The sequence below is a fragment of the Streptomyces sp. NPDC002730 genome (assembly GCF_042888805.1).
Lineage (GTDB): Bacteria > Actinomycetota > Actinomycetes > Streptomycetales > Streptomycetaceae > Streptomyces.
Genome location: NZ_JBIAQG010000012.1, coordinates 55,157 through 168,893 on the forward strand (window position 1 = coordinate 55,157; position 113,737 = coordinate 168,893).

At 70.0% G+C, this 113,737-nt stretch carries 95 protein-coding genes, 1 tRNA gene and 10 pseudogenes (2 of these 106 cut by a window edge); 41 read left to right on the top strand and 65 right to left on the bottom strand.

The annotated features are described in order from the left end of the window. From ACFYXH_RS28580 to fabI, 5 genes and pseudogenes are all read left to right on the top strand, one after another. Positions 1-129, top strand: the 3' portion of a protein-coding gene (locus ACFYXH_RS28580) for a condensation domain-containing protein (RefSeq protein WP_389568702.1). Its footprint begins 1,215 nt before the window's first position; 129 of the gene's 1,344 nt are visible here — the last part of the coding sequence; the start codon falls outside the window, past its left edge; the stop codon is at positions 127-129. Positions 130-196: 67 nt separating this feature from the next. Next, on the top strand, positions 197-1,606 hold the full coding sequence (locus ACFYXH_RS28585; protein WP_389568705.1) for a DUF6002 family protein: 1,410 nt from the start codon (positions 197-199) through the stop codon (positions 1,604-1,606). Next, on the top strand, positions 1,603-3,027 hold the full coding sequence (locus ACFYXH_RS28590; RefSeq protein WP_389568708.1) for a hypothetical protein: 1,425 nt from the start codon (positions 1,603-1,605) through the stop codon (positions 3,025-3,027). The genes ACFYXH_RS28585 and ACFYXH_RS28590 overlap by 4 nt, the downstream gene beginning before the upstream one ends. After that, positions 3,024-4,160, top strand: coding sequence for a hypothetical protein (locus ACFYXH_RS28595; protein ID WP_389568710.1), 1,137 nt, complete (start codon positions 3,024-3,026; stop codon positions 4,158-4,160). The genes ACFYXH_RS28590 and ACFYXH_RS28595 overlap by 4 nt, the downstream gene beginning before the upstream one ends. 5 nt (positions 4,161-4,165) lie before the next feature. Further along, positions 4,166-4,937 (top strand): annotated as a pseudogene (gene fabI / locus ACFYXH_RS28600) (enoyl-ACP reductase FabI). A 4-nt stretch (positions 4,938-4,941) separates the two neighbouring features. Here the strand turns inward: fabI and ACFYXH_RS28605 are convergent. The 3 genes from ACFYXH_RS28605 to ACFYXH_RS28615 form a co-directional block, all read right to left on the bottom strand. Next, entirely contained in the window at positions 4,942-5,802 is an 861-nt protein-coding gene (locus ACFYXH_RS28605; protein ID WP_389568713.1) for a BTAD domain-containing putative transcriptional regulator, read from the bottom strand. A gap of 29 nt (positions 5,803-5,831) precedes the next feature. Beyond that, entirely contained in the window at positions 5,832-6,590 is a 759-nt protein-coding gene (locus tag ACFYXH_RS28610; RefSeq protein ID WP_389568715.1) for a thioesterase II family protein, read from the bottom strand. Between the two features lie 118 nt (positions 6,591-6,708). After that, positions 6,709-7,530, bottom strand: coding sequence for a BTAD domain-containing putative transcriptional regulator (locus ACFYXH_RS28615; RefSeq protein ID WP_389569295.1), 822 nt, complete (start codon positions 7,528-7,530; stop codon positions 6,709-6,711). Positions 7,531-7,825: 295 nt separating this feature from the next. On the opposite strand from ACFYXH_RS28615, the gene ACFYXH_RS28620 reads away from it, so the two are divergent. The 3 genes from ACFYXH_RS28620 to ACFYXH_RS28630 all read left to right on the top strand — a co-directional run bounded on the left by ACFYXH_RS28620 (position 7,826) and on the right by ACFYXH_RS28630 (position 11,783). After that, positions 7,826-8,194, top strand: coding sequence for a hypothetical protein (locus tag ACFYXH_RS28620; protein WP_389568717.1), 369 nt, complete (start codon positions 7,826-7,828; stop codon positions 8,192-8,194). A 7-nt stretch (positions 8,195-8,201) separates the two neighbouring features. Beyond that, positions 8,202-10,454, top strand: coding sequence for a TOMM precursor leader peptide-binding protein (locus tag ACFYXH_RS28625; protein WP_389568718.1), 2,253 nt, complete (start codon positions 8,202-8,204; stop codon positions 10,452-10,454). A gap of 138 nt (positions 10,455-10,592) precedes the next feature. Next, a complete protein-coding gene (locus ACFYXH_RS28630) occupies positions 10,593-11,783 on the top strand; it encodes a sensor histidine kinase (protein WP_389568720.1) in 1,191 nt (396 codons plus the stop codon). 9 nt (positions 11,784-11,792) lie between these two features. Here the strand turns inward: ACFYXH_RS28630 and ACFYXH_RS28635 are convergent, their stop codons facing one another. Beyond that, complete coding sequence (locus ACFYXH_RS28635; protein WP_327327139.1) at positions 11,793-12,398, bottom strand: response regulator transcription factor; 606 nt, start codon at positions 12,396-12,398, stop codon at positions 11,793-11,795. Positions 12,399-12,524: 126 nt separating this feature from the next. On the opposite strand from ACFYXH_RS28635, the gene ACFYXH_RS28640 reads away from it, so the two are divergent. Further along, a complete protein-coding gene (locus tag ACFYXH_RS28640) occupies positions 12,525-13,724 on the top strand; it encodes a cytochrome P450 (RefSeq protein WP_389568721.1) in 1,200 nt (399 codons plus the stop codon). A gap of 12 nt (positions 13,725-13,736) precedes the next feature. Here the strand turns inward: ACFYXH_RS28640 and ACFYXH_RS28645 are convergent, their stop codons facing one another. The 17 genes from ACFYXH_RS28645 to ACFYXH_RS28725 all read right to left on the bottom strand — a co-directional run bounded on the left by ACFYXH_RS28645 (position 13,737) and on the right by ACFYXH_RS28725 (position 35,079). Continuing rightward, positions 13,737-14,135: a DUF4260 family protein gene (locus ACFYXH_RS28645; protein ID WP_389568724.1), complete on the bottom strand. Its 399-nt coding sequence runs from the start codon at positions 14,133-14,135 to the stop codon at positions 13,737-13,739. 149 nt (positions 14,136-14,284) lie between these two features. Next, a complete protein-coding gene (locus ACFYXH_RS28650) occupies positions 14,285-15,409 on the bottom strand; it encodes an alpha/beta fold hydrolase (RefSeq protein ID WP_389568727.1) in 1,125 nt (374 codons plus the stop codon). Continuing rightward, on the bottom strand, positions 15,406-16,656 hold the full coding sequence (locus tag ACFYXH_RS28655) for an FAD-dependent monooxygenase (RefSeq protein ID WP_389568729.1): 1,251 nt from the start codon (positions 16,654-16,656) through the stop codon (positions 15,406-15,408). The genes ACFYXH_RS28650 and ACFYXH_RS28655 overlap by 4 nt, the downstream gene beginning before the upstream one ends. Beyond that, positions 16,653-17,519 (bottom strand): 4'-phosphopantetheinyl transferase family protein, encoded by an 867-nt coding sequence (locus ACFYXH_RS28660; RefSeq protein ID WP_389568731.1) that lies wholly within the window; start codon positions 17,517-17,519, stop codon positions 16,653-16,655. The genes ACFYXH_RS28655 and ACFYXH_RS28660 overlap by 4 nt, the downstream gene beginning before the upstream one ends. Continuing rightward, a complete protein-coding gene (locus tag ACFYXH_RS28665; RefSeq protein WP_389568734.1) occupies positions 17,416-18,267 on the bottom strand; it encodes a 2-oxo acid dehydrogenase subunit E2 in 852 nt (283 codons plus the stop codon). The genes ACFYXH_RS28660 and ACFYXH_RS28665 overlap by 104 nt, the downstream gene beginning before the upstream one ends. Beyond that, positions 18,264-18,491, bottom strand: coding sequence for a phosphopantetheine-binding protein (locus tag ACFYXH_RS28670; RefSeq protein ID WP_385306789.1), 228 nt, complete (start codon positions 18,489-18,491; stop codon positions 18,264-18,266). Before ACFYXH_RS28670 ends, ACFYXH_RS28665 begins: the two co-directional genes overlap by 4 nt. Then, positions 18,470-20,392, bottom strand: a complete 1,923-nt coding sequence (locus tag ACFYXH_RS28675; protein WP_389568738.1) for an HAD-IIIC family phosphatase — start codon at positions 20,390-20,392, stop codon at positions 18,470-18,472. The genes ACFYXH_RS28670 and ACFYXH_RS28675 overlap by 22 nt, the downstream gene beginning before the upstream one ends. After that, complete coding sequence (locus tag ACFYXH_RS28680; protein WP_389568741.1) at positions 20,389-21,462, bottom strand: 3-oxoacyl-ACP synthase III family protein; 1,074 nt, start codon at positions 21,460-21,462, stop codon at positions 20,389-20,391. Before ACFYXH_RS28680 ends, ACFYXH_RS28675 begins: the two co-directional genes overlap by 4 nt. Next, the gene (locus tag ACFYXH_RS28685; protein ID WP_389568744.1) at positions 21,459-24,455 is read right to left on the bottom strand and encodes a beta-ketoacyl synthase N-terminal-like domain-containing protein; all 2,997 of its coding nucleotides are present in this window, start codon (positions 24,453-24,455) and stop codon (positions 21,459-21,461) included. The genes ACFYXH_RS28680 and ACFYXH_RS28685 overlap by 4 nt, the downstream gene beginning before the upstream one ends. 2 nt (positions 24,456-24,457) lie before the next feature. Further along, entirely contained in the window at positions 24,458-24,787 is a 330-nt protein-coding gene (locus tag ACFYXH_RS28690) for an acyl carrier protein (RefSeq protein WP_389568747.1), read from the bottom strand. Positions 24,788-24,815: 28 nt separating this feature from the next. Beyond that, a complete protein-coding gene (locus ACFYXH_RS28695; RefSeq protein ID WP_389568750.1) occupies positions 24,816-26,558 on the bottom strand; it encodes an acyl-CoA dehydrogenase in 1,743 nt (580 codons plus the stop codon). Then, positions 26,552-28,486, bottom strand: a complete 1,935-nt coding sequence (locus ACFYXH_RS28700; protein WP_389568752.1) for an acyl-CoA dehydrogenase family protein — start codon at positions 28,484-28,486, stop codon at positions 26,552-26,554. The genes ACFYXH_RS28695 and ACFYXH_RS28700 overlap by 7 nt, the downstream gene beginning before the upstream one ends. Beyond that, positions 28,483-30,258, bottom strand: coding sequence for a fatty acyl-AMP ligase (locus ACFYXH_RS28705; protein ID WP_389568753.1), 1,776 nt, complete (start codon positions 30,256-30,258; stop codon positions 28,483-28,485). The genes ACFYXH_RS28700 and ACFYXH_RS28705 overlap by 4 nt, the downstream gene beginning before the upstream one ends. Before the next feature lie 49 nt (positions 30,259-30,307). After that, entirely contained in the window at positions 30,308-30,508 is a 201-nt protein-coding gene (locus ACFYXH_RS28710) for a hypothetical protein (RefSeq protein ID WP_389568756.1), read from the bottom strand. Between the two features lie 92 nt (positions 30,509-30,600). Then, positions 30,601-32,421, bottom strand: coding sequence for a glycoside hydrolase family 15 protein (locus ACFYXH_RS28715; RefSeq protein ID WP_389568759.1), 1,821 nt, complete (start codon positions 32,419-32,421; stop codon positions 30,601-30,603). Positions 32,422-32,540: 119 nt separating this feature from the next. Then, positions 32,541-33,998, bottom strand: a complete 1,458-nt coding sequence (locus ACFYXH_RS28720) for a M20/M25/M40 family metallo-hydrolase (protein ID WP_389568761.1) — start codon at positions 33,996-33,998, stop codon at positions 32,541-32,543. Between the two features lie 79 nt (positions 33,999-34,077). After that, on the bottom strand, positions 34,078-35,079 hold the full coding sequence (locus ACFYXH_RS28725) for a helix-turn-helix domain-containing protein (protein WP_389568763.1): 1,002 nt from the start codon (positions 35,077-35,079) through the stop codon (positions 34,078-34,080). Between the two features lie 313 nt (positions 35,080-35,392). On the opposite strand from ACFYXH_RS28725, the gene ACFYXH_RS28730 reads away from it, so the two are divergent. From ACFYXH_RS28730 to ACFYXH_RS28750, 5 genes are read left to right on the top strand one after another with little or no spacing between them, the layout of a single operon-like run. After that, positions 35,393-36,025 carry a helix-turn-helix domain-containing protein gene (locus ACFYXH_RS28730; RefSeq protein ID WP_389568766.1) on the top strand — a complete coding sequence of 211 codons (633 nt, stop codon included), beginning with the start codon at positions 35,393-35,395 and terminating at the stop codon, positions 36,023-36,025. Between the two features lie 45 nt (positions 36,026-36,070). Then, positions 36,071-36,604, top strand: coding sequence for a toxin-antitoxin system, toxin component (locus ACFYXH_RS28735; protein ID WP_389569298.1), 534 nt, complete (start codon positions 36,071-36,073; stop codon positions 36,602-36,604). A gap of 3 nt (positions 36,605-36,607) precedes the next feature. Further along, positions 36,608-37,795 (top strand): MAB_1171c family putative transporter, encoded by a 1,188-nt coding sequence (locus tag ACFYXH_RS28740; RefSeq protein WP_389568769.1) that lies wholly within the window; start codon positions 36,608-36,610, stop codon positions 37,793-37,795. After that, positions 37,792-39,237, top strand: a complete 1,446-nt coding sequence (locus ACFYXH_RS28745; RefSeq protein ID WP_389568772.1) for an FAD-dependent oxidoreductase — start codon at positions 37,792-37,794, stop codon at positions 39,235-39,237. The genes ACFYXH_RS28740 and ACFYXH_RS28745 overlap by 4 nt, the downstream gene beginning before the upstream one ends. Before the next feature lie 34 nt (positions 39,238-39,271). Next, on the top strand, positions 39,272-40,525 hold the full coding sequence (locus tag ACFYXH_RS28750; protein WP_389568775.1) for an ROK family protein: 1,254 nt from the start codon (positions 39,272-39,274) through the stop codon (positions 40,523-40,525). A gap of 70 nt (positions 40,526-40,595) precedes the next feature. Here ACFYXH_RS28750 and xylA read toward each other — a convergent pair whose 3' ends face one another. After that, complete coding sequence (gene xylA, locus ACFYXH_RS28755) at positions 40,596-41,765, bottom strand: xylose isomerase (RefSeq protein ID WP_389568779.1); 1,170 nt, start codon at positions 41,763-41,765, stop codon at positions 40,596-40,598. Positions 41,766-41,935: 170 nt separating this feature from the next. On the opposite strand from xylA, the gene xylB reads away from it, so the two are divergent. The 3 genes from xylB (at position 41,936) to tsaA (ending at position 44,517) form a co-directional block, all read left to right on the top strand. After that, positions 41,936-43,411 carry a xylulokinase gene (xylB, locus tag ACFYXH_RS28760; RefSeq protein ID WP_389568782.1) on the top strand — a complete coding sequence of 492 codons (1,476 nt, stop codon included), beginning with the start codon at positions 41,936-41,938 and terminating at the stop codon, positions 43,409-43,411. 213 nt (positions 43,412-43,624) lie between these two features. Continuing rightward, the gene (locus ACFYXH_RS28765) at positions 43,625-44,086 is read left to right on the top strand and encodes a pyridoxamine 5'-phosphate oxidase family protein (protein ID WP_389568785.1); all 462 of its coding nucleotides are present in this window, start codon (positions 43,625-43,627) and stop codon (positions 44,084-44,086) included. Beyond that, positions 44,083-44,517 carry a tRNA (N6-threonylcarbamoyladenosine(37)-N6)-methyltransferase TrmO gene (gene tsaA, locus ACFYXH_RS28770; RefSeq protein WP_389568787.1) on the top strand — a complete coding sequence of 145 codons (435 nt, stop codon included), beginning with the start codon at positions 44,083-44,085 and terminating at the stop codon, positions 44,515-44,517. Before ACFYXH_RS28765 ends, tsaA begins: the two co-directional genes overlap by 4 nt. 94 nt (positions 44,518-44,611) lie before the next feature. On the opposite strand, the gene ACFYXH_RS28775 is transcribed toward tsaA, so the two are convergent. The 4 genes from ACFYXH_RS28775 to ACFYXH_RS28790 all read right to left on the bottom strand — a co-directional run bounded on the left by ACFYXH_RS28775 (position 44,612) and on the right by ACFYXH_RS28790 (position 48,152). After that, complete coding sequence (locus ACFYXH_RS28775) at positions 44,612-45,676, bottom strand: YeiH family protein (protein WP_389568790.1); 1,065 nt, start codon at positions 45,674-45,676, stop codon at positions 44,612-44,614. Continuing rightward, a complete protein-coding gene (locus tag ACFYXH_RS28780; protein ID WP_327327112.1) occupies positions 45,676-46,263 on the bottom strand; it encodes a cysteine dioxygenase family protein in 588 nt (195 codons plus the stop codon). The genes ACFYXH_RS28775 and ACFYXH_RS28780 overlap by 1 nt, the downstream gene beginning before the upstream one ends. A gap of 100 nt (positions 46,264-46,363) precedes the next feature. After that, positions 46,364-47,269: a LysR family transcriptional regulator gene (locus ACFYXH_RS28785; RefSeq protein WP_389568793.1), complete on the bottom strand. Its 906-nt coding sequence runs from the start codon at positions 47,267-47,269 to the stop codon at positions 46,364-46,366. A gap of 70 nt (positions 47,270-47,339) precedes the next feature. Further along, positions 47,340-48,152 carry an SAM-dependent methyltransferase gene (locus tag ACFYXH_RS28790; protein WP_389568795.1) on the bottom strand — a complete coding sequence of 271 codons (813 nt, stop codon included), beginning with the start codon at positions 48,150-48,152 and terminating at the stop codon, positions 47,340-47,342. Between the two features lie 157 nt (positions 48,153-48,309). Here ACFYXH_RS28790 and ACFYXH_RS28795 point away from each other — a divergent pair, with 157 nt between their 5' ends. Then, positions 48,310-48,588 carry a hypothetical protein gene (locus tag ACFYXH_RS28795; RefSeq protein ID WP_389568798.1) on the top strand — a complete coding sequence of 93 codons (279 nt, stop codon included), beginning with the start codon at positions 48,310-48,312 and terminating at the stop codon, positions 48,586-48,588. On the opposite strand, the gene ACFYXH_RS28800 is transcribed toward ACFYXH_RS28795, so the two are convergent. Further along, positions 48,569-49,903, bottom strand: a complete 1,335-nt coding sequence (locus ACFYXH_RS28800) for a hypothetical protein (protein ID WP_389568800.1) — start codon at positions 49,901-49,903, stop codon at positions 48,569-48,571. The genes ACFYXH_RS28795 and ACFYXH_RS28800 overlap by 20 nt on opposite strands. Positions 49,904-50,220: 317 nt before the next feature. Between ACFYXH_RS28800 and ACFYXH_RS28805 the strand changes: the two genes are divergently transcribed. Then, complete coding sequence (locus tag ACFYXH_RS28805) at positions 50,221-51,021, top strand: N-formylglutamate amidohydrolase (protein WP_389568802.1); 801 nt, start codon at positions 50,221-50,223, stop codon at positions 51,019-51,021. 19 nt (positions 51,022-51,040) lie between these two features. Here ACFYXH_RS28805 and ACFYXH_RS28810 read toward each other — a convergent pair whose 3' ends face one another. The 3 genes and pseudogenes from ACFYXH_RS28810 to ACFYXH_RS28820 all read right to left on the bottom strand — a co-directional run bounded on the left by ACFYXH_RS28810 (position 51,041) and on the right by ACFYXH_RS28820 (position 53,106). Continuing rightward, entirely contained in the window at positions 51,041-51,835 is a 795-nt protein-coding gene (locus tag ACFYXH_RS28810; protein WP_389568805.1) for a maleylpyruvate isomerase family mycothiol-dependent enzyme, read from the bottom strand. A 152-nt stretch (positions 51,836-51,987) separates the two neighbouring features. Beyond that, positions 51,988-52,398, bottom strand: a pseudogene (locus tag ACFYXH_RS28815) (endoglycosylceramidase); the annotation flags it as partial. Positions 52,399-52,416: 18 nt separating this feature from the next. After that, positions 52,417-53,106 carry a TetR/AcrR family transcriptional regulator gene (locus ACFYXH_RS28820; RefSeq protein WP_389568808.1) on the bottom strand — a complete coding sequence of 230 codons (690 nt, stop codon included), beginning with the start codon at positions 53,104-53,106 and terminating at the stop codon, positions 52,417-52,419. A gap of 81 nt (positions 53,107-53,187) precedes the next feature. Between ACFYXH_RS28820 and ACFYXH_RS28825 the strand changes: the two genes are divergently transcribed. Continuing rightward, entirely contained in the window at positions 53,188-54,798 is a 1,611-nt protein-coding gene (locus ACFYXH_RS28825) for an FAD-binding oxidoreductase (protein WP_389568810.1), read from the top strand. 303 nt (positions 54,799-55,101) lie between these two features. On the opposite strand, the gene ACFYXH_RS28830 is transcribed toward ACFYXH_RS28825, so the two are convergent. Further along, positions 55,102-55,797, bottom strand: coding sequence for a CPBP family intramembrane glutamic endopeptidase (locus tag ACFYXH_RS28830; protein ID WP_389568813.1), 696 nt, complete (start codon positions 55,795-55,797; stop codon positions 55,102-55,104). Positions 55,798-55,965: 168 nt separating this feature from the next. Then, a complete protein-coding gene (locus tag ACFYXH_RS28835) occupies positions 55,966-57,840 on the bottom strand; it encodes an endoglycosylceramidase (protein WP_389568816.1) in 1,875 nt (624 codons plus the stop codon). 598 nt (positions 57,841-58,438) lie between these two features. On the opposite strand from ACFYXH_RS28835, the gene ACFYXH_RS28840 reads away from it, so the two are divergent. From ACFYXH_RS28840 to ACFYXH_RS28855, 4 genes are all read left to right on the top strand, one after another. Beyond that, positions 58,439-58,675 (top strand): type A2 lantipeptide, encoded by a 237-nt coding sequence (locus ACFYXH_RS28840; RefSeq protein WP_327327102.1) that lies wholly within the window; start codon positions 58,439-58,441, stop codon positions 58,673-58,675. Positions 58,676-58,866: 191 nt separating this feature from the next. Beyond that, positions 58,867-59,673: an HlyD family efflux transporter periplasmic adaptor subunit gene (locus ACFYXH_RS28845; protein ID WP_389568820.1), complete on the top strand. Its 807-nt coding sequence runs from the start codon at positions 58,867-58,869 to the stop codon at positions 59,671-59,673. Then, a complete protein-coding gene (locus tag ACFYXH_RS28850) occupies positions 59,670-61,940 on the top strand; it encodes an NHLP family bacteriocin export ABC transporter peptidase/permease/ATPase subunit (protein WP_389568821.1) in 2,271 nt (756 codons plus the stop codon). The genes ACFYXH_RS28845 and ACFYXH_RS28850 overlap by 4 nt, the downstream gene beginning before the upstream one ends. Positions 61,941-62,028: 88 nt before the next feature. Continuing rightward, positions 62,029-64,875: an NHLP bacteriocin export ABC transporter permease/ATPase subunit gene (locus tag ACFYXH_RS28855; protein WP_389568824.1), complete on the top strand. Its 2,847-nt coding sequence runs from the start codon at positions 62,029-62,031 to the stop codon at positions 64,873-64,875. A gap of 375 nt (positions 64,876-65,250) precedes the next feature. Here the strand turns inward: ACFYXH_RS28855 and ACFYXH_RS28860 are convergent, their stop codons facing one another. Beyond that, positions 65,251-65,598, bottom strand: coding sequence for a PRC-barrel domain containing protein (locus tag ACFYXH_RS28860; protein WP_389568827.1), 348 nt, complete (start codon positions 65,596-65,598; stop codon positions 65,251-65,253). Positions 65,599-65,847: 249 nt separating this feature from the next. On the opposite strand from ACFYXH_RS28860, the pseudogene ACFYXH_RS28865 reads away from it, so the two are divergent. Next, a pseudogene (locus ACFYXH_RS28865) lies at positions 65,848-65,976 on the top strand (IS5/IS1182 family transposase); the annotation flags it as partial. Between the two features lie 57 nt (positions 65,977-66,033). Here the strand turns inward: ACFYXH_RS28865 and ACFYXH_RS28870 are convergent. Next, positions 66,034-66,405 carry a VOC family protein gene (locus ACFYXH_RS28870; RefSeq protein WP_352268581.1) on the bottom strand — a complete coding sequence of 124 codons (372 nt, stop codon included), beginning with the start codon at positions 66,403-66,405 and terminating at the stop codon, positions 66,034-66,036. Positions 66,406-66,825: 420 nt separating this feature from the next. Here ACFYXH_RS28870 and ACFYXH_RS28875 point away from each other — a divergent pair, with 420 nt between their 5' ends. Continuing rightward, positions 66,826-67,455 (top strand): class I SAM-dependent methyltransferase, encoded by a 630-nt coding sequence (locus ACFYXH_RS28875; RefSeq protein ID WP_389568831.1) that lies wholly within the window; start codon positions 66,826-66,828, stop codon positions 67,453-67,455. Between the two features lie 53 nt (positions 67,456-67,508). Next, a pseudogene (locus ACFYXH_RS28880) lies at positions 67,509-67,730 on the top strand (transposase); the annotation flags it as partial. Positions 67,731-67,759: 29 nt separating this feature from the next. Here ACFYXH_RS28880 and ACFYXH_RS28885 read toward each other — a convergent pair. Together ACFYXH_RS28885 and ACFYXH_RS28890 are read right to left on the bottom strand one after the other, a co-directional pair. Then, positions 67,760-67,963, bottom strand: a pseudogene (locus tag ACFYXH_RS28885) (hypothetical protein); the annotation flags it as partial. Positions 67,964-68,207: 244 nt separating this feature from the next. After that, a complete protein-coding gene (locus tag ACFYXH_RS28890) occupies positions 68,208-69,101 on the bottom strand; it encodes a LysR family transcriptional regulator (RefSeq protein WP_389568834.1) in 894 nt (297 codons plus the stop codon). A 243-nt stretch (positions 69,102-69,344) separates the two neighbouring features. On the opposite strand from ACFYXH_RS28890, the gene ACFYXH_RS28895 reads away from it, so the two are divergent. The 5 genes and pseudogenes from ACFYXH_RS28895 to ACFYXH_RS28915 all read left to right on the top strand — a co-directional run bounded on the left by ACFYXH_RS28895 (position 69,345) and on the right by ACFYXH_RS28915 (position 73,605). After that, complete coding sequence (locus ACFYXH_RS28895; RefSeq protein WP_389568837.1) at positions 69,345-69,986, top strand: hemerythrin domain-containing protein; 642 nt, start codon at positions 69,345-69,347, stop codon at positions 69,984-69,986. 101 nt (positions 69,987-70,087) lie between these two features. Continuing rightward, positions 70,088-71,089 carry a GNAT family N-acetyltransferase gene (locus ACFYXH_RS28900; protein ID WP_389568839.1) on the top strand — a complete coding sequence of 334 codons (1,002 nt, stop codon included), beginning with the start codon at positions 70,088-70,090 and terminating at the stop codon, positions 71,087-71,089. 81 nt (positions 71,090-71,170) lie between these two features. Continuing rightward, the gene (locus tag ACFYXH_RS28905; protein ID WP_389568842.1) at positions 71,171-71,542 is read left to right on the top strand and encodes a cupin domain-containing protein; all 372 of its coding nucleotides are present in this window, start codon (positions 71,171-71,173) and stop codon (positions 71,540-71,542) included. 116 nt (positions 71,543-71,658) lie between these two features. Continuing rightward, a pseudogene (locus ACFYXH_RS28910) lies at positions 71,659-72,849 on the top strand (glycosyltransferase); the annotation flags it as partial. Positions 72,850-72,867: 18 nt separating this feature from the next. Further along, a complete protein-coding gene (locus tag ACFYXH_RS28915; protein ID WP_385309132.1) occupies positions 72,868-73,605 on the top strand; it encodes an SAM-dependent methyltransferase in 738 nt (245 codons plus the stop codon). Between the two features lie 72 nt (positions 73,606-73,677). On the opposite strand, the pseudogene ACFYXH_RS28920 reads toward ACFYXH_RS28915, so the two are convergent. Further along, positions 73,678-73,806 (bottom strand): annotated as a pseudogene (locus ACFYXH_RS28920) (IS481 family transposase); the annotation flags it as partial. A gap of 287 nt (positions 73,807-74,093) precedes the next feature. On the opposite strand from ACFYXH_RS28920, the gene ACFYXH_RS28925 reads away from it, so the two are divergent. Together ACFYXH_RS28925 and ACFYXH_RS28930 are read left to right on the top strand one after the other, a co-directional pair. Then, entirely contained in the window at positions 74,094-74,963 is an 870-nt protein-coding gene (locus ACFYXH_RS28925) for an alpha/beta fold hydrolase (RefSeq protein ID WP_389568844.1), read from the top strand. A gap of 352 nt (positions 74,964-75,315) precedes the next feature. Continuing rightward, positions 75,316-75,936 carry an L-threonylcarbamoyladenylate synthase gene (locus ACFYXH_RS28930; protein ID WP_389568847.1) on the top strand — a complete coding sequence of 207 codons (621 nt, stop codon included), beginning with the start codon at positions 75,316-75,318 and terminating at the stop codon, positions 75,934-75,936. Positions 75,937-75,951: 15 nt separating this feature from the next. Here the strand turns inward: ACFYXH_RS28930 and ribA are convergent, their stop codons facing one another. Continuing rightward, the gene (gene ribA / locus ACFYXH_RS28935; RefSeq protein ID WP_389568850.1) at positions 75,952-76,605 is read right to left on the bottom strand and encodes a GTP cyclohydrolase II; all 654 of its coding nucleotides are present in this window, start codon (positions 76,603-76,605) and stop codon (positions 75,952-75,954) included. A gap of 127 nt (positions 76,606-76,732) precedes the next feature. On the opposite strand from ribA, the gene ACFYXH_RS28940 reads away from it, so the two are divergent. Then, positions 76,733-77,479 (top strand): creatininase family protein, encoded by a 747-nt coding sequence (locus ACFYXH_RS28940; RefSeq protein ID WP_389568852.1) that lies wholly within the window; start codon positions 76,733-76,735, stop codon positions 77,477-77,479. Further along, positions 77,476-78,126: pseudogene (locus ACFYXH_RS28945) on the top strand (RibD family protein); the annotation flags it as partial. The gene ACFYXH_RS28940 and the pseudogene ACFYXH_RS28945, both read left to right, overlap by 4 nt. Positions 78,127-78,399: 273 nt before the next feature. Here ACFYXH_RS28945 and ACFYXH_RS28950 read toward each other — a convergent pair. The 5 genes and pseudogenes from ACFYXH_RS28950 to ACFYXH_RS28970 all read right to left on the bottom strand — a co-directional run. Then, a pseudogene (locus ACFYXH_RS28950) lies at positions 78,400-79,230 on the bottom strand (YbhN family protein); the annotation flags it as partial. Further along, complete coding sequence (locus ACFYXH_RS28955) at positions 79,227-80,072, bottom strand: class I SAM-dependent methyltransferase (protein WP_389568855.1); 846 nt, start codon at positions 80,070-80,072, stop codon at positions 79,227-79,229. The pseudogene ACFYXH_RS28950 and the gene ACFYXH_RS28955, both read right to left, overlap by 4 nt. Then, positions 80,069-81,139 (bottom strand): glycosyltransferase family 4 protein, encoded by a 1,071-nt coding sequence (locus tag ACFYXH_RS28960; RefSeq protein ID WP_389569302.1) that lies wholly within the window; start codon positions 81,137-81,139, stop codon positions 80,069-80,071. The genes ACFYXH_RS28955 and ACFYXH_RS28960 overlap by 4 nt, the downstream gene beginning before the upstream one ends. 47 nt (positions 81,140-81,186) lie before the next feature. Beyond that, entirely contained in the window at positions 81,187-81,585 is a 399-nt protein-coding gene (locus tag ACFYXH_RS28965; RefSeq protein ID WP_385306890.1) for a 6-pyruvoyl tetrahydropterin synthase family protein, read from the bottom strand. Between the two features lie 103 nt (positions 81,586-81,688). After that, positions 81,689-82,681: a zinc-binding alcohol dehydrogenase gene (locus ACFYXH_RS28970; RefSeq protein WP_389568859.1), complete on the bottom strand. Its 993-nt coding sequence runs from the start codon at positions 82,679-82,681 to the stop codon at positions 81,689-81,691. A gap of 106 nt (positions 82,682-82,787) precedes the next feature. On the opposite strand from ACFYXH_RS28970, the gene ACFYXH_RS28975 reads away from it, so the two are divergent. The 4 genes from ACFYXH_RS28975 to ACFYXH_RS28990 all read left to right on the top strand — a co-directional run bounded on the left by ACFYXH_RS28975 (position 82,788) and on the right by ACFYXH_RS28990 (position 86,654). Further along, entirely contained in the window at positions 82,788-83,522 is a 735-nt protein-coding gene (locus ACFYXH_RS28975; RefSeq protein WP_389568862.1) for a CDP-alcohol phosphatidyltransferase family protein, read from the top strand. A 103-nt stretch (positions 83,523-83,625) separates the two neighbouring features. Next, positions 83,626-85,455 carry an AMP-dependent synthetase/ligase gene (locus tag ACFYXH_RS28980; protein WP_389568865.1) on the top strand — a complete coding sequence of 610 codons (1,830 nt, stop codon included), beginning with the start codon at positions 83,626-83,628 and terminating at the stop codon, positions 85,453-85,455. A gap of 199 nt (positions 85,456-85,654) precedes the next feature. Further along, positions 85,655-86,065, top strand: a complete 411-nt coding sequence (locus ACFYXH_RS28985; protein ID WP_389568867.1) for a redoxin domain-containing protein — start codon at positions 85,655-85,657, stop codon at positions 86,063-86,065. 112 nt (positions 86,066-86,177) lie between these two features. Then, the gene (locus tag ACFYXH_RS28990) at positions 86,178-86,654 is read left to right on the top strand and encodes a hypothetical protein (RefSeq protein WP_389568869.1); all 477 of its coding nucleotides are present in this window, start codon (positions 86,178-86,180) and stop codon (positions 86,652-86,654) included. 136 nt (positions 86,655-86,790) lie between these two features. Here ACFYXH_RS28990 and ACFYXH_RS28995 read toward each other — a convergent pair. Beyond that, positions 86,791-86,878: transfer RNA gene (locus tag ACFYXH_RS28995), tRNA-Leu, on the bottom strand. A 193-nt stretch (positions 86,879-87,071) separates the two neighbouring features. Between ACFYXH_RS28995 and ACFYXH_RS29000 the strand changes: the two genes are divergently transcribed. After that, positions 87,072-88,376, top strand: a complete 1,305-nt coding sequence (locus ACFYXH_RS29000) for a DUF2254 domain-containing protein (protein ID WP_389568871.1) — start codon at positions 87,072-87,074, stop codon at positions 88,374-88,376. A gap of 4 nt (positions 88,377-88,380) precedes the next feature. Here the strand turns inward: ACFYXH_RS29000 and ACFYXH_RS29005 are convergent, their stop codons facing one another. The 21 genes and pseudogenes from ACFYXH_RS29005 to ACFYXH_RS29105 all read right to left on the bottom strand — a co-directional run. Continuing rightward, on the bottom strand, positions 88,381-89,922 hold the full coding sequence (locus tag ACFYXH_RS29005; protein ID WP_389568874.1) for an aldehyde dehydrogenase family protein: 1,542 nt from the start codon (positions 89,920-89,922) through the stop codon (positions 88,381-88,383). 121 nt (positions 89,923-90,043) lie between these two features. After that, positions 90,044-90,457, bottom strand: a pseudogene (locus ACFYXH_RS29010) (succinate--CoA ligase subunit alpha); the annotation flags it as partial. A 332-nt stretch (positions 90,458-90,789) separates the two neighbouring features. After that, a complete protein-coding gene (locus ACFYXH_RS29015; protein ID WP_389568875.1) occupies positions 90,790-91,464 on the bottom strand; it encodes an HAD family acid phosphatase in 675 nt (224 codons plus the stop codon). A 227-nt stretch (positions 91,465-91,691) separates the two neighbouring features. After that, complete coding sequence (locus ACFYXH_RS29020) at positions 91,692-92,732, bottom strand: sugar phosphate isomerase/epimerase family protein (RefSeq protein ID WP_389568878.1); 1,041 nt, start codon at positions 92,730-92,732, stop codon at positions 91,692-91,694. A 22-nt stretch (positions 92,733-92,754) separates the two neighbouring features. Beyond that, the gene (locus ACFYXH_RS29025) at positions 92,755-94,164 is read right to left on the bottom strand and encodes an alkaline phosphatase family protein (protein WP_389568881.1); all 1,410 of its coding nucleotides are present in this window, start codon (positions 94,162-94,164) and stop codon (positions 92,755-92,757) included. Then, positions 94,161-95,360, bottom strand: coding sequence for a metabolite traffic protein EboE (eboE, locus tag ACFYXH_RS29030; RefSeq protein WP_389568884.1), 1,200 nt, complete (start codon positions 95,358-95,360; stop codon positions 94,161-94,163). The genes ACFYXH_RS29025 and eboE overlap by 4 nt, the downstream gene beginning before the upstream one ends. 12 nt (positions 95,361-95,372) lie before the next feature. Beyond that, positions 95,373-96,221 carry a TatD family hydrolase gene (locus ACFYXH_RS29035; RefSeq protein ID WP_389568887.1) on the bottom strand — a complete coding sequence of 283 codons (849 nt, stop codon included), beginning with the start codon at positions 96,219-96,221 and terminating at the stop codon, positions 95,373-95,375. Beyond that, positions 96,221-96,856 carry an EboA domain-containing protein gene (locus ACFYXH_RS29040; RefSeq protein ID WP_389569304.1) on the bottom strand — a complete coding sequence of 212 codons (636 nt, stop codon included), beginning with the start codon at positions 96,854-96,856 and terminating at the stop codon, positions 96,221-96,223. The genes ACFYXH_RS29035 and ACFYXH_RS29040 overlap by 1 nt, the downstream gene beginning before the upstream one ends. Continuing rightward, a complete protein-coding gene (locus tag ACFYXH_RS29045; RefSeq protein ID WP_389568890.1) occupies positions 96,853-97,734 on the bottom strand; it encodes a sugar phosphate isomerase/epimerase family protein in 882 nt (293 codons plus the stop codon). The genes ACFYXH_RS29040 and ACFYXH_RS29045 overlap by 4 nt, the downstream gene beginning before the upstream one ends. Beyond that, positions 97,731-99,128 (bottom strand): UbiA family prenyltransferase, encoded by a 1,398-nt coding sequence (locus ACFYXH_RS29050; protein WP_389569307.1) that lies wholly within the window; start codon positions 99,126-99,128, stop codon positions 97,731-97,733. The genes ACFYXH_RS29045 and ACFYXH_RS29050 overlap by 4 nt, the downstream gene beginning before the upstream one ends. A gap of 77 nt (positions 99,129-99,205) precedes the next feature. Next, positions 99,206-100,348, bottom strand: coding sequence for an inositol-3-phosphate synthase (locus ACFYXH_RS29055; protein ID WP_389568893.1), 1,143 nt, complete (start codon positions 100,346-100,348; stop codon positions 99,206-99,208). Between the two features lie 67 nt (positions 100,349-100,415). Continuing rightward, entirely contained in the window at positions 100,416-104,105 is a 3,690-nt protein-coding gene (locus ACFYXH_RS29060) for a ThuA domain-containing protein (RefSeq protein ID WP_389568897.1), read from the bottom strand. Between the two features lie 340 nt (positions 104,106-104,445). After that, positions 104,446-105,450: a sugar phosphate isomerase/epimerase family protein gene (locus tag ACFYXH_RS29065; RefSeq protein WP_389568899.1), complete on the bottom strand. Its 1,005-nt coding sequence runs from the start codon at positions 105,448-105,450 to the stop codon at positions 104,446-104,448. Between the two features lie 8 nt (positions 105,451-105,458). Next, entirely contained in the window at positions 105,459-106,733 is a 1,275-nt protein-coding gene (locus ACFYXH_RS29070) for a Gfo/Idh/MocA family protein (protein ID WP_389568902.1), read from the bottom strand. Positions 106,734-106,778: 45 nt separating this feature from the next. Continuing rightward, positions 106,779-107,825, bottom strand: coding sequence for a substrate-binding domain-containing protein (locus ACFYXH_RS29075; protein ID WP_389568904.1), 1,047 nt, complete (start codon positions 107,823-107,825; stop codon positions 106,779-106,781). A gap of 80 nt (positions 107,826-107,905) precedes the next feature. Further along, positions 107,906-108,940 (bottom strand): ABC transporter permease, encoded by a 1,035-nt coding sequence (locus tag ACFYXH_RS29080; protein ID WP_389568906.1) that lies wholly within the window; start codon positions 108,938-108,940, stop codon positions 107,906-107,908. After that, positions 108,937-110,460, bottom strand: coding sequence for a sugar ABC transporter ATP-binding protein (locus ACFYXH_RS29085; protein ID WP_389568909.1), 1,524 nt, complete (start codon positions 110,458-110,460; stop codon positions 108,937-108,939). Before ACFYXH_RS29085 ends, ACFYXH_RS29080 begins: the two co-directional genes overlap by 4 nt. Before the next feature lie 183 nt (positions 110,461-110,643). Continuing rightward, positions 110,644-111,825, bottom strand: coding sequence for an ROK family protein (locus ACFYXH_RS29090; protein WP_389568912.1), 1,182 nt, complete (start codon positions 111,823-111,825; stop codon positions 110,644-110,646). Between the two features lie 293 nt (positions 111,826-112,118). Then, positions 112,119-112,799: a GntR family transcriptional regulator gene (locus ACFYXH_RS29095; RefSeq protein WP_389568915.1), complete on the bottom strand. Its 681-nt coding sequence runs from the start codon at positions 112,797-112,799 to the stop codon at positions 112,119-112,121. An 88-nt stretch (positions 112,800-112,887) separates the two neighbouring features. After that, positions 112,888-113,364, bottom strand: coding sequence for an NUDIX domain-containing protein (locus ACFYXH_RS29100; RefSeq protein ID WP_389568918.1), 477 nt, complete (start codon positions 113,362-113,364; stop codon positions 112,888-112,890). A 121-nt stretch (positions 113,365-113,485) separates the two neighbouring features. Continuing rightward, positions 113,486-113,737, bottom strand: the final stretch of a protein-coding gene (locus tag ACFYXH_RS29105; protein ID WP_327327040.1) for a beta-ketoacyl-ACP synthase III. Its footprint extends 696 nt past the window's final position; 252 of the gene's 948 nt are visible here — the last part of the coding sequence; the start codon falls outside the window, past its right edge; it ends in the stop codon at positions 113,486-113,488.

Genomic DNA, 113,737 nt, shown 5'->3' on the forward strand with positions numbered 1-113,737 from the left:
GACCCGCGTGTTCTGCCGGACGGCACACCGTTCCTCGACGCCGCTCTCGGCGTGGTGCGGGCCGCGGACCAGCGGCCCGGCCGGCCGCTCGCCGAGGCGTACCGGAAGCTCCGACAGCACTGGACATGAATCTGCGCCGCTCGCCCCCACCTCTTCCTCTTCTTCCTTCCTCAGCAGAGTCAGGAGTCAGCCGGACATGAACAGCACTGAGACAACCGACCGGTTTCAGCATGCCGATACGGCAGTGGTCCCCGCCCTGTCCCGGTACTGGGAGACGGTGGGCCGGGCTGTCCGGGCCATGCATGAACACAGGTCCCTGCCCGGCGACTTCACCCCCGGCGCCGAGCTGCCGCCGCTCGACGGCGCGGTGCTGCGCTACCTCGAAGCCTCCGAGGCCGCCGTTGTACGGCTTCCCGACTACTGCGGCACCCGGATGCGACTGCTGGATCTGCGCCGCAATCCCGGTACCCGTACCACCAAGACCTTCGGTTCTCTGCTGATGGTGGCCAGGGCCGTGGCGTACATCCGGCGTACCGGCGAGCCCGTCACCCTTCTCACCCCCTCGTCCGGCAACAAGGCCACCGCGCTGCGCGACGCCGTGCTGCGCGCGCACCGGGCCGGCCTCGCGGACCGGGACCAGCTGCGGATCGTGAGCGTCGTGCCGGAGCGTTCCCGCGTCAAACTGTGGGACTCGCCGCTCAGCTCCGACCCCGAACTGCGCCGCCGCAACCCCGTGGTGACCTACCCGGGACCGGACCCCGCGGGAGTCAAGGAGCTCGCCCGCAGCTACTACGACGAGAACGCGGACATGCTGCGCACCCGGTACGGCAGCGCCCTGTGGTACACCCTCGACATCGCCAATTACCAGGCCGCGGACACGGTCAGAGCGCTGATGGAGGAGGAGCTACTGCCCCCGCCGCCGGCCGGCGGTCGCCTGCACGCGCACGCTGTGTCCAGCGCCTTCGGTCTGCTCGGCCACCACTACGGGATGTCGTTCACCGGTGGCGGCCAAGAGCGGGTACCTCCGCGCTACTTCCTCGTACAGCACCTCAACACCCCTGACATGGTCCTGGATCTGCTGCACGGGGATCCCTCCCACGACCGGATGCCCCGCTACACCCTGGAGGCGGCCACCGGGCTGTACCACCAGAGCACCGACCCGCACTTCCCGCGCACCACCCACCATCCCGACGAGGTCATCGACCCGACCTTCTACACCCGTACGCCCATGACCAGCCAGGTGATGACGCCGCTGATCCGGGCGAACGGCGGCGGGGGCGTCGTCGTCTCGCTGCACGAGTGCATGACCCGCTACCCCCAGATCCGCGAGATGCTGCGGCCGGCCGGGGTCGAGCTCCCGCACGATCCGCGCATGCTGCGCGAGTGGTCGCTCGTCATGGCCTTCACGGGTGTGATGGAGGCCGTCGACCGCGGGCTGCTGACCGAGCCGGAAGTGCTCGTACACGGCTCGGGGTCGTACGCGGAGACGGACTTCTCGTCGATATCCGCCCAGCGGCTGCACAGGGCGGAGCACCCCGCCGAGCTGCATCCTGTCGTGGCCCGCGCCATGGGGCCCGCGTTGTCGCACCGGGGGCGGCGGCCATGACCGGTACCGCGTCCCTGCGGACGGGCGGCTCCCATCCGTGGTTCCTGGACGACGAGCGGCCCGCACCTTCCGCTCTGCGGACGGCGTCGCCGAGTGAGGTGACCGCGCTGCTGCGGGAGGAGCTGGCGGGGCTGAGCGTGTCGCTTCCGGGACCTTGGGTGCCGGCGCAGCCGTTCGTACTGCCACGGCAGTCCTACGACGAGCTGTTCGACATCGCCCGTACGCTGCTGGCCCTGGTACGCCGGGCTGTCCTCGCCCTCGGTACCGGATGGCCCGCCCGTGCGGAGGCGCTCGGCGCGGATCCGCACGACTATCCGCTGTTGTCCGGGCAGGACAACACCGAGACCGCGTACTGCTCCATGATGGCCCGCCCGGACATCGTCATCGGCGAAAACGGTCCGCAGCTACTGGAGTTCAACGTCAGCGGCACCTTCGGCGGCCCCAATGAGTCCCACGGTCTGACCGAGGTCTGGCAGCACACGCATCGCGAACGCTTCTTCGGACACGATCCGCTCGCCACCAGGGTGCGCGCCTTCGAGGACGTGTGCGCGAGCCGTCGGCTGCCCAGGGCGATCGCGATCATCGGAAGTCTCGGCGATCTCGAGGGCGACGACGCCGACATCCGCTTCCAGGAACGCGAACTGGAGCAGTTCCGCCGCCGCGGCTTCACCGCCGACTTCCTCGAACCCGACCGGCTGCCCGAGGCACTCGGCCGCCCCGGCAATCTGCGCTATCCACTCGGCCTGCGCAACTTCGCCCCGGCCGACTGGCGCGAACGCGGTCAGAGTCTGCGACCTGTGCATGACGCCCAGCGCGCGGGGCTGCTTCTCCTGCCACCGCAGAGCAGCGGGCTGCTCGCCAACAAGAAGGCCCTCGCGCTGGTCTCGGAGGGCCGCCCCTGGATGACCCGCGCCGAACGCCGACTCGCCGAACGGCATCTTCCCTGGACCCGTATCACCCTCCCCGGGCGCACCCGCTGGGAGGGGCAGGAACATGAACTCCTGGAGCTTCTGCTCGTCCGGCGGGAACGGTTCGTCCTCAAGAAGGCCATCGGCATGATGGGCCGCGAGGTCCTCGTCGGCCGCTACACCGAGCCCGCCGACTGGCGAGAGGCGGTCGAGTCGGCCTTCGCCGCCGGCGACAGCATCGTCCAGGAGTACGTCGAGCCCGCCACCTGCGCTCTCGAACTCACCGACGGCACCAGCACGTTCACCGCCCAGGTCGCACCCGTCCTCAGCCCGATGCTCTTCGGCGACCGGCCCGGCGGATGCTGGGCACGCTTCCTCACCGACGGCGCCAGTGGGTCCGCATCCCGCGGTGTGATCAGCGTCGGCGGGGCCGGCGCATCGGAGAACGCCGTGCTCACCTGGGCCGGTCCGACCGCGCGCCCTGCCGCCGGTACCGAGGAGGAGGGCCGGTGATCCGACGACAGAACCCGCAAACGCTCGTCGTCGTCGGCACGGGCTCGCTCGCCCGCGCCGTCTGTGTGGCACTGGCCCGCACCCCCGCGGCGCAGGGCCCCGGCCAGGTGCATGTCCTTGGCCGCGACAGCCGGCGTGCCTCCTCGGTCTGCTGTCTGGCGCGCGCCGAGGCGGCACTCTGCCGGGTGCCGCGCCGGTTCGTCCCCGGTGAGCTGGACTCCGACGACGCGGTTCTGAGGGAGCGGCTGGCGGCGGTGGGGCCGGGCACAGTGCTTGTGTGCGCCTCGTGGCACTCGCCGTGGGAGCGAGACCGTACGCCGTCCGCCTGGACGAGGGTGCTGGACCGCTGCGGCTTCGCCGCGACCCTGCCGCTCCAGGCGGCCGTCGCCCTGCGCGTCGGCCGCGCACTCCAACAGGTGGACTCCCAGGCCCAGTTGGTCAACGCCTGCTATCCGGACGCGGTCAATCCGCTGCTGTACCGGCTCGGACTTCCGGTCGTGTGCGGGGTGGGCAACGGAACGCTGATCACCACTTCGGTGCAGACGGCGCTCGGCCCGGCGGCCCGGCGGGGCCTGCGGGTGCTGGCCCACCACCGCCATCTGCACCGGCCCGATCACCCGGACGACGAGGCCAGGGTCTGGCTCGGCAACCATGAACTGGGCGGTGTCGGACACCTCCTGGCCCAGCAGCGCGGCGTACCGCGCCAGGCACTCAACCCGGTCACAGCGCACACGGTGGCCCGCTTGCTCACGGCGCTGCACGGCGGCCCCGAACTGCGCACCGCCGTGCCGGGACCGCAGGGGCTGCCCGGCGGATATCCCGCGCGGGTCTCGCGACGGCGGGTCGAACTCGATCTGCCTGCCGGTCTCACGCTGAGCGAGGCCGTCGCCTACAACGAACGGCTCTCCTTCGCCGAGGGGGTGCGTATCGCCCCGGACGGGGATGTGCAGTTCGCGCCCTCCGTCCAGGACGCGCTCCGGCCCCATCTGCCCCAGTTGTGCGAGGGCTTCCGCGCGAAGGACACCGCCCGGGCGGCGGCACAGATGTGGCAGGCGGCGCAGATGCTGCGGCGACGGGAGGATCCGGCCGATGCCGTGTACGCACGGAGTGCCGCGAACGGCGATGAGGGGTGACGCGGATGGAGAACGGGCTGCTGGAGGGCCGGCGGATTCTGGTGACGGGCGTGCTCAACCGCTTCTCGCCGGCCTTCCACACCGCCGCGCTCGCTCAGACCGAGGGGGCCACGGTGGTGCTCTCGGCTCCGGGGACCACAGCCGGCCACACCGCTCGTACGGCCACGCGGCTGCCTGCTCCGGCCCCGGTCGTGGAGCTGGATGTGACGTCCACCGACGATCTGGCAGCGGTGCCGGACCGGCTCCGCAGCCATGTGGACGGGCTCGACGGCATGCTGCACGCGATCGCGTACGCGCCCTGCGGAGGCGATGGGCGGCGGCTTCCTCACCGCCGGCTGGCCGCAGGTGGCGCAGGCATTGCAGATCTCCACGTACTCGCTGCAGTCACTGACCGTGGCCTGTCTTCCGCTGCTCGGCCAGGGCTCGTCCGTCGTCGGGCTGGACTTCGACGTGTCCGTGACCTGGCCCGACTACGACTGGATGGGCGTCGCCAAGGCCGCCCTTGAGACGGCCCGCTATCTGGCGCGGGACCTCGGCCCGGCCGGCGTCACCGTGAATCTGGTGGCGTCGGGCCCGGTCCGTACGCTCGCGGCCCGGGGAATTCCCGGAGCCGAGTCGTTCGAGGCGCTGTGGGCGAAGCGCGCCCCGCTCGGCTGGGACTCGTCCGACCCGGAGCCGGTGGCCCGGGCGTGCGTCGCGCTGCTCTCCGACTGGTTCCCCCGCACCACTGGGGAGATCGTGCATGTGGACGGCGGCTTGCATGCCACCGGGACGTGAGCTGTCAGCGCGCCCGCAAGGCGCGCTCGATGCCTGCGCCGGCTCCCGCGCCCACTCCCACCCGGACGGGCTCGGACGAGACCTCCAGGTCGAGTGAGGATTCCAGCATCGCGCGCTGCAGATGCTGGAGCCGGGGGGACGGGTCGAGGCCCAGCTCATGAGAGAGGACCGAACGCAGCCGCTGGTACACCTCGAGCGCGTTGCCGCGCCGTCCGGAGCGGTACAGCGCGAGCATCAGCTGCCCCTGGGTGTCCTCGTGCATCGGATGCTGGGCGGCGAGTCCGGACAGCTCACCCACGAGTTCGTGGTGGCGTCCGAGCCGCAGATCGGCCTCGATGCGCTGGTTGAGGATGCTCAGGCGCGACTCCTCGAGCCGGGTCGCCTCGATCTCCAGCAGCGGTCCGCACTGTACGTCGACGAGTGCGGGGCCGCGCCACAGGGCGAGTGCCCGGCGGAAGGAGTCGGACGCCACCGGGCAGTTGCCGCTCTCCAGGGCGCGATGCCCGGTCCCGGCGAGCCGTTCGTACTCGGAGACATCGACCACGCCGCCCTGGGTGTCGAGCAGATAGCCGCCCGACTCCGTGACGAGGATGCTCTTGGCGCCGTTCGGCAGCTCGGGCCGGCGGGCCCCGCCGAGTGCGGCGGCTATGAGGTTGCGTAGCTGAAGAATGTAAGTCTGCAAGGTGGTCTGGACGCTGCGTGGCGGGGCTTCGCCCCACAGCTCCTCCACCAGCGAGCCCACCGAGACCACTTGGTCCGGGTGCATGGCGAGCAGGGCGAGGACCTTGCGTGGTTTGACTGCAGTGGGGACGACAGAGACTCCCGACTGGATGACCCGGCAGGGCCCCAGCACGCTGATGTCCATATCCGCTACTCCCTTCGAGGCGTTGAAGCTCAGGCGATCGGATGTGGTGCGAGATGGCGCAGTTGTGCCGCGAGCAAGGTGGGCAGCTCGGCGTCACGGACGAAGAAGTGACCGCCCGGGACCGTCCGCAGATCGAAGGCGGCGCTGGTGTAGCGGCTCCATGCGGCGACCGCCGGAGCGGTCGCGACCAGGTCTTCGGCACCCGCGAAGGCATACAGCGGGCTTGGCAGGCGTTCGCCGGCCCCGTCCCGCAGGCTCCGTGCGAGCTGGAGATCGTCACGCATGGTGGAGAGCAGGATGCTCAGCCACTTGGGCCGCTCGAAAAGATAGGGCGGCAGGGTGCCGTACCGCGCGAGCGCGGCCAGCAGTCCCTCGTCGGGCAGATCCGACTGCTCGACGAGCGGGGTGGGCAGATGGGGCGCGGCACAGGCGCCGACGCCGACCAGCAGTGGCGGCCGCTGCCCGGCCCGGACCCGGTGGAGTGCGAACCGGTAGGCGACCAGGGCGCCGAGACTGTGCCCGTAGAAGGCGTGCGGCACATCGAGCAACGGGCCCAGATATGTGTCGAGTTCGACGAGCAGCTGTCCGGAGTCGGTGATGCGCGGCTCCCGCAGTCTGGTCTCCCGGCCCGGCAGCCGTACGGGAAGGACCTGCACGTCCGCCGGGAAACGGGCACGCCAGCGGGCGAACGTCAGAGCCCCGGCGCCCGCATGATGGAAGCAGAACAGCCGGAGCGCCGGGTCCGGCAACTCCGAGATTCCGGGCGACACCGCGAGATAGTGGTTCACGCCGCCTCCTCACACCGCACCGGTTTCGACTACGCGGGTCCCGATCGTCACGACCACCACTGGAAGGCGGCTTGATCAGAGCTGGAGTGAGGTGGAGCGGGTTCACCGGGGTACGGCGTCAGCCGGTGAGAACGCCGGCACCACCCGGGCGGCAAGAGCCGCTCCACACTTCCATGGCTTCCTCACCGCGGAGGATTGCCTGGTGAAGCCGCTGAATTCGGGGAGAAGGCTCAAGGCCCAGTTCCTCGATCAGGGTTTCGCGAAGGCGCTTGTAGGCGATCAGTGCGTCGGACGACCTGCCGTCCGCGCAGTAGGCGAGCATCTGCAGCGCCCGCAGACTCTCGTGCAAGGGGTGGCGTTCGCACAGCGCGCACAACTCACCGAGCACTTCCCGGTGCCTGCCGAGCCGTACATCCGCGCCGATGCGTCGCTCCAGCGCACCGAGGCGGCTCTCCTGCAGGCGGGTCACCTCGATACCCAGATGCCGCCCGTGGGGTACGTCGGCCAGCGCCGGGCCGCGCCACAGCTCAAGAGCCGCGGTGAGACTGCCCGATGCGGCAGCCATGTCGCCGACTTCGAAGGCCGTGTGGCCGGCACAGGTGAGCCTGTCGAACTCCAGGGCATCGATATCGGCGGGATCCGTGTCGAGCAGATAGCCGCCGTGCCGTGTCACCAGCACGTTCTTGTCCCAGACCCCCGTCGTTTCGGGAATCGCGGCACGCAGTCTGCGGCGCAGTTGCAGGATGTACGTCTGCAGCGTGGTGGGCGCGCTGCGCGGCGGGCCCGCGCCCCAGAGCTCTTCCATGAGGACAGGGACCGGCACGATGTGCTGCGCGTTGAGGGCGAGAAGAGCCAGGATCTGCCGCGGTTTTGAGGCGCTGGGAAGCACCGACACTCCCGCGGCCTCGCCGCAGAGAGTTCCCAGTACTTCGACGCGCACTCGGCGCCCCCTGTTCGGCATGGCCTTTTCCTCACCCCGTCGGACAGCTCCTCTGTGGCGAGAAGCTGATTCACGGAGGGTCCCATGCAGCACATGTGCAGAAACAGTGACCAGCTCATAACCCATGCATGGAGATCACCTGGAACGGGCCTATGAAATCTTCACATCCAGGGAGATGACGCCTCCACTGTTCGATTCAAGTCACCCGACAGCACACTGCTCTCGTATGCGCAGCCGAACATCCGCAGGGGAAACATCCGCCCGGCACCGTTCACATCACGATGGGAGCACGATGATGTCTGGTTACGCGTCCAGCGGAACCGCAGCTCAAGGGGCCTGCACCACCTCCGTGGAACACGACTGGCGTTTCGCCGAACTCGTCGCCCGGAGCTTTCTGCAGCCGGAACTCGCCCTGCGGTACGCGCTGGAGCCGCGCAATGTTCTCGCCGAATTCGGCATTCCGATGACACCGGAAAGCACCGTCCCCGCGCTGCCGGCGGAGGCCGACATCGAAGTCACGATCACCAACCTCAGCTCCTCGGGGGAACCGGACGCCGCGCACTCCGTTCGTGGGGCGGTACGTGCCTGCATCTGCTTCACCGAGCAGCCCTACCCCCCTGGGCCGGCAGCCCGACAGGGCGCCGTCGACACCCTGCCCGTGTGAGCTGCACATGGATTCCCTATGGCCACGGATCGGGTTCAGGAGACACCTCACCACCGCCGTCATACCGGGCGAGGCGACCTATCTGGTCTCCGAACAGGGTGTCACCGCGATCGAGGGCGACGCAGTAGCAGCCATCGCCCCTCTACTGGACGGCAGCCGGGACCTGCCCGCCCTTGTGCGGGACACCCAGGGAATGCTGTCGCCCACCGAACTCGGCAGTCTCCTGGGGAAGCTGACGCAGGCGAATCTGGTCACCGGGTATGCCGCGCCGCAAACCGAATCGACGGACCAGGACGCATCGGCGTACTGGGAAGCCGCCGGTCTGGAGGCGACGCTTGCCGGAAGAGCGCTGACCGAGGGCCGGGTCCGATTGCTGGACCTGGATGACGTCGGCGGGCCGACCGCCCAGGACGCCTTTTTCACCGCCGGGGTCGCGCTGAGCGGCCCCGGCGGCTGTGATCTGACGGTCGTCCTGTGCGACGACTATCTCCTGCCTCAGCTGCATGACATCGACAAGGAACAGCGCCGCAGCGGACGTCCCTGGCTGCTCGCCAAACCACATGGCGTCGAACCATGGATCGGGCCGGTGTTCCAGCCGGGCGAAGGGGCCTGCTGGAGCTGTATGGCCTACCGGCTCAAGCACCACCGCCAGCCGGAACAGCTCGTCGGGCAGGCGCTCGGCATGTCGTCGCCGCCAACGCCGCCACGCGCGACCATCGCCGCGAGCCGCTCGCTGGCCCTGCAGGCGATCGCTGTGGAAGCCGCCAAGTGGGTTGCCGGCTACCGCGACAAGAGCCAGCTGGCCATACGAGTTCTGGACACTCTTCAGCTCGCCATCCGGGCACATCCGGTCGGTCAGCGGCCGCAATGCCCCGAATGCGGCGACCCGCGGCTCGTCGGGGACCGCGTGCAGCAGCCCATCACCCTCACCTCGCGGCCCAAGAAGACCTTCAGCGGAAACGGCCACCGGGCCCTGACGGCCGAACAGGTCATGGAACGCTACGAGCACCTGGTCGGCACGGTCACCGGAGTGGTCAGCTCGCTGCACCGCGCGCCCGGCGGTCCCGACTTCCTCAACGCGTACCACTCAGGGCCCAATCCGGCGTGGACCGCGCGCAGTCTCGCGGCGTTCCGCTCCGGATTGCGCAGCCAGAGCGGTGGCAAGGGGGTCACCGCTCTGGATGCGAAGGTCGGCGCGCTCTGCGAAGCGGTGGAACGTTACTCCGCAACGATGCACGGGGACGAGCCGCGGATCCGCGCCAGTCTCAGGGAGCTGGCCGGGGAGGCGATCCACCCCAATGAGTGCCAGCTGTACCACGAGCGGCAGTACACGGACCGACTGCAGTGGAACGCCGTACAGCCACCGTTCCAGTACATCTGCGACCCGTTCGACGAGAAGGCGGCCGTCGACTGGACGCCGGTCTGGTCGGTCACCCACGGCAGGCACCGGATGGTGCCGACCGGGATGCTCTACTTCGCCCCACCGCCCGTCAAGGGCCCCTGCTTCACCGTGGCCGACTCCAATGGCAACGCCGCGGGCAGCAGCCTCGAAGACGCCATCCTGCAAGGCTTTTTCGAGCTCGTCGAGCGGGACTCGGTCGCGCTGTGGTGGTACAACCGCACCTCACAGCCGGCAGTGGACCTGGACTCGTTCCCCGACCCGTGGATCGACGGGATGCGCGCCGAGTACTCCTTGCTCAAACGGGAGTTCTGGGTGCTCGACCTCACCTCCGACCTGGGCATTCCATCGATGGCCGCTATCTCGCGCCGGACCGACAAGCCGGAGGAGGACATCATGTTCGGCTTCGGCTGCCACTTCGATCCCGATATCGCACTCCGGCGCGCACTCACCGAGATGAATCAGCTGCTGCCCGCCGTACTGGAGGCGCCTGCCGAGGACGACTTCGCCCTCCTCGACTGGTGCACCCGCCGCACTCTTGCCAATCAGCCCTATCTGGGCCCCGATCCAAAGGTCCCGGCGAAGCGCCGTGCCGAGTACGGCTACACCCTGCGCCCGGACCTCCTGGACGACGTCCATGCCGCGGAGCAACTGGTCCGCGCACACGGCATGGAGCTGCTGGTCCTCGATCAGACCCGGCCGGATCTGGAGCTCCCGGCAGTGAAGGTTCTGGTACCCGGATTGCGCCACTTCTGGACACGCTTCGGTCCCGGCAGGCTCTATGACGTACCCGTGCGTCTGGGGCGGCGCACCACGCCGATTCCCTACGAGGAGCTCAATCCGATACCGCTGTTTGTCTAGTAATGACAGTCACGGCCCCGTTGCACTCGCCTAGGATCTGAAACCACGCTACGCGGTGCAACGGGGGGTCACATGTTTGACGTGAATCGAACCCAGGAGAGACAACACTTGCACAGCGCAGACCACCGCGATCCAGCCATGTACGGTCGCGATGGAGGGGATGCGGGACTGGCTCCCAAGATCGCCCTGGGCATCCTGCTGGTTGCTCTCGGCGGCGTGCTGGCCGCTGCGACCCTGCATCTGCTCACCGTGCAGCAGAGCTTGTTCCAACTCATCGCGGGCGCGCTGGCCCTGCTCGGGATGTTCGCGTGCCAGGTGGTGCTCTCGGCACCCCGCCGGGTACGGCTCAAGCGCAGACAGCAGTACTGGATCCTGGTCATCCAACTGGCGCTGAGCTATCCGCCGATCCTGCTGATGGGTACCGCCTGGGTGGGGATCACCGGCTTTCTCACCGGATCACTGCTGCTCGTCCTGCGCTCACCGTGGTCATGGGTGTGCGCAGGACTCACCGTCGCCACCACCATGGGCCTGACGACTACCTGGTCCGGCAGGGCCTACCTCGACGCCACGTACATCGGCGTCTCCACCATCACGACCGCGAGTCTGGTCTACGGACTGACCTCGCTCTCCGAGATGGTGCTCAAACTGCGCAGCGCGCAACAGGAGATCGCCCGGCTCGCGGTGGAACAGGAGCGGCTGCGCTTCGCCCGCGATCTGCACGATCTGCTGGGATACAGCCTCTCGGCGATCACACTCCGCAGCGAGCTGACCCTGCGGCTGGTCGATCAGCATCCGGCGCGGGCCCGCGAAGAGCTCTCCACCGTGCTGGAGATCTCCCGTCAGGCGCTCGCCGACACCCGGCAGGTCGCCCGCAGCTATCGGGACATGTCGTTCTGCGCGGAACTCGCCTCCGCCCGCTCGGTGTTCAGCGCGGCAGGCATCGGCATCGAGGTCGACTCCACACTGATGGACCTGCCCGACCGGGTGGGCACGGTGCTGGCGACCGTACTGCGGGAGGGGATCACCAATATCCTGCGGCACAGCACGGTCCGCCGCTGCCGCATCTCGGCACGGGATATGGGCAATGGCACGGTGGTGCTGCATGTGAGGAACGACGGGGTCGCCCGCAGCTCCGGCGATCCGGCCGCGTACGACGGCAGCGGAATCGGCAATCTCTCCACCCGTGTCAGCGCGATCGGCGGTGAACTCACCGCCGGTGTACGGGCGGACGGCTGCTTCCATCTGGAGGCGAAGGTGCCGCTGGACTGCGGGGAGAGCCGGAGGGCGCACCGGCCGACCCTGGTCCTCATGGACAAGCAGATCATCTAGGGCGGGCGCTCAGAGCCAGCCCTGCTCCCGGGCGATGCGGATCGCGTCGACGCGGTTGCGCGCGCCCAGTTTGGTGACGACCGTCGTCAGATAGTTCCGTACGGTCCCCACGGTCAGATACAGCCGTCCCGCGATGTCGGGCGCCTCGGCCCCGCCCGCGGCCATCCGCAGCACCTCGGTCTCCCGGGCGGTGAGGGGGTTGTCCCTGGCCGCCCAGGCGTCGAGGGCGAGCTGCGGGTCTATCACCCGCTCACCCGAGGACACCCGCCTGATCGCGTCGGCGAGTTGGCTCGGCGGCGCGTCCTTGAGGATGAACCCGGACACCTGGGCCTCCAGCGCCCGGCGCAGATTGCCGGGTCGGCCGAGTCCGGTGAGGATCAAGGTGCGGCAGGACGGCTGTTTGGCATGGACCTCGGCGGCGGCGGACAGCCCGTCGATACCCGGCAGATCGATGTCGAGCACCGCCACATGGGGATGGTGCTGCAGCACCGCGGGCAGAATGTCACGTCCCGTTCCGACCTCCGCCACTATCTGTATGTCGGCCTCGAGGTTGAGCAGGGCGACCAGTGCTCCCCGCACCATGTGCATGTCCTCGGCAAGGACCACTCTGATCATGTGCGATGCATCCCGCAGCACTCGGCCTCCCCCAACCCGCCGTCAGCGAAGGCTGAGGATACCTCTCCGACCCGTCCTGAACACCCGCTCGAGCACATCCCGAGTACCAGGTCGGACGGTGTGGTCATGCCTCAGGACTCCGCGGTGCGCAGCTACCCGCCCCCTCGTCACTCGGCGACCGACCTTCCGGAGGAGTACGCGCGGCTGCGCAGCGACGCCCCGGTGTCCGACGTCGTCATGCCCAGTGGCGACGGAGCGTATCTGTTCAGCCGCTACGACGATGTACGTACTGTCCTCTCCGACGCCCGGTGCAGCAGAGCGGCCACGGTGCTTCCCGAGTCGCCGAAGCTCACAGCCGTCCCGTTCGACGCGGGCGGTCTCTTCACCATGGACCCGCCGGAGCACACCAGGCTGCGCTCCCTCGTCTCGAGTGCCTTTACGGCGCGCCGGGTTGACCTGCTGCGGCCCCGCATCCAGGAGCTGGCGGACGGCCTGCTGGAGCGGATGGCGGATCAGGGTGGCCCGGTCGACTTCAACGAGGCCTTCGCCTTCCCCTATCCCGTTGCCGTGATCTGCGAGTTGCTGGGTGTGCCCTTCGCCGACCGGGAGCTGTTCCGGGGCTGGTCGGACGCGGTCCTCTCGCTCACCGCGCACACGCCCGAGCAGATGCTGGAGCGCAAGCTGGCGCTCGTCACCTATCTGCAGCACCTCGTGGCCGAGAAGCGGCAGCAGCCCGGCGACGACCTGCTCAGCGCGCTCGTCCAGGTACGGGACGAGGACGGCCCGCTGACCGAGCACGAGCTGATCACCATGGCGATGACGCTGCTGATCGCCGGGCACGAGACGACGGTGGGGGTGCTGGGCACTTCGGTGTTCACGCTGCTGCGGCACAGCGGCGGCATGGGTCTGGTGCCCGCGTCGCCGGAGCCGGCGGCCACGCTCGTGGAGGAGTTGCTGCGGATCAATCCCATCGGGGACGGCGGTCCGCTCAGGGTCACCACGGCCGAGATCGAGGTGGCCGGCACGACCGTGCCCGCGGGCAGCGCGGTCATCGGAGCGATCTGCTCCGCCAATCGGGACGAGAGCCGGTTCCCGGACGCGGACCGCTTCGATCCGGGCCGCCGGGACGCTCCGCATCTGGCCTTCGGACACGGCCCGCACTATTGCCTGGGCGCACCGCTGGCACGGGCCGAGCTGCAGATCGCCCTCGGCTCGCTGGCCCGCCGCTTCCCCTCGCTGCGACTTGCCGTGCCGGTGGAGGAGGTCCGGATGCACACCGGGCTGCTGGTCAACCGGCTGGAGTCGCTGCCGGTGAACTGGGGCTGAGAAACAAGGAGTTCAGTACCGCAGACCGTCGGGCCTACGGGGCCCGTACCCGAAGGCGCGGTCGACGGCGATATGGCCCAGCCAGCCGAGCCCGGCGACCGCGAAACGCCGGCTGCGTGTGAGGGCCGCGAGCGTGAGCAGCGCGGCGGGTACGGCGGGCGAGTGCAGCACGTTGTAGGGGCGTACGGCGTAGGAGGGCAGGCGCTCGAAGGCGGGCGCGGCCGCGATGCCGTAGAGCAGGGCGATGTCGGGGAGCACGGCGGTCGTCCGGAGCACCCGGCTGCGGGCCCCGCCGAGGCGCGCGCCCGCGACGAGCGCGGCCACGCCGACGACGCCGCTGAGGGTCCGCCCCGCGGGGGCGTGGTAGGTCCAGCCGGAGCGTTCCCCGCCCCTTCCCCCAACTGGGGGCAAGCCCCCAGGCCCCCGGACGACCTTCGGGCGTGTCCTCAATCGCCGGACGGGCCGACTTTCCCGCCCGACGGGCGGGAAAATCCAGCCTCGCCGGCGTTTGAGGCGCGGGGCCCGGGGCGGAGCCCCAGTTCGCCTGCCGCGGGCGTCGTTCATACAGCCAGCCGTCCTCTCCGGCTCAGCAGGCGCTGCGCCCCGCCCACCGCCCCGAGGAGCGCACGGCGCACCGGACGCGCCCCGACCGTACGAAGCGCCGCGCGCAGCAACGCGACCCGTACCCGGGCAAGCTCCGCGGGCGCGCCGTGCTCGTCGTCGAGCAGCAGCACCTCCCGCCGGGCCGTGCGCTTGCACAGCAGCGCGGCCGTCTCGGCGAGCGGCACGATGTCGTCGCGCAGCGCGGCCGCGTAGGTGACCGGGATGTCCAACCGTCTCAACTCGTCCTCGGACAGCGCCCATTCACGCACGGCGTCGAGGACGTCATCCGGCTTGCAGCCGATGAGATGGGCGAGCGTGAGCACAGTCGTGTCGGGGACCTGGCGCTGCCACTCCCGGTCGAGGAAGAAGTGACGCAGCGGTGCGCCCACGGTGGCGACCCCGCGCACCCGCTCGTCGACGAGGGCTGCGCGCAGTGCCAGATGGCCGCCGAAGCTCAGCGCGATGGCGCACGTCCGCCGCACCTCGGCCCGGTCCGCCACCGCGTCGAGCACCGCGCTGAGCATGCGATGGCTGTCCGCGCGGTACGGCAGCGTGTTCTCACCGACGCCCGGCATCTCGGTGACTGCCAGGGCCACGCCGAGCGCGTCGGCGCGCGCCAGGATCGGCGCCCACTGTTCCTTGACGCTGACGATGCCGCCCATGACGACGATCAGCGGACGGGGCCGGGTGGCGGAGAGTCCGGCCGTCCAGCAGGCGAACCTGCCCTCGGACAGGGCGATGTCGATACGGTCCAGGCCGGGGCGCGTCCGGCGCCACTGGTCGAAGGACTGGACGCACAGCAGCTGCGCGCGACGGCGTACGACATCGTCGGCGGCGGCGTACGGGAAGCGGGCGAGGCCGTAGTGGCGGCAGGCCTCCAGCCATTTGCCGCGGCCGGCCAGCCGGTCCCCCGCGCGGGTCCAGACGGCCGGCCAGGAGTCGCGCCCCGCTCCGTGCGCGGTCGCCACCTCGGCCAGCAGCCGGCGGCAGTGGGCGGGTGCGAGGCCCTGTGCGCGGGCGTGCAGCAGCACATGGCGCCGCAACTCCTGCAGCGACAGCGAGGGCCCGTGCGGATCGTTCATGTCCGCTGCTCCGTCCGGCGCAGGACGGCAGCGGGCTCGGGCCGCTGACCGGGAAAGTACGCCGGTGCGAGCACCCGGCGCTGGAGGGCGGGGCTCGCGTTCATCGTCCGGTACACGGTGCGCCGCAGCGCCGCCGCAGGCCGCGCGGAGATGCTGAACATCCGCTCCTGGCGCAGCTGCAGCCCCCGGGAGCGCCGGACCGCGCCCTCCCTGGCCTGCTGGAAGGCGAGCACGGCGGCGGCGAGGGCGGCCGGGCGGCCGCTGCGGGGCGCACCGAGGGCATCGGCGAGCAGCGGAGCGAGTGCGAATGCGTCGGCCAGAGCGTGGTTGACGCCCTGGCCGAGTACGGGCGAGAGAGTGTGCGCGGCATCGCCGATCAGTACGACTCCGGGCGCCGACCAGCGCCGTACATCGGTGGTGAAGATGTCCAGCAGAGTGGTGTCGGACCAGCCGCGTATGCCGTCGACAGCCTCCTTCTCGAGCTCGGGCGCGAGCTCCGCGAGCCGCGCGTGCAGCTGCCCGAGGCCGCCCGAACGCAGTTCGCGCAGACCGCACTTGGGGATGTTGAGGCCCACCCGCAGAGTGCCGTCGGTGCTGGGCAGGAAGAGTCCGTGGCGGCCCGAGCTGATCCGTACCCGGTAGGCGCGCCGGTCCCAGGCGGCCGGGAACGGCAGCTTCATCCAGATCACGTCCCGTTCCAGCGGCGTGCGCTTCGCGGCGTGGTCGAGGCCGGAGAGCCGGCGTACGGAGCTGTAGCGGCCGTCCGCGCCGACGGTGATCTCGGCCCGTATCTCCATCAGCCCGTCGGGCGTCCTGGCGCACACACCGCGCACCGCGCCGCCGTCCAGCAGCAGCTCGGCCGCCGAGGCCGGTTCGACGACGGTACAGCCGCCTTGCTCCGCGGCCGCCTCGGCCAGCGCGGACAGCAGTACGGGCTGGGCCAGCTCCACCGGATGGCGATAGGCGTACGGGAAGGTCTCGAACCGTACGTCGAGGACACGGGCGCCTCCGTCGGCGATCTCCAGCCGGGTCACCTCGTGCGTGTGCTCCCGCACGCGTTCCAGCACGTCCAGGCCGGCCAGCAGGCGCACCCCGTCGGGGGAGACGGATTCGCCGCGGAAGACGCGTGCTCCGCCCGTGCGCTGTTCCAGCAGGACCACCCGGCGCCCGAGGCGTACCAGCGCGAGAGCGAGAGCGCGGCCCCCGGGGCCGCCACCCACCACACAGACCTCTGTCGTGATCGTCATGCCGATGACTCGTCCTGTCCGGTGTTCGCCAGCGCCTCCAGAAGGCCGGCGTCGAGCATGGTGGAGGCCGCGGTGTCGCTGGTGTCCCCGAAGCCCGCGTCGAACAGCGCCACGCTCACCGTGTACCGGCGGTCCACCAGGCAGGTGTGGAAGGTCCATTCGTCGCCGGTCCCCCGCGATCCGTCCGGTCTCAGGACCTGCACCCTGCGCTCCTGGGGCCCGAAGCCGAACTCGGTGAAACGGAACCGCATGCCCTGTCCGATCGCTTTGCTGTACGCCTCCTTCAGCGTCCACAGCCGTACCAGCGCGCCGTTGCGCCGCTCGTCGGCGATCTGCGCGAGGGCCGTGCGCTCGTGCGGCGTACACACCTGGTTCTCGGTGCCGAGTCCGAGCATCGGCCGGTCCCTGAGCTCGGCGTCCACGCCGATCCAGCCCCGGCGGGTCAGCCCGACCAGGAGCAGCGTGTCGGTGTGGCTGAGGCTGATGTCGATCTGGTCGAGGCCGCGCAGATAGGGGCGTCCGCCCGGCTTGTAGGCGAGTTCGACACTCTGTGGTGAGGCCTCGATGACCGCGCACGCGACATGTTTGAGCAGCAGCCTGGACGCCACGAAACGGGACCGGATCTGATAGTGCGTCATGGCGGAGAAGCGCGCGTAGTCGCGGCCCAGCAGCGGGCGCAGCTCCGGCGCGTCCAGGTCGGCCGGCAGCCAGTCGTCCAGCTGGGCGTGGACCACCACGCTGCCGTACTCCCGTACCGCGTCACGGACTTGCTCCCAGGGGCCCTCGGGGCCGGTCACCCGCACGGGCCGCGCGAATCCCTGCTCCGTCGCGGGGTTCGCCACGGGTCCCGGAAAGATCACCATGCCAGCCCTCCAACCGCTTCACCACTCCGTCGAGTACGTCCGCCGCGGCAGCTCCGTCGAGCACTCTGTGATCGAAGGTCAGGCCGAGGCGCATGACCGGCGCTGCCGCCACCCGGCCACCACGCACCACGGCACGGTCGGCCACCCGTCCCGCGCAGAAGGTGACCGCCGTGCCGCCGTAGGAGTGGAAGATGTCGACAGCGCGGTGCCCGAGCGAGCTCACCGCGAAGGTCCCGAGCCGCTGGGCCCTGGTGCCCGGACTCCGTACTCCGAGCCGGAACACCAACTCCCCGACGGGCGGCGGCAGCTGGTTCAGCAGCCGCACCGCGGCGGCACCGGGAAGGTCGTGCGGGTCGCTCTCGCGGCACAGGTCCACCAAATCCTGGATCTCCGTCAGTGACGCCACGTCCATGCGCGGCAGTACGGCGGTGAGCACCACGCGCTCGCCGCCTTCGATCCTGCGGTCGAGGGCGAGTTTGGCCGCCACGTCCGGCAGCGGCGCGGTGCGCGGCCACAGAACGCCCCGCGCGATCGCGCGGGCCTCGGGATGCCGGGCGACGACCCGCCCGGCGGCGTACAGCAGATAACTCACCACCGAGTACCGCAGGTCCGCCCGGCGCGCCGCCGCGCGGTGCTCCTCGACGCGGGTCATGTCGACATCGGCGCCCAGATGCACGGGGGCCGCCGCCCGTGCCCAGTTCAGGTAGTAGCGCGTATGGCGCCTCGCCCGGTCACCGGACACGCTCATGTCCCCACCGCTACGGTCCAGATCTCGCCCAGGCTGCGCGCCTCGAGCAGTTCGGCTACCGGCACCGGCCTGCCCAGCTCCCGCTCCAGCAGGCTGACCAGACGCAGCAGACTCACCGAGTCCCAGCAGGGCAGCTCGGTCAGCTCACGTTCCGCGTCGGCCGGCTCGAGATCGGTGCCCAGGTGTTCGTTGGCGAGAGAGATCAGATCGACGACGGTGTGCATGACTCCACCTCCTGGGCCAGGTCGTGCGTGAGGCGCAGCCGCAGCCGCACATGGGACGGGACCGGCGGCAGCTCCTCCAGAGCGTGCAGGTAGCGGACCTCGCCACTGCTCTCGTGCGTGGTCCGGAAGCCGTGCGCGGGACAGAAAGCGCGCTGCGCCTCGTTGGCCACGGTCGGCCGCCACGCTGCGTGTACGGCGGGCAGGTGGGCCTCGCGGGCCGCGTGCAGCAGCCCGGCCAGAACGGCGTTCTCGATCCCGCGACCGAGCACCCGGCAGCTGACGACCATGTTCTCCAGATGCAGTCCCGCGCCGTCCGTGCGGGCGAACACCGCGCCGACCACTCCGTCGTCGCCGAAGCGGTCGATGGCCCGTACCGCGAGCACGAGCGCGTCCGGGTCCTGCGCGATGCGCTGGATCTGTGCGCCGGTCAGCCGTTCCCCGGTGAGGTTGAAGCGGTTGGTCCGCAGGCTCAACTGGGCGATTCTTGCGGTCTCATGACTGGCGGCGGGGCCGGCGTCGACCTCGATGTCCAGGTTCTTCAGGAAGCTCTCGTAGTCCTTCGACGCGGCCCGCCTGCGCTCGCGCTGTTCGCGTTCCCGGTAGCGGGCGGCCCGGCCGCGGTCCTCCTCGGTGACGGAGGGTACGTCGAACCAGGCGTCGGCCAGCAGGCGTTCGGTGTGGTGGGCGGGCTCGCCGTCCAGGGGCACGACGGCAGCGCCGGGCACTCCTGCCCGTACGACCTCCCGCTCGAAGTGGCTGTCGTCGGCGAAGACCACGGCGGACGGCGAGATGCCCAGGTCCGACGCGATCCTGCGGACGCCTTCGGCCTTGGAGCCCCAGTCGGCGACGATGCTGACGAAGTCATCGGTGCTCAGCGGCCAGTCGGGGTGGGCCGCCAGGGCGCGGGCCACCGGCACCGGATCGTTTTTGCTGCACACGGCGAGCAGTACGCCCTGGGAGGCGAGCTGTTCGACGGTACGTCTGAAGCCGGCGAACGCGCCCGCGCGCAGCGAGTCCGCGGCCCGTACCTTCTCGGGGCCGTCCTCGGCGAGTATCCCGTCCCACAGCGTGCCGTCGAGGTCGAGCACCAGGCACTTCTTGGCGTCGCCGCGCTGCGCCCGGGCGAGGTGCGCGGCCTCGCGGGCGTATCCGGCGAGCAGCTCGGCGGTGCAGTGCGCGTCGGCGTACGCGCCCAGGCGCGGATCGTCGGCGCGCACTCCGGCGGCGGTCAGCGGTTCCAGGTCGAGTACGGCCACACCCGCCGCCGGGTCGGTCATCCGCAGCAGGTCGGCATTGAACTCGCGCCAGATGGCTCCCAGTTCGGCGCGTTGTGCGAGTCCGGTGAGCTGGTGGGTGAAGCGCCGCAGCAGCGGCACGGTGTTCAGTACCAAGGTCGCGCCGGCCGGGGCGTGTGCCGCGTGGGCGCCGCCGAGTTCGGCCAGCAGCAGCCGCTGCCGCTCGGCCTCGAGGGCCGTGTCGTACGGCTGCCAGGGCGGCCGCACCCGGTCCCAGACGGTGAGCGGGTCCAGTACGCACAGGGTGAGGTCCGGCTCGTGTGCGTACAGTCCGGAGGCCGGGTCGGCCAGGTCCTGGACATAGCCGCCGCTGCCGCCCGCGTACGGGATCAGCAGCAGTCCGTGCCGGGCCAGCTGGGCGGTGAGCGCGGGGACGAGCCCGGCCGTGGTGGAGCGACCCGTCACCGCGATCCGTACCGACGGGGTGCCGGGGTGGGCCGCGAGCACCTCCGAGGGGTCCAATCGGGCGAGCAGCCGCCCCGCGAGGTCGAGTTCACCGTCGTCGAGCCGGGCGAGCAGCTCGGGGATCCGGGCGTACGCGTCGACGAGCCGGCCCGCCGAGTGCAGCGCCCGGAATTCCTGCTGTGCTCCGCCCCGCGCTCTCATCCCGTCGCCTCCACTGCGAAGCCGGACTTGATCCATTTACTGGACTCGATCGCGATGCCGACCGCGCGCCCCCCTGCCGCCAGCCGTGGCAGGAGCCGCTCCAGCTGGAGGAAGACCAGCGCGTTCCCGTTGTTTCCGGTCTCCGCGACACAGGAGACCTCCTCCCACTCGAGGCCCTGCCTCAGACCCCTCGTGATCCGCTCGGTCATCCGACCGCTGAGCTGTGGCGGAAGGACATGGCCGAGGGACTCGGCGGGCCAGCCGAGCGTGTCGAGCAGGGTGTCGAGCATCTCCTGGGCCATGACCGGCACCCGGGCCTCGACGGCCTTGTAGTCCTCCGTGACGGCGGGCCGGCCGGAGTGGCGGTCCGCCTGCCCGAACCACTCGACGCGCTGGCCCGGCGCGCTGCCGAGACCGCTGAGCCGGTGGTCGGCCCTGCTGAGCACGGCACGGGCGGTGCCGGGTGCACGGCTGAGGGCGACGGCTCCCGCGCCGTCGCCGAACAGCACATAGTTGACCAGCTGGGAGGGCGGCATCTCCCGGAAGTCCTGGCGCAGATCGAGGTGTTTGCTGCAGACGTCGCCTCCGATCACCAGGCCGACCGGTCTTTGGCCGCGTGCCCCGCCCGCGAGGAGTGACGAGGCGAGCGCCATCGCCTGGACGGCGCCCGAGCAGCCGGACTGGAGCTGGTACACGGGCACCCCGTCGATGCCGAGCCGATCGGCCACCAGCGCGGCCGTGGTCGGCATCAGGGCGTCCGGGGTCGCGGTGGCGAGGACGATGAACGCCACGTCGTCGGGGTCGGCCCCGGCGTCGGCGAGCGCCCGGTCGGCGGCGTCGGTGCACAGGTCCTCGAGGGTCCAGTGGACCGTTCCGCCGTCGAGGTCGAGCGCGAAGTGCCGGGTCCTGGTGCCGATGAATGTCTCCATCCACTCCGGGGCGATACCGAGGCGGCGGGACAGCGCGGCGTTGTCGACGGGCTCGCCGGGCAGGGCGGTGCCGACACCGGCCAGCAGGACCGGTCCGCCCAGGCCGCCGGACCGGCTCACCGCGCCACCGGACACGTTCACTCGGACTCACCTCGCGAGACCGGTCCGGCCCGCCCTGCCGACCCGCTCTTCGGCCGGGGGTCCGGGGGTTGTCCCCCGGGAAGACACAGCACCTGCTCGCCCAGATACCCGATGAGTGACTCGACGCTGACCAGGCTGGAGAGCATCTCCGGCATGGACAGTTCGCCGATCTCGGGGAAGCGGACCTCCAGCCGGTACTTGAGCTCCATCAGCATCACGGAGTCGAAGCCGAGGTCGTCGTAGAAGCGCAGGGCGTCGTCGAGTTCGTTCTGCCGGATGCCGCCGACCATGGCGACGGCCTCGTGCACGACCTGGCGTACGCGGTCGGGCGCGGCGCCGCCGGTGGCGGCGCGGGCGGGTGCGCCGGCCGGCTGCGGAGCCGGGCCCGTCGCCGTGAGCTGCTGCTGCCAGGAGCGCCATTCGGTGGAGAAGACATGGGCGGGCATCCGCACGGCCCGTTTCGCGGCGTCCGGGTAGAAGGCGTCCCAGGCGGGGTCGAGGCCGCCCTGGTGCAGGTGGGCGAGGAGTTCACCGAGCTCCCGCAGCCCGGAGTCCTCGTTGCGGCAGACGCCGATGGCAGGCACGTCACGGGCCGGCCCGATCCGCCGGATCAGATTGCTGAGCACCGGTTTGGGGCCGATCTCGACGATATGGGTGGGCGGCCGGTCGCAGAGGGAGGTGACAGCGCTCTCGAACCGTACGGTCGCCGAGATGTGCTCCGTCCAGTAGGCGGCGTCCAGTTCCTCGCCGGGCGCCAGCAGCCGGCCGCGTACTGTCGAGTGGAACGGCAGCCGGGGCCGGCCGCCGGGGATACGTGAGGCGACCCGCTCGAAGCGGCGCAGCATGGGTGTCATCAGTGGCGAGTGGAACGCATGCGAGACCCGCAGCGGCGTGCAGACAAGGCCCCGCTCCTCGAGCCGGGCGCGGATCCGGCTCAGAGCCGCAAGGTCGCCGGAGAGAACCGTGGCGCCGGGTCCGTTGAGTGCGCCGATGCCGACGGTGGGCTCGTCGGCGACAAGTGCGGCGGCCTCCGCGGGGCGAGCCCTGGTCGCCAGCATCCCGCCGCCCTCGGGCAGTTGCTGCATAAAGGCGCCCCGGACGGCCACGAGCCGTGCCGCGTCCGCCAGGTCGAGCGCCTCGGCGACGACGGCCGCGGCGAACTCGCCGATGCTGTGCCCGACGACCGCCGCCGGCCGCACGCCGAGCTCCATCAGCGTGCGGGACAGCGCGTACTGCACGGCGAAGAGAGCGGGCTGAGTGGTGCCGGTCCGGTGGATGGCAGGATCCCCGGCGAGGATCGACTCGTGGACGGGGGTGACGGTGTACGGCTGCAGGGCTTTGGACGCCTCCTCGAGGAAGGTCCGGTAGACGGCGGACTGCTCGTACAGCCGGGCGGTCATCCGCGGGTACTGGGCGCCCTGTCCGGTGAACGCGAAGGCCAGCAAGGGTTCTTCCGCGGCCGCTGCGGGTTCGGCGTATGCGGTCTCCAGCTCCGCCCCGGCGAACAGCCGGGAGGCGAGTTCCTCGGGTCCGTCGGCGGCGGTGGCGAAGCGGTACGGCAGTGCGGAGCGGGAGCGGTTGCTGGTCCAGCAGAGCGGGGCGAGTTCGGCGCCGGTGCGGCCCGCGACGTCGACTGCCTGGAGTCGCAGATTGCGGCGCAGGGCCCGCGGGGTGTCGGCGGACAGCGTGAACACGCCGACGCGCGGGCCGGGTTCGACGGCGGGTGCCGCCGGCTGCGGGGCCGTCGCGAGGACCACGTGGGCGTTGGTGCCGCCCATGCCGAAACTGGAGACGCCCGCCCGGCAGCCGTCGGCGGGCAGCGCGAGCGGCTCGTTGATCAGTTCCATGGAGCGGCGGGCCAGCCCGAGCCGCGGATTCTCCTGACCGCACCATGGACCGCCGGGCACGACTCCGTGCCGCAGCGACAGCACTGTCTTGATCAGTCCGGCGATCCCTGCCGCGCCCTCGGTGTGCCCGATCGCGCCCTTGACCGCGCCGATGGCCAGGGGCCACTCCCGTACGCCGTGTTCGTCGCGGAATACGTCGCCGAGCGACAGCACTTCGATCTGGTCGCCGAGCGGTGTGCCGGTGCCGTGCGCCTCGATGAAGCGGATCTCGTGGGGCGCGACCGCGGCCCGGCGGCAGGCGGTGGCGATCACCTCGCGCTGGGATGCGCGGTGCGGCGCCATGATGCCGTTGCTGCGGCCGTCCTGGTTGACGGCGCTGCCGAGGATGACCGCGTGGACGGGGTCGCCGTCGCGTACCGCGTCCTCGAGCAGGCGCAGCGCCACCACGCCCACGCCCTCGCCGCGCCCGATGCCGTTGGCGGCTTCGGAGAACGGCTTGCACCGACCGTCGGGAGCGGCGAGCCCGGCCTGGGCGTAGATCTCGTCGAGGACCGAGCCGACGACGATATTGACGCCGCCGGCGAGCGCCAGGTCGCACTCGCCGGAGCGCAGGGCGGTGCAGGCGAGGTGCACGGCGACCAGGGAGGAGGAGCACGCGGTGTCCACGGTGAGGCTGGGGCCGCGCAGATCGAGCTGGTAGGCGATGCGGTTGGCGAGCATGGAGCGGCCGCTGCCGGTGCCGGTCCTCGGGGTGACCCCGTCGGGCGAGGCGAGGCTGAGCCGCATCCAGTCGTCGGACATGGAGCCCACATAGGTGCCCACCGAGCCGCCCGCCAGGCGCGTCGGGGAGATTCCGGCGTCCTCGACGGCCCGCCAGGAGCATTCGAGCAGCAGCCGTTGCTGCGGATCCATGGCTTTCGCGTCGGCGGTGGGCACGGCGAAGAAGGAACGGTCGAAGGCGTCGGCGTCGGTCAGGAAGCCACCGGGCACGGCCGAGGGGCCGCGTGACGCGGGACGTTCGCCGATGGCGTGCGCCCCGCTCAGCAGCAGCTTCCAGTACGCCTCCGGTCCTGGCGCGCCGGGGAATCTGCAGTCCAGACCCACCACCGCGACCGGGTGCCGGGACGGGCCTGATGAACGGCCCATGGTCACACCTCCCGATGCTCGCCGCCGGCCTTCGTGAACTCCTCGGCAAGGTGACGGGCCAGATCGTCGGCCGTGGGGTGGTCCCAGGCGACGGTCGGTTCGAGGAAGAGACCGAACTCCTCCTCGATGTCCCCGTAGAGGCTGAGCGCCGCCACCGAGTCCAGCCCGTACTCCGCGAAGGGTGTGCGCGGGCGGATCTCCTCGGCGGGGCGCTGCAGATACTCGCTCAGCCGGGTGATCAGCCAGTTGCGGAAGTCGCGTTCGTCGAACTCGGCCACAGGCTTGGTCGACCAGGGACCCGGGGCTTCTCCCCCGGTGGAATGCAGCGCCATCTGATGCTCCTCAACAACGTGTCTGCGGTCAGCCGGCGATCGGGGTGTCGTACAGGTCGTAACTGCGTGCTTCGTGATAGCGGTTCAGGACCTCGTGGAGCAGCTGGTCGTCCCAGCCGTCCGGGAGCCGGGGCAGCGGATGGCCGAGCCGCTTCACCAGCCGGGTGAGCGCGGCGGCGAGCCAGGCGGGCGAGGCGAGGAACGGGTCGTCGTCCGGGTCCTGGTGCAGCCATACGCCGAGGCAGGCCGCGCCGGCCAGCAGCAGCGTGTAGCGGTCCGCGATGGCGTACGCCTTGGGGCTGGCCAGGACGGTGCGGTCCTTCGGTGACATGTCCCGGCATTCGGCCTGGAGGCTGCGCAGTTCGTCCTCGAGCGCCGCGGCCAGGGCGGTGAGCGCCTCGGTGTACTCGCCGGCCCGGGAGCCGGCGGCGCCCGCGATGATCTCCGCCGCGCCTTCCAGCGAGCCGACGAGCGCATCGCTTCCGGCGACCAGTACCAGCCTGGACGGGTCGAGCGGCGGGAGTCCGTCGCGGACCCGGAACAGCCCCTCGGGTGCCTGCTTTCCGGAGAACCAGGCGGTGCGGGCGAGCCTCGGCAGCTGCGGAATGATCGTGGCCTGGCAGGCTGCGGTGCCCGCGTGACCGAGGCTGATCATGGGCAGATCGCGCACATGCTTCTGGAAGCCTCCATAAGCCCCGTCGCGTACATAGAAGTTGGCGCCGAGGACGATGGACAGGTCGTAGGCGGTCTCGGTGAGCAGCTTGGGCAGCAGATACTTCACGGCGGCCGCGTAGATGCTGGTGGCCTCCGGGACCAGATGTACGGCACGGGTGGCGGTCAGCGCCAGGCAGTCGCTGATCAGCAGATCGGTGAAGGCGCCGACGACGGTGGCGCGGGCGTGCGGGATCTCCAGCACGGAGCGGTGGTAGAGCTTGCGGTCCAGTGCGAAGCCGACCGCGGTGCGCAGTGCCGTGTCACCGCCGCCGAGGATCATGGATGGCAGCACGCTACGGGTGATCTGGAAGGAGCGCAGGGCCAGTTCGACTCCGTCGCCGAGCCTGCCGACCAGCGCGTCGGCGGGCAGCGGGCAGTCGGTGAACTCCACGCCCGCGTTCTGGCAGCCGCGTACGCCGACGGTCTCGTACCGCGGCAGATAGCGGTAGCCGTCGGCGGGTACGGCGGCCTTGTCGACGAGGAGCACGGAGTGGCTGCGGCTGCCGACGGTCTCCTCGGTGCGGCTGAACAGCACCAGCGCTTCGGCCCGTTCGACGTTGTTGATGACGTGTTTGGCGCCGGACATCACAAAGCCGTCGTCGGTCGGCGTGGCCCGGAACTCATTGCGTACGAAGTCGTTGCCGTGCGCGAGTTCGTGGTACGCGATGGCCAGCCGACCGCCGCCGAGCAGCAGATCGGCGACCTTCCGCTGCTGTTCGGGGGTGCCGGCCGCCCAGACCGCGATCGCCGCGAGGAAGGTGGTGGCGCCGTAGCCGAGTCCCAGGCTGGCGTCCCTGCGGAAGACTCCGCGCAGCACCCGGCCGAGCGTGTCGATCCGCTCCAGCCTGCCGCCGAGCTCCGTCGGTACGAATTCGGCGTTGAGCCGGAACTCCGCCAGGGCCTGCTCGGCCTCGGCGAGCAGTTCGCCGCGCTCGTCGGCGGCGAGCAGCGCGGCCAGGCCGAGCGGGTTGCCGGGATCTCCGGGGTCGCCGAGGCGCCTCTCCAGGTCGGCGACGCGCTGCTGGATGAGGACTTCTTCCGCGTTCGGGGTCAGCATGGCGGTCCTTCTGCGATACGGCCTGGCAGCAGCGAGAAGAGGTCTCCGGCTTCGTACTGTGCGGTCAGCCGGCCGAGCAACCGCTCGAACAGCGACTCCAGTCCGGCGTCGTAGGCCGCGGGCCGCCGTGGCTGCGGGCCCGTGATCCCTGGGACAGCCTGCTCGAGGCGGTCCACGAGCCGGGCCAGTACGGCTTCGAGCCAGAGGCCCGACGTCCACAGCCCGGCGGTGCGCACCTCGCGTGCGAGGCGCCGGTTGTGCTGCCATACGCCGAGGCAGCAGGCGGCGGCGAAGCAGATGCTGTAGCCGCGCGCCAGGTCGAAGCTCTCGACCGGTGCGCCGCCGGGCACGGGGCGTGCGGCCCGCATCCTGGTGTGCAGTTCGGCCGCTGCCCGCGCCAGCGTGTGGGCGAGCACGGCGGCCCGGCCGAGCTCGGGCTCCCGCGACGCCTGCGCGCCGAGCACCTCCGCGGTCTTCGGCAGCGATCCGAGTACGGTGCTGCCGCGCCGCGCGAGCAGGCTGAGCCGGCCGGGGCGCAGCCCGTGCAGCTCGCGGGCGTAGCAGAAGGTGGCGGCGACGGTGTCCGGGTCGCGGTCGTGGACGGGGTGGCGGCGGGCCAGGGTGCGGAACTGGGCTGTGAGGGCATAGAGGTTGACCATGGTGTTGCCGTCGAAGATCCCGACGATGCGGTGGTCGCGCTCCAGCTTCTGGAACCGGCCGTGTGCGTAGTAGTCGGTGAGGAAGGCGCGTGCACCGAGCACCCCGCGCAGCCGGTTCAGGATGTCGTCGGCCACGGTCGGCACCAGATACTTGGCCACCGCGGAAGTGACGCTGAGCTCGTCGGGCAGAGTGTGGATGGAACGTGCGGCGACGGTGCTCAGGGCTTCCATCGCGAGCATATCGGCGTAGGTCTCGGCCAGCGTCCGGCGGGCCGCGGGGAGGTCGAGCAGCTTGCGTCCGTACAGCTCGCGCCCGGCGGCGAAGCCGTAGGCGACACGCAGTCCGTGGTCGGCCGCGCCGAGCGAGAGTGCGGTGCACAGCGAGCGGGTGATCTGCAGGGCCTTGAGTACGGTCTCGGGGCCTTCGCCCTCGCGGCCGACCAGGCCGCAGGCGTCGACGGGCGCCCGGTCGAAGGCGATGCCGCTGATGTCCGCGCCGCGGATGCCGAGGGTGTGCACCTTCGGCAGGGTGCGGTAGGTGTCGTCCGGCAGTTCGTCCTTGTCGACGAGCAGCAGGCTGAAGCCGCGCGGGCCGCCCTCGGCGGCGGTGCGGGCGAGGAGGCAGACGAGCCGGCCCCGGGTGGCGTTGTTGATGAGCCACTTCTCGCCGCTGATGAGGTAGCCGCCGTCGGTGTGTTCCGCGACGACCTCGCCGGCCATCAGATCGCTGCCGTGGGTGCGTTCGGTGAGTCCGAGGGAGACCGGTTCACCGGCCCGTACCAGGGAGGCGAGGCGTTCGGCTCCGGCGCGGTCCTCGGCGACCCAGACGCAGACGGCGCCGAGGAACGTCTTGCCGTGTCCGATGGCGGTGGTCAGATCGCGGCGGGCGATGGTGCGCACGATTTCGAGCAGTTGCGGGAAGCCGGTGAGTGAACCGCCGTACTCCGCGGGGATGTAGTAGTGGTGGACGCCGAGGGCGCTCAGCAGTTCGCAGGCGGCTGCAGGGAACTCCTCGGCGGCGTCGTCGCTCGCGGCGCGGGCGTAGGAGAGCGGACCCGCGGCATTGGGGTCGCCGAGCCGCCGGTCCAGCTGTTCCGCGAGCTGCCAGCGCAGGCCGGGGGCCGTGTCGGATTCCGCGGCGGGCACGGCGGCCGAAGCGTCCTCGGCGGCCAAGGCGTCCTCGGTCCGTAGCGCCTCGGCGGCCAAGTCGTCCTCGGTCCGTACGGCCTCGGCCCGTACCGCCTCCGCCGGTTCGGTGATCGCCGTCATCCGCCGGTCCCGTCGGGGCCGTCCTGGCCGCCGCTCACCGAGACCAGCTCGCGGACCTCCGGGTGCAGCACTTCGTGCAGCGGCTGGATCCGTCCGTCGAGGAACAGCTGCCGCATGGCGGTGCGCTGGAGTTTGCCGCTGGTGGTGCGGCGTACGGTGCCGGGGCGGACCAGCAGTACGTTCTCGGCCGCGACCTCGAACTCCTTGGACACACACATCCGTACCGCGGCGGAGAGCGAGGCCAGTTCGGCCTCGAAGCCGGATCCGGTGCGCACTTCCTGGACGACGACGACATGGTCCCGGTCGGACTCGACGGCGAAGGCGGCGCTGGAGCCGAAGAGGGCGCTCACTCGCTGGACGCTGCGCTCGATGTCCTGCGGGTAGAGGTTGCGGCCCGCCACGATCATGATGTCCTTCATCCGCCCGGTGATGTAGAGCTCGTCGCCGTCCATGGCGCCGAGGTCTCCGGTGCGCAGATAGCCCTCGTCGCCGTCCTCGGTGGTGGCCTTGAAGGCGTGGGCATTCTCCAGCGGGCGGTTCCAGTAGCCGCGGGCGACGCTCTCGCCGCGCAACCAGACCTCGCCCACCTCGCCGGCGGGCAGCTTTCTGCAGTTCGCGGGGTCGACTATGGCCACCTCGCACTGCTGCGGCCTGCCCGAGCTGACCAGTGTCCTGGCCGGCCGGCCCGCCGCGGCGGGACTCAGCCGGTGGTGTTCGAGGTCGACGGCGTCCACGATCCGGGAGTTGGCCGTTCGCCCGGGTTCCCCACCTGTGACCAGCAGGGTGGACTCGGCGAGTCCGTAGCAGGGGTAGAAGGCCTCCTTGCGGAAGCCGGCGGGTGCGAAGCGCTCGGCGAAGGCCTCCATGGTCTCGGCCCGTACCGGCTCCGCGCCGTTGACGGCCGTCTCCCAGCGGGAGAGGTCGAGCTGCTCCATCTGGTCGTCCTTGATGCGGCGCAGGCACAGGTCGTACGCCAGGTTGGGGCCGCCGCCGGTGGTGATGCCGTACTGGTCCACCATCTGCAGCCAGCGCAGCGGGCGCTTCACAAAGGTCATCGGCGGCATCAGCACTCCGGCGCTGCCGAGCCACAGCGGGTGCAGCAGATGCCCGACGAGTCCCATGTCGTGGTGGAACGGCAGCCAGCCGCCCACCCGGGAGTCACGGGTCGTCCGCATGGCCTGCTGGATGGCGCGCTGATTGGCAAGCAGATTGCGGTGGGTGACCATGACGCCCTTGGGATCGCTCACCGATCCCGAGGTGTACTGCAGGAAGGCCACATCGTCGGGGTACAGGCCGGGCTCCTGCCAGGCGCCGGGGTCGCCGACCTCCGCGCGGTCGGTGGCCAGGCACGCGACCTCGGGGTGGCCGATGTTGGCCAGCAGCTGGGAGACGGTCGACGCCATCGCGGCGTCGGTCAGGATGTAGCTGACGGAGGCGTCGCGGACGATGTTGGCAACCCGTTCGACGTTCTGCCGCGATCCGACGGGCGCCGGTGCGGGCACGGCCACGGCCCCGGCGTAGAGACAGCCGAGGAAGCTGCTCATGAATTCCCGTACGCCGCTCTGGAGGATAAGCACCCGGTGGCCGTGCGATCCGTGTTCCTGGAGCCAGGAGGCCAGGCGTTTCGCCTTTTCGCCGAGCTCGCCATAGCTGAGCACATCGGATTCCAGCTCTCCCTGCTGATTCGCGCGGACGCAGAAATAGGCCTCCTGGCGCGCGAGTTCCGATGCTCTGTGCAACGCGAGTTCGGTGAAGTTCCGGTGTGCAGCCATCTTTTCCCCCAGAGCCGCGTACTTATGGCCAGAGCTTGGGAAATGCGTCTCAAGGCCGCCTTGAAGGCGGCTCAATCTGATCGAAGAGACTGAGATATTCCTGGCTGTCTTCTCGGGGGAAACTGTCTCGCGGCATGATTTCCTCATGGTTGACGCCCGGGATCCACACCCAGTACATCCCGTAGGCGATCAGTGCCCGGCCCATCGGACGCAGCACATTGACGAGGATGAAACTTCTAAATGACGACATGGCCACTCTCCTCTGCGCGGAAATGCAAGTGCAGTACGACCATGCGCCGGGCCGGTCGACTCTCGCTCTAGGCGCGGGCCGCGGACCTGCGCTCAGGACAGCCGCAGAGCCGTGTCGATCAGCGGCACATGGCTGAAGGCCTGGGGGAAGTTCCCCACCAGCCGGCCGCGCCGGGTGTCCCACTCCTCGGCCAGCAGACCGAGATCCGTACGCAGCGCCAGCAGCCGTTCGAACAGTTGGCGTGCCTCGGACCTGCGGCCGATCATCGCCAGATCGTGCGCGAGCCAGAAGGAGCAGGCCAGGAAGACGCCTTCGCCGCCGGGCAGTCCGTCTCCGCCGAGCGTGTCCGAACCGCCCCCGGGTACCGGATAGCGGCGTACGAAGCCGTCGTCGCACAGCTCCCGCTGCACGGCTTCGATGGTGCCGACCACACGCGGGTCGTCGGGCGGCAGAAAGCCCATCTGCGGGATGAGCAGTAGCGAAGCGTCCAGTTCGCTGGAGCCGTAGTACTGCGTGAAGGTGTTGCGCTCGGGGTCGTAGCCGTGGGCGCAGACGTCGCGGTGTATCTCGTCGCGCAGCGCTCGCCAGCGCTGCACCGGGCTCTCCAGTGGCAGCCTCGACAGTCTGCGTACGGTGCGGTCCGCGGCGACCCAGGTCATCACCTTGGAGTGGACGAAGTCGCGGCGTGGGCCGCGCACTTCCCAGATGCCCTCGTCCGGCTCCCGCCAGTTGGACTCGAGGTGGTTCATCAGCTTCATCTGGAGGATGTGGGTGCTGTCGTCGCGGGAGAGTCCCGAGGTCTGGCCCAGCCAGAGGGCGTCCACGACCTCTCCGTACACATCGAGCTGGAGCTGGTTGGCGGCACCGTTGCCGATGCGAACCGGTCCTGACTTCTCGTAGCCGGGCAGCCACGGGAGTTCGGCCTCCGGCAATTCGCGCTCGCCCGCGACTCCGTACATGATCTGGAGGTTCTGCGCGTCCCCGGCCACGGCCCGCAGCAGCCACTCCCGCCAGCGGCGGGCCTCCTCGCGGTAGCCGGTGCGCAGCAGGGCGGTGAGGGTCATGGCGGCGTCGCGCAGCCAGGCGTAGCGGTAGTCCCAGTTGCGTACGCCGCCGATCTCCTCGGGCAGGGAGGTGGTGGGCGCGGCGACGATTCCGCCGGTCGGGGCGTAGGTGAGCGCCTTGAGGGTGATCAGCGAGCGGACCACGGCCTCGCGCCAGGGTCCCGAGTAGCTGCACTGGCCGGTCCAGCGGGACCAGAAGTTCTCGGTGTCGGTGAGGAGTTGGGCGGCGTCGGGCCGGGACGGCGCGTCGCCGTGGGAGGGCTGCCAGCTCAGGGTGAGGGTGACTCGCTCGCCCGCGCCGACGCTGAAGGCGGCGTGGGTGGTCAGATCGCTGCCATAGGTGCCGACGTCCGCGTCGAGCCAGAGCGCGTCCGGGCCGGCCACGGCGACGAGCCGGTCCCGGCCGCCGGGTCCGTGCTCGCGCTGCACCCACGGGACGATCCGGCCGTAGCTGAAGCGCATCCGCAGTGCGGAACTCATGCGGACCCGGCCTGAGACGCCCTCCACTATTCGTACGAGACACGGTGCGGCATCCGGCCTACCGCGGCCCGCGCCCCTGGGCGGCATGAAGTCAATCAGCCGAACCGTTCCTTCCGGCGTGTCCCACTCCGATTCCAGGACAAGTGAGTCACCGCGGTAGCGGCGACGGGTGGCGGCGCCCGCGCCGTCTGCGGGCCCCACGGGCGCCAGCCGCCAGAAGCCGTGGTCCTCGGTGCCGAGCAGCCCGGCGAAGACCGCGGGCGAGTCGAAGCGCGGCAGACAGAACCAGTCCACCGATCCGTCCCTGGCGATCAGGGCGGCGGTCTGCATGTCCCCGATCAGTGCATAGTCCTCGATGAGCGCAGCCACACGAACTCCCGGAACACCGTCGCAGCCGTCTTCCGGAGGCGGACCCCCGTCTCCCCCGCGGAACGCAGGGGATTCGGGCACGTTACGCGTGACACCTCAAGTCTCGGCTGGCCGCTGAATCAGCGCTGGGGAGCGGGGAATGCCACCGGGCTGCGCAGCCCGGCCCGGTTCACGGCGCGGACGCCGAAGAAGACGTTGTCCTTGGAGAGATCGACCGCGTGGCTGGTCGTGTCACCGGCCGGGACGATATGAGTCCACTCGGGCGCGGTGGTTTCGCGCCACACCACTTCGTAGCCGGCGAGATCGGCTTCGCTGCCGCGCTGCCACACCAGCTCGGTCGCGTTGGTCAGCGCGCTGGTGAGGATCTTCGCTCCCTTGGGGGTGCCGGGCGCCTGGGCGAGGGTCCACAGGGCGGCGCCGTTGACCTTGGCCACGCGCGCGATGTAGCCGAAGTCGCAGAACTCCGGCAGATCGCCGTACTGCTTGCCGTCGACCACCTTCACATCCTGGTGCTGGTGCGCGAAATCCTCGGCGGGCTCGGTGAACCGGGCCGCGGGAAAGCCGCGTTCGAGGTAGGGGATGTGGTCGCCGCCACGCAGATAGCGGTCGCGGCGGTAGACGACGCGGACGTGCATACCGGTGGCGTCGTTGTCGGCCACATCGCGTACGAAGCGGGCGAGCTGGCGGGACGGGGAGTCGCTCTCGCCCCCCACCGAGCGGCGGGTCGCGGCCTGTTCGGGGGTCTCGGAGGTGGGGACTCCCTCGGCGAACAGCCGGATGGTGTACGGATCCCGGGCCCCGTCGTCGGCCGTGGGGCTGCCCACGATGTCGTCGGTGAACATGCCCTGGAGGTCCACGCCGGCCGTCTTGAAGGTCTGCGCCATGTGGGCCGCGCCGAACAGGCCCTGCTCCTCGCCGGCGACGGCCGCGAAGACGATGGTCGCGGCGGGGCGGCGGGTGGCCATGACCCGGGCGAGCTCCATGGCGACGGCGACCCCGGAGGCGTCGTCGTCGGCGCCGGGCGCGTCGCTGGTTGCGTCCATGACGTCGGTGGCGCGTGAGTCGTAGTGCCCGGAGACGACATAGACACGGTCGGGGGCGGCGGAGCCGCGCAGGGTCGCGACGATGTTGGTGATACGGGTCGCCACGGGGATACGCGGCACCGGCTCCTGGATGTACGACTGCAGCTCGACCGTCATCCGGCCGCCGCTGCCCGTGGCGTACCGCTTCAGCTCGGCGAGGATCCAGTCGCGGGCCGCGCCGATCCCGCGCTTCGGGTCGTCCTGGCTGGAGAGGGTGTGCCGGGTGCCGAAGGAGGCGAGCTTGCGCACCGTCGCCTCGATACGGTCCCGGTCGATCTCCCGCAGGAGCGCGCGCAGTTCGCGGGAGGGGAGCTGGGCGGTGGCGGGGCGGTCCCGGTCGGGGGTGCGCGCCGCGGCGGCCGCGGGCGGTGCGCCGACGCCGGTCAGCGCCGCGCCGAGCGCGGCGGTTCCGGCCGCGGCCGACAGAACCGTTCTCCGGCCGGTGCCAAGGGGGTTGGTGGGGCCGCCTGCGTTTCCTGAGGTCTGCTGCGACATGAGCTCATGGTCATGGACGTGCCAACCACTGACAAGGGTGAGGGGGCCGCTGCCACCGGCGTCGGCCCCCGGTCCCGGCTCAGCCGCTGGAGACGGCCCTCAGATGCGATTTGCCCCGCCGCAGCACCGGTTCGGCTACGCGCGTTTCGCGCAGTACCAGCGTCATCCTGGTGAACCCCCGGCCCTGAAGGCTCGCGGGGGTCTCGTCGACGATCCGGCACTCGGTGCGTCCCCGGCGGGGATCGGGGTGATGGAGCGGTCGTAGGGCGCCATCGTGATGGACAGCGGCCGCGCCCGCGGCGCGCATCCAGTGCGGAAGACCGCACCGGTAGGCGGCGTCCATGATCGGGTCCTGGGCGATGTCGTGACGAATGGCCTGAAGGACTCGGTCCTCGTCGTCGCTCTCCAGGGCCGACTCCAACTGCGCCAGCAATGGCAGGCACCAGCTCGTCTCGCGGTCGGCGAGCACCGTGCCCGCGTCCGGGTGGAAGAGCACGAACCGGAGGAAGTTCTGGTCCGGCATGGCCGTGGGGTGCGGCCCGATGCCGCGGAAGAGCGCGTCGAAGGCCGGGTTGGCGTGCGCCACCTCCCAGCGCCGGTCGAAGAGCACGGAGGGCAGCGGCACGGCGTCCATCATCACGGCGTAGTCACGCAGATAGGCCCGTGTCTCGGGGTCGGGACTCTCCGCGGGATCGGCCTCCGCGGGACCGGATGGGCTCGCGGGCAACGACGGAGACACAGGGATGTACGGACGTGCGGGCCCGGACGGAAACGCGGGACCGGACGGCCGCGCGGGCCCCAGCGGAGGCGCCGGAACGGACGCCCCGACAGGCGTCTTCCAGGGCGGCGGCGGATCACGGTCGACGGCGAGGCGGAAGAGCCATCCTCCCTGCTGATCGCTCATCTCGAGAGCCTTGACCAGGGCACAGAGCGTCTCGTCGGTCCACTCCTGGGCGGGTGTCCGCTCCCAGCTGCCGTACGCGCCCGTGCTGATCTCGAGCCGCGCGGCGACGTCCTCCACGCTCAGGCCGAGCTCCTCCCGGCGCCGCCTGAGGACATCGGTGACTCGCCTCGCCCGCACCGCGCCACGGCCCGTTCCGGCACACCCGCGGCGCCCTTGGACACCAGGCCGTTCCACGCCTGCCTCATGTGTCATCGAGAACGCCACCCTTCTCGAAGTCCCGCTGCGGCAGGGCCATTTGGATCATCATCACCGCGTGGCGATCCTGCTACCGCAACAACGACCATGTCAACTATCGTGGCATTGCCCGCCGTTGACCGCTCAATTCGCGCCACAGCTGTGGCAAGACCTGGCTACGCTCTCCCGAAACGGATAATCTCCCGGCAGCGCCACTGTATGCGGGGCTGCCTCGCGTGATCTAGGAGACCTACTGGTGACAGACGGCTTCTCGGTTCCGGGTTCGACGGCCACAGTCCCCCTGGCGGCATCCGTTGCCCGTGTCGCCGAGCTCGCGGACAAGCTCGGGCTGACCCACAGCGAGGTATTCGACGTCCATCAGCTCTCCGAGGCCTCGGGCGTCCCCGCCGACGTGGTCGGCGCCCTGCTCGCCGGGCGGCGGGCCGGCGAACCCGACCTCCAGGCACGCTTTCTGCAGCGCTTCGACCTGTTGCGCAGAACACGGCTGAAGCCCAACGGCCGCCGCTACACCCAGCAGGAGATCGCCGACGGCGCGGGCATGTCACGGCAGCAGGCGGGGGCCCTCATCAACGGCGACCGCCGGCCGACCATGGAACACTGCGACGCGATCCAGCGGTTCTTCAAGGTCCACGCCGGATTCCTGACCGCCGAGGACGCCGACGCACTCGACGGCGCACTGCAGCGCACCGAGCAGACCCTGCTGCAGGACTTCGCCGGTGACGGCGATCCGCTGGAGCGTCTGCTGCAGGACCACGGGGTACGGGGCATCGCCTGGCGTGCGGCCCAACTCCCCACCGACAAACACCGGGACAAGGTCACCGAGTGGCTCGACATGCTCCTGGAGAGCGTCAAGCCGACGGAGTCCTGAAATGAACTCTGCGCCGACGGGAGAACGGTGAGCATAGGCAAAGAGATGCGGCGGTTGTGCGGCGAGCTCATCGCCGGAATCGACCTGCCCGTCCCTGCGGAACCGGCAGATCTCTATGCGGCGCTGTGCAAGAAGATGGGCAGCCGCCGGGGTCGGCCGGTCCAGTTCCGCGTGGCCTCGTTCCCGCCGGGAACCGCCAGCGGACTGTGGCTCGACATGGCCGACCAGGATCTGATCGTCATTGAGGAACGTACCGCTCCCGACCACCAACTGGTCATTCTTGGCCATGAGTTGTGGCATATGCAGGCCGGCCACTGCAGCCACCATGTCGAAGGCGCGGCCGTCGCGGCGCGGCTGCTGACGGACGGCGCCGATCTGCAGGACACCGTGCTCAAGGTCGCCGCCCGTACACGCTTCGACGCGGCCGAGGAGAACGAGGCGGAGACCTTCGGACTGCTGCTGAGCACCAAATGCCGTTCCTGGCTGGCCGGTTCGCACACACGCGGCCGCGTTCCCGGCCGGGATGCGATCGAAGGCCGGATCGAAGCGTCACTGGGGTACCGAAAGCCGCAGGGCTGATGCGTGGAGGGTCTGGACTTCTACATACCCGGGGCCGCGCTCGCCGTCGCGTTCGCGTTCCGGCTGCCCGGAATCAGCCGCACCTGGCGTGATCCGCTGTTGCGGTCCGTCAGCGCGCTGTTGCTGGTGGCCGTCTCGGTGTTCTTCTTCGCGGCGCCGCCCACCATCGCCGCGGTGAACCGCATCACCGGTGTACCCAACTTCTCCGCGCCGCTCGTCTACTGCATCCTCACGGCCTTCAGCGCTTCCTGCCTTGTGCTCATCATCAACTGGCGCGGAGGCCCGCCCGAAGTCACCCGGCGTGCGTCCCGCCGCTGCATCACCGCGTACGGCACGGTCATCGTGGCGATGATCGTCCTCTTCGCCCTCGGTGACGCTCCCGTCGAGCGGCTGCGGGACCTGGACACGTACTACGCGAACACTCCGTACATGCGCGAGATGATCGTCCTCTATCTTGTGGCGCACACGGTGGCGGCGGTCGTGATGACCGTCCTGTGCTGGCGCTGGTCGTTGCGGGTCCACGGCTGGCTGCGCACCGGTCTGGTGCTCATCATGATCGGCTACTTCCTCAACCTCGGCTTCGACGCGGCCAAGTACTCCGCCGTATCCGCTCGGTGGGCCGGGCACAACTGGGACGCCCTGAGCACCCGCGTGGCACCGCCGCTGGCGTCCGCCTCCGCTCTGATCATCGCGGCCGGGTTCATTCTCCCGGTGGCCGGACAGCGCCTCTCCGAGTCCTGGCAGAGTTGGTCCACCTACTGGAAGCTGGGCGCGCTCTGGCGCGAACTGCGCTCCACCGCTCCTGAAGGTGCCATGGCGGTCCAGATCTCCCGGTGGTCGTCCCTCGACCTCCGGCTGACCCAGCGGGAAGCGTTCATCCACGACGGCATCCTCGCTCTGGACCCGTACTTCGACCACGGCCTGCGGGCGGAGTCCCACGCCGCGGCGCTCGCTTCGGGGACCGATACGCACCAGGCGGAGGCCGTCGCCGAGGCGGCGATGCTCGCCGCCGCGGTGATCGCCCGGGACGCCGACCCGCAGGGGATGATCATCACCGCGGCGGACACCCGTTCCGCCGCACCCGAGCAGGCCCAGCGCGATCTCGTCGGTATGTCCCAAGCGTTGCGTCACTCGCCTGTCGTTGCAGCAGCCCGCCGTTGTGCGGCCAGGTCAGAGAGCAGCCAACCATGAGCCAACCACACAGACCCGGCGCGGGCCCTGCCCTCCGTCACGCCGTCGTCGTCGGCGGAGGACTGGCCGGGATGCTGGCGGCCGCCGCACTGGGCGAGTTCGCCGACGAGGTCACCGTCGTGGAACGCGACTCTCTCCCGGCCGGCCCCGAACCCCGTAAGCACCTGCCTCAGGCAGGTCATGCCCACATACTGTGGTGCGGAGGAGTGGAGGCGATCGAGTCCCTGCTGCCCGGTGTCACCGCTCGCTGGCTGGCGGCCGGCGCCCGCCGCATCCCACTGCCGACGGGCATGGTCGGACTGTCTCCGCAGGGCTGGTACCGGCGCTGGACCGAGACTCACTACCTGATCGCCTGCAGCCGCGATCTGCTCGACTGGGTCGTACGCGAGCAGGTCCTGGCAGAGCCGCGCATCACCCTGCTCGAGCACACCAAACTGCTCGCCCTCGAAGGAAGTTCCGCCCGTGTGACAGGGGTGCGGGTACGGACCCCCGACGGCGGCGAGCGCGTTCTGGCTGCCGATCTGGTCGTCGACTGCAGCGGCCGCGGCACTCGCGCGCCGGAACTGCTGCGGGCGCTGGGCGTCGATGCGGTGCGCGAGGACCAGGTGGACGCCGGCCTGGTGTACGCCAGCCGCCTCTTCCGTGCTCCAGGGGGCACGGCGGAGTTCCCCATCGTCAATGTGCAGTCCAACGCGCGCGAGCAGCGGCCCGGACAGGCCGCACTCGTCCTCCCGGTCGAGGACGGGCGCTGGCTCGTGACACTGTCCGGCACCCGGGGCGGGCAGCCCACCAAGGCGGCCGATGCCTTCGAGGCATTCGCGCGCGGAGTGCGGCACCCCATAGTCGGTGAGCTCATCTCGCGTGCCGAGCCAATCAGCGACGTGGTCACGTTCGGCAACACGGCCAACCGGCGCAGGTACTTCGAGAAGGTCGCCGGCTGGCCCGACGGTTTCGTCGCGGTGGGTGACTCTGTGGCCACCTTCAATCCCATCTACGGCCACGGAATGTCCGTGGCGGCGCAGGGCGTACGGGCCTTGCGCGACCAGATCCGGACGCACGGGCCCACCTCGGCCGGGCTGGCCAGGCGGGCACAGCGGGCCATCTCCAAGTCCACCGGAACGGCCTGGGACCTGGCCACGGGGCAGGACATCTTCTACCCGGGGGCGACCGGCAAGCAGCCGGGCGCGGTGGACCGGCTGCTCGGCCGCTACGTCGACCGTCTGATGCTGACCTCGACCGGCAACTTCCTGGTCACCACCGCTCTGACGGATGTGATGACGCTCTCCGCACCGCTCACCTCGCTGGTCGGGCCGCGGGTCGTGCTGGCCGCGCTGCGCGGGCCCCGGCTGCCGCGCCTGCCGGGGCCGCCGCTGACCGACGAGGAGCTGCAGATCGCCGAGGAACCGCACAGCGAGCCGGAGACCGACCCGGCCGAGGCGTGAGATCGGAAGCGGATCGCCTAGGCTCGGCCGCGAGATGAACGGCAATGACACGAGCGGCTCCGCGGGCAACCACACACCGCTGGAGCCCAAGGCCGACCGGGAGACGGTGCGACGGCACAATCTCAGCCTGGTGCTGCGGGCTGTCCGCGACGAGGGCGAGGTGACGCGGGCCGGTGTCTCGGCGCGGGTGGGGCTGACCCGTGCGGCCGTCTCCTCGCTGGTAGAGCAACTCCTGGAGAGCGGCTTCCTGTCGGAGTCCGGGAAGACGTTCAGCGGTCAGGCCGGCCGGCCCGGCACGGTACTGAAAGTGGCCCGTACCGGCGTCGCGGGCATCGGGGTCGAGATCAACGTCGACTATGTGTCGGTGTGTGTGGTGGATCTGGCGGGCACCGACCGGGTGCGTCTGGTCGAGCATCTCGACAACCGTGGCGCGCCTCCCGCCCAGGTACTCGCCCGAGCTGCCGGGATAGCTGCCCGGGCGCTGACGTCGGCCGCCGAGCAGGAGCTGCGGCCGGTCGGCGCGGAACTGGCGCTGCCCGGGCTCATCTCGGCGGGTACGGTCCGGCAGGCGCCCAATCTGGGCTGGACCCGGGTCGCGGCCGAGACTCCGTTCGCCGAGGCGCTCGCAGCGCTGCGGCCCGGTCTGCCCGCGCTGCCGGTGCACGCGGAGAACGAGGCCAATCTGGCGGCCCTGGCCGAGCTGTGGTTCGGCGGTCTGGGCGAGGTGCGCAGCTTTCTCTATCTGTCGGGCGAGATCGGCGTCGGCGGCGCGCTGGTCCTGGACGGTGAACTGCTGCGCGGGGCGCACGGATTCGCCGGGGAGATCGGCCATGTCGTGGTGTCCGCGGACGGCCCCGAGTGCCGCTGCGGCTCGCGGGGCTGTCTGGAGCAGTACGCGGGTCAGTCGGCGTTGCTGCGGGCCGCGGGCATCGACGAGTCCACCGGCGCGGCGGGCGTGGCCGAACTGGAGCGCCGGGCCGGCGCGGGCGACGAGCGCGCGGTGACGGCGATCGGACAGGCCGGGCTGATGCTGGGCCGGGTGCTGTCCGGCGCGGTGAACCTCTTCGACCCGGACGCGGTGGTGCTCGGCGGGATCTACCGGCCGCTGCTGCCCTGGCTGTCGCCGCCGGCCGGCGGCGAGCTGGCCGGCCGGGTGGTGTCGGGGCTGTGGCCCGAGGGCAGCGGGCGGTTGCGCGCCTCGTCGGCGGCTGCGGACGCGGCGCGCGGCGCGGCGGCTCTCGTGGTGCGGGACGTGCTGGGCGACCCGGTGGCGTACGCGGTTTCCTAGGGGGCAATCCAGCCCCGCCGGCGTTTGAGGCGCGGGGTCCGGGGCGGAGCCCCGGCAAGGCCCCGGGCTGTCAGCGCACGCCGAGAAGGTGGTCCATGGCCAGCTGGTCCAGGTACTCGAAGGCCATGCCCCGCTCGGCCGCCGCCTCGACGTCGAACTCCTCGAACGACGCACGGTCGGCGAGCAACCCGGACACCCCGTCCTCGGCGGTGGGCCGGGCCAGCTCGTCGAGGCGCGCGGCTCGCAGCGCCTCCTGTACCCGCGGATCCGCGCGGAAGGCGGCGGCCCGCTCCTTGAGGATCAGATAGTTGCGCATACAGCCGGCCGCCGATGCCCACACCCCGTCGAAGTCCTCGGTACGCGGCGGCTTGAAGTCGAAGTGCCGCGGCCCCTCGTAGCCGCCTGTCTCCAACAGGTCGACCAGCCAGAACGCGGAGCGCAGATCGCCGGCGCCGAAGCGCAGGTCCTGGTCGTACTTGATGCCGCTCTGCCCGTTGAGGTCGATGTGGAAGAGCTTGTCGGCCCACATCGCCTGGGCGATGGAGTGAGTGAAGTTCAGCCCGGCCATCTGCTCATGGCCGACCTCCGGATTCACGCCGTACAGCTCGGGCCGCTCCAGGCGCTCGATGAAGGCCAGCGCGTGGCCGACGGTGGGCAGCAGGATGTCCCCGCGCGGCTCATTGGGCTTGGGCTCGATGGCGAACCGCAGGTCGTACCCCTGCTCGGTCACGTACTCCCCCAGCAGGTCGAAGGCTTCCTTCATCCGGTCCAGAGCGGTGCGTACGTCCTTCGCCGCGCCCGACTCCGCGCCCTCGCGGCCGCCCCAGGCGACGTAGGCACGGGCCCCGAGCTCGGCGGCGAGGTCGATGTTGCGGATGGTCTTGCGCAGCGCGTACCGGCGTACGTCCCGGTCGTTGGCGGTGAAGCCGCCGTCCTTGAAGACGGGGTGGGTGAAGAGATTGGTGGTGGCCATCGGCACCACCAGACCGGTCGCGTCCAGCGCCTGCCGGAAGCGCTTGATGTGCGATTCACGCTCGGCCTCGGTAGCGCCGAAGGGGATCAGGTCGTCGTCGTGGAACGTGACGCCGTACGCGCCGAGCCCGGCGAGGTACTGCACGGATTCAACGGGGTCCAGCGGCGCCCGGGTCGCCTCTCCGAAGGGGTCCCTGCCCTGCCAGCCGACCGTCCAGAGGCCGAAGCTGAACCTGTCCTCGGGGGTGGGTGTGAAGCGTTCCGACATCGCCATGACCGCCTTCGATCCAGGATTTGTTTTCTTACCTTACTAATACCGCACCCGTCCATGTGATCACAGGGGCCCATCAGTACCTGTTCTTGATCTGTTCGCGTGGGACCGGGTGACGTAATTTGTTAGGTGTCGGCCAAAATAGGCCGGGAGGGAGAGGTGAGGCAATGCCGACCCAGAAGGTCGTCATCGGTGTGGACAGCTCGACCCAGTCCGCCAAGGCCGCGTTCATCGACGCCGCCACCGGCCGTACGCTCGCCGTCGGCCGGGCCGCGCACCAGGTCACCGGCGAGAGCGGCGCACGCGAGAGCGATCCCGAGGTGTGGTGGCACGCGCTGCGCGAGGCCGTCGCCATGGGCCTCAAGGAGTCCGGTCTCGCCGCGTCGGCCGTGACCGGCATCGCGGTCGCCGGGCAGCAGCACGGCCTGGTCGTCCTCGACCGCGCCGGGCATCCGGTGCGTCCCGCGCTGCTCTGGAACGACACCCGCTCGGCCCCGCAGGCCGCCGCCCTGACCGAGGCGCTGGGCGGCCCGGACGCCTGGACGGCGCGTACCGGATCGGTGCCGGTGGCCTCGATGACGGCCGCGAAGTGGCAGTGGCTGCGTGAGCACGAACCGCATGCGGCCAAGGCAGCGGCCGCGGTCCGCCTTCCCCACGACTTCCTCACCGAACGGCTGGCGGGCATCGCGGCCACCGACCCCGGCGACGCGTCGGGCACCTGCTGGTACTCCACCGCCGGCGGAGCGTACGACCCCGAACTCCTCCAGCTGATCGGCCTGGACGCCGACTTGCTGCCCGAGGTGGCCGCCACCGGCGCGGCCCGTATCGGCTCGCTGACCGCCGCTGCCGCCGCGGAACTCGGCCTGCCCGCCGACATCGCGGTCGCCGCGGGCACCGGCGACAACATGGCCGCCGCGGTCGGCCTCGGGCTCGGCGGCGCCGGGCTGCTGGATCATCCGGCCCTCAGCCTCGGCACGTCCGGCACGGTCTTCGCCGCCAGCCGCACCCGGCCCGCGTCCACGGCACTCGCCGGGTTCGCCGCAGCCGACGGTACGTACCTCCCGCTGGCCTGCACGCTGAACTGCACGCTCGCGGTCGACAAGATCGCCGCTCTGCTGGGCCTGCACCGTGACACCGCCGAGGCAGGCGGTGAGGTCGTGCTGCTGCCCTACCTCGACGGCGAGCGCACCCCTGATCTGCCCGCCGCCTCCGGTCTGCTCACCGGGCTGCGCCACACCACCAGCCGGCAGCAACTCCTCGGCGCCGCCTACGCAGGCGCGGTCGTGACGGTACTGCGCGCTCTCGACGAAGTGCTGCGCGCCTGCGGCCTCGACCCGGCCGACGGGGAAGTCGCCGCCCGCCCGCTGCGACTGGTGGGCGGCGGGGCCAAGGGGCGGCACTGGGTGGAGACCGTACGCCGCCTCTCCGGCCGCCCCCTGCTGATTCCCGAGAGCGGCGAACTGGTCGCCCTCGGCGCGGCGGCGCTCGCCGCGGGCGCAGCGACCGGCGAGGATCCGGTGGCGGTGGCGGGCAGCTGGCAGGTCGGAAACTCGGCCGAACTGCCGCCTGTGGAACGGGACATGGAGACATGGGAGCGGGTCTCCGCCGTACTGGAGCGGGCGGCGCCGACGTTGCTCAGCTGATCGGCGACGGCCGATGGCCGACGAGAGAGTGGACGCGGTCCGGGCTCTTTGGTCCGGGCCGGACAGCACCGTGGAGCGCGGTCATCGTGACAGACTCGCGAGGACCGCGCCGCCCGTCATCCCGCCCGTCGTCCCGCCCGTCGTCCCGCTCTTCATCACCACCGTCATCACGCCCGGACTCGATCTCGATCGGCACTCAGGAGGCTGCTCCCGATGACCCCGCCCGCCCGGACCGCGAAACAACGCAAGCAGGACGTACTGAGCCGGCTCGAGCAGGACACCGACGTATGGGTGGCCACGGCCGACGCAGACAGCGGGACGCCTTATCTGATTCCGCTGTCGTTCCTCTGGGACGGCACCACCTTGCTGGTGGCCACAGCAGCTTCCAGCCCGACCGCCCGCAATCTCCAGGCCACCGGCAAGGTCCGGCTCGCCGTCGGGCCCACCCGCGATGTCGTCCTCATCGAGGGAACGGTGCAGACGCTGGCGGCCACCGATCTCCCGGACGGGACCGGCGACGCCTTCGCCGACAGAACCGGCTTCGACCCGCGCCGGCTCAGCAGTACCTATCTCTACTTCCGCATTCACCCCCAGCGGCTCCAGGCCTGGCGCGAAGAGAACGAGCTCAAAGGCCGCGAGCTCATGCGCGACGGACAATGGCTCATTCCCGAATGAGCGGCGAGACCGCCCCTGAGCTGCCGCCGTACGTTCTGCAGCCCATTGGCTGGGTCGAGTCTCCCTTGCTGCGTCGCGCCGAGGCTCCGAAGCAGGGTGACGAGGGTTCGCCCGAGGCGTGGCTGGTCTTCGAGCAGGGCGTGGCGGAGGGAATTCGCGACCTGCAGGCCGGGACCGAGGTGCTCGTGCTGACCTGGCTCGACCGCGCCCGCCGGGACGTGCTGGCGGTGCGCCCGCGCGATGACCGGTCGCGGCCGGAGACGGGCGTGTTCAGCACTCGCTCCCCCGACCGTCCCAATCCGGTGGGGCTGCACCGCGTGGAGATCGTCGCCATCCAGGGGCTACGGGTCCGTGTGCGCAACCTGGAAGCCTTGGACGGCACACCCGTCATCGACGTGAAACCGTTGCTCGGCCGAGGCTCCGAGCGCTGACCGGGACGGACGCGGACGCGCGGCGCGCGACACACGAAGCACGACGCACGAAAGGCGACGCGCGGCGGCTTCACGAAGCACGTCCGCGCGAGCCTCAGCCCATCACCAGCAGCACTCCCGCATACGAAACCCCCGCCACCACCGCCCATGCGCACAGTCCGAGCGCCGCGACCCGCCCGCCCGTGCGCGTCAGCGACGGCAGGTCGACCGCGCTGCCCAGGCCGAACAGCGCGGCGGCCAGCAGCAGTTCCTGCACCCGCTGCGCCGCGTCGATCGCGGCCGTCGGGAGCAGGCCCGTGCTGCGCAGGGCCACCATCGCCAGGAAGCCGACCACGAAGAGCGGGACGAGCGGAAGCCGCTTCCTGCCTGCCGTACCGGAGCCCGATGCCGCGCCGGCCCGTCGTCGGCGGCGTACGGACACGGCCACCGCAGCGACGAGCGGCGCGAGCAGCGCCACCCGCATCAGCTTGACCAGGACCGCCTCACCGAGCGCGCCGGGACCGGCGGTCTGCGCGGTGGCGACGACCTGGCCCACGTCATGCACGCTCGCGCCGACCCACCGGCCGAATTCGGCGTCGCTCAGCCCCAACGGCTGCTGCAGCAGCGGCAGTACGGCGATGGCGAGGGTCCCGCACAGGGTCACCAGCGCCACCGATGTCGCCGCGTCGCGCTCGTCGCTGTCCGTCGCCTCGCTCACCGCGCCGATCGCGGACGCACCGCAGATCGAGTACCCGGCGGCGATCAGCAGCGGCTGGTCGCCGGGCAGCCCCATCCGGCGGCCCAGCCACCAGGTGCCGATGAAGGTCAGCGTGACGACTCCGAGGACCATCGTGACTGTCGCCCAGCCGAGTCCGAGCACATCGTCCAGGCTCAGCTTCAGTCCGAGCAGCACAATGCCGATGCGCATCAGGCGTTTCGCGGCGTACGAGAGTCCCGGGCGGGCCGCTCCCCGGACGATCGAGCGCGCCACCGGCAGATGCGCGGCCACGATGCCCAGCACCACGGCAGCGGTCAGCATCGGTATGTCCGGCACCAGTTGATGCACGGACCAGGCCACGGCGACGCCGAGCACCGCGAGGGCGAGCCCGGGCCGGCGAGCCGGCGCCGAGACGGAGCCGGACGGTGAGGCTGTGGCCGCCCGTTCCCGGAGCAGCGCCATCAGCGGTCGGCCGGCAGTTCGTAGACCCGGCGGACGCTCGTGCCGAGACGGGAGATGTCCGCTCCGTAGACGTGGAGCGAGATCGCCCGGTCCGCGCCCGCGTTCCAGACCCGGTGGATGTCGCCGGGCGGAGCGAAGCCGCACACCGCGCCCTGCGCGTTGATCACATCGCCGGTGGCGACCAGGCGCGCGGCCGTGCCGGTCGTCGGGGACGGGAGGAGGCGGTAGCGCCGCTCGCGCTCCTCGCCCTCGTGCACACCCGTCGTACACCACGACACATGGTCGTGCACGGACGTGCCCTGTCCCGGCAGCCAGACCAGCGCGACGACCGAGAAGCTCCCGTCGTGCTCGGCGTGCAGCAGATGCTGGCGGTAGCACGCGGGGTCGCTCTCACACTGCTCCGGTGTGAGCAGATCGTCCGCTCCGAGATGCGGCGCCAGGCGTTCACCGACCAGATACGCCGTCAGGTCCGGTGGCAGTCCGCGCCCGACGGCCTCGCGCACCTCGGCGATCAGCGCGTCGAGACGGTCGGTCGTACGCGCTGCCCGGAAAGCTGCGGATGCACTCGATGCGGTCGAAGTGGTCATACGGGCAGCGTCGTGCCGCCTGATCCATCACGTCCAACGAGGGTTTCTTCGCGACTTCCCAAGCCCCGCTTATGAGTTCAGCTCACTCCAGCTCATGACTTCAGCAGCCGATCTTGTTCGCCGCGACCGCCTTGAGCTCCTCGAGAACCAGAGCCGTCGCTGGAATCCGCAGATGCTCCCGCAGGATGTACGCCGAGATCTGCCGCCGCCTGGCGGGCTGCAGCGCCCGCCCGGTGACCTTCCGGTGGCAGAGGAAGTTCAGTACGAGCGCCGGGATCATGGCGACGCCGAGACCTTCGGCGACCAGGCTCTGCACCACAAGATTGTCGTCCGTGGTGAACGCGATGTCCGGCGCGAAGCCCTGTTCCGCGCACTCGTGGAGGAGGTTGGCCCGGCAGCGCAGACACCCCGCTATCCACCGCTCCTCCGCCAGATCCCCCAGCTGCACCGCCCGCCGCCGCGCCAGCGGATGCCCGGTCGGCAGCAGCACCGTCAACTGGTCCTCGAGGAGCGGGATCTCCACCAGCTCGTCGGGTACGTGTTCGTGCAGCCCGGGATAGGTGAACGCAAGCGTGATGTCGCACTCGCCGCGCACCAGCCGCTGCAGCGACTCCGGTGGCTCGTTCTCCAGCAGTTCGACGCGGACCCCGGGATGGCCGGCGGCCAGCCGGGCCATCGCCTCGGGGATGATGGTGGCGTTGGCGCTGGGGAAGGCGCAGACACGGACGCGTCCGGCGCGCAGCCGGGTGAGGGCGCCCATCTGCTGCTGGGCCGCGGACATGCTGTCAAGGATGACCGCGGCGTGCCGCGACAGCGCCTCTCCGGCCTCGGTGAGGCGCATGCCGCGGCCGACCCGGATGAACAGCGGTGTGCCGACGTCCCGTTCGAGGGCCTTCATCTGCTGCGTGATCGCCGGCTGCGTATAGCCGAGCGCGCGAGCGGCCGCGGAGTACGAACCGGTGCGGACCACTTCATGGAACGTTTTGATGTGCCGGGAATCGAACACACGCGCATCATAAGCAGAATTTGGGTACCGCGGGACCGGGGCCTCCCGCTGGCGCCCGACCGGGCTACGACTACGGCTTGCGTGCCACTCCCGCATACAGCGAGGCCGCCTCGTTCCCTTCGCTGACTTCGTCCACACCGAGCTCCGGGTGCCACTGCGTCAACTGGACGATGCCGGGCTCCGTCAGCTCGAGGTCCTCGAAGAAGCGGCCGATCTCGGCATACGAGCGCGGCACCAGCGTGACGCCGCCGGCCGCGTACATGTCGACGCCCCGCTGGACGGCCAGCGGGTCGAAGTCGGCGGTGAGCTGTGACAGTACGAGGTAGCTGCCGGACGGCAGCGCGTCCACCAGTCGGTGCACCAGCTCGTACGGGCTGTCGTCGTCGCCGACGAAGTGCAGCAGCGCCACGAGCGAGAGGGCGATCGGCCGCTCGAAGTCCAGGATCTTCCTGGCCTGTTCGAGGATGCGGCCGGGGTCGCGCACATCCGCCTGGATGTAGTCGGTGACGCCTTCCGGGGTGCTGCGCAGCAGCGCCGCCGCGTGGGTGAGCACGATCGGGTCGTTGTCGGTGTAGACGACGCGTGACTCGGGGGCGGCGGTCTGGGCTATCTGGTGCAGATTGGGCTCGGTGGGGATGCCGGTGCCGATGTCCAGGTACTGGCGCACGCCCGCCTCGCCGACCAGCCACCGGGTGGCACGGTGCATGAACCACCGGTTGGTCCGGGCGACATGCTTGGCGCGGTTGTCGATGCTCATGATGTGGCGGCCGAGTTCCTCGTCGACCGGGTAGTTGTCCTTGCCGCCCAGGAACCAGTCGTACACCCGGGCCGGATGCGGCTTGCTGGTGTCGATCCGCGCGGCAGCCGGCTCGGTCCCGGTCATACGAAGCCCCCAGATACTCAAGGTCAAAGGTTGATCGATCATGCGATCCTCGCAGCAGGAATCTCCAGCGGCAAGTAACTCCTTGTGTGACGTGGGGAGTTCACGAACGTTCGGTCCGTGAGGGGCGGTATGAACACCGGGTCCAGGTACGGGAGTAGTGCGTGCTGCTACCGCCATCACGATCAGCGCGGTCCTCACGGCTGGTGCACGCCCCGTCCCCCACTCCCACCGCCTCGACCACACCTCGCCCGTCGTCACCTGGGCCGCCAGCACCGACCGGCTCGGTGCGGTGACCGCGCAGGAGCGGACCTACCGCCTCTCGTCCGTACCGGCGTCCGCGGCAGCGGGCTGCGGATCCGGCTCTCCAACACCTTCGACGACCAGCGGTTCGGCCCTCCGCTCCGCCGCCGGCGTCATCACCTACTGTCCGCCTTGAAGGCAGAAGGCGCGGGGAATTTCACGTCGGTGCAGCCGCGACGTTCGGTGATGTCGTTGACGTACGCTCGGAAGAGAGCAGGCAGACGGTCAAGCACGACGCTGTCGTAGGTGTAGCTGACGGTGAGGGCGTGGACGGCGGGCCGCCCGTCACAGACCGACGAGGCCCACCAGACGCCGAGCCCTTCCCCGCCACCCGCGGTGCCCGGTTTGAGGTACTTGCGGTCATCGATGTCCACCAGAGCGACCGACTCCGCCTCCGCACCGAAGAACGAGGCGGTCCTCATCCACCAGGGAGAGTGCGTGAGTGCACTGTCCGCGTACTCACGCTCGGATCCACCCAAGTGCTGGGCTATCTCGCGCACGCCGGCAGGACTGACGGCCAGCAGGCAGGTTTCCGTCGCGCTCTTGGCTCCCGTGGGTGCCTCCAGCATGCGATCCGGGAGCCGGCCACGCCGGGAGCCCCCGAGGTGCCTGCCGTACCAGGCACAGGAGGCCCTCGCGGACTTCGGCGCGCGGAGCTCTCGTTCAGGTGTCGTCAACTGCGCTGGAGTTTGCAGCAGTTGAGAGTCGCACTTCAGTCTGGCGGCAGCTTGCACCGCAGATCCGCGGGCCAGCTCGGCAAGAATTCTGCGGTCCTCGTCCGACACCTCGTCGTAGTCGGCTCTGGCCGTGACCTCCAAGGAGGCCGGCTTCCCGGATGAGCAGTCGGCCCGGACCGTGACGGAGTCGTCGCTGTAGTGGCCGAGCGTGCCGTCGCCCAGTGGACGGGGCTCGGCGTGGTCGGCATGACGGGTCACGTCCTCGGGGCGGGATGCCAGGTCCCCGCGGCGGCCGAATGGCTCGAGCCATGACTCGTCACCCACCAGGTTCATGGGCACGTCGTCGGCGGAGGTGCGAACGACAAGTGAGAAGAGGTCGTCGGACTTACCCGGCCCGGGCACCCAGTAGATCCGACACGATTCCGGCAGCGCATCGAGCTGGATCTCGTCGTTTTCCCCACTGCCCGGCTTGGCCCTGACGACCCCGCCCCGCAGGTCCATCACCGCTTCGGCGTCCACGATCCCGGCGCAGGCCTCGGCAATCCGCTCCTCGCTCGCGGCCCGGTCCCGCACGTCTGTGTACGTGAGCCAGAACGCCCACAGGCTCGCCCCGATACCGACGAAGGCGACAGCGTAGAGCAGCTTGTTGCACCGGTTGCGCCAGGGCCCTTGACCGCGCCCCGGCGGCACCCTTGGCAGCCACTGCGGCCGCCGCATCGGCGGTACGCCTTCGGGCAGCCGGGTGCCTGCCCGGTCCTGCTCATGGTGGCTCATGCGATCCCGTACTCCCCGTGCCCCCGCCAAGTATTCGCAGAAGTTATCAGCCGCCGAACACACCGGGGGAACCCGCCCACGACGCGGACGGGGCTGTTCATCTCCCGGCTCTATCAGCCCAGAGGTGGCCCCCAGTACTGGAGACTGTGACCTAGCTGGTGCGCATGACCTCCAATCGCTTCCTCACCTCGTCCCGACGGGCACCCGCTGATGCGACTGCGGCACCAACCGGCCGGACCTGCCCTCCTGGTGGCCGACCGCCGGCGGTGCCGCATCTCCTTTGGTCCGGCTCAACTCACACAGCAACAGGGACAACCATGTACGACGCTGACGACTCGTTTCAACTCTTGCCCGGCGCCGCCGACTCGCCGGTAATCCTTCACGTCCCGCACTCCTCGCGGATCATTCCCGAATCGGTGCGTGACGGAATCGTGCTGGACGACCGCGCGCTGGAGTTGGAGCTGGACCACATCACCGACTCTCACACGGCCGAGATCGCCGCCGCCGCAGTGGAGGCCGCGACCGTCACCCCTTGGCGGTTCGTCAACGGCGTGTCCCGCCTGGTGATCGACCCCGAGCGTTTCCCGGACGAGCGCGAGGAGATGCTGGCCGTCGGCATGGGCGCGGTCTATACGCGGACCACGCACCGCGAGCGGCTCCGGCCGCCGGGCGCGGACCCCCGGCCGCTGATCGAGCGCTACTTCCGTCCCTATGCGGAGGCAATGACCGCGGCGGTCGGCGAGCGGCTTGCAGCCACCGGGCGGGCCGTCGTCATCGACATCCACTCGTACCCCACCGAACCGCTCCCCTACGAGTTGCACGGTGAAGGACCACGTCCGCCGGTGTGCCTCGGCACGGACGACTTCCACACTTCCCCGGTGTTGCTTGCCCTGGCCGAGAAGGCCTTCGTCGGCTTCGGCGGTACCGGTGTCAACAGCCCTTTCACCGGTACGTATGTGCCCCTCACCTACTACGGCAAAGACCCTCGCGTCAGTGCTCTCATGATCGAGATCCGGCGAGACGTCTATATGACGGAGCCGGGCGGACCGGCGGGTCCTGGTCTCGCGGCGCTCGCCCGTGGCGTGGCCGGCCTGGTCGACGCCCTGTCCGGGGTGTAGGGCCTCTGGTCCCGCGCCGTCACACGCGCGGCACCAGCGTGAAGTAGCGGTCGAGTACCTCCCGGTCGCCCTTCACCTCGAGCAGGTCCGCCGGGATCCGCTGCCACAGGAACAGCATCAGGTCCGACGCCGTGCCGGACACCTCGACGTCGCAGAGTTCGCTCCCGTTGGTGACCAGGACGTCGTCACCCTCGAAGTACACCGTCCACGACTCCGAGCCGTCGGTACGGCTGAAGCGGTACCGCTCGCCCGATCCGCGCGGGGCCGAGTTGCGGCTTCGGCCGGCCGGCACCATGACCTCGAAGGTCTGGGCGATCGCGTCCGCCGCGAGTTCCGGGTCGACCGGGCCGGGCTCGCCCGTCGCACGTTCGGCGTCCCAGCGGTGCACGGCCGCCTCGATGACCTGCATCCGCAGCCAGAAACCGACAGTCTGCTCCTGCGACCAGGTCCACACCGCTTCGCCCGGATCGCTGCTCCTGAAGTGCGACTCCAGGGCGGCGGCTCCGTCCGCGAACCAGTCGATCAGGCTCTCCGCCAGCGGTCCGCGGTTGGGGGCCGCGCCCAGGACCGGCCAGCCCTCGCGGTCCTCGGGCAGCCGGTAGATCACGGGGTCCATGGGATCGAGGGCCTGCGTGGGCCGTTCTTCGAGGACGCGGATCACGTATCGGTGCACTCCGCCGAGATGCTGGACCAGATCGGACATCGTCCAGTCGGGGCAGCTCGGGACCGCGGGCGCTTCGTCCGTGCCGACTGCCCTGCGGGCGGCGGCCTCGAACGCAAGGATCTCACGGTGGAAGTGCGCGGCATGGTCCATGGCGTCACTCTGCCATCCAGCTTCCGACGGTCACCTGCCCGAAATGGTCATTTCCCGCCCCTTCTCAGCCACTTCGATTCATTGTCCCGTTGGTGGCAGCCGCATTCGCCGGGCTGGGCGCGCAAAGGGGCGCCGAGTAATCGAGGCGGGCCTCAGCCGCGACCCGCCGCCCAGGCAGCAAGTTCCGCCCGCGCTGCACTCAGTAGCTCGACCGAGGGTGCCGTCGCGCCGTTCGTCACCAGGGCGTAGTGCACGCTGCCCGCGTTCTGCGCGGTGAGCAGGAGGCGACGGCTGCCGGTTCCGCCGGGCTCGGTAGCGACGGCGATCGGTGTGCTTCTCGTGTACTCGGGAGGTCCGGTGACCGCGCCGAGGTCGGAGACCACCGTCGTGGGGGGAGTGTCGAAGGAGGCCGGTAGGTGCAGCTCGGTGGGGGCGGCGGTGCCGTCCGAGCGCCGCAGCAGGACGCCGTACTGGCCGGAGCCGACGAGCTCGGCGACTCGCGGCAGTGACTTCGGCACGGGATTCCAGGTGAGCGTGGTAGAGCCGTCGCGTGAGCGGTCCTCGGCCACCTGCTTGCAGCCTCAGGCCCCGTCGCGGATGGCGGAGAGCAGACGGGCACAGCGTGCGCTCATGTCGTGCGCGGACAGGCCGGGGTGGGAGACCCACCAGCCGACGAGAGCGCTGACCGTGCCCGTCCACACATGCTTGAGGGCGTCCGCGTCGAGGGCGTCGTCATTGCCGTGGCCGCGCAGCAGCGCGGCGGTGCCGGAGGCCGCCAGGTCGTCGACGGCCTCGCGGTGGCGGTGGGCGGCGCGCCACGGTTCGGAGCCGGGTGGCAGGGTCCGGTCGTACAGCACGAACCAGGCGTGCCGCTGTTCCTCCAGCGTTTCGAAGACCGCGGTGAGGACCGCGTGGGGCAGCCGGTCCCCCGACGGGCTCGACGCCATGGCCGCGTTGATTGCCGCGAGGAGGCGGTGGCCGATGTGTTCGAGACAGGCCGCGTAGAGGCCGTCCTTGGAGCCGAAGTACGTGTACAGCATCGGCTTGGTGACGCCGACGCGCCGGGCGATCGCGGCCATCGACGCCGCGGCGTGGCCGTGCCTGCCGAACTCCTCCAGGGCCGCGGCCACGATCTGTTCCTCGCGGCGGGCGCGCGGGACACCCTTGGTCCCCGCGCCGCGGCTCCGGCCCTGGGTTCCTTTCGCACTGCCACCGGCGGACGCGACGGAGTCTGCCGGATCAGGTGCGGCCGAGGCTCTTGCAGTGGTCATGACGGAGACTATACGTTGCGGTAACTTACCAAGAGGTAAATTACCGAGAGGTCAATACACGTGGTCGACAGCGCTTCGCCCGTGACTCCGCCCGTGTCCCGCTCCAACTCCTCCCGGAACCGCTCCTGGTGGGGCTGGGGTACCGCGGACAAGGCACTGCCCGACACCGAATGCACCGCACTCGGCGGGCTGGTCCCGGGCTCGGCGGCCACCCCGCTGCCGGTGCCCGACATCTCCGCCCTCGAACTGCCCAAGGTGCGCATCGAGCCCCCCTCCGCGCTCGCCCCCCTGATGTCGGCCGCTCCACGGGACCGGGCATCGCACACCTACGGCAAGGCGTACCGCGATGTGGTCCGGGCCCTGAACGGAGACCTCTCGGCCGCACCCGACCAGGTCGCCCACCCACGCACGGAGCAGGATGTGATCGATGTCCTCGACTGGGCGGCGGAGGCGGACGTCGCCGTCGTGCCGTACGGAGCGGGCAGTTCGGTCGTCGGCGGGGTCGAGTACCGCGCGGACCGGCACCGCGGTGTGGTGTCACTGGATCTCTCGTCCCTGGGCCGCGTACTGGAGATCGACGCTGTCAGCCGGGCCGCCCGGATCCAGGCCGGCGCCCTGGGCCCCGACCTCGAAGCGCAACTGCGGCCGCACGGACTCACCCTGCGCCACTTCCCGCAGAGCTTCGAGTTCTCCACCCTGGGCGGCTGGCTGGCCACCCGTGCCGGCGGACACTACGCCACGCTCTACACCCACATCGACGACCTTGTGGAGTCGCTGCGCGTGGTGACGCCCGTCGGGGTCAACGAATCGCTGCGGCTGCCCGGTTCGGGAGCGGGTCCCTCCCCCGACCGGATGTTCCTGGGGTCCGAGGGCACGCTCGGCGTGATCACCGAGGCCTGGATGCGGCTCCAGGACCGCCCGTGTCACAAGGCGTCGGCCACGGTGCTGTTCAGCGACGTCCACGCCGCGATGAACGCCGTACGCGTCATCGCGCAGTCGGGCCTGCACCCGGCCAACTGCCGGCTGCTCGACCCCGGGGAGGCCGCTCTGGCAGGTGTCGCGCGGGACGGCGAGAGCGTGCTCGTCCTCGGTGTGGAGTCGGCCCATTCCCCGGTCGGCGAGCGCCTCTCCGAACTCGTCATCCTGGCCCGTGACCACGGCGGCTCACCCGCTCCGGCTGCCACCGACGCCGAAGACGCCGCCGCCGACACCTGGCGCTCGGCGTTCCTGCGGATGCCGTACCTCCGTGACGCGCTCGCCCGGATGAGCGTGATCACCGAAACGTTCGAGACGGCCTGCACCTGGGACCGTGCGCCGGGACTGTACGAGTCGGTGCGCAGGGACCTGGGGGACGTCGTACGGGAGGTGACGGGCGCCGCCGGCACGATCAACTGCCGTTTCACCCATGTCTACCCGGACGGGCCCGCGCCGTACTTCACCGTGATCGCGCCGGGGCGGCGCGGCGACGAAGTCGCGATGTGGGACGAGATCAAGTCCGCGGCGATGCAGATCCTCACCGACCACGGCGCGACCGTCACCCACCATCACGCGGTCGGCCGCGACCACCGGCCGGGCTACGACCGCCAGCGTCCTGAGCCGTTCGCCCACGCCCTCCGGGCCGTGAAGCAGTCGCTCGACCCTGCCGGAATTCTCAACCCGGGCGTGCTTTTCGATCCGGCTGTTGCCGGCTGACGGGGTCGTTCGCGGGAGTTCAGCGCGGGGCGGGCGCCGCGGCGACGGCCGGGGGTGCGACTCGAACCCGGGCGACGACGAGCATGCGGAAAGCGCCGCCCGGCCGACAAATGCAGGCTCCGGTGGTCAATGTCGTTGCCGCCGTTTCGTGCTGCTGTCGGCAATCCCGAGCTACGTCGCCCAGCACCTGTCGAGCGACACGGCCTCGGGCAGCCGGATCTGAACGGCACGGAACCCGGCCCCCCCGGTCGGCCTCCGACACCGCTGCGCGGCGGAACTCCTGCCTTCCGCCGCACGCTCGAGTCACTCGCCCCACCAGCGACCGACCGCCCACGCCAGGGCATAACCGGTGCTGTTGAGGGCGCAGTGCAGCGCCACCGGCGCGATCAGGCTGCCCGACCGGCGACGCAGCTCGCAGAACACGACACCGGCGAGGGCAGTGCCGACGACCGCCGCGGCCACCGACAGCTCGACCCCGGTCCCACCCGAACCGAAGACCGCTTCCGCTGCCGCGTTCGAGCGTGTGAGTCCGCGGGACGGCTGAATGTGCCACAGCCCGAAGAGCGCCGAGGAGACGGCGGTGGCCCAGGGGGCGCCCCACCGTCTCCGCATCATGGCCCACAGCACTCCCCGGAACGCGATCTCCTCCAGGAGCACGGTCCCGAACGGCACCCGCACCAGCACGCGGTACACCAGCTGCCCGCCCGACAGTTCCGCGGCGCGCTCGTCCTGGAATGCCTCACGGGTGAACGGCAGGGCAAGCGCCACCAGATAGACCAGAACGACGGCTCCAGCCAGGACAAGTCCCCAGCGCAGGCCTCTCCGCGCCGACGAACGGCCGAGCCCCAGCTCGTCCCATGTGATCCCGGCCCGCCGGGCGATCAGCACGAGCGCGGCGGCCGTGGTCACGCAGACAGGGACGTACAGGTCGGGGCCGAGTCGGTTGACGAGCGTATTCGCGGCCGCGAGCACCACAACGGCCAGAATGAGCATCCGCATGGTCACGCCAGAATGCACAATCCCCCAGGGAGTCTCCCCGCAACGCGCCGCTCGGCAGACCACAGCGGTAATTGACGCGCCCTACCTGGGCTCACCGCGCTCGCCCCGGCGCCGGCCGAGTTGGTCACCGCCGCCCGCACATTGTCCCAGTCGTAAGACATCAGGATTTCAGCCGCGGCCCTCCGACCAGGCCGCCAGTTCCTCTCGCGCCGCTTGCAGCAGCTCGGCGGAGGGCGCCGTCGCGCCGTTCGTCACCAGGGCGTAATGCACGCTGCCCGCGTTCTGCGCGGTGAGCAGAAGGCGACGGCTGCCGGCTCCGCCGGGCTCGGTAGCGACGGCGACAGGCGTGGCTCGCGTGTACGACGGAGGTCCGGTGACCACGCCGAGGTCGGAGACCACCGTCGTGCGGCGAGTGTCGAAGGAGGCCGGAAGGTGCAGCTCGGAGGGGGCGGCGGTGCCGTCCGAGCGCCACAGCAGGACGCCGTACTGGCCGGAGCCGACGAGCTCGGCGACCCGCGGCAGCGACTTCGGTACGGGGTTCCACGTCAGGGTCGTCGAACCGTCGCGTGAGCGGTCCTCGTAGGTGAAGGCGAGCGCGCGGCCCGCGGTGGCGCTGGGGTAGAGGCGGTCCAGCAGCCGGGCGTCCTGGCGCAGCACCGCCGTGCCCGAGTCGTCGAGGCGGACGGCCGACAGGTCCTCCTCGTTCCAGGCGTCCGCGGCGGTCAGGACCTTGTCGGGGTTGCCGTTCATCAGCTCGTGGTGGCGACCGTGGTAGATGTCCCACTGCCATTGCGAACCGGACAGCACCGGCCCCGACTGCTCGGGCTTCGACCACCAGGTGGCGCCGGGCAGCCGGGAGTCCAGGGCCTGGTACATCGCTTTGCCGACCGTCGGGGCCTTGTCGGAGACCGTCCCGGTCAGCGGATGGCCGAACTCGCTGACGACCGCCGCTGTCGAGGAGGCGGCCGCGCGGTCGCGGACGGCGCCGAAGTCCCCGGCGTACTGGCCGTCTGCGGCCTTGCCCCACATGAAGATGCCGGAGATCGCCTTCTGGTCGTAGAAGTGGGTGTTGAAGACATACCGGGGGCCGAGCGCGCCGGCGTCGAGGAGGCCGCCCTCCTGCTTCTGGAAGAAGAGATTGGAGTTCCAGAAGAGGTTCGGCTCCACGAAGGCGGGCTTGTTCTGCCACCCGGCCGCGTCCATGCGCGCCCGGAACCTCGTATAGAAGGGCCAGAGCACGTCCCGCTCCCACATGCGGCTGCTCATGCCGGAGTCGTACGCGCCGGCGTGCGGCTCGTTGTACGGGTCGAAGCCTGCGACCGCTGCGAACTCGGCGCCGTCGAGGTGCTCGGCGAAGTAGGTCATCGTCGCCTGAGCCGTCGCGAGGAAGGCGTCCTGGACCCCGCCGCGGTTGTGCCAGAAGTCGTACGCCGCCCGCTTCACGGCCTCGTTCTGAGTGATGTTCTGGCCCCAGAAGAGACAGATCCCGCACGACTCGCGTGGATAGCCACCCGCCTCGACCGCCCATTTGGGAGCTCCGTCGCCGGTGTACCAGCTGCCTTCGTTGAACAGGTGCCGGGAGTAGAGGTCCTGGTGGAAGTCGGGGTAGACGCGGATGCCGGCCTTCAGGAAGGCCCGCATTTGTGCGGTGGCGGCGGCGAGGTACGCGCGGTCCACCTGGCCTCGTACGGGTTCGGCGTGGGCCCACGACAGCAGGAAGCGCGCGCTGTTGCCACCGCCGAGCGCGCGCAGCGCGGTCGCGGACTTCTCGGCGTCGGCGACGGAGGCGAAGGGCAGTCCGCCGTTCTCCTCCAGCTTGGTCTCGCCGGAGACGTTGTAGCCACGGAGTACCACCTCGCGACCGAGGCCGTCGGTGAAGCGTCCGTGGTCGACCGTGAACGCCGCGGCCGCCTGCTCGTCGAACCAGAGTGAGCCGGGCAGCGGCGCGGCGGCGGACGGCGCGGCGGCGGACGCGCCTTCGATGGTCAGGGACGCGGTCAGCAGGATGAGGACACCGATCAGACGCGTGCGCATCTTCGCCATGCCCACCACAATCTTGACGGACCGTCAGATTGTCAATGGTGCCGAGAACCCCACACATCGCACTTTCGACCGGAATCGACCATTCCGCCCGGGTCCGGCGCGGCTCCGTTATACGGCTATTTCACTTCTCCGGGCGGCCGAACCACTTTCTCCGGAATGGGCGTCCATAAGACCGAGTAACACCCTCTCAACACCTACCGGAAACACTCCCTACACATAGACGCCTGCGGCGCGTGCGACACCTGAAACAAGGAGGGGTTCTTCAGTGAATCTGCACACGGAATACGCAGGCGTCACACGGCCTCCTGCGAACATTCCCCGCCCTGACCTGCCCATCCGTCGTTTGATGCGGGAATGTCCCCTTCGGCACCAAGGGGGCGCCGGTTCAGCGCAATTGAGCTGTGCGGATACGTGAAGAAGATGACGCCAATCCATGGATGCGCGTGCACGCGACGTTATTCAACGGCCCTGTACCGCCCCGATCTGGAGCTGTCCGATTCGCCGCACAACGCGCCTGCGTGCTTTGATCCTTCGCACTGCGGGAGTCGAAAGACTCCATCGCAGCAATTCGAGTTAGTCATGCGAAGGGAAGCTCATCATGAACTCCACCCCCCAGGTTGAGACCCAGGTAATCTCCGACGCCGACCTGGACAACGTGTCCGGTGGTCTGGTGGGCCAGGCTGCGGGCGCCCTCACCGGCACCGTCGACTCCGTCGTCCCGGTCTCCGGTGTCATCGGCGCCGCCTCCGGCACCGTCGGCTCCGTCGTCGGCACCGCCGAGGGCCTCACCGGTCTGAACACCGCCGGCGTCACGGGCCTCGTCGCCGGTCTCTGAGCCGGTCCTGTGCCGCTGAGAGCGGCACAGCCAAGCGGTGACTACGGCTCGTCGGCGTTCCCCTCCTGCCGACGCGCCGGACCTCATGCCCCGGATCCCCCACGGGTCCGGGGCATGCGGCCGCCGCCCGCGCGCCACCATGGGTGCGCGCTGACCCCCCGAAGAACCAGTGCAGTTGAGGGAAGAGTGTCGTGCAGTTCCGCCAACAGGCCCTTTCCAAGCTGCAGTCGCCCGAGGACATCGATCTGCCGGTGCGTTTCGCCCGGCCACAGGGCTGGCTCGTCCTGACCGTCACGGTCATCGTCATGATCGCCGCATCCGTCTGGGCACTGACCGGCTCCGTGTCGTCCACCATCGGCGCACCCGGAATCCTCACTCATGCGCAGGGCAGCTATGTCCTGCAGAGCCCCGTCGCGGGCCAGGTCACCGACGTACTCGCCGAGGAAGGCCAGCGGGTTCCCGCCAACACGCCCCTGGTCAAGGTCCGTACGGCGCAGGGCAGCACGGTCGTCCGCACGATCGCCGCGGGCCGGCTGACCACACTCGCCGCCACAATCGGCTCCGTGGTCACGACCGGATCGGATGTGGCTGCCGTGGAGCGGGTCGACAAGGCCGACGATCCCCTGATGGCAGTGCTGTACGTGCCGGCCGACAGCGGATCGACGGTGCCCGTGGGCGCGACGGTGGATATCACCGTCCAGTCGGTGCCGACGCAGCAGTACGGCGTGCTGCGCGGCAAGGTGAAGGCCGTCGGCCGGACCGCCCAGAACCGCCAGCGGATCACCGCCCTCCTCGGCAGCAGCCAGCTGGGCGAGCAGTTCTCGCAGCACGGCCAGCCCGTCGCGGTCCTGGTGCGCCTGGACCGGTCGTCGCAGACCAAGTCCGGTTACGCCTGGTCCTCTTCGGACGGTCCGCCGTACGCGGTCGACTCCATGACCCTGGCCACCGGCGCCATCCATCTGGCCGAGCAGCATCCGATCGATTGGCTGCTTCCATGACCGCGCAGCAGCAACTGCCACCGGCGGGCCGCGGCCGGCACCGCCCCGAGAACGCGCCGACCCCTGGGCGCCGTGCGCGCCGCGCCCCGGCCCCTGCCCCCAAGGTCAAGAAGCGGAGGGCCGTTCGTACGCCCACCGTCCTCCAGATGGAGGCCCTGGAGTGCGGTGCCGCCTCGCTGGCCATGGTGCTCGCGCACTACGGGCGGCATGTCCCGCTCGAGGAGCTGCGTATCGCGTGCGGCGTCTCCCGCGACGGCTCGCGGGCCAGCAATCTGCTGAAGGCCGCGCGCAGTTACGGTCTGCAGGCCAAGGGCATGCAGATGGAACCGGCAGCGCTCGCCGAGGTGCAGGCGCCGGCCATCCTGTTCTGGGAGTTCAACCACTATGTCGTCTACGACGGCATGGGACGCAAGCTCGGCCGCCGGGGCGTTCACATCAACGACCCCGACAAGGGCCGCCGCTTTGTGGCGATGGAGGACTTCGACACCAGCTTCACCGGTGTCGCCCTGGTCTTCGAGCCCGCCGACAGCTTCCGCCGCGGCGGCCGCAAGCCGGGAGTCATGGGCGCCGTGCCCGCGAGGCTGCGGGGGACGAAGGGCACCCTGCTGGCCTCGCTACTGGCCAGCCTTCTGCTCGTCGCGGTCGGCGCGGCGGTGCCCGCGCTGAGCCGTACATACATCGACATGTTCCTGATCGGCAATCAGACCTCACTGCTGGGACCGCTCTTCGCGTCGATGGCCGCGATGATCGGGCTCACCGCCGTACTGACCGGTCTCCAGCAGGCGAACCTGCTGCGTGGACGCATCATCTCGTCCACGCTCAGCAGCGCCCGGTTCCTGCGGCATCTGCTGAGACTGCCGGTCACGTTCTTCGCCCAGCGCAGCCCGGCCGATCTGGTCCAGCGTCTGCAGTCCAACGACGCGGTGGCCGAAACACTGGCGAGAGACCTCGCCGCCGCGGGTGTCGACGGGGTCGTGGTGATCCTCTACGCCGTCCTGCTGTGGACGTACGACCCTCAACTGACCGTCATCGGCGTGCTGATCGCACTGCTCAATGTGGTCGCGATGCGCATCGTGATCCGGCTACGGGCCACCCACACCCAGAAGCTGCGCGCGGACAGCGCCAGGCTGACCAACACCTCGTACACCGGCCTTCAGCTGATCGAGACCATGAAGGCCACCGGCGGTGAGAACGGCTACTTCCGGCGCTGGGCCGGCCAGCACGCCACCACCCTGGAGGAACAGCAGCGGCTGGGCGTGCCGAGCGCGGCCCTGGCCGTCGTCGCCCCCACCCTCGCGGCGCTCAACAGTGCGCTGATCCTCTGGATCGGCGGACTGCGGGCGGTGGAAGGCCATATCTCGATCGGTCTGCTCGTCGCCTTCCAGGCGCTGGTGACCCGCTTCACCGCGCCGATCACCCGGCTGAACGGAGTGGCGGGCAGGATTCAGGACTTCGCGGCCGATGTGGCCCGGCTGAAGGACGTCGAGAGCTTCCCGGTCGACTCGCTGTACTCGCGCCGGGAGCGGGATGCGAGCACGCGCAGGCTCAAGGGCCATGTGACGCTGGAGAACATCACCTTCGGCTACAGCCCACTGGACAAACCGCTGCTCAGCGGCTTCTCGCTGACCGTCGGTCCGGGTCGGCAGGTCGCGCTCGTCGGCGGCTCCGGGAGCGGCAAGTCCACCGTCTCGCGGCTGATCTCCGGCCTCTACAGCCCGTGGGAGGGGACGATCCGGATCGACGGGCAGCGCCTGGAGGACATTTCCCGCAGCGCGCTGGCCGCCTCGGTGTCCTTCGTCGACCAGGACGTCTTCCTCTTCGAAGGCACCGTCCGGGACAACGTGGCGCTGTGGGACCCGTCGATATCCGACGAGGCCGTCGTCACCGCCCTGAAGGACGCCGCCCTCTTCGACGACGTGATCGCACGGCGGCCTGACGGCATCCACAGCCGGGTCGAGCAGGACGGCCGCAATTTCTCCGGCGGGCAACGGCAGCGTCTGGAGATCGCCCGGGCGCTGGTCCGGCGGCCGAGCATCCTGGTCCTCGACGAGGTGACGAGCGCTCTGGACGCGCAGACGGAGCAGACCATCATCGACAATCTGCGGCGGCGCGGCTGCGCGTGCGTCGTGATCGCCCACCGGCTGAGCACGGTGCGCGACAGCGACGAGATCGTGGTCCTCGACCACGGTTCGGTCGTCGAGCGTGGCCGGCACGAGGACCTGGTCGCCGCCGGGGGCCCGTACGCCGAGCTGGTCAAGGAGCACTGACGTGTCATCCGTACATCCGTCCGCTCAACCGTCCAGTTACCCGTCCGCTCAACCGTCCACTCACCCGTCCGGGGTCCTGGGGCCGGGCGTGGCCGACGCGGTGACGTATGCGCTCGGTGGCCTCGGCGCGCCCGTCGACTGCTCCGGCCTGCGCAGCGTGCCGCTGGAAGGGCCGCTCGTGCTGTGGCTCGTCGTGGGCGGGTCCCTGGATCTGTTCGCGGTCGACACCGCTCAGCAGGGGCACTGGCACTTCCTCGGCCGTCTCGAGGCGGGAACGCTGCTGCTCGGCCCGGTCGAAGGCCCGCAGCACACGCTGCTCGGCAGGCCCTCGCAGGACTGTCTGCTGCGCCGGATCGCGCTGCGGGAGCTGTACCGGCCCGAGTACGGCGAGTACGGCGGCGGGCACGGCGGGTACGACGGGTACGACCCGTACGCAACGCAGTACGACACCCAGTACCAGGCGCCGACTCCGCTGGAGCATGCCTTCGCGCTCGGCATCGGCCGCAGCCTGGGCGTCCTGTTCGAGGCCCCGCTGGAGGACCGCCCGGCCATCGACGAGGCCGTGGCCGACGACGACATCCTGTGGATGCCGGTCCCGCCGGGCAGCGTGCAGTACGGCGCCTCCTACAGCGCCGAGGCGGCGGGCGACCTCCTGGTCGACGGCGCGATGTGGCAGCAGATGGTCAACCAGCAGTACCGGCTGCTGTCCGCGGTGGACCGCTGGATCGAACGGCTCGAGCGGGCTCACGAGGACCGTACGGCCGCCGGCATCAAGGCGGGCGAAGCCGTCCGCGCACGGGCCGACCAGGCGCTGCTGGCCTCCATCGGCAAGCGGGACCGGGCGGGGCGGGCAACTGCCGCTGTGGACCGGGCCGCCGACGACGCCACGTTCGCCGTCTGCCGCCGGGTCGCGGAGGCAGCCGGGATCACCCTCACCGAGCCCCCGAGGAGCGGCGCGGTCAACGACCGCGTCAGTCCGGTCGAGCGGATCGCGGTCGGCTCGCGGATCCGTACCCGCCCGGTCAGGCTCGACGGCCGCTGGTGGCGTACGAACTCCGGTCCCCTGGTGGGCCATTGGGCGAAGTCCGGAGCACCGGTGGCGCTGCTGTGGCGCCGTGGGCGGTACGAGGCGGTGAACCCGGCATCGGGTCTGCGACGGCGCATCGGCAAGGACAGCGCGGACGAGTTCGAGCCGCGCGCCGTGATGTTCTACCGCCCGCTGCCGGAACGTCCCATGACCCCATGGCGGCTGCTCCGCTTCAGCCTGCGCGACTCCGGCACCGACGTGCGCAGTCTGGCCCTCGCCGGGCTGGTGACGGTCGCTCTCGGCGCGCTGGTGCCGATCGCGACCGGCCAGGTGCTCGGTGTCTACGTACCGACGGCCGAGAGAAGTCTCATCGTCCAGCTCTCACTGGCCGTCATGATCGCCAGCATTGTCTCCGCCGCTTTCATGCTGTTGCAGAACCTGACCGTGCTGCGGATGGAAGGGCGTATGGAGAGCGCGCTCCAGCCGGCCGTATGGGACCGGCTGTTGCGGCTGCCGACGAAGTTCTTCACCGAGCGCTCCACCGGAGAGCTGGCCAGTGCGGCCATGGGGATCAGCACCATCCGGCGGGTGCTGTCCGGCATCGGCCCGGTGGCCGTACAGGCGGGCACGGTCGGTGCGATGAACCTCGTTCTGCTGCTCTGCTACAGCGTGCCGCTGGCGCTGGCGGCGATCGCCATGCTGGTCGTCATCGGAGCCGTGTTCCTCGGGATGGGCCTGTGGCAGTTGCGGTGGCAGCGGCAGCTGGTCGAGCTCGGCAACAAGCTGAACAACCAGGCCTTCCAGACCCTGCGCGGACTGCCCAAACTGCGCGTCGCCGCGGCGGAGAGCTTCGCGTACGCCGCCTGGGCCCGGGAGTTCGCCCGCTCCCGCGAACTGCAGCAGCGGGCGGGCCGGATCAGGAACCTGACCACGGTCCTCGACGCGGTCTACCTGCCGCTCTGTTCGCTCCTCATGTTCATGCTGCTGGCCGGTCCCGCCCGCGGCAGCATGTCGGCAGGCGAGTTCCTTACCTTCAACACCTCGGTGACGATGTTGCTGACCTCGGTCACCCAGATCTCCGGTGCGCTGGTCTCGGCCGCTGCCGTCCTGCCCATGTTCGAACAGGTCAAGCCGGTCCTGGACGAGGCGCCCGAGGTCCGCGGCACCAGCGCGCAGCCCGGCGCACTCTCCGGCGGGATCGAGGCCCGAAAGCTCTCCTTCCGCTACTCCGACGACGGCCCACTCGTCCTCGACGACGTGTCGCTTCAGGTGCAGCCGGGCGAGTTCGTGGCGATCGTCGGCCCCAGCGGCTGCGGGAAGTCGACACTGCTCCGGCTCCTGATCGGCTTCGACAAGCCGGCCTCGGGCAGCGTGCTCTACGACGGCCAGGATCTGGCCGCTCTGGACCAGTCGGCGGTACGCCGCCAGTGCGGGGTGGTCCTGCAGAACGCGCAGCCGCTCACCGGATCGATCCTGGACTGCATCTGCGGCGCCGAGGCCTTCAGCCAGGAAGAGGCGTGGGAAGCCGCCGAGATGGCCGGCCTCGCCGAGGACATCAAGCGCATGCCGATGGGTCTGCACACCATGATCGCCGGCAGCGGTGCGATCTCCGGCGGCCAGCGCCAACGCCTGATGATCGCCCAGGCCCTCATTCGCCGCCCGCGCATCCTCTTCTTCGACGAGGCCACCAGCGCGCTGGACAACGAGACCCAGCGCATCGTGATCGAGAGCACCCGCAGGCTGAGCGCGAGCCGGCTGGTGATCGCCCACCGGCTCACCACGGTCATGGACGCCGACCGCGTGATCGTCATGTCGGACGGCCGGATCGTCGAGGAGGGCGCACCGTCCGAACTGCTCGCGCGTGCGGGCGGCCATCTGCACGAACTGGTGCGCCGCCAGATGGCGTGATGGCCGCCCGTACCGACAACACCGGTCGGCCCAGTCCGCTCCGGACGCCAATGCGTGGCACCACCGGCTCTATGACCGAGCTGTGTTCAGAGGTCTCATTTAACTGCCTGCCGCGCAGGACCGGAATCGGTGGGCCGGCGGTGACAACAGCGAACCGCCTCTTTGGCATGGCCAGGTAATTCGTCTGCTGCCTGTCTTCGTGCGAATCCAGACCTGCTATGCCTGATGTGGCGCGCATTGGCTGTTCAGGCAGAGCTGAAGGCGAACGCACCATCTGTAACGGGAGAAACGCCATGGATTTCGATCCGCGGCTGCGCATGCGCCGGGCGCGGACCCGTCAGGAATCCGCGCCCGGACCGGCCGCATGCGTTTTCGTCAGTGACCGGAGCTGTAGTAGCCGCCGAGCTGGTCGCGGTAGGCGGGGTCACCGAGGTGCTTTTCCTTGTCGAACTCGGGCGAGGCCTTGATCTCGTCCTTGGAGCGGGAGACCCGGATCGTCTTGTCCTCGTGGTCGATGCTGGTGATCGTGCCGGCCGGGATCATGACCTCCTTGCCGAATATCCAGACACCGGTGTCGACGACGATGTACTGCGAGCCGACCTCGGTGGAGTGCTTGTCGACCTTGCCGATGTGCCCGTCGGCGGCCTCGACCTTGTAGCCCGTCAGATCGTCGTCCGGGGTGTGGCCGGCGGTCGGAACGTAGCCCCAGATGTGCTCACTCATAGAAACTCCCTCATATTGAAGGCGCAGGAAAACAGTTGAATCGGTAACCGCCGCACATCAGCCGAGAAGACGTGCTGCCCTTCGGTGCGGCGACTCCAGGCGAGTTCCCTGCATCCTCTTCCTCACACCGAATAATGAGCTTCTTTCTGAAGCGGCCGGGGGGAGCGGCGCATTGGAGGCGCAGATCCCGTGGGCGCGGCCCCGTGTGCACCGGGCTACCCGAATGGCCGGATCACGCCTCAATTACTGTGGTCGGCCGACGGGACGTGGGAGCGTTTGCTGCAGCAGGTCCAGGCAGCGGCCGATGCCGCGGGTGAGATCGACTGGGACATCTCGGTGGACTCCACCATCGTGCGCGCGCACCAACACGCGGCCGGCACCGCGACAGCAGCAGCTGTCGTCATCTGGCTCCGAACGTGGTCGCCCGAACAAGTCCTAGCCGATGAGGGTCTCCTTCGGGCGCACTACGCAGAACTCGTTCCCCTCCGGATCGGCCAGCACGGTCCACGACTCGCTGCCGCTCTGCCCAACGTCCGCCCTGCGGGCGCCGAGTGCGAGGATGCGCTCGATCTCGGCCTCCCGGTCCTCTGCCGCGGACGTCAGATCGAGGTGCAGGCGGTTCTTGACGACCTTACGGTCCGTCACCGGCATGAAGCAGATGCCCACCGGCGCGGTCTCGTCCGGCCCGATCACGACCTCCCGCTCCCGCTCGGACAGGATCCGCCAGCCCAGCACCTCAGCCCAGAACCGGGCCAGGGCGGGCAGGTCGTGGGCGTCGATGACGATGTGATGCAGCGAGACAGGCATGTCGGCCAGTGTGCCCGGTGAACACCCGGACAGAACCTAGCCCTTTTTGACGTTACGCCGCTCATCCGCGGGAAGGGGTGACGACTGGCTGCGCCGCCCGCGTGGCGGTGCCAAGCAGCTTGGCCCGCCGGCGACACCCACGGTGCCTTGCTCGTGGGAGATCGCAGGTTGTGACAACTACCGCGCCTCGGCACACTCACCCGCGCCCGCACGGCTTCTGCCGCGGCTCTGCACAGGAATAGCGCACCTACGCGGAACAAGCGCACTCCGCCGACACCCTCAAGACGCTCGGCAGCTGCCTTCTCCGAACTACTAGGGCCTGTCCCGTGATCATGTGACGGGACGGTCAGTCCCTGGAGGTGGGGGTCGGTACGGGGCCGGAGAACGGCTGCGAACGGCGCGGGTGTTAGCTTCTTTCCCGTGGTGGAACACCAGGACGAGACCAGGGCGGCCTACGACGGGATCGTCGAGCTCTATGCGTCGATGTTCGCTGATCGGCTGGAGACGCAGCCTTTCGCGCGGGCTATGGTCGGCATCTTCGCCGAGCTTGTGCGCGGAACGGGGAACCTGCGGGCAGCCGATGTCGGGTGCGGGCCGGGACATCTGACGGCCATGCTGCACGACTTGGGGCTGGACACCTTCGGGCTCGACCTCTCCCCGGCCATGGTCGACCACGCCCGGCGGGCCCATCCAGCGCTGCGGTTCGACGAGGCGCGAATGGAGGCCCTGCCGGTCGAGGACCGCGCGCTCGGCGGAGTGCTGGCCCACTACTCGATGATCCATACCCCGCCTGGGGAACTCCCCGCGCTGCTCGCCGAGCAGGTGCGTGTCCTGGCACCAGGGGGCCTGCTCCTGGTCTCGTTCTTCGCGACCGAGGGACCAGAGCCGGTCCGCTTCGATCACAAGGTGACGCCCGCCTATAGCTGGCCGGTCGACCGGTTCGCCGAGTTGCTGGCCGGGGCCGGGCTCGTCACGGTCGCTCGGCTGCTCCACGACCCGGCCTCCGAGCGGGGCTTCCTCGACGCCCACTTGCTGGCCCGCCTCCACTAGGACTTGTACGGCCGATCATGTGATTGCTCCGCGTCCAAGTCGTTGTTGTGGACATGGAGCGGGGTGATCTGAGTGATGCCGAGTGGGAACGGTTGCGCCCGTTCCTGCCGGTCAGCAACGGGCGTTGCGGCCGCCGGCGGGACCACCGCCAGGTGATCGACGGGATTCTGCACCGCGTGCGAACCGGCGTTCAGTGGCGTGACCTCCCCGAACGGTTCGGCCCGTGGAAGACGGTCTACGAACGGCACCGGCTGTGGTCGGCTGACGGAACCTGGACGGTGTGGGCCCGCCCCTGCGGCGTCACCAGCGCATCGCGGATGTCACAGGCCCGGATGTGGGGAAAGCCTTCGCAATCCGGTCGATCACCTGTGGCGCAATACCCAGAGCCAGGCCCGTGTCGCGCAGGGCGTGCCAGGCGCGGTAGGTCTCCGGCATGCCGGTCACCGCCACCCGCTCCGCCGAACCGCTCGATGATCCGGTCTTACACCTCCAGCTGCCGCGCGGACTCCGCGATGCAGTTGCCGATTTCCTGAGCGGTGTGGGCGAAGGCTCGGATGATGGGGGTGTTGTTCGACTTCAGCCAGACGGGGGCCCAGTCAGCGGGGTTGTCCCGGACCTCCGCCCCGCCGCCCAAAAGCCGGGGTTGAACACCTCGCACCGCTGACGGCCGGGCTGCCGGTCGACGGGAGCAGTCGACGGGCGCACGCGTGCGCACGGCCCGCAGGTACGTCCACCTCACGCCGCACGTCTCGTCAGAACCGGAACACGCCGAGATCTCGCATCGTGTCGGCCAGAGCGCGAATGAGGTCATTCTCGGCTTCGGTCCGCCAGACCAGGGCGAAGTTCATGGTGGCCATGTCGGGGACGGGAAGCCATCGGATGTTCGACATGCCCCAGTACCTGGTGACATGGCCGGGGAAGGTGTGGATGATCTCGCCCATGCCGACGTGACTGATCAGCTCATCGGCGGTGTCCGAGGCCGCGGACGTGAGGCGCTCGATCGTACGGCCTCGTGGGGTGTGGAAGGGCAGGTAGCTGTTCTCCCAGTAGTCCGGCAGGCCGAGGGCAGTGCCGTGCGGGAAGTCAGCGAGCAGCTCCAGTGGCACGGAGTCCCGTCCCGCGAGCCGGTGGGCGGCGGCCACGGCAAGGATCCGGGAGTCGGTGCACAGGGTCGGCCCGACGGTGAAGTCCGGCTCTTCCACCGGCAGCCAGGCGACCACGACGTCCATGGCACCGCTGCGGAGCTGGCCGAACACATCGGTGAAGGTTGCCTGACGGATCTGGAGTCCCCAGTGCGGGTACCGCGCGCGGAACGCCTTCCAGTAGGGGTGCAGATCGGCGACGTTGAAGGGCAGCAGGCTGACGCGGAGCTGTGCGGTGATGCCGCGGGCCGCCAGCTGGGCCCGCTCCAGGGATTCGTGCAGGCCCGCGTAGACCGGTTGCAGGTCGTCGCGGAACTGTCGGCCGACCTCGGTCAGGCGCACCGTGCGGCTGGTGCGGGTGAAGAGCTCGGCGCCGATGCGCCGCTCCTGTTTCTTGATGGCCTGGCTGACGCGTGCCTGGGAGACGTGCAGCCGCTGTGCGGTCCGGCCGAAATGCAGCTCCTCGGCCAGCACCAGGAAGATCTCGATGTCCCGCAGCTCCACCGGCCCCCCGGCCCTTCGTCGATAACCCAGCGGTTATCGAACCGCGCACAAGTGTTCCTTGATCATACGCGCGAACCGCAAGATTGTTTGAGGCATGCAGTCACGCGTGCAAAACTCCCCATTCGTACGGTCGGACGGGATGAGGTGCCCCGCCAACGCCTTCGTCCTGTTATCGGCGTGTCTCGCCTTCAGCCACGTCAACGCTGTGGTCGGTGAGCACACCCGAACGTCCTGGAACTGCCCATGAGCGACGCCATCGACCTGACCGTGATGTACGCGATGCATGATGCCCTGCGCCGGGAACTGGCCCATCTGGACCGGGTCACCACCGCCGCGGACCGTGACCCGCGGCAGGTGCTGGCCACCGCAGCCGGATGGACGCTGTTCAAGAAGGCTCTCCATGCCCACCACACGGCCGAGGACGACGCACTGTGGCCGTCGCTGCGGCAGAATCTGGCCGGCCGGCCGAAGGACCTGGCGCTGCTGGAGGTGATGGAGGCCGAACATGCCGCCATCACCCCGGTGATCCAGGCCATCGACGGCGCGCTGACCGACCCCGGTGCCGGCTCGCTGCGGTTGGGCCAGCTTGCCGACGCGCTGACCCGCGGCCTGGCCGGCCACCTCAAGCACGAGGAGGAAGCGGCGCTCCCGCTGATCCAGCGGGTGCTGACAGCCGAGCAGTGGGGACACTTCAGCCGGGTCCACGCCCAGCACATCGACCAGGACGCACCGCTGCTGCTGCCGTGGCTGCTGGACGGCGCCGATGAACCGACAGCGGTGAGGCTCCTCGCCCGACTGCCCGCACCCGCGTACGCCGCCTGCACCGCCCGGTGGATCCCGGCGTACGCCGTTCTCGACCGCTGGAGTCCGGGCACTACGGCCTGACGCAGCCTCATGAGCCGCCGCCCTGGCGGTCCATCGGCCGACGCGAGCACGCCCTCGTGGCATCCCGAAGTACGACCGACTCGACCACGAAAGCCATCACTTTGTCCAAATCTGTACATGTCATTCCGCTCCAACGCGTCTCGGTCGCCGAGGCCGCCGCGTGGCATCAGGTCGTCGCGACCTCGATGGCCCACGACCTGCCCGGAGTACCGACCCCCGACCCCGGACAGATCCACGCCCAGCTCACCCAGCCCGCTCTGGGCAGCCGCCGACTGACCTGGCTGGCCATCGGGGCGGACGACGTCCCCGTCGGAGTCGCCGGCCTGCGGGTGTTCACCTCCCCGGGCCAGGAGCACCTGTCCGAACTGGAACTGCACGTCGACCCCGCACACCGGCGTCTGGGAACCGGCTCCCTCCTGCTGTCGGCGGTCGTGGCGGCCTGCCTCACCGAGAACCGGCGTAGCCTCATCGCGGCAGCCGCGGCCGACAGCCCGGGCGAAGCCTTCAGTGAACGGTGGGGCTTCCGCCGGGCACTCACCCTGGATCACCTCATACTGCGCCTCGACGAGCTGCCCGAGGCCGACCTGCCGCAGATCGCCGATACCGCGCCCCCCGGCTACCGGCTGGCCCGCTGGACCGGCACGGTTCCCGACGAGCTCGCCGACGCCTTCGCCGCAGCCAAGAACGCGATGAACGACATGCCCGTCGGCGACCTGGACTACGGCAGCGTGGCGTGGGACGCCGACCGCGTCCGCGCCATGGCCAAGGTGATCGCCGACCGCGGCGACACACTGCTGACCATCGCGGCAGTCCACGACGACGGCACGATGGCCGGCTACACCGAGATCCTGCTCCCCCAGGGCTCCGGCCCGCGTGCCCAGCAGTACGACACGGCGGTCGTGCCCGCGCACCGCGGCCACGGCCTTGGGTTGTGGGTCAAGGCCGCCATGGTGCGGCGTCTGCGCGCCGAGCATCCAGGCGTCGTCGAGATCGAGACGGACAACGCCGACGACAACGTCCACATGCTGGCCGTCAACCACCGACTGGGATTCCGCTCCTACCGGCGCACCCGCGAGTTCCAGCTCGACGTGCCCGCGACCTGACCTCACCCACGGGCCCCTTCCCTTCCCTCGCCTCCCGCCCCGCCCCGTCCCGTCCCCGAACGCCACCGAGGAGCACCCCGTATGCGCGTCATCACTCCGTCGAACGACAACGTCACCGTCTCCCCGAACGCCACCATGACCGGCCTGGCGGCTCCCAGCCGCGGCAGCACCGAACTCAGCACCTGGACGGTCAGCATGGACGCCGGGGCAACCGGCCCCGAGCACTCCGTCACTCGTGAACAGGTCTGGACGGTCACCGCGGGCGCCCTGGAAGTGACCTGCGACGGCCACACCCAAAAGGTCCTGGCCGGCCAGACCTTCATCCTGCCCTCCGGACTCCTGCGCCGGATCCACGCCCCGGAGCGGGCCGAGGCCCACGTCGCGATGCACTGCGACGCCCTCGCCTCCGTACCCGGAACCGAAGGCACCCGCGAACTGCCCTGGGCCCGCTGATCACCACCGCCCGACACGAACCCGCCCCAAGGGGCCCGAGGCAAGACCCGGAAGACCCGGATCCTGCCGCACCATCGCCGGCCGAGGCCGGCATCCACAGGAATGAGAAACACGACATGCGTGTGCTGTTGATGGCGTACGGATCGCGCGGCGACATCGCGCCGCTGGCGGGACTGGCGGCGCAGTTGCGGAAACTCGGCGCGGAGGTACGCGTGTGCGCACCGCCGGACGAGGAGTTCGCGGAACTGCTGGCCGGTGTCGGCGCGGAACTGGTGCCCTTCGGGCGGGACGTGCGCGCGCTGCGGACGGGAGCGCCCCCGTCGGACGCGGCCGCGTTCGCGGCCGAGCTGGTCGCCGCGCACTTCGACACGGTCGGCAAGGCGGCCGAGGACTGTGACGTGCTGGTGGCGAGCGGTCTGATGCCGGCCGGCGCCCGCTCGGTGGCCGAGAAGCTGGGCATCCGCTACGTGTACGCGGGCTTCCACCCGTTCGAGATGCCCTCCGCGCACTACCGACCGTCGCCGCGGCCCGGCCCGTCGGCTCCGCCCGACATGACCGACAACCAGGCCCTGTGGGACCTGGACGCCCAGAAGGTCAACGCCCTATACCTCCAGCCCCTCAACGCCCACCGCGCGGCGATCGGCCTTGCACCGGTGGACAACGTCCGCGACCACGTCTTCACCGAACGGCCGTGGCTGGCGGTGGACCCGGTCCTGGGCCCGTGGCAGCAACTGACGAACCTCGACCTCGTGCAGACCGGCGCGTGGATCCTGCCCGACGAACGCCCCCTGCCCGCCGATCTGGAGACGTTCCTGGACGCCGGCACCCCACCGGTGTACGTCGGCTTCGGCAGCATGCCCATGAGCACAGCCACCGACATCGCCCGGACAACCGTCGAGGCGGCCCGCGCGCAGGGCCGTCGCGTGCTCGTCTCCCGCGGCTGGGCAGACCTGGGCCTGGTGGACGACTCGGACGACTGCTTCGCCGTCGGCGACGTCAACCACCAGTCCCTGTTCCGCCGGGTCGCGGCCGTCGTACACCACGGCGGCGCAGGCACTACGACCACCGCCGCCCGAGCCGGTGCACCCCAGGTGGTGGTGCCCCAGTTCGTGGACCAGCCGCACTGGGCCGCCCGCGTGGCCGACCTGGGCATCGGCGCGGCACACGACGGCCCGACCCCGACCTTCGAGTCCCTGTCAGCCGCACTCAGGACGGCCCTGACCCCCGAGACGGAAGCACGGGCGAAGGCCGTCGCCGGCACGATCCGCACCGACGGGACGGCGGTGGCCGCGAAGCTGCTCCTCGACACGGGGCACGCCGCGCCGGTGAGCCGCGAACAGATCTCCATGATCGCCCATGCCGACCACCCGATAAAATCTCCGCTCGACGACGACTCGGTCAGCCGGCTGCTCGAACGTGGCCTCCCGCGAGGCGACGAGCGAGTGCTCGACCTCGGATGCGGCACAGCGGAGTGGCTTCTGCGCGCCCTGGCGACGCGCCCGCACCTGCACGCCGAGGGCGTCGACGTCTCCGAAGTCGCCCTGACGCAGGCCCGCCAGGCAGCGAGCAAACTCGGAGTCGACGAGCGCCTGGTCCTCCACCAGCAGGAGGCCGCGGACTTCGGCTCTCCACAGCCGTTCGACCTGGTGATCAGCGTCGGCGCCACGCATGCCTTCGGCGGTCTTCTCCCCACCCTCGCGGCGGCCCGCAAGCACCTGGCTCCCGGAGGCCGCGTTCTGATCGGTGAGTCGTTCTGGGACCGCGCCCCTTCGCCGGCGGCCGTCGAGATGTTCGGTGACCTCGCCGACCTGGCGACCACGGTGGACCGCGTCGTCGCCGACGGATGGACCCCTGTCCACGGCCATGTCAGCACCCGCAGTGAGCTGGACGCCTACGAGTGGGCTTGCTGGGGCTCGCTGGCCTCATGGGCTCTGGACCACCCTGCCGATCCGGCTGGCGCACAGGTGCTGGAGACGGCCACCGCCCAGCGTTCGCAGTGGCTGCGCGGGTACCGGGACAGCTTCGGCTTTCTCTGCCTGGTCCTGCGTCAAACTTCGGATTGATCGCGTAGGGCCGCCGGCAAGCCCATTCGTCGAGCAGGGTGCGGTTGAGCAGAAGCCGTTGTCGGTCAGGACCCGTTCGACGGTGATGCCGTGGGGGTCGGTCGGGGAAGCCAGGCGGTTCAGGCCGTGGCGGACCGGAATCCGGAGCACGGTCGAGGCCGGCATGCCCAGGATCGACCCGATACGGGCCGGGTCGGGTTTCGGTGGGTCCGCAGCCGGTGGACCCATGTGTAGGCAGTAGTGCGGATGATCTTCCGCTGGACAATGTGAATCTTGGGACATCAAACGAATGTCCACCCCATGCCCGCCAGGCGCAGCGGTTGACCGCACTTGGCCGAGTGACGCGTTCCACGCACGAAGACGTCCCCCGCAGCGGGGGACGGTGTGCGGCGGACGTGGGCCCGTTCCTCGGCCCTGAGTCGGCTCGCCCGCGCCGGGCCTCGCCATGGCCGACGCCGAACCGCGGCGGCCGGAAAGTGAGTACACAGATGCAACCGACGTTCGTACTGGTGCACGGAGCCTTCGCGAACTCCTTCTCCTTCGCGCCCCTCCAGGCCGAACTCGGCCTCCTCGGGCACCGTTCGGTCGCCGTCGACCTGCCCGGCCACGGGTTCCAGGCGACCTTCACCCGCGCCTATCAGTCACCGCAGGACCCCGAGGGGCTCGCCACCGCGCCCGGCTCGATCAAGGGCGTCACGCTCGCCGACAACGTCGCGCACCTCATCGGGATCCTCGAACGGGCCAGGCGGAACGGCCCCGTGATCCTCGTCGCCCACAGCCGGGGCGGTGTCACGGTCACGGCCGCGGCCAACGCACGCCCGGATCTGATCGACCGCATCGTCTACGTCTCGGCCTGGTGCCCGGTCCACCTCGACATCAACGACTACTACACCGAGCCGGAGATGGCCACGGTCGACCCCGCCGCCTTCGCTTCGGCGCTGGCCGGGAACCCTGCCGACCTCGGCCTGCTCCGCGTCAACTTCCGCACCGCGAACCCGGACTCGCTCGCGGCGTTCAAGGCGGCCTTCTTCGCCGACGGCACCGACGAGCAGTTCCACACCTTCCTGAACACCTTCCAGCCCGACGAGAACCTGGACGTCGGCGGCTCCGCCGACCGGGCGCAGGCCGCGACCTGGGGCCGCATCCCCAAGACCTACATCCGCCTGGCCGATGACACGAGCCTGCCTCTCGCCATACAGGACCGCCTGATCCGCGAGGGCAACGAGCTGACGCCTGACAACCCGTACGACGTCCGCACACTGGAGGGCAGCCACCTGAAGTGGCTGGTCGACCCCGCGCCGGCGGCCCGCGTCCTGGGCGAACTCGCCACGCTCCCGGCCCCGTCCGCTCAGGCGTGATCGGAATGGCGTGAGCGGTTCGGTGGTGGTGGGACGAGGAACGAGAGTGCTCATGTGGGCGCACCCACGACCGCCCCGGCACTGAGATCGGACGCCGCTACCGGGTGACAGCCTTCACCGAGGCCGTCACCCGGGCTCCGCGCCGGGTTCTGCAAGCCGGAGACCGTGCTGCGCGCGAGGGAGCCAGCAATGTCCTCCAGGGGCCGGATTTGGGGCCGGCCCCTGGAGGACATGCTGCTGCTGGTCGCGGCGCCCGGGAATCTCGCCGGACAGACCGCCCGGTCACAAGCCACTCGGCCATGCCCGCACCCAGTCGGAGATCATTTACGGAACGGGCCACTAGACTCGGTGAATGGCGAAGTACTTCGATGTGCACCCCGAGAATCCTCAGCGGCGCACCATCAGCAATGTGGCCGACAGCATTCGATCCGGCGCGCTCGTCGCGTACCCGACAGACTCCTGCTACGCATTGGGATGCCAGCTGGGCAGTCGTGACGGCATCAGCCGGATCCGGTCGATCCGGAACCTCGACGATCGTCACCACTTCACCCTTGTGTGCCAGAACTTCGCGCAGCTGGGTCAGTTCGTGCACATCGACAACGACGTGTTCCGCGCGATCAAGGCAGCGACGCCCGGCAGTTACACCTTCATCCTGCCTGCGACGAAGGAGGTGCCGCGCCAGTTGCTGCACCCGAAGAAGAAGACGGTCGGAGTCCGGATTCCTGACCATGTCGTTGCTCAGGCTCTGCTCGCCGACCTCGGTGAGCCGCTGCTCTCCAGCACCCTGCTCCTGCCCGACGAGGACGAGCCGATGACACAGGGCTGGGAGATCAAGGAACGACTCGACCACGTGGTGGACGCCGTGGTCGACTCGGGCGACTGCGGCACCGAGCCGACCACGGTCATCGACTTCTCCGGCGGCGAACTCGAGATCGTTCGCCGAGGGGCAGGCGACACCAAGCGGTTCGAGTAGCCGCGAGGACAACCCCTAACCGTCGGCCGCGCCGTCCAAGTGCGGCAAGAAGTGATCGAGGCGTTCCCGCTTGGTCCACAAGTAGGCCATGTTCTCTTCGCGCGGCGGAATCAGCAGCGGAACCGGCTCGGCGATTTTGATGCCGTACCGCAGCAGCGCTTCGCTCTTGAGCGGGTTGTTCGACAGCAGCCGCACGGATTGCACACCGAGGTCGTGCAGGATGTCCGCCGCGACCCGGTAGTCGCGGGCGTCGGCCGGGAACCCGAGGGCGAGATTCGCCTCGACCGTGTCGAGACCCTCCGCTTGGAGCTTCATCGCCCGGAGCTTGCCCAACAGACCGATCCCTCGGCCCTCGTGCCCCTGGAGATAGACGAGAATGCCGCGCCCCTCCGTCACGATGGTGTGCAGCGCGGCGGACAATTGGTCGCCGCATTCACAGTGCTTGGACCCGAAGACATCTCCGGTCAGACACTCGGAATGCACACGGGTCAGCGCTCCGTCTCTCTCGATATCGCCGTATACCAGCACCATTTGTTCATCGCCGCTTTCGCGGTCCAGGTAGCCGATAGCGAGAAACTCGCCGTGCATGGTGGCCAGCCGCACTTCCACCACTCGTTCGACACCTGATGGACGAACACTGTCAACGAGCACGCCATCACTTTCTGTCATGACCCTGATCCTATCTGGCAAACTTCTGGCAGTGTGAGGGAAAATGGCGAAGGTACATCAACTGGCTGCCCGTTTCATCACGTTCGACCACGGGCGCGCAGAGTGCACAACGAAAGGCCGGAAAGACATGAGCGGTTCGGGAACGCCACAGCCATGGGGCCTGTGGCCACTGGACTCCACGGAGGACGTGAGGACCCGGCGGGCCGATGTCGCCGTCCTTCCCATCGGCAGCTTCGAGCAGCACGGGGCGTTTCTCCCCCTGGTGACAGACACGATCATCGCCTCCACCATCGCCGGGGAGGTCGCTGCCGCCCATCCGGTTCACCTCCTTCCTCCGCTGACGTTCTCCTGCTCGCACGAGCATGCTGCCTGGCCCGGAACTGTCAGCATTTCCGCCGCGACCCTCTACGCCGTCGTACGGGACATTGCCGACTCGCTCCGCCGGTCCGGTGTCGGCGCCCTGATTCTGGTGAATGGGCACGGCGGAAATTACGTACTGCGCAATGTGGTTCAGGAATCCGCCGGCAGCGGGATCCCTATGGCGCTTTTCCCGGGCTCGGCGGACTGGGATGCGGCACGGGTCAGGGCTGGTGTCCAGACCCCGTCGCACAGCGATATGCACGCGGGTGAATTGGAGACATCGATTCTGCTGCACGCCCACCCCGAACTCGTCCGCTCCGGTTATGAAACCGCCGATTTCCTTGCCGACGACCGTAAGCACCTACTCACTCTGGGCATGCCTTCCTATACGGAGTCCGGTGTCATCGGCCGTCCGTCAATGGCGTCCGCCGAGAAGGGAAAGGAGCTGCTGGCCGGACTTGTCGACTCCTTCGGTGAGTACGTCTCACTTCTCACCCCGCGGGAGACGCGATGACCGGCCGCAGCACCGTACTCGACGCGGCAGAGGCCTGGGAGCGGCTGCGGGGCATCCGGTCCGAGCCGGACGCCGAGGCCGCCGGGCTGGTCCGGGGAGCGGACGGCGGACGGCGCTGGAGGCAGGAGGCCTCGCGCGAGGCGGAGTTGCTCGCCGACCGCTATCTGCCGCTGTGCCTGGCCGGTCCGCACCTCGCCTTCGCCCAACTCGGGCAGAGCCTGGACGGGTTCATCGCGACCCGTACCGGCGACGCCGACTATGTCACCGGCGAGGAGGACCGCTGCCATCTGCACCGCCTGCGTGCGCTCGCCGACGCGGTGGTCGTCGGGGCAGGCACCGCTGTCGCCGACGACCCCCAACTGACCGTGCGTGCCTGCCCCGGGGCCAACCCGGTGCGCGTCGTCGTCGATCCGCACGGCCGCGTACCGCTGAGTCACCGGGTGTTCACCGACGGGGCAGCACCGACCCTGTGGGTGGTGGGCGCGGGCAGTGACCACCGCGAGGCCGTTCCGGACGGCGTCGACATCCTGACGCTGCCGGACAGCGACGCGTTCGCCCCGAACCGGCTGGTGCAGGCGCTCGCCCGGCGCGGCCTTGGCCGGGTGCTGATCGAGGGCGGCGGTGTCACCGTGTCGCGTTTCCTGGGCGAGGGGGCACTGCACCGGCTCTACGTCACCGTGGCACCGGTTCTGCTCGGCGACGGCGTCCCGGGGCTCCGCTTCGCCGGTCAGCCGGTGATGCGGGACGCCCTTCGCCCGCCGGTGCGACGCGCCGTCCTCGGCGAGGACACGCTCTTCGAGCTGGAGTTGCGGGCGCCGCAGACGGGCGAGCCACTGACCGGCGATCACCCCGATACCGGGCAGGCTCGCGGCGAAGGTGAGCACTCCGTAGATCACGGCGACGGTCAGCCCCTGGGCGGCGCCCAGGCCGGCGGCGCCGAAGGCCCAGGCGGTGACGCCTTCCCTGGGGCCCCAGCCACCGACGTTCAGCGGCAGCGCCATGGCAAGCAGGGCCAGCACCATCAGGGGCACGAGCTGGGCGAACGGAGCCGTTGACCCCGCTGCCCGGGCGGCGAGAAGGAATGTGCCGAGGTGCCCCGCGAGCACCACGACGGACGACATCACCACTCCCGGCCAGCTTCTGCGGGCGAGCAGTCCGAGCCGCGCTTCGGCCAGCGCGGCTCGGACTGCCCGGCGCCATCGGGATGTGACCGGCTTCCTGCCGAGACGTACGGCCACGGTGATCATCAGCCCGCCCACCACGGCGAGGGCCAGAGCGATCACCGGCGACGTGGCCAGGTGATGGGTCTGAGCCAGGGCCGGGGACGGCTGGGCGACCAGTACCGTCACGCCGACCGCGATCAGGACCAGCTGGCCCGCGGTCCGTTCGAGGACGACCGCGCGCACGCCGCGGCCGACGTCACCCGTGTTCTGCCCGTGCCGCACCGCGCGGTGCACATCGCCGAGTACGCCGCCGGGCAGCGCCGCGTTCAGGAACAGGGCCCGGTAGTAGTCGGCGACTGCCCGGCCCAGTGGCAGCCGGATACTCAGGCCGCGGGCGACGAGGCGCCAGCGCCAGGCGCTGAACACGGTGGTGAGCAGGCCGAGTCCGAGAGCGGCCAGGAGGGTCGGGCCGTCGATCCTGCTCAGCCCGTCCAGGAATGCGCCGGTGCCAAGACGCCACACCAGCACCGCGAGGATGCCCGCTCCGGCGATCGTGCCGACCCGGGCCCGGACCGTCTGCGCGCTCATGATGTACCGCCCGCAGGCCGGGGCAGCGCCAGGAGATCGCTGTGGTACACCACCACCCGCAACTCCCCCGCCGCGCACGCCTCCAGGCGGCGGCGCAGATACGCGTCGGCGCGCTGCGCCAGGGCCGGGCGCTCCTCACAGGCCGCGCCGACCCAGCCCCGTAGCCACTCCGCCATCAACGCCGACTCATCGGCGCCGAGCCGCCACGGGCTGGCCAGCACCCGTACCATCGCCCCTTGCCGTGCGAAGGCCACGGAGGCCACCGACACGGCATCGGGTCCCAGCAGCCCGCTGCGGCGCTGGTGGGCGTCGAACGCGTCGGCGAACTCCGCGTCCAGCGGATCGGCCGGTGTCAGCTCGACCCGCCCCACCACGGAGAGGGCCAGCAGGGCCGGACAGCCGGCTTCCGCGCAGGCCGCGGCGATCCCGTCCACCTCGTCGCGGGTGAGCACGTCCAGCAGAGCGGAGGCCGTCAACAGCGAGGCGCCGTCCAGGTCTTCCGCGGTCAGGCGGTCGATGTCACCTCGTTCGGTCGCCACCGTCACGCGGCTGCCGTCTGCCGCCGTACGGGGCGTTCGCACGGCGGCCAGGTCGAGCAGAACGGGGTCGCGGTCGTGCAGGATCCAGTGCTGGGGACCGTTCAGCCGGGGTGCGAGCCAGCGTCCCATGGAGCCGGTGCCGCAGCCGAGATCGCGGATCACGATCCCGTCGGCCCCTCGCTCCTGGCCCGCCAACCAGTGTTGGAGCGGCTCGAGGAGCCCGGCTGCGCGGGCGTCGGCGTCGGCGCCCTCCCGCAGCTCCAGCCACTCGGGTGCATAACCAGGCGCGTCGGTCGTACTCACGCGGCCCTCCGGGGTTCGAGTCGGAGTTGTTCGAGCGCGCCGGCCAGATTCCGCGCCGTCGTCTCCCAACCGTCCAGCGCGGTGCGCCGGTCGCGTGCGGCCGTCTTCAACCGGCGGCGCAGGCCGGGCTCGCCGAACCAGCGACGCAGCGCCGTCGGGAGTGCCGCGGGGTCTTCCGACGGTACGAGCATGCCCGGCACGCTGCCGTCGGGCGCGCGCCCGACGGCCTCCGGGAGCCCGCCGACGGCCGTCGCCAGCACGGGAATACCGCGCGCGAGCGCCTCGGTCACAGCCATGCCGTACGTTTCGGCGTACGAGGTGAGCACCATGAGGTCGGCGGCGGCGTAGCTCGCGTCCAGCTCCGCGCCGGCCTGCGGTCCGACGAGGTGGACCCGGTCGCCGAGACCGTACTTCTCGATCAGCTCCCTCAGACTGGCGACATAGCCGGGATCCTGGTCGAGGCCGCCGACGCATACACAGGTCCAGGGCAGGTCCGCGACGGCCGCAAGTGCCTTCACCAGCCGGTACTGCCCCTTGCGCGGGGTCACCGAGGCGACGCACAGCAGCCGCGAGGCTCCGTCGGTGCCGGGCGCCGAAGGCTCGATGTCGGCGCCGGGGGCAGCGACATGGACTCGGCCGGAGGCGAGCCGGTGGTGGGCCACGAGCCGGCGGCCCGCCCAGTTGCTGGTCGCCACGACCGCCGGAACGGCGCGCAGAGTCTCGCGCTCCAGGGCGTCCAGGTCCGCCGCCCGGGCGGGGACGAGTCCTGTCTCGTCGCCCAGCGGCAGGTGCACCAGTACCACCAGGCGCAGCCGTTCGGTCTCGCGGACGACGATGTCGGGAACGGCGCAGGCGACGAGTCCGTCGAGGAGGACGACGGTGCCGTCCGCCGCCTCCGCCAGGATGCGGGACAGCTCGGCGCGAGCGGCCGCTCCGGGCTGTGGCCAGCTGCCCGCAACGGTGTGCTCGTGGACCTGCCAGCCGATGCCGGGCAGGTCCCGGCACACGCGGCGGTCGTAGACATTGCCGCCACTCGGCGCGGCCGGGTCGTCGACGCCGCCGGGCATCACGATGTGCACGGAGCGTGCGGTCACGGTGGTAACGGCGGCGCGGTTCACAGGGTGCGCTCGTAACTCGCCCAGGCGATGTGCGATTCGTGCAGGGTGACCGCGATGCCGGCCAGGCCGCGGGCGCCCTCGCCCAGTGCCCCTGCGTGCACCCGGTCGGCGAGGCGGTCGGCAATGATCTTGGCCAGGAATTCCGTACTGGTGTTGGTGCCGGCGAAGTCGGGTTCGTCGTCGAGATTGCGGTAGTTCAGCTCGCCGACGACGGTCCCGAGCTCCTGAGTGGCCAGTCCGATGTCGACGACGATGTTGTCGGCGTCCAGCTCGGCGCGGCGGAAGGTGGCGTCCACGAGGAACGTCGCTCCGTGCAGGCGCTGCGCGGGTCCGAAGACCTCTCCGTGGAAGCTGTGAGCGATCATGATGTGATCACGGACGGTGATGCTGAACAACGGGCGACCCTCCAGGTGCGGCGCGTCCGGCCCTTTTTTGCCGGGGCCTGTCGTGTAGTACGGCCGACCTGGCCTCCTTGTTCAGGCCAGATCTGCAGCTTGTTCAGGCCGGATCTGCGGCGTCGTCGTACAGAACGCGGTGGCACAGCCCGGGCAGCTCTCCGGAGGCGAGCCTCGGCAGCACCTCCGGCAGTTCGTCGAAGGCGCATTCACCGGTGACCAGTGCGTCGAAGGCGGGGTCGGCGAGCAGGTCGAGCGCGATCGCGAGCCGGTCGGCGAAGGTCCGGCGGGAGCTACGGGCCGGGGACACCGTCCCGACCTGGCTGCTGCGCACGACCAGGCGGCGGGAGTGGAAGGCCTCGCCCAGCGGCAGGCTGATCCGCCGGTCGCCGTACCAGCTCAGTTCGAGAACCGTCCCCTCCGGGGCGAGGAGTTCCAGTGAACGCGCGAGTCCTGCCTCCGTGGCGCTGGCGTGGACGACAAGATCGCAGTCGCCCGCGGCCTCCTCGGGGAGCGCGAAGTCGACGCCGAGCGCCCTGGCGATGCCGGCGCGCTGAGGGTCCGCGTCGACCAGTTGGACGCGCACGGCCGGGTACTGGGCCAGGACGGCGGCGACGCTGCAGCCGACCATGCCCCCTCCCACGACGGCGATACGGTCGCCGATCAGGGGCGCGGCGTCCCACAGGGCGTTCACCGCGGTCTCCACCGTGCCGGCCAGCACCGCTCGCGGGGCGGGGACGTTGTCCGGGACGGGCGTCACGGCGCTCGCGGGGACGACGTACCGGGTCTGGTGCGGGTAGAGGCAGAACACCGTTCGGCCTAGCAGGTGCCGCGGTCCTTCTTCTACAAGGCCGACATTGAGATAGCCGTACTTGACGGGCCCGGGGAAGTCGCCGTCCTGGAACGGTGCCCGCATCGTGGAGTGCTGGCTCTCCGGCACGCCGCCACGGAAGACAAGGGTCTCCGTTCCACGGCTCACACCGGAAAACAGGGTGCGCACCACAACGTCGCCATCGCCGGGCTCCGGCAGGCGGACATCCCGCATCTCGCCATGACCCGGCGAACGAAGCCAGAAGGCTCGGGCCTCACGTTCCATTGGCGTCTCCTGAGCAATCGGGCGACGATTCGCGTACTGATCTTTAAGAAGCCGCGCACACGGTACGCGGCGCTCATGGATCTGTCACTCGGCCGGAGGATGCACGGTGGCCTTGAACAACGCGTACGACACGAGGCTGCTGCGGCACGAGACCGCCGTGGGAGCGGGCGCTCAGGTCCTCCTGTTGACCCTGCTCGGCACGGCAATCGGTCTGGGGCCCGCGGGCTGGCTGACGGGCCTGGCCTTCGCGGTCGGCACCTGGGCCGTGCTCACCCGCGCCCTGCGCCGGTCGTGGCTCCAGTCCTTCGGAGCGGCCAACCGCGTCACACTGGCCCGCGCGACGCTCGTCGGGGGTGTGACCGCGCTGGTCGCGGACTCCTTCGAGAGTCCGCCGCCGGTCACGGTCCTGGTCGCTCTCACGACGGTGGCACTGATCCTCGACGCGGTCGACGGCAAGGTCGCCCGGCGCACCGGCACGGCGTCCGCCCTGGGGGCACGCTTCGACATGGAGGTCGACGCGTTCCTCATCCTGGTGCTCAGCATCTATGTCGCCACCTCGATGGGCCCATGGGTGCTGCTGATCGGCGCCCTGCGGTACGCCTTCGTGGCGGCGGCCCGGGTGATGCCATGGCTGTCGTACGGGCCGCTGCCCCCGAGCACGGCCCGTAAGACGGTGGCCGCGATGCAAGGGATCGTGCTGCTCGTGGCCGGCGCGGGAATCCTCCCGCCTCTGCCAGCTTCCGCGGCGGTCCTCATGGCGCTGATGCTGCTGATCTGGTCCTTCGGACGGGACATACGGTGGCTGTGGCGCGTCAGGGTCCAGGAGCCGACCGCCGACTGACGCTTGATGTGCCCCGAAACTAGGCAAAAGTGCTTCCGACAGGTACCTTTCGCTCCCTGAGTTGAACAGTGCGGCGCCCCAACTCGGGGAAGGGAGACGCCATATGCCGGGTATCGGTCCTCCGCGCCGTGCCGAACCTCCGCGGTCGGGGAGTCTCGCCGACTCGGTCTACGAAACCGCTGAACGCGACCCCTCCCTGGTGCAGTTCTCCCGCCGGGCGTCGACACGGTCGGACGACTGGGAACCGACGACCGCGGAGCAGTTCCGCGACGAAGTCCTGTCCGTGGCCAAGGGTTTCCTGGCCAACGGCATCCGGTTCGGCGACCGGGTCGCGCTGATGTCCCGTACTCGCTACGAGTGGACGGTTCTGGCATACGCTCTGTGGTCCGTCGGCGCAGAGATCGTTCCGGTCTACCCCACGTCGTCCATCGAGCAGGTGCGCTGGATCCTGTACGACGCCCAGGTCCGGGCCATCGTGGTCGAGCACGAGAACCATGCGATGACCGTGGCGGCGGCATCCGACGCGGAGATCCAGCTGTCCGCGATCTGGCAGATGGACCTGGGCTGTGTGCCGGCCCTGATCCACCAGGGCCTCGGTATGGACGACGACCTGATCCACCGTCACCGCGCCGCCGTACTGCCGGACCAGGTCGCCGCGATCTGCTACACCTCCGGCACCACCGGAACGCCCAAGGGCTGCCTCATCACCCACGCCAATCTCGCCGCCGAATGCGACATCCTCCTCGAAGGCTGGGGCGGGATCATCGCGGAGCCGGGTGTGCAGCCCGCGATCCTCAACTTCCTCCCCGTAGCCCATATTTACGGGCTGATGGTCGTGGTCGCCTGTCTGCGTGGCGGTGTCCGCCTCGGCCACCAGCCGGATCTGACGCCCGAGACGCTGCTCCCCGCCCTGGCGTCCTTCCAGCCCACGTTCCTCTTCGCCGTGCCGTACATCTTCGAGAAGATCTTCCACAAGGCCCGCCGCACCGCCGAGGATGCGGGCCGCGTCAGCCTCTTCGACAAGGCCGCGGCCGTCGCGGTGCGCTACGCCGAGGCCGTGGAACGCCACTCCATCGGCTCGGGCCACGGCCCGAGCCCGACCTTGAAGGTCCTGCACTCCGTTTACGACCACCTGGTGTACAGCAAGCTGCGCGCCGTACTGGGCGGCCAGGTACGCAACGCGGTGTCCGGCGGCTCGACGCTGCGGAGGGAGCTGGGGCTGTTCTTCGCGGGCACGGGCATCACCGTGTACGACGGGTACGGCCTCACGGAGACCGCGGGCGGGATCACGGCCCAGCCGCCCGGTGCGGTCAGATTCGGCACGGTGGGTCGGCCGATTCCGGGCTGCGCGGTACACATCGCGACTGACGGCGAGGTGTGGGTACGCGGCGACACGGTCTTCGCCGGCTACCTCAACAACCCCAAGGCCACCGAAGCGGTGCTGCGCGATGGGTGGTTCGCCACCGGCGACACGGGCCATCTCGACGACGAGGGCTACCTCGTCATCACGGGGCGCAAGAAGGACGTCATCATCACCAGCGGCGGCAAGAGCGTGGCCCCGTTGCCCCTGGAGGAGCAGCTGCGCCACCATCCGCTGATCTCGCAGTGTCTGATCGTGGGCGACGACCAGCCGTACATCGCGGCGCTCATCACGGTGGACCCTGAGGCGCTGGCGCACTGGCAGGCGCTGAAGGGAAAGCAGCCGTCGGAGATAACGGCGATGACGGACGACGAGGACCTGCGGGCGCAGATCCAGCGGGCGGTCTCGCGGGCCAACACCCGGGTTTCGAGGGCGGAGTCCATCCGGGCGTTCCGGATCCTGCCGAACGAATTCAGTCTGGACGCCGGTCTGATGACACCGACGCTGAAGCTCAAGCGGCGGGCGATCGCGGGGGCGTACGCGGCGGACATCGACGCGCTGTACACGCGCTGATCTTGTCGTTTATGGTCCGGATTCGAACGGGACATCCAACCGGCACTGCATGCTCACCCCTGAGAACCTGGGCAGCAGGCGGAGACGGTCTGATTCCGTTCCGCCATCCGAACAACCACCAGCAAGGACCTTCATGGACCACATCGTCGAGACCTCCGAAGGCTCATTTGCTGTTCCCTCGCCGGATCACAGGTGGACCGTGTTGTTCTTCATTACGGAGCCGGGCATCGGAGAGGTGCTCCCTGAGCTGGCCGGCTGCACGACCGGGCTGTGCTCCGTGCGCGACGCCGCGGCGCGTTTCGCACGGGCCGACGCCCGTGTACTGGGCGTCAGTGCTCACACACCGGGCCACTTGTCCGCCTTCGCAAAGGAGCGCGACCTCGGCTATCCGCTCATCGGTGACAGCCAACTGACGCTCGGCCGCGCCGTGGGGGCGCCCGAGGTCCAGGTGGGCGACCGGATCCTGTTCTCCAGGGCCGCCGTTGTCCTCGACCGCTCGGGAGAAGTACGGGCGCTGCTGCACCCGGTCCCGGACCCCGCGCAGCATGCCGCCCTCGTCCTGGACGAACTGGACAGGCTTGACATCCTCGCCGGGGAGGTCGGCGCCTGATTGGGCTGCTGATCTGTTCGCCCCCGGGTTGAGGCTTGGGCGACGGGATAAGATCCGCCCTCCGGACAAGGGGGCAACGCGAGTGACCAGACCAAGCTTTCTGAGCCGCCGCATGTTGTTCGTCCTGAGTGGTGTGGCTGTGCTGGGCGGCGGGACTGGCATCTACGCCGCCAGCGGTGACACGTCCGTCCCTGATCGCGAGAGAGTGCGCAAAGACGCTGAACCCCTGCTGCGTCGATTCCGTGCCGTCGGGCAGCTCGCCGATCCACATTGGCTCGGCTTCAACCCGAACGACTCCGGACGTGAGCCCATCCCCGACCAGGATCCTCAGATCCGGGTTGTCGGAATCGCTCAGCTGCCGGCAGGTGCAGCCACTTCGATCGTCAGGAGTCCGGCGTACGGCTTTGCCCTCGGCAGCCCGTCAAAGGTGCCGGAAATGCTGGAGCAATTCCTTCCTGAACAACCTGAGTGGATGAGCAGCCCCCGCTATGACCAACACATCACCAAGTCGGCCTACCAGGGAAGTTTCCACTTCGACCGGGGCACCGACTGCGTCTACTTCGACACGCTCAACCCCGAGGTCGCGTAGGAGCTGGGCTCAAAGTCGGTGAGGCAGCGCCCTCGACGGATCACCGCCTGGCGGGAGCCCGCCACAGCCGACCGTCGCCCACAACGCAGAAGCGGATCGTGACGAGTGAGTCACGATCCGCATATCCCGCATTGATTGGTGTCCGAGGGGGGACTTGAACCCCCACGCCCGATAAAGGGCACTAGCACCTCAAGCTAGCGCGTCTGCCATTCCGCCACCCGGACTAGGTGGTCAGCCCCGGTTTCCCGCGGCGACATGGACAACAATACCAGGGCTTCGAGGTGCCTCTCACCTGTATATCCGGTGGTCAGTGGGGTGCCGCTCACTCGTTCGCGACGATCTCGACGACCTCTCGGCGCCCTGCTCACGGTCTGTTTCAGCACGCATACGCACAGTGCAGGACATACCTTCGCGTGCGTGAGTGATCGCCGTTATCGACCGCCCCGCGCGCTCTCGCTGCTGCGCGAGCATCTGCGGGACACCTTCTGGTTCGCGCCCACCGCCGGGCTGCTGTGTGCCTTCGCGCTGTGGGTGGGGGCCTCCGCGCTGGATACGGAGATCATCGCGTATCTGCAGCGAGAGCAGGCATACAAGGCGATCAGCGATCTCATCGCGATCGCCGACGACTCCAAGACCATCGTGACGACGGTCAGCGCCGCGATGATGACCTTCATCGGTGTCGTCTTCAGCATCTCGCTGGTCGCCGTGCAGATGGCGAGTGGCCAGCTCACCCCGCGGGTGGTGAGGATCTTCGTCAGGAGCCGGATCAGCAAGCTGACGCTCACGGTGTTCCTGGCGACCTTTCTGTTCTCGCTGCTGGTGCTGACCTCGTACGAGAGCGAGACCGATCCCAAGCTGGTCACCTCGGTGCCGCTGGTGCAGAGTCTGCTGACCATGGTGTTGGTCGGGCTGAGTCTGCTGCTCTTCATCGTGTACGTGAGCGCCATGCTGCGGCTGATGCAGGTCGGGCCGGTCGTCGACCACATCGCCCGGGAGTCCTTCCAGATGCTGGGCAGGCAGCCGGCCGGTGGCCAGGAGCTGGCGCCGCTCCCTGCCGAGACGGCGTGGGTCGCTCATCACGGGCGGGCCGGTGTGCTGCTGGATGTGAATGTCGCGCGGCTGGTACGGGCGGCCAAGCGGCACGGCGTCGTACTGAGGCTGATTCCGCGGATCGGGGATTACGTGGTGCCCGGGACGCCGGTGCTGGCTGTGCACGGGGAGGGTCGGCCGTCGCGGCGGGCCTTGAGGTACACGGTGTCCGTGGGGGTGGAACGCTCCTTTCACCAGGATCTCGGGTTCGGGCTGCGGCAGTTGTCGGACATCGCGCTGCGCGCGCTGTCGCCCGCCGTGAATGATCCGACGACCGCCGTGCAGTGTCTGGACCGGATCGTGCAGTTTCTGGCGGCGGTGGTGACGATGCCGCTCGGGGTGGTGCAGCACCGGGACCGGCAGGGCGAGGTGCGTCTGGTGCAGGACGTGCCCGGGTGGACCGATCTGGTGGATCTGGGGCTGACGGAGGTGCGGCTGTACGCGCCGGGGCAACCGCAGGTGACCCGGCGGCTGGTGGCCGGGATCGACGATCTCCTGCTGCTCGCGCCGGAGGAGCGGAGAGAGCCGCTGCTCAGGCACCGCACGCTCCTGGTTCAGGCCGTGGAGCGCACGGTGCCCGAGGCGGCCGAGCGCGCGTTCGCGCTGGAGCCCGACCGCCAGGGCATCGGCTAGGCGGTCACGCCATCAGGTGGTAGTCGGGGAAGTTGCCCGGCAGACGCTCTCCCGCCGGGCCGTCGGTCACGGCCCGGATCAGGAGATCACCGCCGACGAAGGCGCCCCGCCAGGACGCCCCGAAGCCGCCGAACAGCTCGTCGCGGTCACCGCGCGAGCGCGGCTTTCCGTGGCCGACCTTGAACGCGCGGATCTGCGGGGCCAGTCGCTCGTACGTCGCCGGGTCGTCGGTCGACAGCGTCGCGACCAGCGCGCCGTTGGAGGCGTTCATCGCGGCGAGCAGCTCCGCCTCCGTGTCGACCAGGACGATCGTGTCGACCGGGCCGAACGGTTCCGCGTGGTGCAGTGGCGAGGACGGCGGCGGGCCCAGGAGCGTGACCGGCGGGAGGTAGGCGGATGTGTCCTGGCCGGGCAGGAAACGGCCTTCCGCCAGGGTGCCCCGGTGGAGCGGGACGGCCCCGCGGTCGATCGCCTCGGCGACCTGATCGACCAGTTCCTTGGCCTTCGCCGCGTTGATCAGGGGGCCGAAGTCCAGGGTGGGCAGAGAGTCGTCCGGGTGCTCGACCGCCAGCGGGTGGCCCGTACGGATGGAACGTACGGCGGGCAGGTAGGCAGCCAGGAAGTCGGCGAACAGCTCGCGCTGGACCACGAAGCGCGGATACGCCGTGCACCGCTGTTTGCCGTAGTCGAAGAGCTTGGGGATCATCGCGGTGAGTGCGTCCCAGTCGCTGTGGTTCCAGATGCCCCAGGTGTTCAGGCCCTCCTGTTCCAGGATGTGGCGTTTGCCGAGGTCGGCCACGGCGGTGGCGATACGGGCTCCGGTGTCGCGGCCGCCGACGAAGGAGACGCAGCCGATCTCCGGGGAGCGGACCAGGGCCTCGGAGAGCTCGCCGCCGCTGCCGCTGACCAGGGTGATCGGGATGCCTTCACGGGCGGCGAGCGCGGAGGCCAGGGTGAGGCAGGCGACACCGCCGTCGGTCGGGGTCTTCGCGATCACCGCGTTCCCGGCCAGGGCCTGCGCGAGCATCGCATGGACCAGGACGGACATCGGGTAGTTCCAGCTGGCGATGTTGGAGACCGGGCCGGGCAGAGGCGTACGGCTTTCGAGCATGGACTCGGCACCGTCGACGTACCAGCGCACTCCGTCGATCGCACGGTCGACGTCGGCCTGGGCGAGCCGCCACGGCTTGCCGATCTCCCAGACCAGGAGCAGGGCGAGCAGTTCGCGGTGTTCGGTGAGGGCGTCGAGGGCGGCGGCGACGCGGGCCCTGCGCTCGCTCAGAGGAACGTGGCGCCAGGCCCGGTGCTGGTCGAGCGAAGCGCGTACCGCCTGCCGGGCGGTTGCCGCGTCCAGGCGCGGCGGTCCCGCGATGGGGCTGCCGTCGACCGGGCTGGTGGCGGGCAGGGCGCGGCCGTCGGCCTGCCACTGGGCGGCCCAGAGGTTCAGTACGCGGTCGTCACGGAAGGACTCGGGGGCGACGGCCAGGCAGCGCTGCCAGGCGTCGGCCCATGCGGTGCCGGGTTTGAGGGTGAGGGTGGGTGCCATGAGAAGGTCTCCGCTCTCGGTGCACAGTCGGGGCGGGAGGTGCGATGGCTCATGTCTCGTACTGGACGGTAGTGAGCGTGGGCCGGCGTGGCAGCGCACGCGGTGTCAATTGTGGGTGACGTCACGTGATGTCGCGTGTCGTCGCGATCCGGTCGTGGACGAGCCTCGCAGTCTCGGTGGGCGTCGTGCCGACCCGTAAAACTGCCGCTTCGAGGGCCAGTTTCTTGGCCTGCGCGGTGCCGGAGGAGCCCGAGACGATGGCGTCGGCGTGGCCCATCGTCTTGCCCTCCGGGGCGGTGAAGCCCGCGATGCAGCCGACGACGGGCTTGGTGGTGTGGTCGGCGATGTACGCCGCGGCGCGCTCCTCGGCGTCACCTCCGATCTCCCCGCTGAGCACCATGAGCTCGGTGTCCGGGTCCTGTTCGAAGCCGGCGAAGCAGTCGATGTGGCCGGTGCCGATGACGGGGTCGCCTCCGATGCCGACCGCGGACGAGAAGCCTGTCTCTCGCAGCTCGTGCATGAGTTGATACGTGAGTGCGCGACGATCGCTACCAGTGAGGCGAACTCGGTCTGCGCCGCGTCCGAGATGTACAGCCAGTTGAGCAACCGCCGCTGGGCCCGCAGCACGACCCGGGCCCGCGTCAGGAGTCCGTCGACGAGGGCTACGCCGAACCGGCGGATCGCGCTCGCCCGCCACCGCTCGCGCGGCACCGCCGGGGGGAGCCCGCGCTCGGCGGCATACGTCTGGAAGGTTTCGGGCGGGAGCGAGGCGGCTGCCGCGATCTCGGTGGCGTTTGCGACGGGGGGGCCGCCACAACCGGTCACGGTCGTGACGCCCCCCGCTGTTGTGCCCGGTTGTGCCGACGGCTACGACAGGTCGCCGTTGTAGTCGGGCAGCTTGAACGTCTTCTCGGCGTGGCCGCCCACGAGATCGGTCGTGTTGTTGCCGATGTTGGCGATGATCGTGTAACCCTTTGCCTCGATCGCGGCCCGCTTGCCCGTCTTGTACGCGCTGACCTCGTCGAAGAGGTCAGGCAGATCCCGTACGTACAGGCCGTCGACCGGGTACCCGACCTTCTTCAGGTTGTAATCGGTGAGCGAGTGGATGATGCCGGGGCGGGCAGTGACGAAGAAGATGTCCACACCGCGGGACTTCGCGTAACGCGCCAGTTCGAGGACCGGCTTGACCGCAGGTGTCGGGTACTCCCAGAAGGGGTGGAAGTCGGTCTCGAGCGACGTGTTGTCGATGTCGAGGACGATCGCCTGCTTCGCACCGGAGGTGTTCGTGGTGCGCTGCTCGACGTAGGGGCGAGCAACGGCGACGACGGCGGCGACATCACGCTGCCAGGTCCCGTAGTCGACGTCGGCGAGCAGCGTACTGGCGTGGCCGAACTGCAGCGGCGCGGCGGCGGTGGCGGCGGCCGGGGTCGCCGGGCGGTCCGCCCCGGTCGAGTCCGCGGCCGCTGCGACCGGGGCGGCCATGGTGAACGCCAGCGCGGCGGCGGCGGCCACCGACCGGATTCTCCACTTGCCTGCATGCATGGGGGGTCTCCTGCGTCTCGGAACAGCTCAGGGGAAGCCCTCCGTCCCGTACGGACGGAGGGCATTGGCATGTTCGCGTCCCATGATGGACGGAACCTTACGTTCCCTCTACTGGCCGGTAGCAGGATTCACGCGCCGACGCGGGATCGGCGCCGCGCGGACTGGAAGCGGTACCGCGCGGACCGGAAGCGGCGCCGCGCGAACCCGATGCGTTGCCGTACGAACCCTCAGCAGCCCTTCTCGCGCAGCGAGTGGAGGTGCTCACTGGACTTGCGGGCGAACGCGAAGGACTCGACCGGGTTGTCGTGTTCGGTCTGCCAGTGGTGGTCGCGGTAGCCGCCGTGGGTCTTGTTCACCGCGGAGATGAAGCGCTTGTAGTCGATGTCTCCGTCCCCGACATCCACCATCCGGTAGCCGTCGCGGGCGGACTCGTCGTGCGTGCCGTCCTTGACGTGGAAAAGCGGGTAGCGGTGGGGCTGCTTGAGGACATAGCGCAGAGGGTCGAAGGGGGCGGGGGTGCCGTCAACGCGCTTGCCGAAGCGGAACTGACCCACGAACGCCCAGTAGATGTCCATTTCGAGGTAGACCAGATCGGGGTCGGTCTCGGCGAGCAACACGTCGTAGAGGCGGACGTTCGGCTGGTCGGTGGCGAAGGAGAACTCCTCGGCGTGGTTGTGCTGGTAGAACTTCAGACCGCGCTTCTTGGCGGCGGCTCCATAGGTGTTGAACTCCTCGGCGGCCCGCTTCCAGGCATCGACGGTGGAGCCGTAGCGGAAGGGTCCCGATGCGGTGCCGATGTGCGGCAGGCCGAGCGCCTGGGCGTCGTCGAGGACCTTGTCGAGGTTCTGGGCGAAGGTGTAGGCGTTCGGGTCGCTGGAGTAGTAGCCGACGTGACTGCCGATGCCGCGCAGCCCGTGGTCACGGGCGAGCTGCTTCAGCTGGGCGAGAGTGATGGGGCCGGTGCCCTGGGTGTAGCCGGCGTACTCGATCTCGTCGTAGCCGTAGCGCTCCAGCTCGGCGAAGACCTTCGCGAAGCCGAGGCTGGAAACCTTGTCGCGCAGGGAGTAGAGCTGGGTGCCGAGGCGGCCGGGGGGCAGGACGGGGCGGCCCCTGCCGGGGGCGGCGGCACTCGGCGCGGCTGCCGAGGCAGGGCCTGCAGCGGCGCCGACGATGGCGGCGGCGGTCGCGCCGGCGGCGACGCCGAGCATGCCGCGTCTGCTGAGCTTGTGGGCGAGTTCGGGGTCGTTGGCCTTGCTTGTGCGGCTCATGGGATCTCCCGGGATCGGATTGTCAGTGGTGTCTGCTTGAGTGGAGTCCAGCGAGTTGAAGCAGCAGGGACTTCACATCGGTGGCCGCGACGCGGCCGCTGACAGCGCGGGGGGTGGAGCAGAGGATGAGCGGACCTTCGTCGTCGCTCGTGGGCAGGCGGCCGTGGCTGCCGCGAATAGGTGAGGGGTCCAGGGGTACGACCGCGAGGCGGTAGCGCATGCCGAGTTTCTTGCGGGCGATCGCCTTGGCCGCCTTGAGGCGTACGTACGGGTCGAGAGGGTCCATGAAGAGCTCGACCGGGTCGTAGCCGGGTTTGCGGTGGATCTCGACGAGCTGGGCGAAGTCGGGGGCCCGGTCGTCGTCGAGCCAGTAGTAGTACGTGAACCAGGCGTCGGCCTCCGCGATGGCGACGAGTTCGCCGGAACGCGGGTGGTCGAGGCCGTGGCTCTTCTTGCCCTCGTCGTCGAGGAGTTGCTCGATGCCGGGCAGGTCGGTGAGTGCCGCGCGGGTGGCGTCGATGTCTTCGGGGTGGCGGATGTAGATGTGGGCGAGCTGGTGGTCGGCGACGGCGAAGGCGCGGGAGGCCATCGGGTCGAGGTACTCCATGCCGTCCTGGGTGTGGACTTCGAGAAGACCGGCGCGGCGCAGGGCGCGGTTGATGTCGACGGGGCGGCTGACGCGGGTGATGCCGTACTCGGACAGGGCGACGACCGTGCGGCCTTCCTGTCTGGCGTCGCCCAGCAGCGGGGCGATGACGGCGTCGAGGTCGGCGGCTGCCTGGTACGAGCGGGGGTCGTCGGGGCCGTAGCGCTGCAGGTCGTAGTCGAGATGCGGGAGGTAGCACAGGGTCAGGTCGGGGTGTCGGCTGCGCATGATGTGGCGGGTCGCGTCGACGATCCACTGGCTGGAGACGATGTCGGCGCCCGGGCCCCAGAAGTGGAACAGGGGGAAGGTGCCGAGCTTCTCGGTGAGTTCGTCGTGCAGGTCGGGGGGCCGGGTGTAGCAGTCGGGTTCCTTGCGGCCGTCGGCGTAGTAGACGGGACGGGGGGTGACGGTGAAGTCGGTGTCCGCGCCCATGGCGTACCACCAACAGATGTTGGCGACGGTGTAGCCGGGGTGTGCGCGGCGGGCGGCGTCCCAGATCTTGTCGCCGGAGACGAGGCCGTTGTGCTGTCGCCAGAGCAGGACGTCGCCGAGGTCGCGGAAGTACCAGCCGTTGGCGACGATGCCGTGCTCGGCGGGGAGGGCGCCGGTGAGGAAGGTGGACTGGGCGGCGCAGGTCACGGCAGGGAGGACGGTGGTGAGGGGGGCCTGGGAGCCGGACTGGGCAAGGGACTTGAGGTGCGGCATGTGGTCGAGGAGCTGGGGGGTGAGGCCGACGACGTCCAGGACAAGGAGAGGGGTGGGAGTGGGGTGGGCGGCGTCGGTCATGGCAGCTCCTTGAGGCCGAGGTCGACCAGCAGGTCGCGGGCGAGGGTGAGTTCGGCGGCGATGCCGTCGGCGAGCTGGGTGCGGTTGCGGGGGCGCAGCTCGGGCGGGAGGGCCTGCCAGGTGTAGGTCTCGACCTCGAGGTGTCGGGTGAGCGGGTCAGGGCCGCCGACGAGCCGGTTCAGCGTGTCCTGGAGTACGGAGAGGGTGGAGGTGAGGGGCGGGGCGGGCGGGGCGTGCAGGGGGACGTGGAAGTGGGCACGCCAGGGGGCGTCGTCGGGCAGCGCCGTGCCGGCGAGGGCTTCGTCGAGATCGTCGGTGCCGCGCAGACCGCCCGCGGATGGGGTCTCCCCTGCTCGGACAGCTCGGGGAAGGGTGCGGGTCTGATGCAGAAAGCGGGGTTCGGCGAAGGCGGCCAACGCCGCCCGCACTTCGGGGAGGTGTGGTTCTTCGGCGTGGAGCGCGGCGGACAGCTGCGCCTTGGGGATGGTGATACCCGCCGCGGTGAGCGCCGCCAGGGCAGCCTGCGGATCTTCGAAGGAGGTGGCGAGATGGCAGGTGTCGATGCAGATGCCGATGCGGTGCGATGCGATCGCGCTGAGGGGAGGTATCGCGTCCGCGGTTGTCTCGACGATGCAGCCGGGCTCGGGCTCCAGACCGATGCGAATCGACTTGCCGGTGAGTTCCTCGAGGGCGTCGAGGCGTTCGGCGAGAGTGGTCAGGGCGGTGTGGGCTGCCCCGGCTGCCGTGTCGTCGAAAGGGGCGCGCCAGGCGAGCGGGAGGGTGGAGATGGTGCCATCGGTGATGTCGTCGGGGAGGAGGGCGGCGAGGAGACGGGCCAGGTCGGTGGTGTGGGCGAGACGTTCGGGGTCGGTCCAGTCCGGCTTGTAGACGCGGTACTTGACCTCTTCGGCACCGAATCCCTCGTACGGGAAGCCGTTGAGGGTGACGACCTCGAGGCCGCGGCGGTCGAGTTCGGCGCGCAGGCCGCGCAGCGCGGCCGGGTCGGTGATCAGGGCATGGGCGGCGTCCCTGGCGAGCCAGAGGCCGATGCCTAGGCGGTCGCGGCCGAGTCGTTTGCGTACCGGCTCGCAGTGGTCGCGGAGCTGGGCGAGTACGCCGTCGAGGGTCTCGGCGGGGTGGACGTTGGTGCAGTAGGAGAGGTGGACGGTGGCGCCGTCGGGATGGCGGAAGCGCATACGTCTGTCTCCTCATTCCCCGCCGCGGAGTATGGAGTTGCCCTCGTGGAGGGACTCAGGATCCGGGATGTCGAGCTGGAGGCGGCCGCTGAGGCCGTAGAAGGCGACGGGGTTGCGCCACAGAACCTGGTCGACGTCGTCGTCGGTGAAACCGGCGGCGAGCATCGCGTCGCCGACCTTGCGGGTCTTGAGGGGATCGCTCTTGCCCCAGTCCGCGGCCGAGTTGACCAGGACCTTCTCGGTTCCGTACGCCTTGAGGAGCGCGACCATCCGGTCCTCGTCCATCTTGGTGTCGGGGTAGATGGAGAAGCCGAGCCAGCAGCCGCTGTCAGTGGCGTGCTTTACGGTCGTCTCATTGAGGTGGTCGAGCAGCACGCGTTCCGCGGGCAGGTTCGATTCGCGGATGACGTCGACGGTGCGGTGCAGTCCGGAGAGCTTGTCCCGGTGCGGAGTGTGGACGAGGGCGGGCAGTCCGTGATCGGCGGCGAGCTGGAGCTGGGCGGCCAGCGCGGTGTCCTCGGCCGGCGTCATGGAGTCGTAGCCGATCTCACCGACGGCGACGACGGAGTCCTTGACGAGATAGCGGGGCAGCGCGTCGAGTACAGGTGCGCAGCGGGGGTCGTTGGCTTCTTTGGGGTTGAGGGCGAGCGTGCAGTGGTGGGCTATGCCGTACTGGGCGGCGCGGAAGGGCTCCCAGCCGAGCAGGGCGTCGAAGTAGTCGAAGAAGCTGGCGGGCGAGGTGCGGGGCTGGCCGAGCCAGAAGGACGGTTCGACGAGGGCGCGGACACCGGCGGCGTACATCGCCTGGTAGTCGTCGGTGGTGCGGGAGGTCATATGGATGTGGGGGTCGAAGATGCGCATCAGGACTCCTCGGACTGCTCGCCGGTCAGGGTCAGCACGCGATTGAGGTCGGGGGGCACGTCGCGGCCGGCGGCGGTGCGCTCGGCGGCGTAGTCGGCGAGCATCCTGGCCAGTTCGCCGTCGCCTGCGGCGCGTCTGTGCAGGCCGGCGACGTTGGCGACGGGCACGCCGGTGAACAGGCACTTGAGGACGGCGTGCCGCCAGGAGTGCGGATCGAGGTGAGCGGCGGCGTACGGGCCGACGGCCGCGGCCACGAGCCGGGTGTCGTTGGTGCGCAGGGCGTCCTCGACGAGCGGCAGGACTTCGGGGCCCACGACCAGATGGTGCAGGGCGAGGAGCACAGCGCGGCGCTCGGCGGCGGTGCCCTGCCGGTAGAGGCGGGTGAGGGTGTCCAGGTCCGCGCGGGCCTCGATGAGGAGCAGGGTGCGTATGGAGTCGGCCCGGTTCTGACCGCAGTGCCGGCCGGCGGCGGCGAACCTGAGCTCCCAGGTGTGTGCGGCATACGGGGAGGGGGCGACCGGTGGCGTCCGGGCGGCGTGGGCGGCCTCGGCGAGTGCGTCGGCGAGCCAGGCGCGGGCGGCTCCGTCGAGCTGTTCGTCGAGCTGTGCCTCGAGTTCCTTGCGGGACGGCGTCACCATGCCGGTACTCCCTTCGGCGGAACCTGTGAGCGGAGGAACTCGATCGATTCACGGGCGAGTTCGGGGCCCGCGTGGGAGTGGCGGGGCAGTTCGACGACGGTGAGGCCTTGGTAGCCGGTGGCGGCGAGGGCTTCCAGGACAGGCGGGAAGTCGATCTCCCCGTCTCCGAAGGGAAGGTGTTCATGGACGCCGCGGCGCATGTCCTCGATCTGGACATGCCGTAGCCAGGGCGCGGCATTGCGGACGCAGTCGGCGGGCGCGTCGGGTTCCAGGCACTGGCAGTGGCCGATGTCGAGGGTGAGCCCGAGGGGCTCCGGGTCGCCGAGGAGACCGCGGAGGTGGTGGAAGTCGGCGAGCGTGGCGAGGAGGTGACCGGGCTCGGGCTCGACGGCGAGGGGGATGCCGGCGTCGGTGGCGGCGTCGAGGACGGGGGTGAGAGACCCTTCGAGCCGCTTCCATGCGGTGTCGGTGAGGGTGTCCGCAGGGGTGATGCCGCTGAAGCAGTGCACGGCGTGGGCGCCGAGGTCGGCGGCGACCCGCACGGCGGTGATCAGCAGGTCGGTGCGGGCGGCGCGGCCGTCGGGGTCTGGGTCGAGGAGCGAAGGCCCGTGTTTGCGGCGGGGGTCGAGGACATAGCGAGCACCGGTCTCGATGGTGACGCCGAGGCCCAGCTCGCCGAGTCTCTTGGCTACGTGGCGGGTGCGGGCGGCGAGTTCGGGGGCGAGCGGGTCGAGGTGCATATGGTCGAGGGTCAGTCCGACGCCGTCGTATCCGAGGTCGGCGAGGAGCGCGAGGGCGTCGTCGAGGCGGAGGTCGGTGAGACCGTTGGTGCCGTAGCCGAGGCGCAGGTTGGTGTGGCTGGTGTCGGGGCTCATGTCGGGCTCACCTTCCGTGCGAGCTTGCGGGCGAGCGGTACGAGTCCCATGACAGCGAGGGCGGTGGCCCCGGCGCCGGTGCGGGCGGCGAGGGCGGCCTGGAGCGGGATCATGGCCCGGATGCCGCCGCCGACGGCACGCTGGGTGAGCGGTGGGGAGGGGTTGAGGGCGGCGTGGAGGAGGGGTTTTGCGGCGGTGCGGATGTATGTGGCGGCGAGGGCGGTGGCCAGGACGCGGGCGGGGGTGAGGTGGTCCATAGGTGCGGGGGGCCGCGGTGGCTGCGGGGTGTTTTCCCCGGACCCGCCGCTTCCCCGCTGTATCGATATGCGGCTCCGCCGCGTGGGGGGCAGGCCCCCGGACCCCGGGGCCGGGATGGGCAGCGGGGGCAGGCCCCGCTGCCCGGCGCGCGCACTTCGCGGCGCGAAGACTGAGACTCGCTGGACGCGGGACACGAGGGCGCCGAGCCCCAGGGTTGCAGCAAGTGCGGTGAGGGGTACGGCCGTTGAGCCGCCCTGTGCCTCGTGGCGCGATACGGCGGTGACGGCGTAGGTGTGCGCCGCGAGCACGGCGGCGGACGGCAGCGCGCCGAGCGCCGCACCACTCGCACCACGCGCATCGGCGCCGGCATGGGTCCGGCGCGATACAGCACGGTCGGTCAACCGCTCTTGTCCTGCGGCAATCACCCGGTCCGGTCCTGCGGGTCCAGTGCCAAGCACCAGGGCCAGGGCTGCCGTTCCGGCACCCGGCGGGCCTGAGGCCGCACTCCATGCGGCCGGCACGCCGGGCCGCCGCGCCTCCCCGGGCGGTGGCCAACCCGCGCTCACGCCGGGCGCGCCGGCTGCTCCTGCACCCCCGCCCAGCCCGCGCTTCGCAAGCAACGACAAACACCCGCCCGGCAGGGCGCTCTTCCCCACCCCGCCGGAGACACCGCGCCCGCCCGCGCCCCGCGGCACCGTACCCGTCGCTACCGCCCCCAGCACCAGGTCCAGCCCCCGCGCCGCAGCCATCGCCGCCGGGCCGCCCGCCGTGTGCTTGAAGTGCAGGTCGTACGACCACACCGTCGCTGACAACGCTGTCGCCACCGCCAAGGCAGGGCGGCCCGCGCGGGACGCCAGGGCCAGGCCCGCCGCCGTCAGCGCGCCGGCCGCCGTGAGCGCGGCCGCCGGGGTGATGCGGCCCGAGGGGATGGGACGGTGCGGGCGGTCCACCGCGTCCTCTTCGCGGTCCGCCCAGTCGTTGAGGGCCATGCCCGCCTCGTAGAGGCACAACGAGGCTCCCACCGCGAGCGCCGTACCGCGGTTGGGACGGATGCCGAGGGTGGCCGCGCCGGCCAGCGCGTCACCGGGGACCGTGAACAGCGCGGAGACGCGCAGCAGTTCCGCCCAGGCCCGCATGACGCCGGACCCGCCGACCGAGAGGCGCCTCTCGCGCGAGAGGCTCCCGCGCGAGAGGCGCATCGAGAGGAACCCCGTCACCGGGCCTCCCGCAGCCGGTCGGCGAAGGCCAGCAGGGCCCCGAACTGTTCGGAAAGGCCCGCCGGGCCGCCGTCCGGGTCCTTGAAGTAGAAGCCCAGTTCGGGGAGCGGACCCGAGATGCCCGCCTCATGGGCGCGGGCCACCAGCCTCGCCAGGTCCAGAACCAGCGGGGCCGCGAGCGCCGAGTCGCAGCCCTGCCAGATGGTCTGGAGGATCATCCGTGAGCCCAGGAACCCATCGAAGGCGATGTGGTCCCACGCGGTCTTCCAGTCGCCGAGCGCCGGTACGTCGTCGATATGGACCTCGCCCTCCGGGGTGTGGCCCAGCGTGTCGGAGAGTACGCGCTCCTTGCCGGCGTTCTTCGCGGCCGCCGCGCCCGGGTCGGCCAGCGCCGCTCCGTCCCCGCCGCCCAGCAGGTTCGTACCCGACCATGCCCGTACGGACAGAGCGCGTTGCACAAACATGGGGGCGAGCACGGAGCGGAGCAGCGTCTGGCCTGTCTTGCCGTCGCGGCCCGCGTGGGGAAGTGCACTTGCCGCGACGGCGTCGGTGAGGGCCACGGTGCGCAGCCCGGTGGAGGGGGTGAAGTTGACGTAGGGGCAGCCGGCCCGGAGCGCCGCGGCCGCGTACAGGGAGCTGGGCATCAGCCGTACCGCGTCCGGCGCGGGCTGCGGTTCGGTGGAGGAGGCATTGACGACGACGACCCGGGCCAGCCGCTGCCGCTCCCGGAAGTCGGACAGGTCCGCGGTGAAGGCGCCGATGAGTTCCTCGTCGGTCCTGGTGTCGCCGGACGACTGCGGCCCGCCCGCTCGTATCTCCTCGTCGGCTGCGGTCAGTTCACCGCGCACCGCCGCCGCGAGACCGTGCGGCAGCACGCCCGCCTCGGTCAGTTCCTCGGCCCGCTTGGGCAGCGGACAGTGGGCGGTGTCGTGTCCGCCGAAGACGAGCGACGACAGAGGGGGCAGCCCGGAGCCGGCGAAGGGCGGGGTTTCGGTCACCATCCCGGTCGGCGGGTGCAGCCCGGCGGTGACCGCCGCGCATCCTGCCACTGCGGTGGTGGCGACGGAACCTCGTGCTCCGACGAACCAGACTCCGACACGGCCACTTCTTTCAGCGGACACGGGCTGCCTCCCTGCCATTCGGTGTGGTGGACGGCGGGCGGGGGGTACGGCGCCTCCCCGCCCGCCGCCGTCTGACGGGACGCGCCTAGGAGGGCAGCTCCCTGAGTTGGATGTCGCGGAAGGACACCTGATCGTCGGCTCCGTGGTTCTGGATGCCGATGTAGCCGTCCTTCAGGCTGCGCACCGGGTCGGTGTTGGTGAAGTCGTTGATCTTCACGCCGTTGAGGAAGATCTGCAGGCGTTCACCCTGAACCCGGATCTCGTAGCTGTTCCACTGGCCGGGTGGCCGCAGGACGCGGTCGCGGGCCTTGAGGTCGGCGGACTTGAAGCCGTAGACGGCGCCGGTGGTGCGATCAGCCGCGTCGGTGGCGTCGATCTGCACCTCGTACCCGTTGTTCACCGCCGACCAGGGATCGTCGGAGGCCGGGAAGCCCACGAAGACACCGGAGTTGTCGTCGCCCGCCATCTTCCAGTCGAGCCTCAGCGAGTACGACTTCAGTTCCTTGGCCTGGTACCAGAGCATGCCCATGCCGCCCTCGGAGCGCAGTTCGCCGTCGACGACATTGAACTTCCCGGGCCCGGCCTGCTTCCAGCCGTCCAGTGTCCTGCCGTTGAAGATCGGCCGGTATCCCGTCTTCGGCTTGCAGTCGGCCTTGACCTGTCCTGCCGCGTAGCGCAGTCCGCCCAGCAGGTGCGTGCGGAAGGCCGGTTCGGCGTACGACTCCTTGGTGTGGCCGCCGCCGGTGTAGAAGGCGCGGCCGCCCTGGTAGCTCTGGCACCAGGCGATCGGGTGGTCGCCCTTCATGGTGCCGCCCTGGTAGCTGGTCTCGTCCAGGGTTGCCAGCACGCGAGCCTGCGTACGCGGATTGGTGCGGTAGTTGTACCACTCGTCGGTGCGCTCCCAGGCGTCGTCCAGGTGCGCGGTCGACGGATGGGTGTGGTCCTCGACGCGTACGGTGGCGGGCTGGATCTGTGGGTGGGAGGCGAAGTAGGCGCCGACGAGCCCGCCGTAGAAGGCCCAGTCGTACTCGGTGTCGGCCGCGGCGTGCACGCCCATATAGCCGCCGCCGGTGGAGACGTAGTTCTCGAACGCCTTCTGCTGGTCGGCGCCCAGCACGTCACCGGTGGTGGAGAGGAATACGACGGCGTCGAAACGGGCGAGGTTGCTGGTGGTGAACTGGGCCGCCTCCTCGGTGGCGTCGACCGCTATGTTGCTCGACTTGCCGAGCTCCTTCAGCGCGGCGATACCGGCCGGGATGGAGTCGTGACGGAAGCCGGCGGTCTTGGAGAAGACCAGGACGCGCTTGGCGGTCCGGTCCGGTGCGCTGTTGGAGAGCTCGAAATCGTCCACGTCGTAGAGGGCTCCGTCGCCGCCCTTGAAGACCAGGAACAGCTCGGTGGTCGTCTTCGGTACGGCCCGCAGGGGTATGTCGATGTCCTGGAAGGTGTCCCAGCTGCCGGTGACGGGCACGGGCGCGGAGCCGAGGATCTGACCGTTCGCCGATCCGGTGCGCACCTCGAGGAAGCCGCCGGTGCCGCCGGAGGAGATCCGGGCGGTGAGCTTGGTGGACCCGGTCAGGTTGTACGGCTTGAAGGAGATCCAGTCGTTGTTGTTGATGTCGCCGACCGTCTTGCCTCCGTGGGCGCTCGCCTTGTCGTAGATCTTGATGCCCAAGGAGTTGTTGTAGTGCTCGGCCTGCCGGTGGCGCGGCTGCAGCTGCGCCTGGTCGTGGCTGGTGAGCGCGGCCTGGCCGCCGCCACCGCCGTCGGTGTACTCGGCGTCGAAGACTCCGAAGATATTGGCGTCTGCGTCGTGCCCGCCGTCGGCGGAGGTCTTGATGGTGCCGGTGCAGCCATTGGCCGAGGTGATGGGGTGGCCGTGGCTGTCATGGCCGAGGACGTAGGTCACCTTCACCTTGGCGCAGTCGATCGTCCCGTCCTCCGGGTCGGAGACCGTGACCTTGAACGGGATCTCGTCGCCGAAGCTGAACAGGGCCCCTTCTGCCGGGAGTTGCAGGGTCACCTTGGGAGCTGTGTTGCCGACGACCACATGGACACTGGCGGAGCCGGTGCGCCCGCTGGGGTCCTTGGCGGTGACGGTCGCCGTGTAGGTGCCGTTCTTCTTGTACGTGTACGTGGGGTTGGCCTCGGTGGATGTGCCGCCGTCGCCGAAGTCCCAGGCATAGGTGAGGGCGTCGCCGTCGCCGTCGCTGGTGCCGGCCGAGGAGAAGGCGACCTTGAGCGGCGCCTTGCCGGAGGTCTTGTTCGCGGCGGCCTCGGCGACCGGGGAGCGTCCGCCGGTGGCGTTCTCGATCCGGTAGAGCCCGGAGTTCTCGTCGCCGCCGAACCAGGCGGTGCCGTAGTCGAGTACGTACAGCGCGCCGTCCGGGCCGAAGGCCATGTCCATGATCTGGGTGCCGGTCCACGGGACGGGGTTGATGGACTGGACCGCGCCGTCCTCGCCCTGTTCGATGCGCTTGATCCAGCGCCGGCCGAACTCACCGGCGAAGAAGTCGCCGTCGTACGCCTCCGGGAACTTCACCGGGGAGGTCGAGGCGGCGTCGTAACGGTAGACGGGTCCGCCCATCGGGGACTCGGAGCCGGTGCCGAACTCGGGCACGGAACCGCCGTCGTACGGAATCCAGGCCGGCTGCGCGGGGGGCAGATCGACGAGGCCGGTGTTGTACGGCGACTCGTTCTTGGGAGCCGCGCAGTTGAAGGTCGTTCCGGATGTCTTGGTAGCGAAGTCGTAGTCGACGTACGGGTCGTTCTTGCCGGTGCAGAACGGCCAGCCGAAGTTGCCCGGCTTCGTGACCCGCGCGAACTCGACCTGTCCGGCCGGGCCGCGCTTGGGGTCGGCCGCTCCCGCGTCGGGCCCGTAGTCACCGATGTAGACGATGCCGGTCTTCTTGTCGACGCTGAACCGGAAGGGGTTGCGGAAACCCATGGCGTAGATCTCGGGCCGGGTCTTGTCGGTCCCGGGCGCGAAGAGGTTGCCGTCGGGGATGGAGTACGACGCGTCGTCGTTGACCTTGATCCGCAGAAGCTTGCCGCGCAGGTCGTTGGTGTTGCCGGAGGTGCGGCGGGCGTCGTAGGCCGGGTTGCGCCCGGGCGTCTCGTCGATCGGTGTGTATCCGTCGGAGGCGAAGGGGTTGGAGTCGTCACCGGTCGACAGATACAGATTTCCCTGCGCGTCGAAGTCGATGTCGCCGCCGACGTGGCAGCAGATGCCGCGGGTCGCCGGGATGTCGATGACCTTCTTCTCGCTGGCGTTGTCGAGGGTGCCGTCGGCCTTCAGGACGAAGCGCGAGAGACGGTTGACGCCGTCGAACTTCGCGAAGTCCGCAGGTGTGCCCGTGTTGGGGGCGTCGCCCGCGGGGGTGTTCAGTGGCGGTGCGTAGTAGAGGTAGATGAAGCGGTTCTCGCTGAACTTGGGGTCCAGGCCGACGCCCTGGAGACCTTCCTCGTCGTGCGAGTAGACGGGGATGGTGCCGACGACGCGGGTGTTGCCGGCGCTGTCGGTCATCCGCAGCTCGCCGTTGCGTGAGGTGTGCAGCACGCTGCGGTCGGGCAGTACGGCCAGGGACATCGGCTCACCGGTCTCCTCACCGCCCTTGGCGAGAGTGACCTGCTGGAATTCCTCTGCGGCCGCGGCCGGTTCGGGGTCGGCTGCGGCCGCGATCTGCGGCGCGGTGAGGGCGAGCGAGGTGGCGGCGAGAAGACTGCCGGTGAGGAGTGCGAGCGCCTTGCGGGCTCTGAGCCTTTTCCTGTGCACGAATGTCCTCCGGAGTGGCCGGTCGAACGGGCGGGGCGGTGTTCTGCCCTCAATCGCCGTGCGGGCTGGGGGTGGAGCGCATGGTTCCGTGCTCTCGGGGCGGTGCTCGTCCTGCACCGCGCACCGGGCTGACTGCCGTGGAATCCGGAGTGCGCCGTCACACCGGGGACCACCTATGTCCTGTACACCTCATGGACGGTATCCGGGTTCGTCCGGGACGGAAAGCCCTTGTGCGGAAGGGAAGTTCAACTTTTTCCTACCGCAGGACAAAGACGGATCCAGGCAGGCCGGACCGGCCCGGCGGCGCATCCGCCACCGGGCCCGGAGCTGGCCCGATGAGCTAGTCGCCGCCTCCGAATGCCGCGTCGAAGGAGGCCGTGGGCGGATCGAAATCGAAGCGCTTCAGGTCGGCAAGCGCTTCCGGGGCGCCTGCCAGCCGGTCCATGCCCGCGTCCTCCCACTCGACCGAGATCGGCCCGTCGTAGCCGATCGAGCGCAGCATCCGGAAGACGTCCTCCCACGGGACGTCGCCGTGGCCCGCCGACACGAAGTCCCAGCCGCGCCGCGGATCGCCCCACGGCAGATGGGAGCCGAGCCGGCCGTTGCGGCCGTCGAGACGCTTACGGGCTTCCTTGCAGTCCACGTGGTAGATCCGGTCCCGGAAGTCGTAGAGGAAGCCGACCGGGTCCAGGTCCTGCCAGACGAAGTGGCTCGGATCGAAGTTGAGCCCGAAGGCCGGCCGGTTGCCGACGGCCTCCAGCGCCCGCTTCGTGGTCCAGTAGTCGTACGCGATCTCGCTGGGGTGCACTTCGTGGGCGAAGCGCACGCCCTCCGCGTCGAAGACGTCGAGGATCGGGTTCCAGCGCTCGGCGAAGTCCTCGTAGCCGCGTTCGATCATCCGTTCCGGCACCGGCGGGAACATCGCCACCAGATGCCAGATCGACGAGCCGGTGAAGCCGATGACGGTACGGACCCCGAAGGCGGCCGCGGCCCGTGCGGTGTCCTTGATCTCGGCCGCGGCCCGCTGACGTACGCCCTCGGGTTCACCGTCGCCCCAGATCCGGGCGGGCAGTATCGCCTGGTGGCGTTCGTCGATGATGCTGTCGCAGACCGCCTGGCCGACCAGATGGTTGGAGATCGCCCAGCATTTGAGTCCGTACTTGTCGAGCAATGCGTGCCGCCCGTCGAGATACGAAGGGTCCGCGAGCGCCTTGTCGACCTCGAAGTGGTCGCCCCAGCAGGCCAGTTCAAGGCCGTCGAAGCCGAAGTCGCGGGCGAGCCTGCAGACCTCCTCCAGCGGCAGATCGGCCCACTGGCCGGTGAAGAGTGTGAACGGACGTGGCATCGGACCTCCTAAGCCTGTGCCTGTACGGGCGTCTCTACGGGTGCCTTCGCGGCTGTCCTCGCGGCTGTCTTCGCCGGCGTCTGTACGGACGTCTCCACAGGTGTGTAGACCGCGTTCCTCTCCGCGCTCTCCTCCACCGCCGCGAGCACCCGCTGCACCTGCAGCCCGTCGGCGAACGACGGCGCGGGGTCGCTGCCCGCCGCGATCGCCTCGACCAGATCGCGCGCCTGGTGGGCGAAGGTGTGCTCGTAGCCGAGGGCATGGCCGGGCGGCCACCACGCCTCCAGGTACGGATGCTCCGGCTCGGTGACCAGGATCCGCCTGAAGCCGGACGAGGGGGCGGGCTCGGTGTGGTCGTGGAAGGACAGCTCGTTGAGCCGCTCCAGGTCGAACGCCAACGACCCCAGCTCACCGTTGATTTCGAGGCGCAGAGCGTTCTTGCGGCCCGAGGCCATCCTGGTGGCCTCGAAGGAGGCGAGCGCGCCCGACGCCAGCCGCCCGGTGAACAGCGCCGCGTCGTCGACGGTGACCGGCCCCCTTTCGATACCGCCGGAGGCGGAAAGTCCGGCCGCCGCCCCGGCGAGCAGGGGCCTCTCCCGTACGAAGGTCTCCGACAACGCCGAAACCCCGACCAGCGGCTCCCCCGCCAGGTACTGCGCGAGGTCCACGATGTGCGCGCCCAGGTCACCGAGCGCCCCCGATCCGGCGTGCTCGCGCTCGAGCCGCCAAGTGAGCGGGAAGTCCGGGTCGACCAGCCAGTCCTGCAGATAGGTGAAGCGCACATGCCGCAGCGTCCCGAGCCTGCCGTCGGCGATCAGCCGCCGGGCGTACGCGATGGCTGGAACCCGTCGGTAGTTGAAGCCGACCATGGCCAACTGACCGCGCTCCCCGGCTCGTTCGGCTGCCGCGACCATCGACTCCGCCTCGGCGACGGAGTTGGCGAGCGGCTTCTCGCACAGGACGTGCTTGCCCGCCTCCAGCGCCGCGACGGCTATCTCCGCATGGCTGTCACCCGGTGTGCAGATGTCGACGAGCTGCACGTCGTCGCGGGTCACAAGGTCGCGCCAGTCGGTCTCCGCCGCGGCCCAGCCGTGCTTGGCGGCCGCGGCCCGCACGGCTGTCGCGTCACGGCCGCCGATCGCGGCGAGGACCGGCCGCATCGGCAGGTCGAAGACGCGTCCCGCGGTGCGCCACCCCTGGGAGTGGGCGGCGCCCATGAACGCGTAACCGACCATGCCGACGCCCAGCGTCGGCGGAGCGGGCTCACTGTCCCTCTGTTCCATACGGGTTCCTCCTCATCGGTTGCTCGGTGGGGGCGGGCAGGCCGGTCAGCTGAAGCCGGTGGGCAGGTACTCGTCGACGTTCTCCTTGGTCACGACGGCCGAGTAGAGGGTGATCGAGGCGGGGATCTCCAGTTCGGACATCCCGCTGACGCCCTTCGACTGGCCCAGCGCGCGGGCGAGGTCGACGGCGGAGGCGGCCATCGTGGGCGGGTACAGAACGGTGGCCTTCAGCACGCTGCTGTCGGCCTTGATGGCATCCATCGCGGACTTGGCGCCGGCGCCGCCGACCATCAGGAAGTCCTTGCGGCCGGCCTGCGCGATGGCACGCAGCGCGCCCACGCCCTGGTCGTCGTCGTGGTTCCACAGCGCGTCGAACTGCTTCTGGGCCTGGAGGAGTTGGGCCATCTTCGCCTGGCCGGACTCGACGGTGAAATCGGCCGCCTGGCGGGCCACCTTCTTGATGTTGGGGTAGTTCTTCAGCGCGTCGTCGAAGCCCTGGGTGCGCTGCTTGGTGAGTTCCAGGTTGTCGAGCCCGGCAAGCTCGATGACCTTGGCGTTGGGCTTGTCCTTGAGCTGCTCGCCGATGTAATTGCCGGCGTTGAGTCCCATGCCGTAGTTGTCGCCGCCGATCCAGCAGCGGTACGCCTGCGGCGAGGCGAAGATCCGGTCCAGGTTGATGACGGGGATCCCGGCCTTCATGGCCTGCAGACCGACCTGGGTGAGGGCCTTGCCGTCGGCCGGCAGGATCACCAGGACGTCGACCTTCTTGTTGATCAGCGTCTGGACCTGGCCGATCTGGGCCGCGGTGTCGTTGGACCCTTCGGTGATCTCGAGGGTCACCTCGGAGTACTTCTTCGCCCGGGATTTGGCGTTCTCGTTGATGGCGTTCAGCCAGCCGTGGTCGGCCTGCGGTCCGGCGAAGCCGATGGTGACGGCCTTGCCCGGCTTGTCGTCGGCGGCCGGCGCATTGTTCGTCGCCGCTTCCGACTTCTTGGGCTCGTTGCTGGTGCAGGCGGTCAGCAGCGCGCCGGCGGAGACCGCGGCGGTCCCGAAGAGCAGACCTCTGCGGCTGGTGGCTGGGATTTCTGGCATGACGGATCAACCCTTCGGCTGGGCGGTGCGAGGGATGGGGGTACGACAGATGGGGGAAGCGGGAGGGGCGGCCGGCCGGGTCAGGCCTCCCCGCCTCGCAGCGTGCGGTGCTGGACCAGAACCGCGGCGACGATGATCGCGCCCTTGGCGATCTGCTGGACGGCGCTCTCCAGGTTGTTGAGGGCGAAGATATTGGTGATGGTGGTGAAGACGAGGACGCCGAGGACCGAGCCGACGATGGTGCCGCGGCCGCCGCTGAGCAGCGTGCCGCCGATGATCGCCGCGGCGATGGCGTCGAGTTCGTAGAGATTGCCGTTGGTGTTCTGTCCGGATCCGGCGAGGACGATCAGCATGAAGGCGGCGATTCCACAGCACAGTCCGGAGAGCAGATACAGATAGAGCCGCTGCCGCCGTACATCGATGCCGGCGAGGCGGGCGGCTTCGGCGTTGCCGCCGACGGCGACGGCGCGCCGTCCGAAGGTCGTACGGTTCAGCAGCAGCCAGCCGACAACCGTCACCGCCGTGAAGACCAGCACCAGCGGAGGGATGCCGAGGATGTAGGCGTCCTTGATACCGAGGTCGAGTACGGAGTTGACGGTGACCATCTGCGTCTTGCCGCCCGTGATCTGGAGGGCGAGTCCGCGGGCGGAGGCGAGCATGGCGAGGGTCGCGATGAACGGCACCATCCCGCCGTACGCGATGAGCAGACCGTTCACCAGACCGCAGCCCAGCCCGACGACGACCGCGGTGAAGAGGATGCCTGCGAAGCCGTACTCCTGTGTTGCCAACGTTGTCGCCCATACCGAGGCGAGCGCGACGATCGCGCCGACCGACAGGTCGATGCCGCCGCTGGTGATCACAAAGGTCATGCCGACGGTGACCACGCCGATGATCGAGGCCTGGGTCAGCACGAGTTGAAGGTTGCTCGTATCGAGGAATTCATCCGGCTTGGTGATGCCGCCGACGGCGATCAGGACGGCGAGGACGCCGAGCAGCGAGAGATTGCGGACATCGGCGCGCAGTCCGAGCGGTCGACGCCAACTCCCTTTGTCCGGTGCGGACTTGGCGGTGGGTATCGGCGCGTCCCGCTGCGCCGGAGAGACTGGCTGCGTCATGCCGTCGGGCTCCCTTCCATCACAAGGTCGAGTACGCGGTGCTCATCGAGCTCCCGGGCGTCGGCCGTGTGCACCACGCTGCCCTCGCGGAGCACCAGCACCCGGTCGGCGAGGCCCAGCACTTCGGGCACTTCGCTGGATACGAGGAGTACGGCGAGGCCTTCGTCGGCCAGCCGGCGGATCACGGCGTAGAGCTCGGCGCGTGCGCCGACGTCGACACCGCGGGTGGGCTCGTCGAGCAGCAGCACCCGGCAGCCGCGCAGCAGCCAGCGGGCGAGCACGGCCTTCTGCTGGTTGCCGCCGGAGAGCGTACGGATACGGGCGTCGGGGTTGTCGGGTCGCAGGGAGAGTTCCCTGGTCGCCTGCTGCGCCGCCCTGCGCTCCTCCTTGCGGTCGAGCCAGCCGCCCCGGGAGAAGCGGGAGAGCGTGGAGACCGAGACATTGCGGGTGACGGACTCCAGCATCAGCAGCCCCTGCGCCTTGCGCTCCTCGGGGGCGAGTCCGACTCCGGCGCGGACGGCAGCCCGGACGCTGCCGGGGCGCAGGGGGCTGCCGTCGACGAGAACGCGGCCCGCGCTGGGCCTGCGGGCGCCGTAGATCGTCTCCAGGATCTCGGAGCGTCCCGAGCCGACGAGTCCGGCGAGCCCGACGATCTCACCGGGCCGCAGTTCCAGGTCGACGGGCGCGAACTCCCCGTCCCTGGCCAGTCCTTCGACCCGCAGGACCGGTTCGCGGATCCCCGGGCGGTCGCCTGCGGGCCGCTCGGGGAAGACGTATTCGACGTTCCGTCCGGTCATCAGCGCGACGACCTCGCGAGTCGGCGTCGACTTGGCGGGCAGTCCGACGGCGACCGCCCGGCCGTCCTTGAGTACGGTCACGCGGTCGCCGATGCGCCGGATCTCCTCGAGTCGGTGGGAGATGTAGACGACGGCGACCCCGTCGGCGGTCAGGTCGCCGACGATACGGAAGAGGTTGTCGACCTCGTCGGGGTCGAGGGCTGCCGAGGGCTCGTCCATGACGATGAGGCGTACCTCGTGGGAGAGGGCGCGGGCCATGGAGACGATCTGCTGCTGCGCGGCCGAGAGGTCGCCGACGCGGCGGGCGGGTTCGATCTCGGAGTGGCCAAGTCGCTTCAGCAGCTTGGCCGTTGTCGAGCGGGCCTCCCTGCCCCGTACGACGAATCCGGCCGCTGTCGGCTCGTGTCCGAGGAAGACGTTCTCGGCGACCGAGAGTCCTTCCACCAGGTCGAGCTCCTGGTAGATGGTGGCGATGCCGAGCCGCATGGCGGCGATGGGCGATTTGAGGGAGACCGCTCCGCCGCGCCAGGTGATCTGTCCGCCGTCCGGCTGATGGGCTCCGGCGAGCACTTTGATCAGGGTGGATTTGCCGGCGCCGTTCTGGCCGAGGAGGCAGTGGACCTCGCCGGCCTGGACCTCCAGGTCCACGCCGTCGAGGGCGCGGACGCCCGGGAACGACTTGGTGATACCGGACATGGTGAGCAGGGGTGGTTCTGGTGCCATGACAAATCCCCTCGGCGGGTGCGGCCGGTGAGCGGGCAGGGCGCGATGGTCATGCAGTGCGGTGGCACTCGTGGTGCCGGCGGCGCTGGTGGTGCTCGCGCCTTGCAGTGCCGGCGGCGCTGGTGGTGCTGGTGGTGCTCGCGCCTTGCGGCGCGTCTGGCGTCGTGCGATCGACCGGCCCGGTCAGGCCGGCGAGAACAGGTGGTCGCTGATGAGCCGGGCCGCGCCGATCACTCCGGCGGTCGGCCCCAACTCGCCCAGCACGATGGGGAGGTTGCCGGTGGCCAGCGGCAGTGACTGCCGGTAGACCTGGGTACGTACGCTGGCCAGCAGCGTGTGGCCGAGGCCGGTCACTCCGCCGCCGATCACCACGAGACCCGGGTTGAAGAAGCTGACGAGTCCGGCGATGACCTGGCCTACGCGGTTGCCGCCCTCACGGATGAGATCGAGCGAGGTGGCGTCGCCGGCGGCCGCGGCGGCGGCCACATCGACGGCGGTGAGCCTCCCGGCGGTCTCCAGCCGGGCGGCGAGCTCCTCCGACCGGCCGGTGCGCGCCGCGTCCTCGGCGTCACGGGCCAGCGCGGCACCGCTGAAGTGGGCCTCCAGGCACCCCTTGTTGCCGCAGGCGCAGGCGCGGCCGTCCGCTTCGACCTGGATATGACCGATGTCGCCGGCGCTGCCGGTCGTACCGCGGTAGACCTCGCCGCCGACGACAATGCCGCAGCCGATGCCCGTACCGATCTTGACGCAGAGGAAGTCGCCCACGGAGCGCGCGACGCCCGCGTGCTGCTCCCCCATCGCCATCAGGTTCACGTCGTTGTCGACCATGACCGGGCAGCCGAGGTCCTGGCTGAGTGCCTCGCGCACCGGGAAACCGTCCCAGCCCGGCATGATCGGGGGCGCGACCGGCACACCTTCGGGGAAGCGGACCGGTCCGGGGACGCCGATGCCCGCGCCGTCGAAGCCTTCGGCGAGTCCGGAGGCCCTGAGCTTGGCCGCCATCGACAGCACCTGCTCGAAAACGGCGACCGGGCCCTCGCGTACATCCATCGGGTGGTTGAGATGGCCGAGCACCTCGAGCTCGGCGTTGGTGACGGCCACATCGATCGAGGTGGCGCCGATGTCGACGCCGAGGAAGCGGAGCGCGGGTGCGAGCCGGATGTTGTGCGAGCGGCGCCCGCCGCGCGAGGCGGCCAGACCGTCCGCGACCACGAGTCCGGTCTCCAGGAGACGGTCGACCTCCACGGCGAGCTTGGAGCGCGACAGATCGACCTGATCGCCGAGCTGGGCTCGGGAGTTGGGCCCGCCGTCGCGCAGCAGCCTGAGCAGTCGCGCCTGGTGCGCGTTCGCGGGTCGAGCGGTCATACGTCTCACATGCCCCTCCCCGCCTGATCGGCCTCCGTCGGTCTTTCGAGGGGAACGTAGCAGCGCTTTGCCCAACTGGGAAGAACTTGCGCAGAGTTCCGGTACGACTTTCTCCACACTCGGGACAAAGGTCTGATCGCCCGTGGAGACTGGGCCGAGTGAGGGGCTGCGCCCCAGACCCCCGTAAGCCCTTCGGGCGTGTCCTCAATCGACGGACGGGCTTGGATTTCCAGCCTCGGCGGCGAAACTCAGCCCCTCCGGCGTGAGGAGCGGGGTCCGGGGCGGAGTCCCGGTCAGGGCTGCTCGCGCTGGTGGTACGTCGCGCGCGTGTGCTCCGTGTGCGCCCGCATGACCTCCGTAGCGCGCTGCTCGTCGCGGGCCGAGATCGCCGCGATCAGCTCCCGGTGCTCGATCCAGGACTGCCGCCCGCGCTGCCGCGCGACGGGCGTGTAGTACCAGCGGACCCGCCGGTCCACCTGTCCGGCCAGCTCGGCCAGGACGAAATTGCCGGCGAGCTCCATCACCTTGGCGTGGAAGCGGGCGTTGGTGGCCACCGCCAGATCCACGTCGTCGTCCGCGACGGCCTGTTCGCCCTGCGCGCAGAGCTCTTCGAGGGCGGCGATGCCCGCGGAACCGGAGTTCGCGGCGGCCAGCCGGGCGGCCTCCGCCTCCAGAAGCGTGCGGACCGAGAGCAGCTGGTCCGCCTCCGCTTCGGTCGGCTCATGGACGAACGCGCCCTGCGCCGGGCGCAGATCGACCCAGCCCTCGGTGTTGAGGCGTTGCAGAGCCTCGCGCACGGGCTGGCGGGACACACCGAGATGGCCGGCGAGTTCGCTCTCGACCAGGTGCTGGCCGGGGCGCAGTGCGCGGGTCGTGATCAGTTCGAGCAGTGTCTCGTAGACCCGCTCACGCAGTGGACCGGGTCGTTCCAGCTTGGGCACGGCTCCCTGCGGCAGTCCCGCGGACAACGTCACGGTCCCCCTCCTGGCAAACAGCGGCGAGCGACAATTGACTATTGTCTACAGTCTACCGAGCGCAATCCCTGCTGTGCCGGGATCCGGGTTACCTCCGGCAGGAGTCAAGGAGCTCGGACAGCCGGTCGAGGAAGACCCGCTGACCGGCGACCAGCTTCTCCCTCGCCGCTTCGACGCCCAACCACTCGGCTCGGTCGATCTCCGGGAACTCCTGCATACGGCCCGATCCCGGCGGCCACTCCGTGGTGAAGGTGCCCGGCACGACGAGGTCCGTGTCGAGGTCGCCCTCGAGCGCCCAGACGGTGACGATCTTTCCATTGGGCTGGCGGGCTTCGCCGAGCGGCAGCCAGCCGCCGTCGGGCGGCGCCAGACCGAGCTCCTCCTCGAACTCCCGCCGCGCGGCGGCCATCGGCTCCTCCTCCGGGGTGTACTCACCCTTCGGTACCGACCAGGCGGCCTCGTCACGTGCCTGCCAGAACGGCCCTCCCATATGGCCGATGAGGACCTCAATGTCCGTACCCCGCCTGCGGAACAGCAGCAGACCCGCGCTTCGCTTCGCCGTCATGCGGGTTAGTTTGCCCCGCTTCAGCAACAGTCAGCCCGAGCAGCACGCCCCCGTTGCCGCGGGTAATGCGTGCCGCCAGCCGATACGCGCGCCGCCATCCGGTCGTCAGCACCCCGAGGGCTCAGGGGCAGCGGATGACCTGACCCGCGTACGAGAGATTGCCGCCGAAGCCGAAGAGCAGCACTGGATCGCCCGACTCGATCTCGCCGCGCTCGACGAGCTTGGAGAGCGCCATCGGGATGGAACCGGCCGAGGTGTTGCCGGACTCCACCACATCACGGGCGATCACGGCGTTGACGGCGCCGATCTTCTGGGCGACGGGCTCGATGATCCGCAGATTCGCCTGGTGCAGGACGACCGCGGCGAGCTCCTC

Excerpts from the sequence above, each read along its gene's own strand:
- ACFYXH_RS28860 (WP_389568827.1), bottom strand. The coding sequence starts at position 65,598 with ATGAGTGAGCACATCTGGGGCTACGTTCCGACCGCCGGCCACACCCCG.
- ACFYXH_RS28835 (WP_389568816.1), bottom strand. The coding sequence starts at position 57,840 with ATGGCGAAGATGCGCACGCGTCTGATCGGTGTCCTCATCCTGCTGACC.
- ACFYXH_RS29080 (WP_389568906.1), bottom strand. The coding sequence starts at position 108,940 with ATGACGCAGCCAGTCTCTCCGGCGCAGCGGGACGCGCCGATACCCACC.
- ACFYXH_RS28650 (WP_389568727.1), bottom strand. The coding sequence starts at position 15,409 with ATGAACGATCCGCACGGGCCCTCGCTGTCGCTGCAGGAGTTGCGGCGC.
- ACFYXH_RS28735 (WP_389569298.1), top strand. The coding sequence starts at position 36,071 with ATGCGGCGGTTGTGCGGCGAGCTCATCGCCGGAATCGACCTGCCCGTC.
- ACFYXH_RS28690 (WP_389568747.1), bottom strand. The coding sequence starts at position 24,787 with ATGGCGCTGCATTCCACCGGGGGAGAAGCCCCGGGTCCCTGGTCGACC.
- xylA (WP_389568779.1), bottom strand. The coding sequence starts at position 41,765 with ATGTCGGAACGCTTCACACCCACCCCCGAGGACAGGTTCAGCTTCGGC.
- ACFYXH_RS29070 (WP_389568902.1), bottom strand. The coding sequence starts at position 106,733 with ATGGAACAGAGGGACAGTGAGCCCGCTCCGCCGACGCTGGGCGTCGGC.
- ACFYXH_RS29005 (WP_389568874.1), bottom strand. The coding sequence starts at position 89,922 with ATGGCACCCACCCTCACCCTCAAACCCGGCACCGCATGGGCCGACGCC.
- ACFYXH_RS28635 (WP_327327139.1), bottom strand. The coding sequence starts at position 12,398 with ATGATCAGAGTGGTCCTTGCCGAGGACATGCACATGGTGCGGGGAGCA.
- ACFYXH_RS29045 (WP_389568890.1), bottom strand. The coding sequence starts at position 97,734 with ATGAGCCCCGACACCAGCCACACCAACCTGCGCCTCGGCTACGGCACC.
- ACFYXH_RS29075 (WP_389568904.1), bottom strand. The coding sequence starts at position 107,825 with ATGCCAGAAATCCCAGCCACCAGCCGCAGAGGTCTGCTCTTCGGGACC.
- ACFYXH_RS28805 (WP_389568802.1), top strand. The coding sequence starts at position 50,221 with ATGTACGACGCTGACGACTCGTTTCAACTCTTGCCCGGCGCCGCCGAC.
- ACFYXH_RS28780 (WP_327327112.1), bottom strand. The coding sequence starts at position 46,263 with ATGACCACTTCGACCGCATCGAGTGCATCCGCAGCTTTCCGGGCAGCG.
- ACFYXH_RS28590 (WP_389568708.1), top strand. The coding sequence starts at position 1,603 with ATGACCGGTACCGCGTCCCTGCGGACGGGCGGCTCCCATCCGTGGTTC.
- ACFYXH_RS28605 (WP_389568713.1), bottom strand. The coding sequence starts at position 5,802 with ATGGACATCAGCGTGCTGGGGCCCTGCCGGGTCATCCAGTCGGGAGTC.
- ACFYXH_RS28665 (WP_389568734.1), bottom strand. The coding sequence starts at position 18,267 with ATGAGCGTGTCCGGTGACCGGGCGAGGCGCCATACGCGCTACTACCTG.
- eboE (WP_389568884.1), bottom strand. The coding sequence starts at position 95,360 with ATGCGCTTCCGCCATCCCGACGGCGCCACCGTCCACCTCTCCTACTGC.
- ACFYXH_RS28840 (WP_327327102.1), top strand. The coding sequence starts at position 58,439 with ATGAACTCCACCCCCCAGGTTGAGACCCAGGTAATCTCCGACGCCGAC.
- ACFYXH_RS28830 (WP_389568813.1), bottom strand. The coding sequence starts at position 55,797 with ATGCGGATGCTCATTCTGGCCGTTGTGGTGCTCGCGGCCGCGAATACG.
- ACFYXH_RS28620 (WP_389568717.1), top strand. The coding sequence starts at position 7,826 with ATGTCTGGTTACGCGTCCAGCGGAACCGCAGCTCAAGGGGCCTGCACC.
- ACFYXH_RS28960 (WP_389569302.1), bottom strand. The coding sequence starts at position 81,139 with ATGCCCGGCGGCGTCGACGACCCGGCCGCGCCGAGTGGCGGCAATGTC.
- ACFYXH_RS29055 (WP_389568893.1), bottom strand. The coding sequence starts at position 100,348 with ATGGCAGGGAGGCAGCCCGTGTCCGCTGAAAGAAGTGGCCGTGTCGGA.
- ACFYXH_RS29085 (WP_389568909.1), bottom strand. The coding sequence starts at position 110,460 with ATGGCACCAGAACCACCCCTGCTCACCATGTCCGGTATCACCAAGTCG.
- xylB (WP_389568782.1), top strand. The coding sequence starts at position 41,936 with ATGCCGACCCAGAAGGTCGTCATCGGTGTGGACAGCTCGACCCAGTCC.
- ACFYXH_RS28765 (WP_389568785.1), top strand. The coding sequence starts at position 43,625 with ATGACCCCGCCCGCCCGGACCGCGAAACAACGCAAGCAGGACGTACTG.
- ACFYXH_RS28720 (WP_389568761.1), bottom strand. The coding sequence starts at position 33,998 with ATGTCGCAGCAGACCTCAGGAAACGCAGGCGGCCCCACCAACCCCCTT.
- ACFYXH_RS28970 (WP_389568859.1), bottom strand. The coding sequence starts at position 82,681 with ATGGAACGTGAGGCCCGAGCCTTCTGGCTTCGTTCGCCGGGTCATGGC.
- ACFYXH_RS28655 (WP_389568729.1), bottom strand. The coding sequence starts at position 16,656 with ATGACGATCACGACAGAGGTCTGTGTGGTGGGTGGCGGCCCCGGGGGC.
- ACFYXH_RS29035 (WP_389568887.1), bottom strand. The coding sequence starts at position 96,221 with ATGCGCATCTTCGACCCCCACATCCATATGACCTCCCGCACCACCGAC.
- ACFYXH_RS28700 (WP_389568752.1), bottom strand. The coding sequence starts at position 28,486 with ATGACGGCGATCACCGAACCGGCGGAGGCGGTACGGGCCGAGGCCGTA.
- ACFYXH_RS28775 (WP_389568790.1), bottom strand. The coding sequence starts at position 45,676 with ATGGCGCTGCTCCGGGAACGGGCGGCCACAGCCTCACCGTCCGGCTCC.
- ACFYXH_RS28930 (WP_389568847.1), top strand. The coding sequence starts at position 75,316 with ATGGCGAAGTACTTCGATGTGCACCCCGAGAATCCTCAGCGGCGCACC.
- ACFYXH_RS28675 (WP_389568738.1), bottom strand. The coding sequence starts at position 20,392 with ATGAGAGCGCGGGGCGGAGCACAGCAGGAATTCCGGGCGCTGCACTCG.
- ACFYXH_RS28670 (WP_385306789.1), bottom strand. The coding sequence starts at position 18,491 with ATGCACACCGTCGTCGATCTGATCTCTCTCGCCAACGAACACCTGGGC.
- ACFYXH_RS29050 (WP_389569307.1), bottom strand. The coding sequence starts at position 99,128 with ATGCGGGCCTGGGCGGAACTGCTGCGCGTCTCCGCGCTGTTCACGGTC.
- ACFYXH_RS29065 (WP_389568899.1), bottom strand. The coding sequence starts at position 105,450 with ATGCCACGTCCGTTCACACTCTTCACCGGCCAGTGGGCCGATCTGCCG.
- ACFYXH_RS28660 (WP_389568731.1), bottom strand. The coding sequence starts at position 17,519 with ATGGTGATCTTTCCGGGACCCGTGGCGAACCCCGCGACGGAGCAGGGA.
- ACFYXH_RS28750 (WP_389568775.1), top strand. The coding sequence starts at position 39,272 with ATGAACGGCAATGACACGAGCGGCTCCGCGGGCAACCACACACCGCTG.
- tsaA (WP_389568787.1), top strand. The coding sequence starts at position 44,083 with ATGAGCGGCGAGACCGCCCCTGAGCTGCCGCCGTACGTTCTGCAGCCC.
- ACFYXH_RS28905 (WP_389568842.1), top strand. The coding sequence starts at position 71,171 with ATGCGCGTCATCACTCCGTCGAACGACAACGTCACCGTCTCCCCGAAC.
- ACFYXH_RS28810 (WP_389568805.1), bottom strand. The coding sequence starts at position 51,835 with ATGGACCATGCCGCGCACTTCCACCGTGAGATCCTTGCGTTCGAGGCC.
- ACFYXH_RS28980 (WP_389568865.1), top strand. The coding sequence starts at position 83,626 with ATGCCGGGTATCGGTCCTCCGCGCCGTGCCGAACCTCCGCGGTCGGGG.
- ACFYXH_RS28705 (WP_389568753.1), bottom strand. The coding sequence starts at position 30,258 with ATGGCTGCACACCGGAACTTCACCGAACTCGCGTTGCACAGAGCATCG.
- ACFYXH_RS28745 (WP_389568772.1), top strand. The coding sequence starts at position 37,792 with ATGAGCCAACCACACAGACCCGGCGCGGGCCCTGCCCTCCGTCACGCC.
- ACFYXH_RS28800 (WP_389568800.1), bottom strand. The coding sequence starts at position 49,903 with ATGAGCCACCATGAGCAGGACCGGGCAGGCACCCGGCTGCCCGAAGGC.
- ACFYXH_RS28990 (WP_389568869.1), top strand. The coding sequence starts at position 86,178 with ATGTTGTTCGTCCTGAGTGGTGTGGCTGTGCTGGGCGGCGGGACTGGC.
- ACFYXH_RS28850 (WP_389568821.1), top strand. The coding sequence starts at position 59,670 with ATGACCGCGCAGCAGCAACTGCCACCGGCGGGCCGCGGCCGGCACCGC.
- ACFYXH_RS28870 (WP_352268581.1), bottom strand. The coding sequence starts at position 66,405 with ATGCCTGTCTCGCTGCATCACATCGTCATCGACGCCCACGACCTGCCC.
- ACFYXH_RS28695 (WP_389568750.1), bottom strand. The coding sequence starts at position 26,558 with ATGCTGACCCCGAACGCGGAAGAAGTCCTCATCCAGCAGCGCGTCGCC.
- ACFYXH_RS28820 (WP_389568808.1), bottom strand. The coding sequence starts at position 53,106 with ATGACCACTGCAAGAGCCTCGGCCGCACCTGATCCGGCAGACTCCGTC.
- ACFYXH_RS28630 (WP_389568720.1), top strand. The coding sequence starts at position 10,593 with ATGTACGGTCGCGATGGAGGGGATGCGGGACTGGCTCCCAAGATCGCC.
- ACFYXH_RS28940 (WP_389568852.1), top strand. The coding sequence starts at position 76,733 with ATGAGCGGTTCGGGAACGCCACAGCCATGGGGCCTGTGGCCACTGGAC.
- ribA (WP_389568850.1), bottom strand. The coding sequence starts at position 76,605 with ATGACAGAAAGTGATGGCGTGCTCGTTGACAGTGTTCGTCCATCAGGT.
- ACFYXH_RS28640 (WP_389568721.1), top strand. The coding sequence starts at position 12,525 with ATGCCTCAGGACTCCGCGGTGCGCAGCTACCCGCCCCCTCGTCACTCG.
- ACFYXH_RS29100 (WP_389568918.1), bottom strand. The coding sequence starts at position 113,364 with ATGACGGCGAAGCGAAGCGCGGGTCTGCTGCTGTTCCGCAGGCGGGGT.
- ACFYXH_RS29090 (WP_389568912.1), bottom strand. The coding sequence starts at position 111,825 with ATGACCGCTCGACCCGCGAACGCGCACCAGGCGCGACTGCTCAGGCTG.
- ACFYXH_RS28585 (WP_389568705.1), top strand. The coding sequence starts at position 197 with ATGAACAGCACTGAGACAACCGACCGGTTTCAGCATGCCGATACGGCA.
- ACFYXH_RS29025 (WP_389568881.1), bottom strand. The coding sequence starts at position 94,164 with ATGACCGACGCCGCCCACCCCACTCCCACCCCTCTCCTTGTCCTGGAC.
- ACFYXH_RS28895 (WP_389568837.1), top strand. The coding sequence starts at position 69,345 with ATGAGCGACGCCATCGACCTGACCGTGATGTACGCGATGCATGATGCC.
- ACFYXH_RS28710 (WP_389568756.1), bottom strand. The coding sequence starts at position 30,508 with ATGTCGTCATTTAGAAGTTTCATCCTCGTCAATGTGCTGCGTCCGATG.
- ACFYXH_RS28790 (WP_389568795.1), bottom strand. The coding sequence starts at position 48,152 with ATGACCGGGACCGAGCCGGCTGCCGCGCGGATCGACACCAGCAAGCCG.
- ACFYXH_RS28685 (WP_389568744.1), bottom strand. The coding sequence starts at position 24,455 with ATGGGCCGTTCATCAGGCCCGTCCCGGCACCCGGTCGCGGTGGTGGGT.
- ACFYXH_RS28625 (WP_389568718.1), top strand. The coding sequence starts at position 8,202 with ATGGATTCCCTATGGCCACGGATCGGGTTCAGGAGACACCTCACCACC.
- ACFYXH_RS28925 (WP_389568844.1), top strand. The coding sequence starts at position 74,094 with ATGCAACCGACGTTCGTACTGGTGCACGGAGCCTTCGCGAACTCCTTC.
- ACFYXH_RS29020 (WP_389568878.1), bottom strand. The coding sequence starts at position 92,732 with ATGAGCCGCACAAGCAAGGCCAACGACCCCGAACTCGCCCACAAGCTC.
- ACFYXH_RS29015 (WP_389568875.1), bottom strand. The coding sequence starts at position 91,464 with ATGCATGCAGGCAAGTGGAGAATCCGGTCGGTGGCCGCCGCCGCCGCG.